Source organism: Bradyrhizobium lablabi, from assembly GCF_018131005.1.
Lineage (GTDB): Bacteria > Pseudomonadota > Alphaproteobacteria > Rhizobiales > Xanthobacteraceae > Bradyrhizobium > Bradyrhizobium lablabi_D.
On record NZ_JAFCJK010000012.1, the window covers coordinates 57049 to 172391 of the forward strand.

Here is a 115343-nt window from a genome sequence, read left to right on the forward strand (position 1 = left end):
CTGCTCCCCGGTTCTGGCAAGCAGAGTCCATAGACTGGCAATCACAGCCAAGAACGCCCGTCGCAGCCGGTGTAGAGTAGGCCTCGTTTTACGAGGGGAGATCACAATGCCCTACCAATGCGACGTCATTGATCCGGCCAGGACTGTCATGGTGGTCGTGGACATGCAGAACGACTTCGTCGCCGACGGCGCGAAGCTGCGTTCGGCACAGGCCGCCGCCATGGTGCCCCGGCTGGCCCAGACCCTGAAGACCTGCCGCGAAAAGGGCATCCGCGTCATCTATACCGCGCATGTGCATCGCCGCGATGGCAGCGACATGGGTCTCTATGACGATCTCTATTCGCCGATCGCCGACCGGTCGTCCCTGGTCGACGGCACGCCCGGCGTGGAGATCTTCAAGGACCTGGCGCCCGCGCCGGGTGAGCACGTCATCAAGAAGCACCGATACAGCGCGTTCTTTGCCACCGACCTCGACCTCATCCTCCGCGAATGGGGCATCACGACTGTCGTGATCTCGGGGACAACAACCGAGAACTGCTGCCACGCAACGGCACGGGATGCGATGTTTCACAACTACAGGGTCGTTTTTCTTTCCGATGCGACCGGAACATTCGACTATCCCGACGTCGGACAGGGCGCCATGCCGGCCGAGGAGGTGCATCGCGCCACCCTCACGATCCTGGCCTTCTCAACAGCGCATGTCATGACGGCTGCTGAATTCGTGGCCCGTGTGAAGGCGGCCGATGGGACAGTCAATCCGAAGGCGGCGTAGATTGGCGCGAATTGCGTCTCTCTTGCTTCCTGAAATTCTACCCCCTCTCCCCGTTCTTGCGGGGAGAGGGTCGGGGTGAGGGGCTCCATCCACGAGCGCGACTCGTGGAGAGCCCACTCACCCGGATCGCATCTCCGATGCGATCCGGCCTCTCGCCGCGGGCGGGGCGAGGCGAAGGGAGATCGCGACAATAGCTGTGGTCACTTCACCAACGAACACCCGCCGTCCGCGAGTGGGCGGAACGCCTGGTCGGCCGGGATGGTCGCGATCTGCTTGTAGTAGTCGTAAGGGTACTTCGACTCCTCCGGCTTCTTCACCTCGAACAGGTACATCGGATGGATGACGCGGCCGTCCTGGCGGATCGTGACATCGCCGAACAGCTTGTCCTTGCCCTTGAAGGTCTTCATCTGCGGCACGACGAGCTTGGCATCGTCGCTGCCGGTGGCGGCGACGGCGTTGAGATAGGCAAGCGTGGAGGCGTAGACGCCGGCCTGGTTGCCGCTCGGCATCTTGCCGTTCATCCCGGGGCGCGCGGCGAAGCGCTTGGCAAATGCGCGGGTGTCGTCGTCCATGTCCCAGTAGAAGGCTTCGAGCAGTTGCAGACCCTGCGCCACCTTCAGCCCCATGCCGTGGATGTCGTTGACGAACAGGAGGAACGCCACCATGGTCTGGCCGCCCTGCTGGATGCCGAATTCGGACGCCTGCTTCACCGCATTGATGGTGTCGCCGCCGGCATTGGCAAGCCCGATCACCTTCGCCTTGGAATTCTGCGCCTGCAGCAGGAAGGAGGCAAAGTCGGAGGTGCCGAGCGGATGCTTGCTGGAGCCCAGCACCTTGCCGCCGTGCTTCTCGATATAGTTCGTCGCCTCGGCTTCGATGCCCTTGCCGAGCGCGTAGTCGACCGTCACGAAGTACCAATCCTTGCCGCCACGCTGCATCATCGCGGCCGCGGTGGTGTTGCCGGTCGCCCAGGCATCGTTGACCCATTGAATGGTGTTCGGCGAGCAGGCCTTGCCGGTGAGATCGGAGCTCGCGGTCGAAGACGCCAGGAACGTCATCCTTGAGTCGCGCAGGATGTTGTTGATGGCAAGCCCAACGGCCGAGTTCGGTACGTCGACGATGGCATCGACGCCCTCGACGTCGAGCCATTTGCGCGCGATCGCGGATCCCACGTCGGCCTTGTTCTGGTGATCGGCATAGACGATCTCGACCTTGATCCCCTTGCCGCCGCCGTTGAAATCCTCGGCCGCCATGCGCGCGGCCTCCACCGAGCCCATGCCGTTGGTGTCCTGGAAGATGCCGGAGATGTCGTTGAGCACGCCGACACGCACCACCTCGCCGGAAATTTCCGCGTGCGCCATCCCGGCGCATGACAACGCCAGCGCCACACCAATCGCAAGACCCTTCATCGTATCCTCCATATTGTCATTGAACGCCGGTTGAAGCCGGCAATGATTGGATCAGACCTGACGTTCGGGCAGCCGCAGCACAAGGCCGTCGAACTCGCCCGACAGCTTGATCTGGCAGGACAGCCGGCTGTTGGCGCGGCGCTCGGCGGCAGTACCGTCGAGCAGCGCGTCCTCGCCGTCCTCCATCGCGGGCAGGCGCTCGAGCCAGGCTTCGTCGACATAGACATGGCAGGTCGCGCACATTGCGTTGCCGCCGCATTCGGCCAGAATGCCGTCGAGTCCGGAACGGGTCGCGGCCAGCATCGCACTTTCGCCTTCGCTTGCTTCCACACGCTCACTCTGCCCGTTGGAATGGATGAACGTAATGGCAGGCATCGATATCCTCGTCAGGCCGGCGTGATGGTGACGGGCAGGCTGTCAAGCCCGCGCAGCGTGTTGTTGAAGCGGCGCTTCGGCTCACCGGTGATTTCGATTGTCGCGATACGGCGTGCCAGCGCCGAGAGCATCACCTCGCCTTCGAGGCGCGCGACGAGCTGACCGACGCACATGTGGATGCCCGAGCCGAAGCCGACATGGCCCGAGGTGCGGCGGGTGATGTCGTAGCTGTCGGGCTGGTCCCAGCGCCGCGGATCGCGGTTGGCGGCGGCGAGGAACATCAGCACCTTCTCGCCTTCGGGAATGCGCGCGCCGCTGAGCTCGACCTCGCGCGTGGTGGTGCGAAAGAAGGTCTGCACCGGGCTCTCGAACCGCACCGCTTCCTCGAAGGCGTTGCGTGCAAGCGTCGGATCGCCGCGCAGTTTTGCGAACTGGTCGGGGAAGCGCGCGAGGCAATAGACCGCGGCGCCGATGCCGTTCACGGTCGTATCCAGCCCCGCCGACAGCAGTGAGCGCACCAGCAGCGGCGCCTCGGCAGCAGTGATCTCACCCTCGTCGACACGGGCGTGGATGCAGGCGCCGAAGCCGCCGGGGGTGAGGTTCTCGCGCTGGCACTGCTCGGAGATATAGGCCTGATGCGGCGCCGAACGCTCGATCGCTTCCTGCCGCAACACGTTTGGCGGGCCGAACGCGTTGAACACCAGGCTGGCATAAGGAAGCAGGTGCTCGCGGCCCTCGGGCTTCAGCCCGAGAGCATCCGGGAAGATCGACAGCGGATAGGCCTCGGCGAGGTCCTCGATCGCGTCAAAGCTGCGCTTCTCCAAAAGCGCATCGACCCGCGCTTCGGCGGCGGCGGCAAAGCGGTCGCGGACCTGCTTCATCACGGTCGGCGACAGCACCCGGCTGAGCACCGCGCGGGTGCGGCTATGCGCCGGCGGATCGGCTTCCAGGATCAGGCTCGGCGGCCGCCACGGTTTCTCCCGGGCGAAATCGCTCAAGCCCACGCCACGGCTGGAGCAGAAGGTCGCGGGATCGTTCAAAACCGCATAGACCTCGGCATAGCGCGCCACGCCGTAGACATTCCAGGTGTCGAGATAGACCACCGGGCCAGCCTCGCGCAGCGCCTCATGGGTCGGGAACGGATCGGCGAAAAAATCCATTGCGAAGGGATCGACGCGGAGATGCGGGACGCCGTTGCCGGCATACGCGGAGGAAGCTGTCGCAGTCATCAGGACCTCCCGAAGTTTGATCTTGTCAAGATATGCCGCATGTCTATTGCTCGTTGACCGTTTCGCGGCGATGATTTGAGCAATGAGCAGTCAGCCCCTCCCCCGGAAGCCACGCCGGCCAAGACCTGTCGAGCCCGCAGAGGCCGCCGATGGCCCGCTGCTCGACCTCAACCGCTACGTTCCGGCCTTTATCACCTTCATCGCCAACAAGCTGTCGAACAGCGCGACCGCCTATTATCAGAAGAATTTCGGCGTCAATGTCACCGAATGGCGGATCATGTCGCTGCTCGCGATCGAGCCCGGCATTCCGGCCTCGCGCATCTGCCACGTGATCGGCTTCGACAAGGGGCCGGTGAGCCGCAACCTCGCAATGCTGCAGAGGCGCGGGCTGGTGACGATCCGCATCGCGCCCGACGACGGCCGCACCCATTCGATCGCGCTGACCGCGCGCGGCCGCGCCGTCCACGACAAGGTGATCGTCGCGGCGCTGGAGCGCGAGCGGCGGCTCCTGTCCTGTCTGAAGAAGGACGAGCGCGAGGTGCTGGTCGACCTGCTGCGGCGGCTGCACGAGAATCTCGGCGCCGTGACCAGGCAAAGCACGACCTGACCGCACGGCTGCGCGCCCGCAATCCTTCGATCCGGCGGCAATCCCGGAATTTGCAACATGGTTCCGTGCTGTCAGCGCAGTGCTGCGCAACGCCTGCTCCTCCCGGGGGTGATAGGCGACCGTTGACCGGCTCGTCTTTCGAGCGGAAATTCGCACAGCTTAGTTGCCTTGGCAACTAAAAATCACGGGCTGCCGGGCGGCAAATCGAAGCGCCCCGGAACCGGGACGACCGAGTCGCCAAGCGGAGGCGATGTCGATTGAATCGGCTCATCTCCGTCGGCAGGGTCGCTCACCTCTCCGGTTTGCAGGAGCGGCCGGCAAACCCAGCGCTATCTTACCCGGCGCAAGCGATCGGCTCGGGCGACGCGTCATCCTCCAGCACGGTGACTGCCGCAGCGCGGCGGATCAGCACGGCGCGCTGGTTGATGTAGCCCTTGTCGGTGATCTCGCCGCCGTCGACGGAGGCGGGTTCGGCGAGCAGCAGCGCACGCGTGGCGTGGCCGGAGGAATGCGGACCCACCGTCTTCAACTTCGCCAGGCCTGACGCGATCGCGGACCGGACCGCCGGATGGCCGATCACGTCCTTGACGTCGGCGCTCTCGGACAAATCAGCCATCGCGCGGCAGGCGGCGAGGTTCGGGAACACCAGGAAGCGCACGTCGTCGCGGCCATGGCCCGACACGACGATGTCCTGCGCCACTGGCGCGAGCGCCGCGATGCCGGCGACACGCAGCGTGCCGACGCTGACCCAGGTGCCGGAATTGAGCTTGAAATCCTCCGCAACCCGGCCGTCGAAGAACAGGCCGAGCTCGGGACGATCAGGATCGGCGAAGGTGACGGCGTCGCCGATCCGGTAGAAGCCCTCCTCGTCGAAGGCCTGCGCGGTCAGCTCCGGCGCCTTCCAGTAACCCGGCGTGACATTCGGCCCGCGCACCCGCACCTCGAGCTTGTCGCCTGATGAAACGAGCTTGAGCTCGGTGCCGGGAATCGGCACGCCGATATTGCCGGAACGCCTCGCCAGGAAATGGCAATCGGTCGCAAGCGGGGAGGTTTCGGTCGAGCCCCAGGCCGATACCATCGGCAAGCGCCGGCCGACGGTCTCGAGCGACAATTCCTCCAGCGCATCCCACAGGTTCTGCGGCAGCGCCGCGCCGGCGTAGAAGGCGAACTTCACGCCGCCGAAGAATTTGCGGCGCAACTCTTCATCCGTGCGCAGCGCCGCGATCAGCATGTCAAAACCGCGCGGCACATTGAAATAGATCGACGGCACCACGCTGCGCAAATTCGCAAGCGACGTCGCGAACAGGCCCGGGGCGGGTTTGCCGCCGTCGATATAGAGCGTGCCGCCGTTGCGCAGCACCAGGTTGAAATTGTGGTTGGCGCCGAAGGTGTGGCTCCAGGGCAGCCAATCCAGGATTACAAGGTGATCCGCGATCACAGGGTGATCCGGGATCACGGGGTGATCCGGGATCGCGAGATCGCCGTTGTCAGCTTCCAGGAAGGTCCAGGTCTGCGCCTTGGCCTGCTGGCTCGAAGTCAGCATGCGCTGGGTGTTGATCACGGCCTTGGGCGTGCCTGTTGACCCCGAGGTGAACAGGAATTTTGCGATCGTATCCGGCGTCACCGCGGCAAAGGCCATTGCGACGTCGGGCGATTCTGGCGTCGCCGTGATGCTGCGGAACGGCAGCGCATCGGCATCGTCCGCATTGCCGCTGACGATTGTCGCCTGATGCAGCGGCCTGATCGCGGCGAGCGCCGCCGCGAAGGGTCTTGTGCCCGTGACATAGATCGCGCCGGGCGCGAGCAGGCGGATCATGCTCTTCAGCTTGTCGAAATCCTTCGACATCAGCGAATAGGCCGGCGAGATCGCGGCCGAGGGCACGGCGACATGCTGGGCGGCAAGCGCGAATAACGCGTGATCGACGCTGTTGTCGGAGAGGATCACGAGCGGCCGCTCGGCGCTCAGTCCCTGCGCAAGAATCCAGGACGCGGTCGCGCGCACGGTTCTCAGTGCATCGCGATAGGTCACGGCGCTCCAGGGCGCTTCGGCATGGGCGCGCTCACCGAGGAAAATCCGGTCCGGCGCCTGCCGCGCCCAATGCTCCAGCCAATCGCCGACACAACGGGCGCCTTGCTTCAGTGGCGTGGTCGAGCGGATCAGGATGCTGCCGTCTGCACGGCGATCGGCAACGATTGCGGGCGTCGCGAACAAGTTTTGCGGATCGTCGCCGCTGGCGGTCATTATGGCTTCCTCCACGCACGTCTTTTGTCGGGGCCCGGTTCCTTTGCCCATCATGTTGCGGAGGCCAATCGTTGTCGACGCAGTATTCTATTGACCCGATCGTGCTCGCCTAAAGAATAGGCAAATGCATCGCACCGGGCGAGCCGCCGACCGCGCACGCGCCACCATCCTTTCCTTAAACGGCTGAAATCATGTAGTAATCTATCGCCCAGCAGGAACCGGGCAGATGTACACAATGGCACATCGCTTGCTTCGATCTGGCCAAGATTCCCTTCGTGCAAGGTGGCTCAGCCTTGCCGTTCAACGGACGGGGCAAAACCATTGACCGAAACTGTTGCCGCGATCGTCGCCGCGCATCGCGCCGGCACCGCGACGCCGGCGCAAACCGTGGCGCGCAGCTATCAGCGCATCCGCGAGCACAATGATCCCGCGATCTTTATCGGTCTGCGGGAGGAGAAGGACGCGCTCGCGGAAGCCGAGCGCCTCGCGGCCAGGGATCCAGGCAAGCTGCCGCTCCATGGCGTGCCTGTTGCGGTGAAGGACAATATCGACGTGCAGGGCCTTCCGACCACCGCCGCCTGCCCGGCCTTCAGCTACAAGCCGCTGCATGATGCGACGGCAGTGGCAAGACTGCGCGCGGCGGGCGCCATCATCATCGGCAAGACCAATCTCGACCAGTTCGCCACCGGCCTCGTCGGCGTCCGCTCGCCCTACGGCATTCCGAAGAATCCGGTTCGCGACGACCTCGTTCCCGGCGGATCGAGTTCAGGTTCGGCGGTCGCGGTCTCGGCCGGCCTCGTGCCGCTCGCACTCGGCACCGACACCGCCGGCAGCGGCCGCGTGCCCGCGATGCTCAACAACATCGTCGGGCTGAAGCCGAGCCTCGGGCTGATCTCGACCGCGGGAGTCGTGCCGGCGTGCCGCACGCTCGACTGCGTCTCGGTGTTCTCGCTCACTGTCGACGACGCAATGGCCGCGCTTGCCGCGATGGCCGGGCCCGACAGCGCCGACCCGTTCTCGCGCAACCGGCCGCTTGCGGGCATGACTGCGTTCCCGGCGAAGCTAAAGCTCGGCATTCCCAGGAATGGACAATTGATCTTCTTCGGCGACCGCCATGCGGAGAAGGCTTACGGCGAGGCGCTGGAGCGCTGGCGGACACTTGGCGCCGATCTCGTCGAGTTCGACCTCGAGCCGTTCTACGAGACGGCGCGGCTGCTCTATGAGGGCCCGTGGGTTGCCGAGCGCTATCTCGTGATCCGCGACCTCCTGGCATCTTCGCCCGATGCGATCCATCCGGTGACACGCGAGATCACCGCCGCCGGATCGCGGCTCACTGCCGCCGAGACCTTCTCGGCGCTCTATCGATTGCAGGCGCTGCGCGGTGTCGCAGAGTGCGCCTTCGCCACACTCGACGCGATCGTGCTGCCGACCGCGCCAACGGTCTATTCGACGGCGCAGGTGCTCGCCAATCCGATCGAGCTCAACTCCCGGCTCGGCACCTACACCAATTTCGTCAACCTGCTCGATCTCTGCGGCCTGGCGCTGCCGGCGGCAATGCGCGCGGACGGCGCGCCATTCGGCATCACGTTGCTGGCGCCCGCCGGCCGCGACGCCACGCTCGCCAGTATCGGCCGCGTGTTTCATGCCGATACCGGAATGCCCGTCGGAGCCAAGTCGCTGCCGCAGCCGCCGCTTGCCGCGATGCCGGCAGCGGTCCGCGACGGGATCCCGATCGCCGTGGTCGGTGCGCATCTCTCCGGCATGGCACTGAATGGCGAACTGAAGGCGCTCGACGCGCGCCTCGTTGAAGAGACCGCCACCGCGCCGGACTACAGGCTCTATGCGCTCGACACCATGCCGCCCAAGCCCGGCATGCTGCGCGTCGAGGCCGGCAAGGGCACATCGATCAAGCTCGAACTGTGGGCGATGTCGCCGGCCGCATTCGGGAAATTCGTCGCCGCGATCCCGCCCCCGCTGTCGATCGGCACGATCCGCCTCGCCGACGGCCGCGAGGCGAAGGGATTCATCGTGGAGCCCGCCGCGATCGACGGGGCGAAGGATATTTCGGCCTATGGCGGCTGGCGGGCGTTCATGGCGGAGAAGACCGCGGTGTAACCGCAGCGGCGGTGCGCTCCCTCGCCCCGTTCTTCACGGGGAGAGGGCGGGGTGAGGGGCTCCCTCGGCGAGCAATGTGCGTGGATAGTTCTGTGCCGCCTCACCCGGCGCCTCGCGCCGACCTCTCCCCGCAAGCGGCCGCAAGCGGGGCGAGGTAAAAAGAGCTACACCGACACCGCGTAGATCTCATATTCTCCGCGCACCATCTCGATATGGGCGCGCATCGCAGCCGCCGCGCCGGCCTTGTCGCCGCGCATGATCGCGACGACGACACGATCGTGCTCGGCGTGAGATTTCGCGAGACGTCCGAGATTGCGGAACTGGGCGCGACGGAACGGCTGCACACGGACGCGGGTCGCCATCGTGATCTCGGCGATATAGGCATTCTGCGATCCGGCGTAGATCGCGTTGTGGAAGCGCTCGTTGACCTCGTGGAAGCGATCGGGATTGCCGGTGTAGCTCAACACGCGCAGCTCCTCGTGGATCGCTTCCAGCATGCGGCGTTCCGCCGGCGCCATTCGCTCGGCGGCAAGCCCGGCGCACAGCGCCTCCAGTTCGGCCATCGCCTCGAACATGCCGGTCAGCCGCTCCAGCGACGGCCGCGCCACAATCGCGCCGCGATGCGCCCGGGCATCGATCAGGCCGCTCGCCGCAAGCTGACGCAGAGCCTCCCGCACCGGCGTTCGCGACACGCTGAAGCGGCGCGCGATGTCGGTCTCGTCGAGTGTGGCCCCCGGCGCCAGCGTGCCGCGCACGATCTCGTCGGCGAGCTGCAGCCTGAGTTCCTCGGCGCGGGTGATCCTGTCCCCGGGCGCCGCGCGACGATCGACGCGTCGAACCGCGACCGCAAACCCGGTACCCGGGGGTTGCGGTGCTCGCGCCGGAAGATCGTCCACGCTCATGCCTCGAGCATCCTTTTCACGCACTCTCGTCACGCAATCTTGGGCTCGTCGATGACGCTGACATGGGCGGCGACGATTCTCCACCCCTCGGGACAGCGTACCCACGTCTGCATCTGCCGCCCCACCTTGTCCGGCGTGGATTCCCGATAGAACAGCGTCGAGGCAACAGCGGTGTCGCGGCCATAGGTCGTGATCACGGTCCGCTCGATCTTGCGCATCAATCCGGCCGGCGAGCGCGCGGCACGGAACGCCATGATCTCGTCATAGCCATAGAGGTTCTCGCCGATGCCATAGCGCAGCGTCCGCTTGTCGCTACGGAACAGCTCGTCAAGCACGGCGACGTCGTTCGTAACAAGCGCCTTTTCATAGCGCTCGAACTGCGCGGTGACCTCGGCGAGCACATCGGGAAGATCGATCTCCATGTCCTAAAGTCCTCTCGGCGCGGGCGCCGCCGCAACGCCCATCTGTTCCAGTGCGAAGGCGACCCGCAGCGCAATGTCCTCGCGCCATGGCGCGGATATCACCTGCACGCCGATCGGCATCGGCTGAAGCGGCACCGGCACGGCCGCGACGGGAAGACCGACGAAGGAGATCGGCTGGGTGTGAATGCCGATATTGGGCCGCAGCGGAAGCTCGACGCCATCCAGCTCGAGTGTCTGCTGCCCGAGCTTCGGCGCGGTGCAGGGCGTTGCCGGCGCCAGGATCACGTCGACCGACCTGAACAGCTCAAGTACCTTGGCGCGATACCAGCGGCGGAATTTTTGTGCCTTGTCGACGTAAGGCGCCGGGATCATGGCGCCGGCGATCAGGCGGTCGCGCACCGCGGGATCGAAATCGCCCGCACGCTTGCGCAGGCGATCGAGATGCAGCGAGGCGCCCTCGGTCGTGGTGATGATGAAGGCCGCGGCGCGGGCACGCGCGGCTTCGGGAAGCTCCACCATCCGAGTGGCGCCCAGCGCCTTGGCCACCCGTGCGACGGCCTCAAGCGCTTCCGGGAAAGCGTTCTTCTGGAAATAGCCGCCGGCGATCGCGACGCGCAGCCCGCCAATCCCCTCCGCCAGCGACGGCAGGCACGGCTCGACCGGCCGCGTGGTGCACGCCGCGTCATCGGCGTCCGGCCCCTGCATGGCGTCATAGGCGAGCGCGAGGTCCTTCACACTGCGCGCGAACGGGCCAAGATGGTCGAAGCTCGCGACGAACGGGTAGGACCGGGCGCGCGACAGCCGGCCATAGGTCGGCTTCAGACCGAAGATACCGCAGAACGACGACGGCACGCGGATCGAGCCATTGGTGTCCGAGCCGAGCGCGATCGGGACCAACGCGCCGCCAACCGCACTGCCTGAGCCGCCCGAGGAGCCGCCGGTCATCCGCGTCGGATCGTGCGGATTCCGCGACGGGCCGTCATGCACGTTCTCGCCGGTGAAGTCGTAGGCGTATTCACCCATGTTGAGCGCGCCGACCAGCACGGCCCCGGCCGCTTCCATCCGCTCGACCAGCGCGGCGTCACGCGGCGCCAGCGGCAAGTCGCGATTGATCCTGGAGCCTGCGCGGGTCGGGAGACCCGCGACGTCGAACAGATTCTTCACCGCGAACGGCACGCCGGCGAGCGGCCCGGCCGGCTTGCCGGCCGCGATAGCGGCGTCGATCGCCTTCGCCCGGGCGCGGGCCCGATCGGCGGTGACGTCGGTGAAGGAATTGAGGATCTTGTCATGCGCTGCGATCCGCGCCAGCGATGTCTCGACAGCCTCAAATGCCGTCAGCCTGCGGCCTGATACGGCCTTTGCAATCCCGCCCGCGGTGAGCCCGTCGATCTTGTCGGACATCGCGGGTCTCAGGCCGAATAGATGCCGGCCGGCTCAGTCTCGTCCGGCAGCGGAAATTCGTCGACCAGCCGCGCCAGCCTGAGCGACACTTCGAGATTTGCCCGCACTGCGGGGCGCCACGCGTCCTCCACCGGCAACGCCATCGCGCTCGCGACGGCGTCGATGTAGTCGTCGAGATGATCGGCCATTTCGCTCCCGTTCAAGTTTCTCAAGAGACCGGCAACGGCGGATGCGGTATCGCGGTCAACAGCTCCTTTGTATAGGCATCCTGCGGATTGCCCAAGACCTGTTCGGACGAGCCCTGCTCCACGATGCTGCCGCTGCGCATCACGATGACGCGGTCGCACAACAGCCGCACCACATTGAGGTCGTGGGAGACGAACAGGTAGCTCATGCCCAGCGACTGCTTGAGGTCCTGCAGCAGATTGAGCACGACCGCCTGCACGGAGACGTCGAGCGCTGCGGTCGGTTCATCGAGAACGACGAGTTTGGGATGCAGCGCGATCGCGCGGGCGATGCCGACGCGGGCCTTCTGGCCGCCGGAAAGCTGGTGCGGGAAACGATCGAGCAGGTTGACCGGCAGGCCGACGAGACGCGCCAGCTCCTCGCAGCGGGCGCGCAGCGCGTCGCGCCCCCTGATATCGCCGAGCTGCATGATCGGGTCGGCGATCGCGCGCGCCGCGGTGAAGCGCGGGTTGAGGCTGTCGGTCGGATCCTGGAACACCATCTGGATGCGGCTGCGCTGCGGCAGCCGCGCAAAGGCGTGCGGCACGATGGCGCCGATGTCCTCACCCTCGAACACGATGCGACCGGAGGTCTGCTCGAGCAGCCGCATTACCATCATCGACGTCGTCGATTTCCCGCAGCCGGACTCGCCGACCAAGCCGACACTTTCGCCACGGCCGATCTGAAAACTGATGCCGTCGACCGCGCGGAATATCTCTTCCTCCACCGGCGGCTTGCGGCCGAACAATTTGCCGAGCACGGCGGAGGCGCCCTGGCGGGGGTATTCCTTGACGAGCTTTTCGACGAAGAGGAGGGGCTGTTCGCTCGCACTATCCCTCCCCCTCTCCCCGTTCTTCACGAGGAGAGGGTTGGGGTGAGGGGCTGCATCCGCGGGCACGGAGCTTGGAGAGTTTCCCTCACCCGCAGCGCCGCGCGCGTCGGCCTCTCCCCGCACGCGGGGAGAGGCAAGAGTCTCCTCCTCCGGCAACAGATCGCGCAACGACACGCCGAGCCGTGGCGTCGCGCGCATCAGCTTCCTGGTGTAAGCGTGTTCGGGTTTGGCGAAGATGTCGGCAGACTTCGCGGTCTCGACCACACGGCCCTTCTCCATCACCACGACGCGGTCGCAATAGGCCGCGGCGAGGCCGAGATCGTGGGTGATCAGGATCGTCGACATCGATCGGCGCTTTGTCAGTTCGACGATCAGGTCCATCACCGCCTTCTGGGTGGTGACGTCGAGGCCTGTGGTCGGCTCGTCGGCGATCAAGAGCTGAGGATTGCAGGCGAGCGCGAGCGCGATGACGACGCGCTGGCACATGCCGCCGGAGAGTTCAAAGGGATAGGCGTGGTAGCGCTCCCGGGGGCGGGCGATCTTGACCTGCTCGAGCGCCTCGATCGCCTTTTCGCCGCGATCGGTGACGGGTGCCTGCTGCACATGCTGGCGCAGTACGTCCTCGATCTGGTCGCCCACTTTGCGGATCGGATTGAGCGCCGCGCGCGGATTCTGGAAAATCATCGAGATTTCGCGGCCGCGCAGGTCGCGCATCTGGCTTTCGGTCGCGGCCTCGACGTCGATGCCGGAGAACATCACCGAGCCCTCGGCGATCCGCCCGGCGCGGTCGAGGATCCGCATCACGGCATAGGAAGTCACCGACTTGCCGGAGCCGGACTCGCCGACAATGCCGACGGTCTCGCCCTTGCCGACGGAGATGTCGACGTGCCGCACCGCCTTGACGATGCCGCGGCGGGTGGTGAATTCGACCGTAAGGTTCTGGACGTCGAGCAGCGGCCGGGCGGTCATTGCCGCTTACTCCGCTTGTTCACTGCGCCCCTTCTCCCCGTTCTTACGGGGAGAAGGTTGGGATGAGGGGCCTCTATCAACAGACTCAGGAGATCGTGGAGTTCGCGGAAACTCCCCCTCACCCGGCCCGCTAACGCGGTCCGGCCTCTCCCCGCAAGCGGAGCGAGACGAAGCAGGCCGCGGAGCAGGTTGGAAATCACCATCACGTCCTCCGCTGCGGATCGACGATATCGCGCAGGCCGTCGCCGAGCAAATTGAAGCAGAACACGGCGATCATCAGCGCGAGGCCGGGAAACAGCGCGATCCACCATTCGCCGGACACCATGAAGCCCGCGCCTTCGGCGACCATGATGCCCCACTCGGCGGTCGGCGGACGGACGCCGAGGCCGATGAAGGAGAGGCCCGCGGCATTGAGGATCGCGTAACCCATGGTCAGCGACATCTGCACGATCATGATCGGCATGATGTTGGGCAGGATGTGCACCAGCAGTATGCGGTATTCGCCGTTGCCGGAGAGGCGGGCCGCCTGCACGAAACCGGCATTGCGGCGAACATTCGCCTCCGCGCGTGCGACGCGCGCATAAAGCGGAAAGTTCACGATCGCGGTGGCGATGATGATGTTCTGCACGGTGTTGCCGAGCGCAGCGACGATGCCCATCGCCAGCACGAACAGCGGAAAGGCCATGATGGTGTCGGCGATGCGCCCAACGATACGGTCGGTCCGGCCGCCGAAATAGCCGGCGGCGATGCCAGCGAGACCGCCCATCAGGAACACCAGCACGACGGAGGCCACCGCGATGAAGGTATCGAGCCTGGTCGCCACGATGACGCGGCTGAAGATGTCGCGGCCGAGCTGATCGGTGCCGAACCAGTGCGCCGCTGACGGCGGCTTCAGCGCCGCAGCGGTGTCCGAGGCCAGCGGGTCGTAGGGCACGAGATACGGACCGAACAACGCGGCACACAGGATCAGGAGCAGCAGCGCGAAGGCAAGGCCGGTGACCTTGTTTTCGCTGAGCACGTAGCGCGCGTGCTCGAAGATTGCGGTCATGCCGGAGGTCCGCGCAGGAGCGACGGGTTCGATCACGGGCGCAACGCTACTCATGCTTCGACCTTTTGTTTGAGCATGATCTGATCGGAAAACCGGTTCCCACCTTTCCGGATCATGCCCTACCCTTCCAGCCTGACCCGTGGATCGATCACGCCATAGAGAATGTCGATCAGGAGATTGAGCAGCACGTACATGACCGCCATGGTCAGCACGAAGCCCTGCACGGGCGCGAAGTCGGACGCGATCAGAGCCTCCACCGCGTAGGAGCCGATGCCGGGCCACGCGAACACCTTCTCGACCAGCACGTTGGCCCCGAGCAGGAACGAGAACACCATGCTGAGCGTGGTGATGACCGGCAGCATCGCGTTGCGGAAGGCGTAGGTGACGATCACCTTGCCCGGCGACAGGCCGCTGGCGCGCGCGGTGCGGACAAAGTCGGAGGCCAGCACCGCCAGCATCGAGGCGCGTGTCATGCGCGCGATCGGCGCCAGCGAAAAGATCGCAAGCGTCGCCGCCGGCAAAATGAGCTGGCTGAGCGCCGAGCGGAAGGCCTCGACATCGCGCGCGAGCAGGGTGTCGACCAGGTAAAAGCCGGTCACGGTCGATGGCGCGCTGTAGAACACGTCGAGCCGCCCGAGCGGCGCCGGCGACCAGCCGAGCCGGAAATAGAAGATATAGACCAGCACGAGGCCGGTGAAGAACACCGGCAGTGAGACACCCGCCGTCGTCGTCACACGGCAGAGATGGTCGATCCACGATCCCGGCCGGGTCGCCGCGAGTACGCCGAGCGGTATCGCAATCGCGACTGACACCAACAGGCCCAACAGCGTCAGCTCGGCGGAGGCCGGCAGGCGGTTGCGCAGCTCGGTCGCGACCGGTTGCCCTGTCGTCAGCGACGTGCCGAAGTCGCCATGGGCGAGATCGTTGGTGTAACGGAAGAACTGCTCGATCAGCGGCTTGTCGAAGCCGAGCTTTTTCCTGATCTGCTCGACGGCTTCCTTGGTTGCTGCGGGGCCCGCGAAATACGCCGCCGGATCACCCGGCAGCGCTCGCGTCAGCAGAAAGGTGACGATCACGACGCCGATCAGGCTCGGGACCGCAAACATCAGCCGCTTGCCGATCATGGGCAGCATGGGGCTCGCTCCGCTCGCGCGAATGGCGAAGAGCAAATGGCGAATGGACCCAGGTGGCTCCCAATCACTATTCGCTGCTCCCTATTCGCTATTCGCCAGGCCACTATTCGCTACTCGCCATTCCGCATTCGCTTCCCTCACCCCTTCGCCATCGCGCGGTAGTCGAGGCGCCGGTGGAACCAGTATTCGTAGCCGGTGACGTTCTTCTGCATCGCGACGTTGACGAAGGGCTGGTAGAGCGGGATGCGAGGCATGTCGGCAAAGGCGAGATCGACAAAGCCCTTCACGTCGGCGTCGTAGGCCGCCGTGTCGCCGGTCGCAGCCGCGTTGCGCGCGCCGTCGATCAGCTTGTCCATCTCCGGCGACTTGTAGCTCATGGTGTTGAAGACGGAATTGTTGCCGTGGTAGCACCAATAGAAGAAGTATTCGGGGTAATCGAGCCAGCCCGAAAATACGTTGGTGTAGAGCGGCATCTCCTTCTTGTTCAGTTCGGTGCGCCAGTTGGCGCCCGGCACCTTGTTGATCGTGGTCTTGATGCCGAGTTGCGCGAGGGATTCCTGCACCAGCACGCAGAGCGGCTCGTTGACCCCGGCGAAATTGAGATCGAATGAGATGGTGGTCTCGAAGCCGTTGGCGTAGCCGGCCTCGGCAAGCAGGGCCTTCGCCTTGTCCAGGTCGGTGACATATTTGGTCGGTTGCGGCCAGGCGACTTCGGTCGGCTTGTCCCGGGCCGCGCCGAACATCGGATTGGCGAGGCCGAACAGCACCGCATCCATGATCTTCTGGTACGGCATCGCATAGGCCATGGCCTGCCGCACCTTCGGATTGTCGAATGGGGGCTTGGTCACGTTCATGCCGATGTACTGGATGCCGTTGGAGAACGGGAGCGACACCACGTTGAGCTTGCCGTTCGCCTTCATCTCCTGGAAATCCTTGAACGGCAGCTCGTAGGAGATGTCAGCGTCGCCGCGCTCTAGCAATGCGCGGCGGTTGCCGGCCTGCGGCACCATGCGCCAGATCACGCGCTTGATTTTCGGCATCGGACCGCAGACCCACTCATCATTGCGCTCCATGATGACTTCGGTGCCCGCGGTCCACTTCGTCACCTTGTAGGCGCCGGAGCCGGCGGTCTGCTGTTTCGTAAATTCGAGACCCCACGGGTCCTTTTCGCTGGCGTTCTTCTTCACAAGCTCGGAGTTGACGACGCAGGGCACGATCACGGCAAGATCGGGAAGCGTCAGCCTGTCCTTTTTCAGGAAGTCGACGCGGACGGTGCGGTCATCGACGATGACAAACTGCTCGGGCTTTGTCAGCGAGCCCGCGCTCATCTGAAAGGTCGGGAAGCCGCCGACGGACACGGCGCGGTCGAGCGACCATTTGACGTCCTTCGCCGTAACCGGCGTGCCGTCGTGGAATTTGGCATTCTTCCTGAGCCTGAAGGTGACCGACATCTCGCCTATGTCCATGTCCTCGGCAAGCTCCCCCTTGAATTTGTCGCGGTCGTAATAGGGCACTCCAGTCGGGCCGCTCTTCATCTCGTGGCTGATCAGGCGGTCATAGCAATTCCACGACACCTCATAGCCGGGCACGTTGGTGCCGACGCCGTGGATATCGAGATTGTTGGGGCCACCTTCGGAGACGATCAAAAGCGTCTCCGAGCGCGCATCGGCTTTCGCCGGCGACCAGATCGCAGGTGCGGTCGGCGCCAGCGCGCCCGCCGCAAGCCCGGACACGGATTTGAGGAAGTCGCGACGCTTCATGTGATGCTCCAAAGGCCGGTGGTCGGCCTTCGGAGGAATTCGCAAGGTTCGTGCCAGACCTTAACGAACGCTGAATTTGGTCATCAAGCACATGATTCCATATTGGAAATTTCCATTTGGCGCCGAGCGGATCGGTCGGCCGGCGGAAAGGCTCATTGCATACAAAGCCGCGCACATGCCTATTGAAGGTGCAATTGTGTCCGTTGCCGCGTGAGTGGACGATTGAGAAAGCCGCCCTGCTGGCGCTCAGGGGTCGCTGCGTGCGGGCGGCATGGCGCAACCCAGAACAAAAGCGGACGCCGGTCGCGCGGAGGCCGACCGGCACAGGTTCAAATTCCCTGATGCGACCTCGATCCGGGCTTATTTAGAACCGGCCTCCGCCGTGGTGACCGCCATCATCATCGTGGTCGTGATGATCGTCATGACCATGATCGTCATGGCCATGGTCGTCATGGTCGCCGTGATCATGGTCGCCGTCATGGTCATGCGGATCCCGGGCATGATCGAAGTCGAACATGTCAAAGAGATCGCCGATCGCCGGCATATTCACTGGCACCCACAGATTCTCCCGATCCATGACCGGATTCGGCAGGTTGTCGCGGCTTCGATTCGAGATCTTGCCGAGATGCCAGTTGCGTTCGATGAACTTCAACACCGACGCCTGGTCGTTATAGGAATGCACCACGTGCCCGCCCGTGGAGTAGGGCGAGACGATCAGCATCGGCATACGCGGGCCGTCGCCGAAGAAGTCGAGCGGCTGAATAACACCGCTGTCATAGAGGCCGCCGCTCTCGTCGCAGGAGATAATGATCGCGGTCTCGGCGAAAAGCTTCGGATTGGCTTTGGTGCGGTCGACGATGTTCTGGATGAACTCCTCAAAAAGGCTGACCTTGCCGCTGCCGGGATGACCCTGAAGCGCACCGTCCGGCTTGACGAACGCGACCGCGGGCAAATTGCCGCTCGCAATGTCCTCGAAGAGATTGTCGGCGACGTCCTTGAGATGCGCGGACCGGCTGCTGGCATCGGCCATGACCGATTTCGAGTATTGAAACGGATTGCAAGGGTCGCAATAGCCGGCACTCAGCACCTGGTTGAAGATATCCGTGGCGCCCTTGGCGACGGCGACAGCGGAGGTGTAGCCTCCGGCATACCACGCCCACGGAATTTTCTTGTCGCTCAACTCGTCGCCGATATGCCGCTGCGTCAGCGGAGCCATCGTCGTCGCTGAGACCGGCGCGAGCGTGCCCGCAGCGGTGTACGGAGGATCGGCGTCGCGCGTGGCGTAATAGGCATTCGGCGCGCAGTTCGGGCTTGCGTAATAGTGAAGCGACGCGAGATAGGAGTGAATCTCGGCAACCCCGGGCTGATTGGGATCGCTGCAGTTAACCCATGTTCCGGTCGACTTATAGGTGTTGACGGTGCCGGCAACGGGATCCGGATTCATGATGCTGCCCGGCGGGACCAGCGGATGGCCGTTACCGTCGCTAAAGAAGGCGTTGTCGCCGTACGCGAGTCCGATCGCGCCGGTCACCGATCCACCCATGATCGACTGGTGGAAGTTGTCGGAGAGTGTGTACCGATCGGCGAGCGCCTTGAAGATCGGTGCATCGCCGGTGCTCATGTTGAAGAATGCCATGTCCTGACCACCATCGGTCGGCGTCTGGGTCGGCAACGTGCCGAAAGTCGTGGCCACGAACGGATAAAGGTCGTGCAGGCATCCGGTCGGATTCTCCCGGGTCGCATTTTTCATGCTGCAATCGTTCTGTTGCCACATCTGGAACAACTGATGGATCGTGTCACCCTCATAGGCATCATAAGGCAACGTAGGTCCGGTCTGCTGGAACGGCCCAGCAGGCAGCCGCGTCACTCCGGGAATGCGGGTATCGGCGCCGTTCTTCGGGATTGACCCGGTGCCGCCCGTGGTCAACGTGATCTGGTCCCGGAGCGGCAGATCCGGATCACCCTGCGGGAATGTCGCGGTCGGTTTGCCGTTGGCATCCACGATGCCGAACTCGAGGCCAACGCCTTCGGGCTGCGCGGACGAGATGGTGGGCACCGGCAGGAACGTATAAGCGGTCTTGGCCAGCGGGCTAAGAGAGAACCGGCCAGCGTTCGATGTCACCTGGTACTGCCGTCCCTTCGCAAAATTCTTGCCCGGGGTTCCGTCCGCCTTGACGATGCCTTGCGACAACAGATTCCAGATTTTCTGCCCGTTCTTCGGCTGGTAGGTGGCGTATAGATTCTCGAAGCTGCGGTTTTCGCCGATGATATAGATGATGTGCTTGATCGGCGTTGCGGTCGGAATTTCCTCCGGGTTGACCGGCCTTGATCCTGGCTGTGTCGCCGTCGCCGCAAGCGCGCTAGTGCCTGCATCGTGTGGAATCAACACGGCGGCTCCCAGGCCCATCAGGGCTGTCATGGAAACGCCGGCGATCGCCTTGAGCCGGCTTTTTCGACGAGTAGGGGCTTGCGAGAACATGATGCCTTTCCTTCTGAAGCGGAAGAACGGCGGCGACCATAAGTCGCGCTCCGCAACAGAACGGTGTCGCATTTGCAACGAGGGACGAATGGCGACTAACGTTGCTGTGTGAAATTTGCGCGATGCGATCACAAATCGCACGATGGCGACGGAGCGCGGCTTATCAACGATCTATCGTCGCGCGCACACGCTTCGATGAAGCGAGATCGACCATTACTTGTCAGGCTGTTTATTCGATTCGAGCCGACGTCGTAGAGCGGCGTAATGAGCGTCGCGGACAGCCGGATTGAACAGCGACCATGGTTCGGCGTTACCGACGATGATTGGAACCCCGACCGTCATAAACCGATTGTAGGTTTTATATTCGCCGGCCGCGTCGTTGTATTTTCCATCGGTTGCGTCGCTGCCTAGGCGCCCCAGTATCCGAACGACCTCCTTGAGTGCGCGGCGCGCGAGATCGCGCTGTTTCTCACCGCCCGATGCGACGGGATCCCCCTGGGCCGGAATGCGCTCCGCCAAATCGCTCAGATCGCCGCCGACCGCATTGACCGCGAGGGAAATAATGTCATTGTCATGGGCCGGAATAGCCGTAGCCAACACGCTTGCGAAATCGGCAATGTCCCGCAATTGGGCCAGCGCGCCGTTACTTTCGTAGGCCTGCACGCCGTCGCCGACGGCCTTCAGATATGCGACCAGGTCCGCTTGATCCTGGACCGAAAGCCCAAGCCCGAATTCGCGATCGAAGTGGCTCACCACCTGATCGAACGTATCGAAACGACCGTCGTGGAAGTAAGGCGCGTTGAAATCGGCGTTCAACAGCGTCGGCGTCTTGTAGAGACCGCCGGACCCGACATTGTGCTGCCTGTGGTCAACGAATCCGCCGGACGGAATGTGGCAACCCGCGCAGCTAAGGCTCGCGTCATGCGGAAAAGGTTTATTGAACAGTGCTTCTCCGCGCCGTTCAGCGCTGGCCTCGCTATTCAATTTGCCGTCCGGCCCGAGACTGGGATTGGGTAGAAAGTCGATGTCCTGGATATAGGCGACCAAAGCATCGAGCACCGCGGGAGAGGGATCCGGACCGGCAAATTCGTCCACGATCACGGTGCGGACGAAATCGCGCAGTGATGCCGTCCGCCCGTCGGAGCCATAGGGCGCGAGGTAGCGCGCGCCGCGCAAGCTCGGAATCCGCACCGGATCGAGCACGAGGTTATCGGCTTTCGGATTGAACAGGGGGCCCGAAGTGTCAAAATTGCCGGGCCGGCTCGACGTTCCGGGAATGAAGAGCTTCGGATTCGAAGCCCCGTTGACATGACAACTGCCGCAACTGATTCCCGCCTGCCGCGCCGCGCCGCCGAGGATTGCAGGCGTATTGAACGCCATGTTTCCGAGGTTGACCAGATACGGCTTGCGGCCTCCGATCGCTTCGGAATGAAACACTTCGCGCGGCTGGTCGAGCGCGTCATCATTCAATTCCGTTCCGGCCGGAAGCGTCGTTGGCGCGTCCCCGACAGGAGAGGCGACCGTGCGTTGAACGGCCAAAGCCATTGCAAGGCCCACTGCAACAGACAGAACCACTCGACCGACCACCGCACCCCCTCAATTTTCCAAACGTCGAACCGAGCGAGCCTTCGAGCTGAAATCCCGGAGTTGAAATCCCGCCTGCCGCTCGACGCTTTGGGATATCGCGCAACACTCCCGACCGAGATCAAAGCGTCCATATGGGTCGCCTGTCCTCACCAAGGCGCCACTGCTCTATCCAACGTCAGGATTGCCGTTTCGTGACAGCTTGATGCATGACGTTCACTTTTCATCGTGCGTACATCACGCTTAAATGTCTTCAATGCCGTCAGCTCTCGATGTTGCATGGCGGCTTGTGTCGATCGCCGAATTCCTGCAATCGAATCGATCAACCGATCTCCGGCCGTCAATCCGGCCACAGCAATTGCGCCAGATCGGACAGGTTGGCGGCTTTATCCTGCCAGCCCGCGATGCAGATGTGGCGAAGCGGATCCGAGGCGCGATGCAGCAGCATCAGCGCCATCAGCCTGCGCTTCAACGCGAAGGTCATGTCCGCGCGCGAATAGCCAAAGCCCTCGAACAGGCTGCGGACGCGGCGCGGATGGCCAGCGGCCATGAAGGCGCTGGGACCGAGCAGGTCGTATTCGCACCAGCCGGTCTGCACGTCGCCGAAGTCAAACAGTCCGCCGACATGCCATTTGCCGCCGCGGCACATGAGCATGAAGTTCTCTGGAATGTATTCGCCGATCAGGATCACCGGCGGCGCATCCATCGGGATCAGCGCCGCGGCATCGCGCAGGAGATCGTCGAGCCCGTCGAGGAATTTCTGCGGCAATCCCAGGCGCTCATGCCGTGCGCGGCATTGCGCGATCTGCCCGCGCAGGAAGGCGTCCCAGCGCGGTTCGATCGCAAGCAGTGCGCCTGGCGGCACGTGCTGCACATCCGCGATCACGGCACCGATTTCGGCAAGCACGCGCTCCCTCTCGCCTTCCGGCAGCAAGGGCCAGGCGTCCGAGCCGAGCACCCCGGAAAGACGGGTGATGACGAGATACGGCCAACCGTCGCGCTCGCCTTCCGCGACGATGTCGGGAATCGGAATGCCGAGCCGCCCGCGCAATTCAGTCAGCGCGCCGCGCTCGGAGAAGAATTGCGGGCGCAGACATGGCGGGAAGATCTTCAGGATCAGATCGTCGCCGAGCCCCACGACGAGATTGGTGCCGGTCGCAAAAACATGCGGCGCGTCGCAGGACAGCCCGTGGCCATGCGCGATATCGTGCGCAACGCTCAGCCAGCGCGCGGTGTCGCCGCGCCAGGCGCGGAAGGCTTCGTAATCGGGGAGTGATGGAAGGCGCGCGATCATCTGTCCGGTGGTCGCGCCGATTGCCGCGCCATTGGATCGCTTTTGCCATAGCCGAGGCTTCGGCTGAAAGGTTGTCGCTTCGATCCTCGCGATGACGAAAGAGAGGAGATCATGCGCACTACTGATCCGGGTTGGCGCGCTCGAACTGGCGCAGCAGGCGGTTGCTGCGCTCGACGGCCATGTCGAGCGCAGCCTGCGCGGAGCGCTTGCCGGCAAAGGCCTGCTCGAGTTCCTCCTCGATCACGCCACGGATCAGCACGAACGAACCCAGGCGGATACCTTTCGAATTGTCGGTCGGCGGCTTCAGCGTGATCTGCTCGATCGAGATCTCGGCGCCGGGGTTGCGATCATAGAAGCCTTGCGCACGGCTGAGATCGAATGCGGCTTTGGTGACCGGCAGATAACCGGTGTTCTGATGCCAGGCGGCCTGCACCTCCGGCCGCGACAGATAGGCAAAGAACTTGGCCACGCCGGCATATTCGGCGAGCGGACGGTCGCGCAGCACCCACAGCGTGGCGCCGCCGATAATGCTGTTCTGCGGCGCACCCTCGGCGTCGGGATAATAAGGCATCATGCCGTAGCCAACCTCGAAGTGCGAATTGGCCTTGATGTCGGCACGAGTGCCCGAGGAACCGATGAAGATCCCGCACTCGCCCTTCTGGAAGCGCGGCTCGGCCGCCTGGCCGCGGCCGCTATAGTCATATACTTTCGTCGTCTGCCATTCCGCGAGCTGTGCGATATGGCGCACGACAAGTGGATTGTTGAAGATCAGCTGTGCGTCGAGCCCGCCAAAGCCGTTGGACTTGGTTGCGATCGGCAGATTGTGGAAGGCGGAGAAGTTCTCGACATTGATCCAGGACGGCCAGGAGGTCGTCAGCCCGCACGGCGCGCCGGCCGCGCGCAGCCTCTTGGCCGCGTCGCCGACTTCGGGCCAGGTCTTCGGCGGCGCGTTCGGATCGAGGCCGGCAGCGCGGAACATGTCCTTGTTGTAGTAGAGAATCGGCGTCGAGGCGTTGAACGGAAACGACAGCATGTTGCCGGCAGTATCGGCGTAATAACCGGCCACCGCGGGCAGATAGGCAGACGGCGTAAGCGCCTCCGACTGATCCCGCATCAGCTCGAACACCGGATAGATCGCGCCGCGCGCCGCCATCATGGTCGCAGTCGCGATCTCGTTGACTTGCACGATCGCGGGCTGGCTGCGCGATCGAAACGCGAAGATCGCGGCGGTGACGGTCTCGGTGTAGTTCCCCTTGTAGGCGGGCACGATCCGGTAGTCGGATTGCGAGGCGTTGAAATCGGCAGCAAGCTTTTCGACCTGCCTGCCGAGTTCGCCGGACATCGCATGCCACCACATGATCTCGGTCGTGGCGCGCGCCGGCGACGCGAGGAGAAGCGCCGCGGCGGCGACAAGTTGCAGGATTTTCGAACCGAACTTCACGACGACTCGTTCCCACCTGGCGACATGCCGTCATAAGGCGGCACAACGGCGGTTGCAATCGCCTCCCCTCGGTTGCACTGCGCAAATTAACGATTTGGCCAATGGGCGAACCATCCGGCTTCTGCTAAAAGCCATCCCCGCCCGCTAAGAATGTGTTGAACCTTTTCCTCCCGTCCTGGACTCAATCACAAGGGGATTTGCTGCCTGTGTACCGCCGCGCCGGACTTTCGCGGATCGTAACGCTTGTCGTCGCGCTGTTGTGTTCGGCGGGTTCGACGATCACTTTTGCGCGCGAATTCCGGTCTGCCGATAACCGGAACAAGGGTGATCCGACCGTTCAGGCGCAGCGCCTCAGGGGCCACCTGGTTGCGGGCCGGCTGCAAATCCAGCCCTTCCACTCGCGCCGGCTTGGCGAGGCGAAGGCGGCGCTGGATCAGACGACGCTGGAACCAACCTTGACCAGCACGATCGATCCCAGCCGCATCAATGTGGGCAGCGAAACCCCGGCCGGCATCCATGCCGAGGCCAAACGCGATATTGCGATCACCGCCCCCCGGTCGAACGCATCCGCAACGTGGAGTGACTGAATCTTGGGAGTGCCCCAACACGATGGACATGCAGGATGGCCGCAGGGCCTCGCGGCCCGCGGCCGCTTCCGCATCGTCCAATGGCTGCGGGCGGTTCCGATCCGATGGCGCATCCTGTCGATCGCGCTACTCAACTCCGCGGTCGTGATCGTGCTCGTCGCGCTGATCTGGAACGGCTCCAAGGTGCTCAGCTCGGCATGGGACGACGTCCGTCAGGTACGGGAGTCCGACAAGATTCTCGCCAAGCTCGAAAGCGAGACCAGCCGGCTGCAGAACCTGATTCATCGTTACATCAACCAGCCGAGCCCCGACCTGTTCGCCGAGATCCTGCTATTGCGCGAGGCCGTGCTCGGCACGCTGACGACACGCGCTTCGACCGACCCGATGCTGTCAGATTCGGTCGAGAAGCTCGAGCGCGTCACCAGCCGTTTCCTCGACGGCTTCGGCGAGTTGCGCACCGTGCAGGCGACCATCGCCAAGACCTATGACGAGCAGGTATTGGCCCCGACCAGAGACATGGCCGGGCTCTATTCGGTTATCGAGGGCGCGACCGGCCATCGCGACGCCTTGATCTGGCCCGCGCTCGGCAAGTCCCGCGAGGCCTTCACCTCGCTGCTCGTCGCCGCCAACGCCTATTACCTGTCGCTCGCCTCGGCATCAGCCGAGGAGGCTCGCCGCAACACCGACACGATCGAGAAGACCATCCCGATCATGGCCGATCAGGCCGAGAACGACCTGCAGCGCATGGCGCTGGAGCGGCTCAAGACCAAGACAGCGGAGCTGCGCGCCGGGCTCGCCAAGCTGAGCGAGCAGCTCGCCAACCGCACCGACCTTCTGCGCAACACCATCGACGCGAGCCAGGCCGATGCGATCGGCGCGATCGACGACCTGTCGGTCAAGATGCGCCAGCGCGAGCAGAAGGCGCAGGAGACGTTCGACAAGACCCTGTCCGACATTTCGCGCCGGGTGTTGTCAATCGCCGTGATCTTCCTCGGCATCATCATGTCCGCAGGCGTCCTGATCGCGCTGTCGATCCGGCTGCCGCTGGCGCAGATCATGGCGTCGATGCGCGCCATCACCACCGGCGATTACGACCGCGCGGTGCAGGGCACCACCGCCAAGGACGAGGTCGGCGCGATGGCGCGCGCGGTCGAGGTGTTTCGCGAGAACGCGATCGCCAAGCGCGAGACCGAGGACGAGTTGCGCGCGTCGAAAGAAAGGGCCGAGAGCGCGCTGCTCGAGCTCAACACCGCGCAGCAGAACCTGATCGACGCCGAACGCCTCGCAGCGCTCGGCGGCCTGGTTGCCGGCGTCGCCCATGAGGTGAACAACCCGATCGGCATCAGCCTGACGGTGGCCTCCAGCTTTGCCCGCCGCGCCGACATGTTCGCAAACGAATTGAAGAGCGAGCCGCTGCGCCGCTCCAAGCTCGACGAGTTCGTCCGAACCTCGCGCGACGCAGCGCAGCAGCTCGTCGCCAACCTGCAGCGCGCGGGCGAGCTGATCCAGTCGTTCAAGCAGGTCGCCGTCGATCGCTCGCACGCGGAGCGGCGGCAGTTCAACCTCAGCGAGTCCACCGACCAGATCGTCGCGAGCCTGCGCCCGGTGTTGAAGAAGGCCGCCATTGGGTTGTCGGTCGACGTGCCCGAAGGCCTCATGATCGACGGTTACCCGGGTGCCTATGGGCAGATCTTAACCAATCTTTTCCTCAACGCCGTCAATCATGCCTTCTCGGGCGGCCGTTCCGGCACGATTACGATCGCGGCGCGGGCGCGCGGCGCCGACGACATCGAGATCATTTTCGCCGACGACGGCGCCGGAATGACGCCGGACGTGCAGCGGCAGGCATTCGACCCGTTCTTTACGACGCGCCGCAACGAAGGTGGTACAGGCCTCGGCCTGCACATCGTCTATAATCTGGTTACCCAACAGCTCGGCGGACGCATGATGCTGGAGTCAAGGGTAGGACAAGGCACCACATTTCGCATTATCATGCCGAGGATCGCCAAGGGTCAGCCCACGATCACTGACGCAGCAGCCGACGGAACCAGTCAATGGCCGAACAGGACGATGTCCTCCACCTGATCGACGATACCGAGAGCGCTCCGGAGGATTCGTCGGCGCGGAAATGGAAGATCGCCGTCATCGATGACGATCACGCGGTGCACGAAGGCACCCGCTTCGCGCTCAGCGACTACAATCTGAACGGCGCGACGCTGGAAATCCTCTCGGCATATTCCGCGGCCGAAGGTCGCACGCTGATGCGGGACAACCCCGACATCGCGGCCGTCCTGCTCGACGTCATCATGGAGACCGACGTCGCCGGTCTCGACCTCGTCGAATACATCCGCAACGAGATCAGGAACGAGACCGTTCGCATCATCCTGCGCACCGGCCAGCCGGGACAGGCGCCGGAACGGCGCGTCATCGTCCAGTACGACATCAACGACTACAAGGCGAAGACCGAGCTCACCGCCGACAAGCTGTTCACCTCGCTGACCGCGGCGCTGCGCAGCTACCAGCAGCTCGAGCGGATGGTGCAGACGAGGCGCGGGCTCGAGATCATCATCGACGCCGCCTCGACGCTCTACGACTTCAAGTCGATGCAGCGGCTCGCCGAAGGCGTGCTGACCCAGCTCGCCTCGCTGCTCAACGTCGATTGCGCCGGCATCCTGGTGCTGCGCGACAATGGCAACGCTGCTGCTGCGGATTTCTCGGTGCTGGCCTGCTCCGGTTGCTACAGCCGCTTCATCGGCACCACCTCCTCGAGATCGCTCGATCAGGACCTGCGGGAGATGGTGGAGGCGGCCTTCCACCGCCGCAAGAACGAGTTCGCCGACCATCGCAGCGTGCTCTATTTGCGCACCGGCAGCGGCCGCGAGGTCGTGGTGCTGCTGCAGGCCGAGCGCCCGCTCTCCGACACCGACCGCGCGCTGGTCGAGATCTTCTCGAGCCGCCTGTCGATCGCATTCGACAATGTGATCCTCTACCAGCAGCTTCACGAGGCCAACACCCAGCTCGAGGACCGCGTCGCCCAGCGCACCCGCGCGCTGATGCAGGCCAACCGGAGGCTGTCGGCGCAGTGGCTGCGGCTGCAGCGCGCCAACGGCTTCAAGAACGAGATTCTCGGCACCGTCGCGCACGACCTGAAAAACCCGCTCGGGGTGATCCTCGGCCGTACCGAGATGCTGACCGAATTGATCAGCGCCGGGTCGTCGAAGGAGAACGTCACCGCGCAGGTCGAGCATATCAGGGACGCTACCAAGCGGTTGACCTTGATGGTCGACCACCTGATCTCGGATGCGATGGCCGATGCCTTCGACATCACCATCCGCCGCGAGCCGGTCGACGTGGCGGCGCTCGTCAACGAGGTGACGGAGGCCAACCTGCCGATGGCGGTCAACAAGCAGCAGAGCATCTCGGTATCGGCGCCTCCCAACTTCGTGACCATGTGCGATGCCGACCGAATCCGGGAGGCGATCGACAATCTGGTCTCGAATGCCATCAAATACTCGCCAATCGGCGGCAAGATCACGGTCACGGTCCGACATGAGGGCGACCAAACCGTGATCCGCATCGCCGACCAGGGCCAAGGCCTGTCGCCAGAGGACCTCGGGCGGCTGTTCGGCCGATTCCAGCGGTTGTCCGCCAAGCCGACCGCGGGCGAAAGCTCGACCGGCCTCGGCCTTTCGATCGTCAAACGCATTATTGACATGCATGGCGGCCATGTAACCGCGGAAAGCACGGGACCCGGACAGGGGTCGACCTTTACGGTTAAACTGCCGGCGGCAGAGACATCATGACCCAGAATCCGCACATCTTCATTGTCGACGACGAGGCGCCGGCCCGAGAAATGGTCGGTGATTACCTCAAGATGCACGGCTTCGGTGTGACGCTGTGCGATGGCGGCAAGAGCCTGCGCAAGGAGATCGAGACCGGCGTGCCCGATCTCGTGGTGCTCGACCTCAACATGCCCGAGGAAGACGGCCTGTCGATCATCCGTGACCTCAAGAGCCGGATCAACGTTCCCGTCATCATGCTGACAGCCACTGCCAGTCCAATCGACCGGGTGGTCGGGCTCGAACTCGGCGCCGATGACTATGTCGCCAAGCCATGCGAACTGCGTGAGCTGATGGCGCGCATCCGCTCGGTGCTGCGGCGGAGCACGCCCGTGAGGGCAGCGGCTCCCGAGCCCGCCAGCGCGAAGAGTGAAAAGGAACAACTGGTGCGATTCGGCACCAAATGGCTCGATCTCGAAGCTCAAGCCCTGCGCGACGACGAGGGCAACGAGCACCCGCTGACCGCATCGGAGTTCGGCCTCCTGAAGGTGTTCGCGGCGAACCCGAAGCGCGTTTTGTCGCGCGAGCGGCTCCTGGAACTCGCCAATGCACGCGACGCGGAGGCCTTCGATCGCGCGGTAGATCTGCGTATCATGCGCATCCGCCGCAAGATCGAGCTCGACCCGACCAAGCCCGCGGTGATCCGCACGATCCGGGGCGGTGGCTACCTGTTCTCGCCGACCGGCGACAAGGCATAGGGGCCCTGGACGTCGTCCCGGCAAAGGCCGGGACGACGATTCAATTGTGCGGCACGCCCGGAATCCACATCACTCAGGCTGTCAATCCGCGCAAAAATCCTTAGATTTCGGCCATGCCGAAAACAGCCTCCAAAGCCCCCGCCAAATCAGCTTCGAAGACCGCTCCCAACCCCGTCGCCGCCAAGGCCACGGCGGAGGGCGATCATGTGTTCCTGGTCGACGGCTCCTCTTACATCTTCCGCGCCTATCACGCGCTGCCGCCGCTGAACCGCAAGTCCGACGGGCTGCAGGTGAACGCCGTGCTCGGCTTCTGCAATATGCTGTGGAAGCTCTTGCGCGAAATGCCCGAGGACCACCGGCCGACGCATCTGGCAATCGTGTTCGACAAATCGGAGATCACCTTCCGCAACAAGCTCTATCCCGACTACAAGGCGCACCGGCCGCCGGCCCCCGACGATCTGATTCCGCAATTCGCGCTGATCCGCGAGGCGGTGCGGGCTTTCGACCTGCCTTGCCTTGAGCAGATCGGCTTCGAGGCCGACGACCTGATCGCGACCTATGCGAGGCAGGCGACCGAGCGCGGCGCGACCACGACGATCGTATCGTCGGACAAGGACCTGATGCAGCTCGTCTCCGACAAGGTCGTCATGTACGACACCATGAAGGACCGGCGTATCGGCAGGTCGGAGGTGATCGAGAAATTCGGCGTGCCGCCGGAGAAGGTGGTCGAGGTGCAGGCGCTCGCCGGCGACTCCACCGACAACGTGCCCGGCGTGCCCGGCATCGGCATCAAGACCGCGGCGCAGCTTATCATCGAATATGGCGATCTGGACCAGCTGCTGTTCCGCGCCGGCGAGATCAAGCAGCCGAAGCGCCGCGAGGCGCTGCTCGAGAACGCCGAGAAAGCGCGCATCTCTCGCCAGCTGGTGCTGCTCGACGACAAGGTCGATCTCGAAGTGCCGCTCGACGACCTCGCGGTGCACGAGCCCGATGCGCGCAAGCTGATCGCATTCCTCAAGGCGATGGAGTTCTCCACCCTCACCCGCCGCATCGCCGAGTATGCGCAGCTCGATCCCGCCAATATCGACGCCGACCCAGGCAACAAGAGTGGCGCCAGCGTGTTCTCGCCGTTGCCGCCATCGGACGTTAAGCCCGCACCCGGACCGGGGCAGAATGGGGCAGCGCCGGCGCCTTCAGCAAAAGAGCGCGCCAAGCCGAGCGGCGCGAGGGACGACAAGGCTTCGAGCCTGAAGGGCACGCCGGCCTTGCTCGTCGAGACCCGCGGTGAGGCGATGCGGAAGCTGCCGTTCGACCGCGGCAAGTATCAGGCGATCCGCAGCCTCGATGCGCTGAAGGCGTGGACCGCGCGCGTGCCCGATGTCGGCCATTTCGCGGTCGAGGCGATGTCCGACTCGATCGACCCGATGCAGGCGGAGATGTCCGGCATCGCGCTGGCGCTCGCGCCCGGCGACGCCTGCTATGTCCCGCTCTGCCACCGGCAGCCTGGTGGCGGCGCGGGCCTGTTCGATGCCGGACTCGCACCCGACCAGATCAAGGCGTCGGACGCGCTCGACGCGATGAAGCCGCTGTTGGAATCCGCAGGCATCTTGAAGATCGGCTTCAACGTCAAATTCGCGGCGGTGATGCTGGCGCAGCACGGCATCACGCTCCGCAACACCGACGACGCGCAACTGATGTCGTACGCGCTCGATGCCGGCCGCGGTTCGCACGCGCTGGAACAGCTCGCCGAGCGCTGGCTCGGCCATGCCATGATCGCCTATGGCGGCCTGATCGGCAGCGGCAAGGGCAAGCTCACCTTCGACCAGGTCGCGATCGAGAAGGCGACGGAATATTCGGCCGAGAGCGCGGATGCGACACTGCGGCTGTGGCGCATCCTGAAGCCGCGGCTGGTCGCCGACCGCATGGCGACCGTCTACGAGACGCTGGAACGGCCGCTGATCTCTGTGCTGGCGCGGATGGAGCGGCGAGGCATTTCGATCGACCGCCAGGTCCTGTCGCGGCTGTCGGGCGATTTCGCCCAGACCGCAGCGCGGGTCGAGGCCGAGATCCAGGACATCGCCGGCGAGCCGGTCAATGTCGGCAGCCCGAAGCAGATCGGCGACATCATCTTCGGCAAGATGGGGCTGCCCGGCGGCACCAAGACCAAGACCGGCGCATGGTCGACGACGGCGCAGGTGCTGGACGACCTCGCCGAGCAGGGTCACGAATTCCCGAAGAGGATCCTGGAGTGGCGGCAGGTCTCTAAGCTGAAATCGACCTACACCGACGCGCTGCCGAACTATGTCCATCCGCAGACCCATCGCGTCCACACCACCTACGCGCTGGCCGCGACGACGACGGGCCGCCTGTCGTCGAACGAACCGAACCTCCAGAACATTCCTGTTCGTACCGAGGACGGCCGCAAGATCCGCCGCGCCTTCATTGCGACACCGGGCCACAAGCTGGTGTCGGCGGACTATTCTCAGATTGAATTGCGGTTGCTCGCGGAAATCGCCGACGTGCCGGTGCTACGGCAGGCCTTCCGCGAGGGGCTGGACATTCACGCGATGACCGCCTCCGAAATGTTCGGCGTGCCGATCAAGGACATGCCGAGCGAGGTGCGCCGCCGCGCCAAGGCAATCAACTTCGGCATCATCTACGGCATTTCGGCCTTCGGGCTAGCCAACCAGCTCGGCATCGCCCGCGAGGAAGCTTCGGCCTACATCAGGAAATATTTTGAGCGCTTCCCGGGCATCCGCGCGTACATGGACGAGACCAAGGATTTTTGCCGGCGCAACGGCTATGTCACGACGCTGTTCGGCCGCAAATGCTACTATCCCGAAATCAAGGCCTCGAACGCCTCGGTCCGCGCCTTCAACGAGCGTGCCGCGATCAACGCGCGGTTGCAAGGCACCGCGGCCGACATCATCCGCCGCGCCATGACCCGGATGGAGGACGCGCTAGCGGAGAAGAAGCTGTCGGCGCAGATGCTGCTGCAGGTGCATGACGAGCTGATCTTCGAGGTGCCCGAAAGCGAGGTCGCGGCGACGCTCCCGGTGGTGCAGAAGGTGATGCAGGACGCGCCCTTCCCGGCCGTGCTCCTGTCGCTGCCGCTGCAGGTCGACGCGCGGGCAGCGAACAATTGGGACGAGGCACATTGAAGCGCGGCGCGCTTCGATCGGTTGCCTGGTCGTCGGGTGGGGCCCTTGACTGACGTCCATCCGCTGCTTGCCTTTGCATTGACCGCGCTCGTCATCGAGATCACGCCCGGCCCCAACATGACCTACCTCGCTGCGCTGTCGCTCTCGAGCGGCATGCGCACCGGCTTCGCCGCAGTCGGCGGTATCGCGCTCGGCCTGATGACCTACGGGGTGGTCGCGGCATTCGGGTTGGCGGCGGTGATCGACAATTCGCCGCTGCTCTACGGCCTGCTGCGCTGGGGCGGCGTGCTTTTTCTTCTGTGGCTCGCATGGGACACCTGGTCGGGCCAGACCGACGGCTCGTCCAAGGGGAGCAGCGAGAACGAGCGGCCGTGGCCCGCCTTCCGCCGCGGCCTGATCACCAACCTGCTCAATCCCAAGGCTGCGGTCTTCTACGTCGCCGTGCTGCCCGAATTCGTTCGCCCCGAGGCAGGGTCCGTCGCGTCGCAGACGCTGGTGCTGAGCCTGCTCTATGTCGCAATCGCAACGCTGATCCATGCGGTGATCGTCATGCTGGCCGGCGCGATACAGTCGACCATCGACGTCGCAAACAACCGCCGGGCCGTCCGCGGGGCATTTGCCCTCGCGCTGGTCGGCATCGCGTTCTGGTTTGCAGTCACGACCGGCCAGCCGCGATAATTGCTCCGAGAACAATTCCGGCATGGCCCCGCGGCAGACGACACGCTAGAAGCGTGCATCCCCCTCGCGAGTCCTCCTTGATGCCCCACACATCCGCGTTGCTCGGCTTTGCGCTCGTCTCCTTCGGCATGGTGCTGACGCCGGGTCCGAACATGATCTATCTGATCTCGCGCTCGATCACACAAGGCCCCGAGGCAGGCATCGTCTCGCTCGGCGGCGTGGCTCTGGGCTTCGTGTTCTACATGCTATGCGCCGCGTTCGGCATCACCGCGCTGTTGTTCGCGGTCCCTTTCGCCTATGACGCGCTGCGCTTTGCCGGCGCGGCCTATCTGCTCTGGCTCGCGTGGCAGGCGTTGAAGCCGGGCGGCCGCTCGCCGTTTCAGGTGAAGCAGCTCAAGGTCGATGGGCCGCGGAAACTGTTTGCGATGGGCTTCGTCACCAATCTGCTCAATCCAAAGATCGCGATGCTCTATCTCGCACTGCTGCCGCAGTTCATCGATCCGACCGGCAGCGTGCTGTCGCAGTCGCTCATGCTCGGCTCGATCCAGATCGCGATCAGCGTCAGCGTGAACGCCATGATCGCGCTCGCCGCGGGCTCGATCGCGCTGTTCCTCGGCACGCGGCCGACCTGGCTCCTGATACAGCGCTGGCTGATGGGTGCCGTGCTCACCGGACTTGCGGTGAGGATGGCATTCGAGGCGAGACGGGCGTAGTCGCTGTCTTGCCCCGCGAAAGCGGAGCATCCAGTACCCCGAGGCATTTCCGTCAACAACAAGCGTCACGGCGTACTGGATCACCCGACTTCGCGGGTGATGCGGCCGCTTCAATCCAGCTTCGCCTCCATGCCGCGCTGGGTGGCGGGGCGGGCCATCAGCGCATCGTACCAACGCTTGACGTTGGGAAAGTCAGCCAAATCCACCTTGTGACGCGGATGGCGCCAGGCCCAACCGAGGATGGCGAAATCGGCAACCGACAGCGCCCCCGCGACAAACTCGTGCTTGGCGAGCCGCTTGTTCAGGACATCGTAGAGCCGCCGCGTCTCGGCCATGTAGCGCTTCAGGCCATAGGCGCGATCCTGCTCGTTTTCGAGCGCGATGAAATGATGCACCTGGCCCGGCATCGGGCCGAAGCCGCCCATCTGCCACATCAACCACTCATAGACCGGAATGCGGTCGGCAAGGGATTTCGGCAGGAACTTGCCGGTCTTCTCGCCGAGATAGAGCAGGATCGCACCGGACTCGAAGATGCTGACGCGTTGGCCGCCGGGGCCGTCGGGATCGACGATCGCAGGGATCTTGTTGTTCGGGCTGAGCTCGAGGAACGCGGGCGCCATCTGCTCGCCCTTGGTGATGTTCACCGGAATCGCCTTGTAGGGCAGGCCCATTTCCTCCAGCGCCACCGAAATCTTGCGGCCGTTCGGCGTGTTCCACGTGTAGAGTTCGATGGTCATTTCCGCTTCCTTCCCAAGCATTTGGCACTTGATTAGGCGGAACTCGCTTGCCGCACAAGCCGCGCTTTCCGCAAGCGCCTCTTCTTGAAACTCGGCGCGAGCGCTGTTGACGGCGAGATTTCCGCGCTGGAATGTGCCTGGCGGCGCCGATAGATTGCCGCCCGCGTTTAGACCCCACAGGGAAAAAGCCTTGTCCAAATCAGCCTCCCGTGCCCGCCTCGCCGAGATCATCCGCAAACGTTCGTTCGGCCGCGGCGAGATCACGCTGGCCTCGGGCCGCAAGAGCGATTTCTATTTCAACCTGAAGCCGACGATGCTCGACCCCGAAGGCGCGGCGCTGCTCGCCGAGCTCACCTATGAGGCACTGAAGGACGACAAGCTCGATTTCGTTGGTGGCCTCGAGATGGGCGCGGTGCCGCTTGCGGGCGCAATCGCGCAGCTCTCCTGGCTGAAGGGGCACCCGATTGCGGCGTTCTTCGTGCGCAAGAAGCCGAAGGAGCACGGCGCGCGACTCGCAGTAGAGGGACTTGCCAAGGGTGAGACATTGCAGGGCAAGCGCATCGTGATCGTCGAGGATGTCACCACCACCGGCGGCTCGGCGATGAAGGCGGTGGAAGCAGTGCGCGAAGCCGGCGGCGAGATCGCGCTGGTCTTCACCATGGTCGACCGCGAGGAAGGCGCAACGGAAGCTTTCGCCGAAGCCGGGCTGCCGTTCCGCTCGCTGTACAAGGCAGGCGAGTTTCTCAAGGGATGAGGCTCTCATTCCCCCCGCGCCCGAAGGTCCTGACTTCTTTCGCGTAGTTCCACGCGCAATCAATCGCTCGTTTACCATCCCGCGTTATGGTGAATCCGGCCGGAACACCTGTCGTCCCGGTGCGTGAATTGTTGGAGTGAGCGTTGCGTACAGAGTTGAGTAATCTGCGGATGCGGCGCCGCGTGGTGCTTGCCGCCACAACATTCGCGGGCTCCATCGCATTGCTGCCCGCCCCCGTTTCGGCCGAAGGGCTGTTCGACTTCTTCTTCGGCGGCGCGCAGAAGCAGCAATCGCGCCACGCGCCGCCACAGGCCAATTTCTTCGCCGATCCGTTCGGCCTCAATCAGCAGCAACCGCAGGCCTCCGCGCCCGCGCCGCGCTTGGCCGGCTCCGGCCCGGCCTTCTGCGTGCGCAGTTGCGACGGAAAATACTTCCCGTTGACGATGCGCGGCAACGCGACGCCAGTGCAACTCTGCCAGGCGTTCTGCCCGGCGAGCACCACCAAGGTCTACTATGGCAGCCACATCGACAGCGCGTCGTCGAGCGGCGGCGAGCGCTACGCCGATAGTGAAAATGCTTTCGCCTACCGCAAGGCGCTGCGCGCCGACTGCACCTGCAACGGCCGCGATCCCGCCGGCCTGGCGCCGGTCGATCTCGCGCTCGACGCTTCGCTGCGTGCCGGCGACGTCATCGCCACCACCGACGGCCTCGTCGCCTATACCGGCATTCGCGTCGGCAACGACCAGTCGTTCGACTTCACGCCGATCGCCTCTTATCCCGGGCTGACGGCAGCGATCCGCGCCCGGCTGGGCGAAATGAAGGTCGCGCCCGTCACCGCCGAAATGGCCAGCGATGCCCCGCTGCCGGAAACAATCCGCGACGTCGCGCCCGCTCAGACCGTGGTGCCGAAGTCAACTGCGCCGAAACCGGCGACGCGCGCCGAAGCGAATTAATTCACCGCCCGACGATCACGCCGATCACGTTCGGCGCGGCGAGATATTTGTCCTCGATCGCCGCGCGGGCGGCGGCGCGATTCTCGGGCGTGAGAATCCCGCGCTTCTCGGCGAGGATCATCCAGCAATAGCCCCACCAGTCCGTCAGCATGCCATGATCGTCGACGAGGTCGTAGCCCTGCTCGGCTGCGAAGATCCGCGCGTGCGCTTCGTCGAGCGTATCGAGCCAGGCATGATCCTGCGGCGAAAACAGTTCGTCGCTGAAATCATCCGTGGTGTAGCCCCAGATCGACATGCAGACCGCATTGAACTCGCGATCAATCTGATCGTCGTCGACCCAGCGGCGCCGCGAAGCCTGATGCAGCCGCGACAGCGAGCGCGCAAAATCGGCAATGCGGGTCAGGGCGAATTGATCGAAGGCGATGGTGGACATGTAGTCCTCGCTGAGACTGGTAGACCATAGATGTTGTGTGGCAGTCATGCCGAATCACAATGATATATCAAAGACTTGCTAAGGTGTTCTTAATTTGTTCCGGCAGAGGTGGTGCGATCGGGATTTGGATCCGAGGTATCCCAGGTTGTGGTAAGGTCCATAATTCGTTCTCGCGCCGGAGAGGGTCATGTGGGAACTTGAAGCGCTGGCGATCTACCTGACACCGTTCCTGATCATCGGAATTGCCATCAGGTTCCTGATGAAACGCTATGGCGTTGATCTTGCCGATGTCCAAAAGCAAGCTGGAACGAACCGCGAGCCGCGCAGGGTTTTTCTTTTGGGCGGCTGGCGCTCCGAAGAGTAGGGCCACCTCAGTTGGCGGTCCCTTTCATTGGCCCTTTGGCTTCCAGGAAGCCCCGCTCGTCACGAGCGTAATGTCTAACGGCTTATCCGACGGGACTTGTATCGCTCATGTCATTGGGAAGTGACATTCAAATCTGAGACCACGACCGGAGTGAAGCGCGTAGCATGGTGCATCGTCAGCTATGACGGTGTGCGTCGCAGCGGTCACGCGGGCGCTCCGCGACGGACGAATAATTCCCGTGGAGGATGATCGATGGTGAACTCCACAAAGGGCTTGGAGACCGGCCGCCCAAAGCAAAACGGGCCGCTGAGTGATGTCAGCGGCCCGCGATAATAATTGCTTCGGGATGAAATCTGCCCTGCCCCATGCTCGGCATGTCGCTTACGTAAAGAAGTCGTTAGGCTTTGGGAATCCGTATCACCACGGTGTTCCCGCCGTTGAGTTGTGACAGGCATCGCGCAAAGTAGGCCAGCAGCACGAAGGCAGTTGTGAGGGAGAAGCCGCAAGGCCCAGCAGGGGAGCTCAATTCTGTGCTGGCCGAGATCTGCGCCAAGCCAGGCTTTTGCAATCGCCTCACCTCCGCCGAGTTGCTCCCGTCCGCCACAGCCATTGAGCGCGGAGCAGTTCGCGCGCTGTCCCTGCTACGCCAAATATCAAACGTGCGGCACCCGCTCTCACATCGCCGAGAGCAGCCTGTCGCCGCAGGCGCTCGCATAGAATTTACCGGCGCATTGGCGCTTGATCGCGGCGCAGCGGGCGACGGGGGAAGCGCTTTGCGCGACGGTGAAGCCGCAAGTCAGGCCGTCGGCGCTGCGACCGGTCTTGCCGGTTGCGAAGGCGGCGCTGGTTGCGGTGATGCAGACCATGAGCAATGCTGCGGCTGCAATCTCAATCATCAATCTCATCACGCTTCCTCCGCCAAACCGTCACAAAAATCCCGGCTTTCGCTGGCGATCCTGACACCAATGATTTCGGGCCGAAAGCCCCGAAATCGGCCCGGTCCTTGCATAAAGAAATCATATCAGCGCAGTGCACGACGATGCTTGCGGTGGTTTCGATCGCAGTGCAACCCGAGTATATTTGGCGTGGCAAACTGCAGGGATTGGCGCGTTGCAAGAACAATCGATGCCCGGAAACCATCCGACACTCAATCAGCCGGTCGACGAACTGGCGCTGACCGAAATCAAGGGCGCGATCCTCGCCAAGCTCAGGCTTGCGATCGGCAAGGACGCCGCAATGGCGACCAAGCAGGACTGGTACAAGGCCGCGGCGCTGGCGCTGCGCGACCGTATCGTCCATCGCTGGCTGACAGCCGAGAAGGAGAGCTACGATGCCGGCGCCAAGCGCGTCTATTATCTTTCGCTCGAATTCCTGATCGGCCGCCTGTTCACCGACGCGCTGAACAATATGGGTCTGATGCCGGTGTTCGAGGCCGCGCTCGGCGACCTGGGCGTCGACCTCACCGAGCTGAGCAGATGCGAGCCCGACGCGGCGCTAGGCAATGGCGGCCTCGGACGTCTCGCCGCCTGCTTCATGGAGAGCATGGCGACCCTTGCTATCCCGGCGATCGGTTACGGCATCCGCTACGATTTCGGGCTGTTTCGCCAGATCATCAACCATGGCTGGCAGCAGGAATATCCCGACGAATGGCTCGGCTGCGGCAATCCCTGGGAATTCCAGCGCCCGGAAGTGGTCTACCATGTGCATTTCGGCGGCCATGTCGAACATGTCGACGACCGTGGCCGCGATTGCGCCACCTGGCATCCTGCAGAAGCCGTGGAAGCGATGGCCTACGACACGCCGATCGTCGGCTGGCGCGGCCAGCACGTCAACGCGCTGCGCCTGTGGTCGGCGCATGCGCCCGATCCGCTCAAGCTCGACGTCTTCAACACCGGCGATTACGTCTCGGCCAGCGCCGAGCAGGCGCGCGCGGAAGCGATCTGCAAATTCCTCTATCCGAACGACGAGAGCGCCGCCGGCCGCGAGCTGCGGCTGCGCCAGGAATATTTTTTCGTCTCGGCCTCGCTGCAGGATCTCGTGAAGCGGCATCTCGCCGCCGACGGGCAGTTGCGCAGCCTTGCGCAGAAGGCCGCCGTGCAGCTCAACGATACCCATCCGAGCCTCGCGGTCGCGGAGTTGATGCGGCTCCTCGTCGACGTGCACAATTTCCGTTGGGATGAGGCGTGGAAGATCACCGTCGCGACGCTGTCCTACACCAACCATACGCTGCTGCCGGAGGCGCTAGAGACCTGGCCCGTCGAGCTGTTCGAGCGGCTGCTGCCGCGGCACCTCGAGATCATCTATCGCATCAATGTGCAGCATCTGGCGCTCGCCGAGGAGCGCTTTCCCGGCGACATCGAATATCGCGCCTCGGTGTCGCTGATCGATGAGAAGAGCGGCCGCCGCGTGCGGATGGGCCAGCTCGCCTTCGTCGGTTCGCATCGCATCAACGGCGTCTCGGCGATGCACTCCGATCTGATGAGGGAGACCGTGTTCCACGACCTTCATCATCTTTATCCGTTGCGCATCACCAACAAGACCAACGGCATCACCTTCCGCCGCTGGCTGATGCTGGCCAATCCCCGGTTGACCCAGCTGTTGCGCGAGAGCTGCGGCGAGGCCGTTCTCGACGACTTCTCGCTGCTTAGCCGCATCGAGGATCATTGCAGCGACAACGTGTTCCAGAAGCGCTTCCGCGACGTCAAGCACCACAACAAGCTCGCGCTGGCGCGGCTGATCGCCGAGCGCAACGGCGTCAAGGTCGATCCGTCGGCGCTGTTCGACGTGCAGATCAAGCGCATCCACGAATACAAGCGGCAGCTGCTCAACATCCTGGAGACGATCGCGCTCTACCACGCAATGAAGGACGAGCCGCAGCGCGACTGGGTGCCGCGCGTGAAGATCTTCGCCGGGAAGGCTGCGGCGAGCTACCGCTACGCCAAGCTGATCATCAAGCTGATCAACGACGTCGCCGAGGTCGTCAACAACGATACCGCACTCGGCGGAAGGCTGAAGGTCGCCTTCCTCGCCGATTACAATGTCAGCCTGGCCGAGGTGATCATCCCGGCCGCCGACCTCTCCGAACAGATCTCGACCGCAGGCATGGAAGCTTCCGGCACAGGTAACATGAAGCTCGCACTCAACGGCGCGCTGACGATCGGCACGCTGGACGGCGCCAATATCGAAATCCGCGACAATGTCGGGCCTGAGAACATCGCGATCTTCGGCATGGAAGCCGGCGACGTGATGGTCCGCCGCAAGCAAGGGCTCGACGCCAGCGACGTGATCGGCAAATCGCCGCGCCTGGAGCGCGCGATCCGCAGCATCGAGAGCGGCGAATTCTCGCCCGGCGAACCCGCCCGCTTCGCTTCGGTCGGACACGCACTGCGCTATCTCGACCACTACATGGTCTCGGCCGACTTCAATTCCTATTATGAGGCGCAACGCGGCATCGATGCCCGCTGGCAGGTGATACCGGCCTGGACGCGCGCCTCAATCCTCAATGTCGCACGCATGGCGTGGTTCTCTTCCGATCGCACCATCCGCGAATATGCCGAGGATATCTGGCACGTGCCGGTGCATCCGTCCGCGCCGCCGCTGGTCGGCGTCCGGCGCGAGGCCAAGGGGTAATCCCGGGAGACGGAGATCGATTACCTTCGGCATCATTGAACTCGCTGCACGCACGGCATACTGATATCGCCTCGCATATCGTCATTGCGAGCGTAGCGAAGCAATCCATCGCTCCACATATGCGAATGGATGGATTGCTTCGTCGCTTCAGCGCAAAATTGCCTTGCAATTTTGTCGCGAGCTCCTCGCAATGACGCTGACGAAAGATTTTCAACCAAGGACCTTCATGCTCACTAAGGCGCCGCACCTTTTCGACGAAGCCACCGCTGTGACCGCCGGCGACAGCCGCTGGCAGGGACGAACAAGCCCCGACTACTGGGCCTTTGTCGGCCCGTTCGGCGGCTGCACCGCGGCGACGATCCTGCGCGCATTGATCGACCATCCGCAGCGCGCCGGCGATCCGCTGGCGCTCACGGTGAATTACTGCGCGCCGGTCGCGGAAGGGGCGTTCGACCTCGACGTCCGCCTGGTGAAGGCCAACCGCTCGAGCCAGCACTGGTGCGTGGAGATGACGCAAGGCGGCGGCGATGTCGCAACGCTTGCGACCGCCGTGTTCGCCGAGCGGCGGCGGTCATGGTCGCACCAGCCGGTCGAATTCCCCGGCGCGACGCCGTTCGGGCAGACCCTTCCCTATCCGAGCCTCGCGATGTCCTGGGTCAAGCAATATGACTTCCGCTTCGTCGAAGGAGAGCCGAAACTCAAGGGCGGACCAACGAATCCGCCGTCGAGCGCATATTCAAAGATGTGGATCTCCGACCGGGTGCCACGCAAGGTGGATGCACTTTCATTGATGTCGATGTCGGACGCGTTCTTCGGCCGTATTTTCCATGCGAGACGCGAGATGGTGCCGTTCGGGACCGTCTCGCTCACCACCTACTTCCACGTCGATGCCGCCGACCTTGCCGCCGAAGATACCACCCGCCTGCTCGCCGCTGCCGACGCCCGGATTTTCCACAAGAGTTACGGCGACCAGCACGGCGAATTGTGGTCTCCGTCCGGCCGCCTGCTCGCAACTACGACGCAAATCGCCTATTTCAAGGCGTGAGCGGGAAGGCGTAGGTTGGGCGAAGGCGTGACAATGCCATGCCCGCGCCGAACCCCGGAACGCGATCCGCATGGTGGGCGCTTCGCTTGCCCGCCCTACGAGGCCATGGCGCATGTCCGAAATTCACGCTTCAAAACCCCAACGCATCGCGCTGCTCGGCGCGCCCATCGAGATCGGGGCCGCGCAGGCCGGCACGCTGATGGGACCGGCGGCGCTGCGCACCGCAGGCATCGCCCGCGTACTGGAACAGCTCGGCTTTGCCGTCGACGACCATGGCGACCTCGCGATCCCAGAGGTGACGGCCGACGGGCCGGTGCCCGCCAATGCCAAATTCTATGACGAGGTGAAGACCTGGATCCGCTGCTTGAGCGAACGCTCGTTCTCGCTCGCGAGTTCCGGCGCGATCCCGATCTTCATGGGCGGCGACCACTCGCTGTCGATGGGATCGGTCAACGGCGTCGCGCGCTACTGGCGCGACAAGGGCCGGCCGCTGTTCGTGCTGTGGCTCGACGCGCATGCCGATTACAACACGCCGTCGACCACCATCACAGGCAACATGCACGGCATGTCGGCGGCGTTTCTGTGCGGCGAGGGAGGGCTCGACGACCTGCTCGGCACTTCGCCGCGCGCCTCGATCACGCCCGATCAACTCGACCTTTTCGGCATCCGCTCGATTGATCCTCTGGAGAAGGAGCTGGTCCGCGAACGGCGCGTCGCGATCGCCGACATGCGCGCGATCGACGAGTTCGGCGTCGCCGTGCTGATCCGCCGCGTGATCGAGCGCGTGCGAGCGAAGAACGGCGTGCTGCATGTCTCCTTCGACGTCGACTTCCTCGATCCCGCGGTCGCCCCCGGCGTCGGCACCACGGTGCCGGGCGGCGCGACCTATCGGGAGGCGCATCTGATCATGGAATTGCTGCACGATTCCGGATTGGTTCGGTCAATCGACATCGTCGAGCTCAACCCGTTCCTCGACGAACGCGGCCGCACCGCGCGCGTCGCGGTCGAACTGCTCGGCAGCCTGTTCGGCCTGCAGATCATCGACCGCCAGACACCGAGCAACGCGGTGCTGCCGGATTGAGCCTTGAACGACCTCGCAAAACTATCAGACCCGTCATCCTGAGGCGCTCGCGCAGCGAGCCTCGAAGGATGCGCAGCAGCGCCAGTGCCCGTCGCCCTTCGAGACGCGCGCAAGTGAGCGCTCCTCAGGGTGACGGATCGAGAGATGCGCACGCCCGCTCACGTATCCTGCGTCGCATTGCCGGCGACCAGCGTGGTGTTGCCGGTGGCGGGATCACTGACGACGTTGCGCACCTGCGCGCTGCCCTGTCCGGTGAGAACGAACTTGGTGTCGCCGATCCGGAACGAATTGTCCTTGATCAGCACCTGCTGGTACTGCGTGGTCGAGCCGCTCTGGTATTTCACCTGCGCGCGAAACCCGTTCACATTGGAAATGCTGAACTGGAATTTCTGGCCGTCGGAATAGGTACCGTCCCAGGTGCCCTGATAGCTTGCGGGATCGACGTTGACGTAAGGCGTGTTTGACGGGGTGTTCAGCGATGCCGAGGCGTAAGAGTTCTGCAGGATGCTCATAATGTCGCCCATCGTTCCGCTCCGCATCTGGAAATCCGATGCGCCAGTTACGAGCGAGCGCGGTTAACGTGAGCTTGCCCGCCTTGTCGGGATGTTGCCAGGGCGGCAGCCAGACATGATCTGCAACAGAAAAGGCGGCCCGAAGGCCGCCTTTCGCGTCTCGACATCATCCTGCGCGGATTATTCCGCCGCCAGCTTCGCTTCCGGCGCGGCGGCGCGGACTTCGGCATCGACCTGCGATTCGAACTTGGCGAAGTTCTTCTGGAACATGCCGACCAGCGCACGCGCCGTTTTGTCGAACTCGGCCTTGTCCGCCCAGGTCTTGATGGGATCGAGGATATGCGGCTCGACGCCCGGCAGAGAGGTCGGCACAGCGAAGCCGAAATACTTGTCGGTGCGGAAATCGGCATTGCGCAAGCTGCCGTTCAACGCCGCCGTGAGCAGGGTGCGCGTCACCTTGATCGGCATGCGGCGCCCGGTGCCATACTTGCCGCCGGTCCAGCCGGTGTTGACAAGCCAGCAATCGACATCGTGCTTGGCGATCAGCTCGCGCAGCATGTTGCCATACACCGAAGGATCGCGCGGCAGGAACGGCGAGCCGAAGCAGGTGGAGAACTCGGGCTGCGGCTCGTTGCCGAGGCCGCGCTCGGTGCCCGCAACCTTCGCCGTGTAGCCGGACAGGAAGTGATACATCGCTTGCGCCGGCGTCAGCTTGGCGATCGGCGGCATCACGCCGAAAGCGTCGGCGGCGAGCATCACCACATTCTTCGGATGACCGGCGCGGCCAGTGCGCGAGGCATTCGGAATGAAATCCAGCGGATAGGCCGAGCGGGTGTTTTCGGTCTTCGAGCCATCGTCGAAATCGGGCGCGCGGGTGTTGGCGTCGAGCACGACGTTTTCCAGCACGGCGCCGAAGCGCTTGCTGGCTGCGTAGATTTCCGGCTCCGCCTCGGCGGAGAGCTTGATGCACTTGGCGTAGCAGCCGCCCTCGAAATTGAAGATGCCGTCGGGGCACCAGCCATGCTCGTCATCGCCGATCAGGGTGCGCTTCGGATCGGCCGAGAGCGTGGTCTTGCCGGTGCCGGACAGGCCGAAGAAGATCGCGCTGTCGTCGTCGGGGCCGACATTGGCCGAGCAGTGCATCGGCAGTACGCCCTTCTCGGGCAGGTAATAGTTCAGTGTGGTGAAGACACTCTTCTTCATCTCGCCGGCATAATAAGACCCGCCGATCAGGACGATCTTGCGGGCGAAATCGATGGCGACGACGTTCTCGGAGCGCACGCCGTGACGTTTCGGATCGGCGCGGAAGCTCGGCAGATCGATGATGGTAAGCTCCGGCACGAAGCTCGCAAGCTCCGACACCTCAGGACGGATCAGGAGCGTGCGGATGAACAGCGAGTGCCAGGCGAGTTCGGTGAAGACGCGCGTCTTGATGCGATGGGATATATTGGCGCCGCCGTAGAGATCCTGCGCGAACAGCGTCATGCCTTCGGCATGCTTGAGGAAGTCGGCATAGAGCGTCGCGAACTGCTCCGACGTGATCGACTGGTTGCCGGCCCACCACATGCTCTTGTCGGTCAGCCCGTCGCGGACCGTGAACTTGTCCTTCGGACTGCGCCCGGTGAATTCACCGGTATCCGCGCAGAGCGCACCATCGGCCGACAGCACGGCTTCGCCATTGCGCAGCGAGTGCTCGTAGAGCTGAGGCGCACCGTAATTCCAGTGAACACCCTTGAGATTTCTTAAGCCGAATTTGTCGGCACCAAAGGCACCGTTATGCACGCCCGTTTCCTGCACGAAAAACCTCCTCGAACCCGCGTATCCTGTTCGCGCGCATGTCGCCAAGCGCGCTCCCGTCGCGGTGACCGCCTGAATATAGCCTCCCGGCTTGGGCCCGGCGACCTAATAGTAAGGAACGCCGGGCTTGCCAAGCTAGTCGACCGAGTTTTGGTTTATTCCAAGGCAGGCACGCCGGCCGTCGCAAATACCCGCCGCAGCGCGGCAGCCCTTGGTTTTGCGGCCGCTTTCCGGTTGTTTTCCCACGAGACGCGCGACCTTCGGCCGCTGGCCGCTCCGCTCCATGACGCTGCGATGCACAAATAGTGACATTTAGCGGGCCTTGCCCTCGCCGCTCAAAGCAAACGGCGCCCAGAATGCCGGGTATGCATTTTGCGGCGACGGCGCATCGTTGAGATAGGCCGGCATGACTTGGCGCAGCGCCTCGGAGCGGCCAAGCTTTGGGTCCGCTTTCAGGCGGTTGAATGTCGACGTCGTCAGCCGCGTTGCGGCTTCCGAGTCCACCGGACAATGCGACACCAGAAGCGCCCGTACACCCGCGTAGAAGCGTCGCGTGAGGCCCGACGGCACTTCGGCGCCAAGCTTGTCGCTGGCTATGACATTGCACGCAGATGACACCACCAATCGGCGTTGAGATTCAACTGCGCGACCTCGCTCGAGATCAGCAGGCCGCCGTCAAGGTCCAACGGCTGTCCTGAAATGCTCGACGCGAGCGAAGGTTCCGCAACTCCTTTCACATAGTCGTCCTCGAGACTGTTCGCCGGCATCGCGCGCCCCAGATGAATTCGGATGCAGCGGCGCCGCGCGTCGGCGGCAAAGTACACTTCGAGTCGACGGCATCGCAGGTGATCGCGAACACAAGCTTTCTTTTCTCCGCGATCGCAAGCGGCATAATCGACCCCACAGTAGCGGATCGCCCTTGGCGTCATTGGCAGGGCATCCACAGCATGGCGCCGAGGTCACTGGCCGGCTCACGGACGCCTCACTCCTCGCGGCCTCGACGATCGCCCAAGCACTGCGGCTATGCGGCATGTTGCCTCGCTGCGCTGCCATGATCGCGCCGGCGGCGGCAGCCGTTGAAAGCCGGCGGCTGCATCCTCGCCTGGATTATGCCTCGGCGGCTGAATCCCTGGTGCGCGCTTCGCCGGCGAGACGGACCAGCATCTCGCGCAACTCCGCGCCGTTCGTAACCCTCTCCGGGAAATCGAGCCGCAACGTCTTGCCACCGGCCTGCATGTCCATGCCGTCGGGATCGCAGCCGACGCAAGCCCAGTCCGCGCTCTCCGCGCCGAGCAGGCGCGTGGCGTAGAGGTTCATGGCGTCGCGGTGATCCTCGTTCATGTGCGCGACAGCGCCCGGCTCGGCCTTCATGAGGGAGGCCGCATCGCCGATCTCGGTGAGGAATTGCGCGGGCCTGAGGTCGACGATGCGGCCGAACCCAGCGACCAGATGGGCACCGGCAGGACGGATCCGGAAGAAGGAAAAATCCTTAAATTCTACAAAGGCTTCCGCCGAAGGATGGGCGTTGACGTAGCGCCGGTGCAGGAGGTCGCGACCATCGTCGGTAGCTTCCTCGGCCCGTCCCGCCAGCATGATTCGGGCACCCTCCAGCGGATCGCCCTCGACGCGTTCGTCGAGCATCAGCGACACCCGGCTGTCTGCCAGGATGTTCCTTGTGTGCAACGCCAGCCGAGAAATCAGCAGGATCGGCGAGCCGTCCGGATGGCTGGCCAAATTGACGAGGGAACAATACGGATCGCCATTGCCGGCCATGAGCGTGGCAAGCGCTCCCTGGCGGCTGCGGCGGAGCAGCGAGCGGGCAAGTCTGGCGGGATCGAAATCAGGGGTCGGTTGCATGGTCCAATCGCTATTGTACTGCAAAACCGGCCCTTTCTGATCAAAAAAGGGCCTTTCCTCAGTGTGTCAGGGTGCTATATGGGGGACGGAACGCAGGGGCCGCAGAGGCGGTCTTGCGGAACTCGGTCACACTTCAGCCCAGCTTGCATTGCTCGCTGACCGCGTTCAGAGCCCTTTACACGGCGCGTCGTCGAAAATGCCCGCCGTTTAAGCCACTCTCATTGTGAAAGCAGCTCATGCCCACAATCGCCCTGGTCGATGACGACCGCAACATTCTCACTTCCGTCTCGATCGCGCTCGAAGCCGAAGGCTATCGCATCATGACCTACACGGACGGTGCGTCGGCGCTGGACGGCTTCCGAACCTCGCCGCCCGATCTTGCGATCCTTGACATCAAGATGCCGCGCATGGACGGCATGGAGACGCTGCGGCGGCTGCGCCAGAAGTCCGACCTGCCGGTGATTTTCCTCACCTCGAAGGACGAAGAGATCGACGAACTGTTCGGCCTGAAGATGGGGGCCGACGATTTCATTCGCAAACCGTTCTCCCAGCGCCTGCTGGTCGAACGCGTCAAGGCCGTGCTCCGCCGCGGCCAGCCCAAGGATCCGACCGCGCCGCCGAAGGAGCCGGACGCACGCGCGCTCGATCGCGGCCTGCTGCGGATGGACCCCGAGCGCCACACCTGCACCTGGAAGAACGAGCCGGTGACGCTGACGGTGACCGAATTCCTGATCCTGCAGGCGCTGGCGACGCGGCCCGGCGTCGTGAAGAGCCGCAACGCGTTGATGGACGCGGCTTATGACGATCAGGTCTATGTCGATGACCGCACCATCGACAGCCACATCAAGCGACTGCGCAAGAAGTTCAAGGTGGTCGACGACGAGTTCGAGATGATCGAAACGCTGTACGGCGTCGGCTACCGTTTCAAAGAAGCTTGATCCGCACTTACCGGACATGGCGCGCGTGGCCAGCACAGACGGCAGCGTTTTCGAACGGAGCGGCTGGCGGTTCGCTTGAGGAAAGCGCGTCAAACAAAAATGATCGCAGCCCGGCTCTGATTGAAGCAGAATTGGGCTGCAACACGGGGCGATCGCCTGCATCGCGGGACACATCCAAACCAACCGGCAGTTTTGCCAGTGCTTGATCGAGCGCAGCCTGAGCTAGGATTGAACACCGAGGAAGCCGTACAGCTCCTCGAACATGAAGTCGTGGCCGACGACCCGGCACAGGAGAGAGGCTGGCGCCGTCCGATCGGCTGGCTGCGTCGCGCCGGCCAGTTTTTCTTTGCCCTCTCGTTCTCGAGCCTGACGCGCCGCATCGTCTCGCTCAACCTCGCCGGCCTCGTCGCGCTGGTCGCAAGCATCCTCTACCTCTCGCAGTTCCGTGCCGGCCTGATCGAGGCGCGCACACAGAGTCTGCTCGTCTATGCCGAGATCATCTCGGAGGCGATCGCGGCTTCGGCCACCGTCGAAGGCAATACCATCACCATCGATCCCGACCGGTTGCTCGACCTGAAGCCCGGCGAGAGCTTTGGCGCGCCCGATGAGTCCGCCGACTTCCCGATCAACCCCGAGCGCGTCGCGCCGGTGCTGCGCCGCCTGATCGCGCCGACCAAGACACGCGCGCGCATCTTCGACCGTGATGGCGGGCTGATCCTCGACAGCCGCAATCTTTTCGCGCGTGGCGACGTGCTGCGCTTCGAGCTGCCGCCGCCATCGGAAAAGCCTTCGTTCTTCGAGAAGACCAAGGCGGCGATCAAGACCTGGTTTAACCGTGGCGACCTGCCGGTCTATCGCGAGCTCGGGCCCGAGGGCGGCAGGGGTTATCCCGAGGTCGCCCAATCGCTCGACGGCGTGAAGAGCAGCATGGTGCGTGTCACCGAACGCGGCGCCGTCGTCGTGTCGGTCGCGGTTCCCGTGCAGCATTTCCGCGCCGTGCGCGGAGCGCTGATGCTGACCACCCAGGGCGACGACATCGACCAGATGGTGACGGCCGAGCGCCTCGCCATTCTGAAGGTCGGCGGCGTCGCTTCAGCCGTGATGATCGTGCTGTCGCTGCTGCTGGCGAGCACCATCGCCGGCCCCGTGCGGCGGCTTGCAGACGGCGCCGAACGCGTCCGCCGCCGTATCCAGACCCGCGTCGAGATTCCCGACTTCACCGGGCGCCGCGACGAGATTGGCCATCTCTCCGGCGCGCTGCGCGACATGACCAACGCGCTCTACAGTCGCATCGAAGCCATCGAGATGTTCGCCGCCGACGTCGCCCACGAGCTCAAGAACCCGCTGACCTCGCTGCGCTCTGCGGTCGAAACGATGCCGCTTGCGCGGAACGAGAACAGCCGCGCGCGGCTCCTCGCCGTGATCGAGCACGACGTCAAGCGGCTCGACCGCCTGATCTCCGACATCTCGGACGCAAGCCGTCTCGACGCCGAATTGCAGCGGCAGGACATGGCGCCGGTCGATTTGCGCCGGCTGTTGACGACGCTGACCGGCGTCGCCAACGAAACGCGGCTCGGCCACGACGTCGCGGTCGAGGCTCGCTTCGAGGGCCGCGGCCCGACCGACACGTTCTCCGTGCCCGGCCACGATTCACGCCTCGGCCAGGTGATCTCGAATCTGCTGTCGAACGCGCAGTCGTTCTCCAAGCCCGGCGACAGGGTGCGCATCGTCTGCCGCCGTGTGCGCAGCGAGGTCGAGATCGTCGTCGACGATGACGGCCCCGGCATCGGCGAGGATGCGCTGGAGCGTATCTTCGAGCGCTTCTACACCGACCGGCCGCACCAGGGCTTCGGCCAGAACTCCGGCCTCGGACTCTCGATCTCGAAACAGATCATCGAGGCGCATAGCGGGCGGATCTGGGCGGAGAACCGGCCGGGTCCCGTGGATGAAGACGGAGAGCCCACGGTGGCCGGCGCCCGCTTCGTCGTCAGGCTGCCGACGCCATGATCGGCAATCCAAGCGTGCATGCGTCCGCCGTTCTGGTCGGCGATCGCGCGGTGCTGATCCGCGGACCGTCCGGCTCCGGCAAGTCGCGTCTGGCCTTCGATCTGGTTCTTGCCGGACGAGCGGGATACCTCCCGAAGGCCATTTTGGTGGGTGACGACCGTGTCCATCTTGACACAGCCGGCGAACAATTGTGGGTCCGCCCGGCGCCGGAACTGGCCGGGTTGCTCGAGATCCGTGGCCTCGGAATCCGCCATTGCGCCTTCACCACGGAGGCTGTGGTCGGGCTTGTGGTCGACCTGGCCGCCGGCGATGCAGAGCGGCTGCCGCCGCCAGAGGCGCTCCAATGCCGAGTTTACGGTGTTTTGCTACCGCGAATCCCTGTTGGCGTCGGCTTTGAGCCCCTGCCGCTGGTTGTCGCGGCGCTGACGACAACTGAAAGTTCATGTCCCCGTAACATTATGGCTAATTGTGCGAAGGACATTAGTAACCATATGCCCTCCACTATCGCGTCCGATTTGGTCGGCGCAGCCTCCCATCTCTATCGCCAGGAACCGGGAGACTAGCCAAGATGTCCTCTTGCGCGGGACCTCTGGATGGTCAAAGTGGCGCGTTCGTGCGGTGCACCAAGGAGCGCCCGCGAGGAGTTTCCGATGATTGGTCTAGTGCTGGTGACCCATGGGCGCCTTGCCGACGAGTTCAGAGCGGCGCTTGAACACGTAATGGGTCCGCAGAAACAAATTGAAGCAGTTACGATCGGTGCCGAAGACGATGCCGATCTCTGTCGAAGCGACATCATCGAAGCGGTGAATCGCGTCGATAGCGGAGACGGCGTCGCCATCCTCACCGACATGTTCGGTGGTACGCCGTCGAACCTTGCGATCTCCTGCATGAGCCGCCCGAAGGTGGAAGTGCTCGCAGGCATCAATCTTCCCATGCTGGTCAAGCTAGCCAAGGTTCGCGAGGAGCGCTCGTTGCCCGATGCGATCGCGATGGCCCAGGAAGCCGGCCGCAAATACGTCACCATCGCCAGCCGCGTCCTCGCAGGCAAATGAGCGACGAGACCTCGGGTGCAAACGAAGTCGGTCCGAGGGTGCCTGCTGGCGCTATTTCCCGCGAGCTGATGATCGTCAACAAGCGCGGCCTGCACGCGCGGGCGTCGGCCAAATTCGTGCAGATGGTCGAGCGTTTCAACGCCGAGGTCTGGGTCACGCGCGGCAGCGAGACCGTCGGCGGAACCTCGATCATGGGCCTGATGATGCTCGCCGCCGGCCCCGGAACGTCGGTCGTGGTTTCCGCGGCAGGCCCCGAAGCGCAGGCCGCGCTCGATGCCATCGCCGAACTCGTCGCGAGCAAGTTCAACGAAGAAGGCACCTAGAGCATGATCCGCAAGAGTGTGTCGCGATTTTCTCTCGCGACAGACGCATGCCGTTTGCGCGGAGATCATGCTCAAGCAAAGAGATGAGATCATGATCGGTTCTGATTGAATCAGTACCGAGGCCTGGATTCTCGGCTTGACGCGTTTTCTTCAGGCGAACCGGCGGCCAGTTCGCTCAAGAACGCTAAAGCGCGAACACGGGGCTACTTCGCCGGCGGCACCAGATAGACTTTCCAGGCGGTCGACGGGCCGGGATGGCCGTGGAAGAAACGCTGAGTGTTCACCACCAGCGGCTCGGCATCCTTGGCGTGCTCCGCCATCCAGGCCTCACACGGCTTCAGAAAGATCGGATCGGTCGTGTCGCAGATGCCGATGAAGCCAAGCCGCTTGGCTTCGTCAAGCGAGGTCAATCCCGACGACCAGGCCTCTCCGGGCGTGATCGCCGCCGGATGATCGGGGCTGTAGAACGTCATCGGTTCGCTGATGTCGGTGCGGGCGGCGACGACCGCCCAGCGCGAATGGAATTTGTTCTGCCAGGTCGCGGTCAGTTCGCGCGCAAGCTCCGAACGCGCGGCATAGGTCGAGCCGCCGTTGTGGCTCGACGCCACTTCCTGAACGGCGATGCTGGGCGCGGCGAACAGCGTCACGATCGTGGCGACGAACCAGATCGCGGTAATCGCAAGCAGCGCCTTGCGCGGAATTCGCAAGCGAGGGATCGCGACCACCGCCAGCGGCACCAGGAAGAACAGCGGGATGCCCCAATCGGTCTTGATGTAGACCATGAACGCCAGCGCGCCCAGTGGCGGCCCGACCGCAACGATGAGCTGGATGACCCAGATGTTGAACGCCTGCGCTCGGTTGACGCCCGGATTCGGCCTACTCGACCAGATGCGTGAAAGCCCGGCCGATCGCCGCCACGGCGGCGCGCTCAGCGACAGGGCCAGCAGGCCGAGCAGCACAGGCGCGGCGAGCAGCGCGAGATTGTGCCCGATATAGCCGATCACGAGCTGGACGTTGAGCGCGCGGCTCGACAGCGCGTAGACGTCACCGGCATAGGTGAAGGGCAGGAAATCAACCTCCTCGAGCCAGACCAGATGCGGGACCATCGCCACGGCCACCGTAGCGATTGCAACCCACGGCGCTGGCGAGCGCAGGAACTGCAGCCGCTGCGGATGAAGCAGCGCGGTGAGGCCGATGGCGCCGATTACGGTCACCACCCAATATTTGGTCATCAGCGCGAGCGCGCCGGCAAAGCCGAGCCACAGGCCGGATTTCACGCTGCGCTTCTCGAACGCGTTGAGATAGGCCAGCACCAGGAGCGGCAACGGCACGAGCTGGGCCAGGTCGGCGTTGAACTTGAAGCCCTTGAAATTGAAGATCGGGTAGAGCGCGAGCATCACCACCACGAAGAAGGCGCGGCGCCGGTCCACGACCCGCAGCGCGATCCGCCAACAGACCACGAGCGCAAAGCCTGTGGTCGCCATCGCGAGCGCGTAGGACGACCAGTTGGTTACAGGGAAGATCCTGAACCAGACGCCGGCGATCCATCCTGACAGCGGCGGATGCTTGCCGTAGCCGAGCAGGAAGCGCTGTCCCCATGCATAGGCTTCAGCGACGTCCATGTGAACGTCCTGCGCGGCCTTGAGCTTGACCAGGATCAGCGTCCACAGCACTGCGTGGACCAGCGCGAAGCCGACCACGAGCCACACGCCGGCCCTTGGATCTGTCGCCCGCGAGGCCAGCCAGGCCGCCATCCGGCGAATGGTGAGCCTGCGCCTTGCGCGCGATGCGGCGGGTAAATAGGAGGCGGTCGACATGGTCTGTGCGTAGCGCGTTTTTGATGCCAGTGAAATCAGCTTGGCGTGAAGAAACACCCTTGAAATACAGCAATATGGTTGCCGCTTCGAGGTGCGGATGCTATCCCGCGCCCCATGACGACCGCCCCGATTTCCAACATCCGCAACTTCGCCATCGTCGCCCATATCGACCATGGCAAATCGACATTGGCCGACCGCCTGATCCAGATGACGGGCGGGCTGTCGGATCGCGAAATGGCGGGCAAGGAACAGGTGCTCGATTCGATGGATATCGAGCGCGAGCGCGGCATTACCATCAAGGCGCAGACCGTCCGGCTGAACTACCGCGCCAAGGACGGCAAGGACTACATCTTCAACCTCATGGACACGCCCGGCCATGTCGACTTCGCCTACGAGGTCTCGCGGTCGCTGGCGGCCTGCGAGGGTTCCCTGCTCGTGGTCGACGCGAGCCAGGGCGTCGAGGCGCAGACGCTTGCCAACGTCTACCAGGCGCTCGACAACAACCACGAAATCGTTCCGGTCCTGAACAAGGTCGACCTGCCGGCCGCCGAGCCCGAGAAGGTGAAGCAGCAGATCGAGGACGTGATCGGCATCGATGCCTCCGATGCCGTGATGATCTCGGCCAAGACCGGGCTGGGCGTGCCCGAGGTGCTGGAAGCCATCGTCACCCGCCTTCCGCCGCCGAAGGGTGACCGTGATGCGACCCTGAAGGCGCTGTTGGTCGACAGCTGGTACGACGTCTATCTCGGCGTGGTGGTGCTGATTCGCGTGGTCGACGGCGTGATGAAAAAAGGCCAGCGTATTCGCATGATGGGTACGGGAGCGGCCTACGACATCGAGCGCGTCGGCTTCTTCACGCCAAAGATGGAGCAGATCGACGAGCTCGGTCCCGGCGAGATCGGATTCATCACCGCGGCGATCAAGGAAGTGGCCGACACCCGCGTCGGCGACACCATCACCGACGACAGGAAGCCGATCAGCGAGATGCTGCCGGGCTTCAAGCCGGCGATCCCGGTCGTGTTCTGCGGCCTGTTCCCGGTCGACGCCAACGACTTCGAGACACTGCGCGCCGCGATGGGCAAGCTGCGGCTCAACGATGCGAGCTTCTCCTTCGAGATGGAGACCTCCGCGGCGCTGGGCTTTGGCTTCCGCTGCGGCTTCCTCGGCCTGCTGCATCTCGAGATCATTCAGGAGCGGCTGTCGCGCGAGTTCGACCTCAATCTGATCGCGACCGCGCCTAGCGTGATCTACAAGATGCATTTGACGGACGGCCAGGAGATCGAGATCCACAATCCCGTCGACATGCCCGACGTGGTCAAGATCGCCGAGATCGACGAGCCCTGGATCGAGGCCACGATCCTCACCCCCGACGAATATCTCGGCAGCGTGCTGAAGCTGTGCCAGGACCGCCGCGGTGCGCAAAAGGAGCTCACTTACGTCGGCTCCCGCGCGATGGTGAAATACGATTTGCCGCTCAACGAGGTGGTGTTCGATTTCTACGACCGCCTGAAGTCGGTCTCCAAGGGTTACGCCTCGTTCGATTATCATCTCACCGATTACAAGCCGGCCGATCTCGTGAAGATGCAGATCCTCGTCAACGGCGAGCCGGTCGACGCGCTTTCGATGCTGGTGCATCGCACCCGTGCCGAAGGCCGCGGCCGCGCCATGGTCGAAAAGATGAAAGAGCTGATCCCGCCGCACATGTTCCAGATCCCGATCCAGGCGGCGATCGGCGGCAAGGTGATCGCCCGCGAGACGGTGCGCGCGCTGCGCAAGGACGTGACCGCGAAGTGCTATGGCGGCGACATCACCCGCAAGCGAAAGCTTCTCGAGAAGCAGAAGGAAGGCAAGAAGAAGATGCGGCAGTTCGGCAAGGTCGACATTCCGCAGGAAGCCTTCATTGCCGCGTTGAAGGTGGACAGTTGAGGCGTCGCCGCGGGCGCGCTTGATGTCCATGGTTTTCCCAGCAACAAAACGTGCCACGATTTCAATCGCCATTGCACATCGTGAAAACTAAGCTGCAGTCATGTTGCGAATCGTGTTCCTCTCGACCGTAATTCTCCTGTTGGTGCAGCCGGACCTGAGCTCGGCCGCTTCAGCGAAAAAGCGGCATGTCGCCCGCTGGCATGGCTACGGCTTCCTGCCCGGCTACCGGCAGCCGCCCAACGAAACCATTCCGGTGTTTGGTCCGCGTGGCGCCGCCCGCGGCCTGCCGGACTATTCGCCACGCTACTGGTATGGCGACGACCTCTATTATTTCGGCCAGCCCGGATTCTACCGCGGGCGCTACAATGGCGGCAGCTTCGGTCCGTGCTGGAGCTGGACGCCGATCGGGCGGGCCTGGCATTGCGGTTAGGCTAGCCGCGGCGCTTCCTGGCTGCCTTCTTCGCGGGCGCCTTCCGCGCTGAGCTCTTGGCGGCTTTCTTTGGTGCTTTCTTCGCCGCCTTGCCGGACTTCTTCTTCGCCGTCCTGGTACCCCCAGCCTTCTGCTCCGCGTTGTCGGCATCGTGGCTATTGGCGACGTCGTCGAGATAGGTATCGGTCTTGTCGACGTCGAATTGCGACCACATGATGAGATGGTCGGACATCTGGTATGTCCGCCACTCCTTGAAGCTCCTGGCGTTGGTCGCCTTGAACGGTTTCGCATAGCGCTTTTCGTCATTGTACACGTAGTCGTAAAAATCGAACACGCCCGCCTGGCGGTTGATCAGCCCTTCGGTGCGCTTGAAGAAGGCGATCTGGTCGTAGAACTTGTCCTTGGTGACGTTTGAGCCGGGCACCTTCTGCAACTGATCCGGGATGACGAAGCCGCTCTTCACGAGTTCCTGAAACGTCTTGTCGCTGTGCTTGGCGATGTTGAAATCGCCGAGCAGCACCAGGTTCTCGGGCGAGTAGGAGACGCGCTTGTCGGTGTTGATGTAGTCCTTGGCTTTCTTGGCCAGGACGCCCGCAGTCGCCTCGATTTCTCCCACACGCCGCCGGTCCTCGTCGCCCTTCCCGTAATAGATGTGGACGGTGCAAAGGTTGAACTTGGCCCATCCCGCCTGAAATCCGCAGATGAATGGCGTACGAGCGATCTGCGCGACGATCTTGGATTCCTTCGGAGGCAGCACGATCTCGCCGGCAAGCCCGGTGAACGAAACCTGGTTCTTGTCGAACAGGAACGCGAGCCGTTCAGCATTGCCGCCCTGCGCATAGCTCACATCGGTGAAGATGACGTCCCAATGCGGCCCTAACAGCCGCATCACCCTGCGCAACTCGTCGAGATTCCGGCGAACCTCCTGCACCGCTACCAGATCGAAATGATTGATGCATTCCGCGATGAAGAAACGGGCGTCCTGCATACGCTCGCCGTATTTGGTGCCGCCGAACTCGCGAATATTCCAGGTCGCAAGCAGCAGCCTGCCCGCGCCCTTGGTGGGAATCTTGTTGGAGAGGCCTGCTCGCAAATCCTTCAAGCCGCTGGTGATCCTGAGAACCTCGGTTTTCTCGGCCCGACGTAATGGCGTGTAGTCCATGATCGCTCCTAGACAGGAACTCGCGTAATCAGTTTCGAAAATCAAACAAGCAGGTTGGATTTTGATAATAAAGCTACCTGAGCGTGCGGCCAATTGAACTGCGACATCTTGTTGCGTATCGCCCAGCGGTCGGGAAGCGCCGATCGCGACTTGCGCTGCTCCGCACGGCGTGCGGCGCGAGGTCCGCGAATCGAGTGAGCGACCTTGCCCACGGCCGGCAGATGAGCCACCATCCCGCTCGCGCGAGCCAGCAACATCAACCGCGCGTCCGAGGAAACGCATGAGCAAGACCACTCGGTTCGATTATGGCTGGGTCGTCGTCGGCGCGGGGGCACTGATGACGTGCGTCGGCTTCGGCACGATGCTTTCGCTGGCCGTATTCCTGCAGCCGATTTCGGAAGCGATGGGTTGGTCGCGCGCGGGCGTATCGGCGGCGGCGACGCTGAATTTCCTGTGCATGGGTTTTGCAGCGTTCCTTTGGGGCACGCTGTCCGACCGGTTCGGCACGCGCATGGTGGTGCTTGCGGGCAGCCTGCTGCTCGGTCTTGGCCTTGTGACCGCGAGTCAGGCCGCGAGCCTGTGGCAGTTCCAGCTTTACTTTGGCGCGCTGATCGGCGTTGCCGCCGGCAGCTTCTATGCGCCGATGATGGCGCTTGCGAGCGCGTGGATCGACAGGCATCGCAGCCTCGCCGTGGCATTGGTCTCCGCCGGTATGGGCGTGTCGCCACTGACGGTCGCACCGTCGGCAAGCTGGCTGATCACGGCCTATGACTGGCGCACCGCGATGCTCGTGATCGGCATCGCGGCGTGGGCATTGTTGATCCCGGCCTGCTTCCTGGTGCGCCCGGCACCGCAAGGAACGAACGTCGCGGGCGCGACCGCCGCCGGCGCGCCGGAAACCGAATGGACCGTTGCGCAGGCGCTGCGCACACCGCAATTCATCACGCTCGCGGCGGCGCATTTCGCCTGCTGCGCGGCGCATTCCGGCCCGATCTTCCACATGGTGTCTTACGCCATGATCTGCGGCATCGCGCCGTTGACCGCGGTCACGGTCTATAGCCTTGCCGGCTTCTCCGGGCTCGGCGGCCGTCTCCTGCTCGGCGCGCTGGCGGATCGTCTCGGCGCCAAGCCGGTGCTGGTGGGCGGTCTATTCGTGCAGGCGCTGTGCATCGCGACCTATCTTGTCGTGGCGCAGCTTGGCGAGTTTTACGCGCTGTCGATCGTATTCGGCCTCGCCTATGGCGGCGTGATGCCGCTCTATGCCGTGCTGGTGCGCGAGTTCTTCGGCGCGCGCATCATGGGCACCGTGTTCGGCGCGGTGTCGGCCTTTGCGAGCCTCGGCATGGCGCTCGGTCCGTGGGCCGGAGGCCTCGTGTTCGACATCTCCCACGGATACACGTGGCTGCATGCCGGTTCCTTTGCCATCGGCCTTGCCGCGGTCGCAGTGGCGCTGAGTTTTCCATCGAAACGCCAGCAATCGCTCGATCTTGGCCGCGCGGCCGCCTGACGCGGTTTGCAAGCTTGCGCGCAAGGTGGATGGCTGATCTGCAACGGCGGTATCCCACCTTGCCCTCCCTTCCCGGATAGGCCACCATCCCCCGCCCGCACAACAACAACGTGAAATGGGCAAAGGAAACGCATGAACAGGCCTGAGGCTTTCAATCTCGTCGAACGGGCGCGCGCGCTACAGCCCCTCATCATCAGCGAAGCTGACGAGATTGAACGGACGCGGCGGCTGACGCCGGCCGTCACCTCGGCGCTGGTCGAAAACGGGCTTTATCGCGCGCTGCTGCCGCGCAGCTTTGGCGGCGCCGAGGCGCCACTCGACATATTCATGCAGATGCAGGAGGAGATCGCCAAGGCCGACGCCTCGACTGCCTGGTGCCTCGGCCAGTGCAGCGTCTGCGCCATGACCGCGGCCTATCTTGCGCCGGAGGCCGCCAACGAGATCTTCAACTCGCCGCCCGGCATTCTGGCCTGGGGCGCAATCGCGCATGAGGTTCGCGCCGAGCCTGGCGGTTACCGTGCGAGCGCGCGCTGGGATTTCGCATCCGGCTCGCGGCAGGCGAGTTGGCTCGGCGCCCATGTCCGCGTCGTCGAGGCCGACGGCACGCCGCGCAAGAAGCCGGATGGCTCGCCGGAAATTCGCACCATCCTGTTCCCGGTGACATCGGCCACGATGCACGACGTCTGGGACGTGATCGGGCTGAAGGGCACCGGGACGGATTCCTACTCGGTCGAGAACCTCTTCATACCGGAGACGTTCGCGGCGCTGCGCGACGACCCCGCAGCATTGTGCGAGTCAGGACCGCTCTACAAGCTCTCAACCAACATGGTGTTCAGCATGGGCTTTGCCGCGACCTCGCTCGGCGTCGCGCGTGCCACGCTGGATGCAGTCACGGAGCTTGCGCGCGGCAAGACGCCCCAGGGGCTCAAGGCAATGCGCGACAACAATGCCGTGCAGGGCCTGATCGGCCGCACCGAGGCCAGCCTGCGCGCCGCGCGGGCCTACCTTTACAGCACGGCGAACGACGTCTGGAGCAACCTGTCGCGCGGCGATTCCCTCACCGAGGCCGATCGCGTGGCGATCCGCATCGCCTCGACCTGGACCATTCACCAGTCGGCCTCGGTGGTTGACACCGCCTATCACATGGCAGGCGCGACCGCGGTATTCGCGAAGAATCCCTTTGAACGACGGTTCCGTGACATGCACGCGATCGCACAACAGATCCAGGCGCGCGACACGCAGTATGAAGACGCCGGCAAGGCGATCCTTTCGGCTGATCTGAGCGCGCCGCCATCGGCGCGATAGAGTTTGCCATGCAATCGAACCGGAGCTGCCCTGCGTCAGCAGACCAATCTGCGGGCCGGCATGTCCGGTGTTGTTAAGCATTTTCTGCAATTTTCGGAGAAAGCCGCTCGTGGAGTTCTCCGTTTACCATGCTCAAGACCAGATCGATCGCCGCCCGCCTGATCCTCGCCATTTCACTAACCGTCGCGGCCGCCTGTGCCGTCCTCGGCGGCTTCTCGGTCGCCCAGCAGCGCGAACTGACGCGGCTCGCGCTCGATCAGCAGCTCAAGCTGCAATATGACAGTGTGACCGCCGCGATCGACTATGAGGGGCGCACGGCGCTGGCGGTCTCCGCCGCGATCGCCGCGCTGCCGCCGGTCGGCGACGCCGTCGCCAAGGGCGATCGCGACGGCCTCGGCGCGCTGCTCAGCGGGACCATGGAGTCGGTGAAGGCCCAGGGAATTCCACTGATTACGTTCTGGCAGCCGCCCGCAATCGCCTTTTACCGCGCCCACGCCCCGAAGGTCTTCGGCGAGGACGCCTCCGCGCGACGCACCACCGTGGTGGAATCGCTGAAGAGCGGCAAGCCGATCGTCGGCGTCGAACCCGGCCGCGAGGCGCTCTCGATCTTCGGCATGACGCCGATCATGCGTGACGGCAAGAGCATCGCCAATGTCGATGTCGGCGCGGCCTTCGGCAGGGAATTCGTCGAGCGCGCCAAGAAACGCTTCGGCATCGACCTCGCGGTGCACTCGTTCGACGGTAAGGCCTTCAGGCGGCTGTCATCGACCTATGGTGACGGCGAACTCGTCACGGCGGATGAACTCAGGGGCGTGATCGACGGCCCTCCGTTGCGCCGTGACACCGAACTCAACGGTCATCCGAGTGCGGTCTATGTCGGACAGATCAAGAACTATGCGGGGCAGCCGGTCGGCGTGCTCGAGATCATCAAGGACACGACCGAATATGAGGCGGCGGCAGCAAGCGCGCAGCGCCACCTCATCCTCGGCACCGCGGTGATCCTCGCGCTCGCGGTGCTGCTCGCCTTCCTGCTCGGCCGCGGCCTGTCGCGGCCGCTGGCCGCGATCACGGCGGTGATGAACCGCCTCTCCGCCGGCGACACCAGCATCACGATTCCCGGCAGCGATCGCCGTGACGAGCTCGGCACCATGGCCAAGGCGGTCGACGTGTTCCGCCGCAGCATGATCGAGGCGGGTAGCCTGCGCACCGCGCAGGAAGCGGACAAGGCGAAGGCCGAAGCCGAGAAGCAGGCGCTGCAGCGGCAGATGGCCGACCGCTTCGAGGCCGACGTCAACGGCATGGTCGCCGCGGTCGCCCGCGCGACGCAGGACATGGAGCGCGCCGCCGGCGACATCACCGCGAGCGTCAACGGTACCTCCGTGGAGGCTGCGGCCGCGGCCGCCGCCTCCGAACAGGCCTCGACCAGCGTCAGCACGGTTGCCGCCGCAACCGAGGAGCTCGCCTCCTCGGTGTCCGAGATCGGCCGGCAGGTCACGCATTCGAGCCGGGTCGCGGACAACGCCGTGGTCAAGGCACAGGAGACCACCCAGATGGTCGAAAGCCTCGCCTCCGCGGCCGAGAAGATCGGCGACGTCCTGCGCCTGATCAGCGAAATCGCGAGCCAGACCAACCTTCTGGCGCTCAATGCCACGATCGAGGCGGCGCGTGCCGGCGAGGCCGGCCGCGGCTTCGCCGTGGTCGCCGCCGAGGTGAAGGGACTTGCGAGCCAGACCGCGAAGGCGACCGAGGAGATCGCGGGACACGTCTCCGCGATCCAGACGGCGACCGGCGATTGCGTCATCGCGATCGGCGGCATCAGCGATACGATCCGCGAGATCAGCGGAATCGCGACCACGATCGCGGCCGCCGTCGAGGAACAGGATTCAGCGACGCGCGAGATCGCGCGCAGCGTGCAGCAGGCCTCCGCCGGCACCAGCCAGGTGTCGAACAACGTCGCCGGCGCGAGCCGCGCCGCGGACCAATCCCGCGCGCTGGCAGGCAACGTCCTGGCCGTTTCCGGCGAGCTTGGCCAGCAGGCAAGCGCCTTGATGCAGAGCGTGGATACCTTCCTCGCCGGGCTGCGCAACGCGGCTTAGAGGTGGAAATCAGCCTTCCGAAAAGGTCAAGCCTAATCGATGAGATCATGATGCGTTTCTGTAGAGTCGCATCATGATGTAGGTCACGGCGCGTGGGTCAGTCTGTGCGGGCTTTCGCCTGACCAGCGGTTGGCCTATCTTCCCTCCTGCCCTCGCGGAGTCCGCCATGCCCCAGCAGGCAAGACGCAGCAATGTGACAGGAACGAGCAACCTGGAGCGCGGAGAGGCGTTCTTCGGAGCCTATCCCGCGCCGGTCAAGGCCAAGCTGCTCGCACTGCGCCGTCTCATCTTCGACACCGCGAAAGCGACCAAGGGCGTAGGCGCCCTCGAGGAGACGCTGAAATGGGGACAGCCGAGCTACCTCACGCCGGAAACGGGAAGCGGCAGCACCATCCGGATCGATCAGGTGAAGCCGGCCACGGACCAATACGCGCTCTACTTTCATTGCCAGACCAATCTGGTCGAGACGTTTCGCGAGCTGTATCCCGAGCTGAGCTACAGCGGTAACCGCGCGATCCTGCTCAAGGTCGCCGACAGGCTCCCCGAGGCCGAGTTGCGCCACTGCGTGGCGCTGGCGCTGACCTATCACTTAAGGAAGCCGAAGGCGGGTCGCGCGACGTAACCTACGCCGCGTCCGCCGCCCCGCCGCGCTGCGCCCTCAGCAGGCTGACAACGTCGGCATTCGGCCGCGCGCGGCTGAACAGGAAGCCCTGGGCCTCATGGCAGCCTTCGGTGCGCAGACAGCTCAATTCGGCCTCGGTCTCGACGCCTTCAGCGGTGATCGTCACGCCAAGGCCGATGCCGAGGCTGATGATCGAACGGACGATCGCCTGGGCATCGCGGTTGGAGCCGAGGTCGCGCACGAAGGACCGATCGATCTTGATCTTGTCGAACGGAAAGCTGCGGAGGTAGCTCAGGCTCGAATAGCCAGTGCCGAAGTCGTCCATCGAGATGTGCACACCGAGAGCGCGCAGCGCGTGCAGCGTGGCCAGCACCTTGCTGCTCTTCTCCAGCAGCAGCGTCTCGGTGATCTCGAGCTCGAGCCGCCGCGGCGGCAGGCCGGATTGCTTCAACGCGTCGGTGACGAGCGTCAGCAAATTGCCGGCGCGGAATTGCAGCGGCGAGAGATTGACCGCAACGCGAACGTCGTCCGGCCACTGTGCCGCGTCCAGACAGGCGCAGCGCAGCATCAGTCCGCCAAGCGGGTTGATGAGGCCGGTTTCTTCGGCGACCGGAATGAACTCACCGGGCGAGATCATGCCGCGCTCCGGATGCAGCCAGCGCACCAGGGCCTCAAACCCGGTAATGTGGCCGCTCGTGAGATCGACCAGCGGCTGGTAGTACGGCCGGAGGTCCTCATTATGGATCGCATCACGCAGATCGACCTCGATCTTGCGGCGGCTCTGGGCGCGTGCGTCCATCTCCGCCTCGAAGAACGAGAAGGTGCCACGGAACTCGCTCTTGGCGCGCGACAGCGCCATATCGGCGCTCTTCAAGAGCTTCTCCGAATCCTCGCCGTCGCCGGGCGACATCGCAATTCCGATGCTGGCGCCGATCGTTACCGAATGGCCGTCGAGCAGATAGGGCTCGCCGATCACCTCGAGGATGCGCTTGGCGAGCAGCGCGGCGTCCTCGGGCCGTGCGATCCCGCATTGCACGATCGTGAACTCGTCGGAGTTGAGGCGGGCCAGCGCGTCGTCCTCGCGCAAGGTCGAGCGCAACCGCTTTGCAACGTGGCGCAGCAACTTATCGCCGACGCCATGGCCGAGCGTGTCGTTGACCGCCTTGAAACTGTCGAGCCCGAGCATCAGCACCGCGACCTTGTCCAAGCTGCGGCGCGTGTGCAGCAGCATCTCGTCCATCCTCTGGCGCAACAGATTTCGGTTCGGCAACCCGGTCAGACCGTCATGCTGGGCCATGAAGGCAAGCCGCGCCTCGGCTCGTTTGCGCTCGGTCATGTCCATCAAAGCGAGCATCATCGCCGGCTGATTGCCATACATCAACTGGCGCGAATAGATCGCGAGATCGATCAGCGTTCCGTCGGCGCGCACATGCTTCCAGGTCCGCGCCGCCTGCTCGTCGCTGCTGCGCCCGGCGGCCCATGGCAGTTCCGTATCGAACGCCTGCAGGCTCTTGATCGTCAGCCTCTCGAAATCGGCGCGGACGTAGCCGTAATGGGCGATTGCCGCATCGTTGACGCCGAGGATGCGCTCCCCGTCGAGCGCGCACAGAATCATCGGCACCGGGTTGCCGTCGAACAAAAGGCGGAACGACGCCTCGCGTTGCTTCAATTCGGTGATGTCGACCCGGAGCCCGACGATGCCGCCATCCGAGGTCAGCCGCTCTTCGATCAGAATGACGCGGCCGTCCGCCAGCGTCTGCTCATGCCGTTCGCCTGGCTGATAAAGCTTCTTGAGCCGTTCGGCGATCCATTCCTCCTCGCGGCCCTTGGCCTCGGGATAGTCGCCGCGCTCGACGCCGATCCGGATGGTGTCCTGCAGGCGCGCGCCGTGCTCGAACAGATCGGAACTGCGCTTGTAGATTTCTGCGTATTTCTTGTTCCAGAGGATGTAGCGGCCGTCGGCATCCAGGAACACGATGCCCTGCGGCAGGATATCGATTGCTTCGCGGAGTCTCTCATGGGACTTGCGGGCCTCCGCAATCGCCGCCTCGGCCTCGGCGCGCCGGCGTACCATTTCGCCAATCGCACCAGCGGCTCGGCGCGAATCGCTTGCCAGTTTCGGCACGGCCTTGGCCGACTGGCCCGGACGACGGGACTCGGCGGCCCGCTTCGGTTGCTTGATTTTCTTTGGCCGTATTGCCGGCATCGCACGCCTCACGCGCATTTTCAGTTTGGCGGTACTTCTGCGATAAGTGTCTGAAAAATTAGTGTCTATTGCCGTCCGCCCGGACCGGGCGATGACCTGTCGGCTGCCCGATTAAGAGGCGCCTCTCCGCGCGGCGCGAGGCTCTGACGCGGTCCGCGCGACATCCATCGCACATTCGCACGGCAGACGCATCGCGGCATGGTGAGAATTCCGTAAACATGCGCGTGCTTGCACAATGAATGCGCGGATGAAGCGCCTCACGCACCAAAATTCGTCAGCGAACAATGGGGTTATGGTGCGGTTAACGACACGACCCGTTTCGGGGTGCCTTCTAATTCGTGATCGCGCGGCACCCCAACGTGAGCAAGCAGGCGCGGGTCGAGTCCAGGCTGTGGGCGATCAACCGATTGCCATTGATGTGCGGCCCGTGCCCGGGAAATCCATGCTAGGCTCGTGTGGACAGAGTGATCCGATGACACCCCGCCTGCTTCTGATCCCGCTTCTCGCAATCGTCTTCGTCGCCAGCGCGGCATCCGCGCGGGCGCAGGACAAGGGCTCGCTCAATCCCAAGCCGCTGCCGCCGCTCGCCAACCCGCACGATCCGAAGATCGCAGCCAAGGAGTTGTTCGCGCGCAAGGTGCTGCCGGCGGCGATGCCGACGCGTTCGATCGGCTCCTATGCCAAGGGCTGTCTCGCCGGCGCCGAGCAGATGCCGCTCAACGGCGAGACCTGGCAGGTGATGCGGCTGTCGCGCAATCGCTATTGGGGCCATCCAAACATGATCGCGCTCTTGAAGCGGCTCGCCGCCAAGGCGCGCAAGGATGCAGGCTGGCCGGGCATCCTGGTCGGCGACATCGGCCAGCCGCGCGGCGGACCAGCGCTGAGCGGCCATGCCAGTCACCAGATAGGGCTCGATGCCGACATCTGGCTGACACCGATGCCGGATCGCAGATTGTCGCGCGAAGAACGCGAGGAGACGTCGGCAGTGATGATGGTACGTGACGACCGGCTCGATATCGATCCAAAAGTCTTCACGCCGAGTCATGTTCTCGTCATCAGAGACGCGGCACAGGAGCCGGCCGTGCAACGCATCTTCGTCAACGCCGCGATCAAGAAGGCGCTGTGCCGTGAAGCCACGGGCGACCGCAGCTGGCTGTCAAAGATCAGGCCGTGGTGGGGCCATGACTACCACTTCCACATCCGCATGCGCTGCCCTGTGGGCAGCCCAGAATGCGAGGGGCAACGGTCGCAGTCGGAGGACGAAGGCTGCAAACCGGACGATCTTGCCTACTGGTTCAAGGATTCGGTGCTGCACCCGAAGCCCCCGCCGAAGCCGCCGAAACCGCGTCCGCCGATGACGCTCGCGCAGATGCCAGCCGCCTGCAAAACCGTGCTGAACGCGCCAGACGCTAGGCCGTAACATCGTCGGGCCGCTATCCACGCCTTATCGGAATTGCTAGGGTACGGATCGTAGCGCCGTCAGCGCTACTTCCCGGGAACGATGATCTCCCGACACTTCAACTTAACGTCACATCTGCGCGAACAATTGCGCAGCAATGCAACAATTGCGAGGAGCCGTCATGCGCATCAGTGCACGTAACCAGATCAAGGGCACCGTCGTCGAGGTGAAGAAGGGCGCGACCACTTCTCACGTTCGCGTCGATATCGGCGGCAATGTGATGACATCGGCGATCACCAACGAGGCAGTTGACGACCTCGGTATCAAAGTGGGCGGCAAGGTCATCGTCGTCGTCAAGGCGTCGGACGTAATGATCGCGGTGGACTAAGTGCGCAAACCGCTTCTCACCGCGTTGCTGCTGCTCGGTGCCGTCCCCGCCTTCGCCGCGGAAGAACCGAGCGGCTGCGACAAGTTCAAATGGCCGATCGATCGCGAGCGCGCGGCGCTCACCGCGCCCGATCGCGCCAGGCTTGCATCGGGGAGCGAGCAGGCGGCGTTGCCGGCAACGGGCATCACGCTGGCGCTAGCTGCGCCGGCGGATGCCAAATTGCCGACGCCGCCTGAGCGCGCGCCGAAGGACGGCACCTTTGCCGGCTTCACCAGCTTCAAGACAGCGCCGAAGGCCGGGCTCTATACTGTCAGCCTGTCCGCCGGCGCCTGGGTCGATATGGTGCAGGGCGGACACTTCCTTAGGCCCAAGGCTTTCAGCGGCGCGACCGATTGCGACGGTATCCGCAAGACAATGAAATATGAGCTCTCCGCGAGCCCATTCGTGCTGCAGATCAGCGGCACCAGGGAAAATTCGATCTCAATCGCAATCCTGCCGACAGAGTAAAGGAGTCCGTTGGACAAACGGCCGCCTTTACCCGGCCGACCAGCCTGATATTGTTGGGCTATCGCGATATCCCTGACGACCGTAAGTCCTCCGGGGAGCTGCGGAACAGCGCTTCCGTCCGTCGCATTCCTGACTCACCAACGCCTGACTCGCGTGGCCATTTGCGCGCGAGCTCGCACGGAGCGCTTCGCATGTCACGCATTGCCGGACTTTTCGCTGCTTTCGTCATCCTGCTGGGCGCGACGCACTCGCCTGCGGCCGCAGAAGACAAGACCCTCACCGTGTTCGCCGCCGCCTCGATGAAGAACGCGCTCGACGACATCAACGCAGCCTATACCGCCAAGACAGGTGTCAAGGTCAGCGCCAGCTATGCCGCAAGCTCCGCGCTTGCGAAACAGATCGAGCAGGGCGCGCCGGCCGACGTGTTCGTCTCCGCCGACACCGACTGGATGGACTATGCGATCAAGCAGAAGACCATCAACGAGCCGACACGGGTCAATCTGCTCGGCAACAGCATCGTGCTGATCGCGCCAAAGGATTCCAAAATCGACAACGTCACGATCGCCCAGGGCTTCGATCTCGCAAAGCTCGCCGGAGACGGCAAGATCGCCACCGGCGACGTCAAGTCGGTGCCGGTAGGCAAATACGCCAAAGCGGCGCTGGAGAAACTCGGCGCGTGGCAGGCGGCCGAGCCGAAATTCGCGATGGCCGAAAGCGTGCGTGCGGCGCTGACATTGGTGGCGCGCGGCGAGGCCGCGCTCGGCATCGTCTATTCGACCGATGCCAAGGTCGAGCCCGGCGTCAAGGTCGTCGGTACTTTTCCCGCCGATTCGCATCCCGCGATCATCTACCCGGTCGCCGCGACCACGACGGCGAAGCCGGAGACCGCCGAATATCTCGCCTTCCTGCGCTCGACGGCGGCGAAGACGATCCTGGAGAAATACGGCTTCAAGTTCCTGATCAGCCCGACGACCTGAAGCAGAAGTGTTTGAGATTTCGCCGACCGAATGGACGGCGATCCTGCTCTCGCTGCGGGTCGCCATCATCGCAACGCTGGTGGCTACCCCGTTCGGGATTGCGCTTGCCTGGGCGCTGGCGCGCCACGATTTCTGGGGCAAATCGGTGCTCGATGCTGCGGTTCATCTGCCGCTCGTTCTGCCGCCGGTGGTCACCGGCTATCTTCTATTGCTGACGTTCGGCCGCCGCGGGCTCGTCGGCGGCTTTCTCGCCGATTATCTCGGCATCGTCTTCGCGTTTCGCTGGACTGGCGCCGCGCTCGCCTGCGGCGTGATGTCGTTTCCGCTGCTGGTGCGGCCGATCCGGCTCTCGATCGAGGCGATCGACCGGCGCCTGGAGCAGGCAGCCGAGACGCTGGGGGCCGCGCCATGGCGCGTGTTTTTCACGGTCACGCTGCCGCTGGCGCTCCCGGGCGTGCTCGCCGGCATGGTGCTCGGTTTCGCCAAGGCGATCGGCGAGTTTGGCGCGACCATCACCTTCGTCTCCAACATTCCCGGCGAAACCCAGACCATTTCTTCCGCGATCTATTCGCTGATCCAGACGCCTGATGGCGACGCGGCAGCGGGACGGCTCGTCATCATCTCCGTCATCATCGCAATGGGGGCGCTGATCGGCTCCGAGTGGTTCGCGCGCCGCGCGACGCAGCGCCTGCACGGGAACTGACCATGCTGCGCGTCGATGTCAAAAAGCAGCTCGGTGAATTCCAACTATCGGCCTCCTTCACGAGCCAAGGCCGCGTCACCGGCCTGTTCGGAGCCTCAGGCTCCGGCAAGACCTCGCTCATCAACACGATTGCCGGGTTGCTGCGCCCCGACCGCGGCACCATCGAGATCGACGGCGAGACCGTCGACGACACCGCGGCCGGCATCCACATCCCGACCTTTCGCCGCCGCATCGGCTATGTCTTCCAGGACGCCCGGCTGTTCCCTCATCTCGACGTCCGGCAGAACCTCGACTACGGCCGCCGCATGAACGGCCTTGTCGACGATCCCGCGCAGCGCAGGCGCATCGTCGAGCTGCTCGACATCGGCAACCTGCTCGACCGCCGTCCGGGCAAACTGTCCGGCGGCGAACGCCAGCGGGTCGCGCTCGGCCGCGCGCTGTTGGCCAGGCCACGGCTGCTGCTGCTTGATGAGCCCCTTGGCGCGCTCGACGAGGGACGCAAGCTGGAGATCCTGCCTTATCTGGTGCGGCTGCGGGATGAGGCCGGTATCCCGATGGTCTATGTCAGCCATGATGCAGCCGAGCTCCGCCAGCTCGCTACCCAGATCGTGATGCTCCGCCGCGGCGAAGTCACCGCATTCGGCGGCGTGAAGGTGCTGACGGCGACGCCGTAGCTAACGGTTTTCCGCGCAAGCTGGCATAAGATGGTCTAGCTTGTTGGCTAGGGCCCAATCATATCGGGCGCAACCGGGAAGGCGGGTTTTTGCGGAATACTGGCTGGATATTGTTGCTGGTCGGCCTGCTGCTTTGCGCGACGATCGCGTGGGCCGCGCTCGGATTCCTGTTGATGGGTATCGGCTTGATCGTGCTGCAGATGCCCCCGCGGAGCCGGGGACCGGCAGATCCCGCGGTGGCGGTGGCGGCGGAGCTCGGCCTTCCCGCCCTCGAAGTCGGACTACAGCCCCCGACCATCGGGCCTGTAGCCCCACGCGAGGCTGCGCCCTCGCTGCAGCGGCGCCGGCTCGACCGACCGGCGAACCGCGGCGATGCCTCCTACGACAGGGAGGCCTGGCGCGTGCTCGTCGCGAGCGATCCCGATCTCGAGCAAGTCGTGGCGGTCCTCGCCGATTACGGGCCGCAATATGTGGATGAGCTCGCGACCAGTTATCTGGCGGCCCCCGACAAGAGCCGTCTCGCTGATGTGGTCGAGGCGATCGTGGCAAGGGCGCGCGGGAGCCAGCCGCCCCCACTTCCAACTCCGCCCGGGCCGCCGCCGCCGGTTCTCCGGCCAGGGCCGCAGGCGGTCACTGCCTCCGAAGACAAACGGCCAGACCGTTTGTCGCGCGCGCCGGCAAAGCGGACGGACGATCTCGAAGCGTCGGTGATTGCCGCCTTCGAAGAGGCATCTGCCAAGGCCGCCGCGAGGCGCGTCGTTTCGGAAAACAGGGCCGAAACCGCCCGGCCCGCGGCCCCGACCCGGCGGGAGCCTGCTCTTGGCAGCATCCCCAAGGGCCAGTCGCCGCCGGACAACGCACCGACCGGCGAGCCTGATGCGTCGCTGATCGCAGCGCTGGCGGAGATATCCGGCGAGAAGGCGCCCGAAAACCCCGAGCCGCCCAAGCCGGCCTCCGACGCAAAGGAGGCGGCGAGCGGGCCGGTCGACAAAAGCCTGACCGACTTGATCAGCAAATTCGCCCCGGATTCGAACTTCCTGCGAAAGCAGTAAGCCGCCGCCACATTAAACGCCCGCCACCGACGCCCAGATATCCGCAAGCTTACGCCTCAAGGCCTGCGCGCGCGTCGCCGGCGCAACCTGCTCCTCCTCTTCCGGCAAGCGGAGGCCGACGACGTTGACGCGCCCGCCGCCGATATTGCGCGCCACTAGCACAATCGAGTCGAGCGCGAGCTCGGCACCTTGCTTCGGCGCGCGGTCGAGATTGATGTCGAAGTAATCGGCCAGCGTCAGCTTGGCCTGGTGCTCGTCGACCTTGACCCCGTAGATCTCGGCGAGTTCGCCGAGCGTGTGCTCGCCCGAGACCATGAAGTCGCCGAGCAGATGCGGATCGGGGGCGGTCGACGGCGCCATGTCGACGAAGAAACGGTCGAGCGATTCGGCACGTTCCGGCGGCGCCAGCAGATAGAGATAGTCGCCGGGCGCGATCGGATCGGCCTCGGCCGGCGTCAGGATCCGCTCGTCGCGGATCACGAGCGTCGGCTTCGACCAGGACGGGATCAGCCCGCGCCGGAAATACAGGCTCTTCGGCCGCACCGGATAGCCGACGAGCTGCTGTTCGAGCTGGCCGGGCAGGTCGAGTTCGACGCGCCGCGGACCGCGTTCGGCGCGCGGCAGCGCGACATGCAGCCGCCGTGCCGCCGGCGCCAGCGTCCAGCCTTGCAACAGCAGCGAGATGATGACGACGACGAAAGCGACGTCGAAGTAGAGATAGGCCTTGGACAGGCCGACCAGCATCGGGATCGAGGCGAGAAAGATCGCGACCGCACCCCGCAGGCCGGTCCAGGCAATGAAGACCTTTTCCCGCCAATTGAACTTGAACGGCGCAAGACAGATCAGCACCGCCAGCGGCCTCGCGATCAGCATCAGCGCAAACGCCACCAGCACCGCGCCGCTGGCGCTTGCGAGCAGGCGATGCGGCGATACCAGAAGGCCGAGCAGGACGAACATCACGATCTGCGCAAGCCAGGTCGCGGCGTCGAGGAAGGTCACGACGGAATTGTGCGCGCGGGTCGGCCGGTTGCCGATAATGATGCCGGCGAGATATACGGCGAGAAATCCCGATGCATGCGCCATCTGCGAGCCGCCAAATATCACCAAGGCGGCCGTGGTGACGAACGGCGCATGCAGCCCCTGCGGCAGCGCGACATAGTTCATCGCCAGCACCACCAGCCGGCCGCCGATCACCCCGATGATGGCGCCGAGTACGGCCTCGCGGATGAATTCCGCCCCGATATGCGACGCCGAGCTTCCGCCGATCGAGATGAACTCGACCAGCATCAAGGTGAGGAAGATCGCGAACGGATCGTTGGTGCCGGATTCCGCCTCCAGCGTGGCACCGACGCGAGGACGCAGCCTCAGCCCCTGGGTGTGCACCAGCAGGAACACCGCGGCAGCGTCGGTCGAGGCAACCACCGCGCCCACCAGGAGCGACTCGGTCCAGTTGAGGTCCAGCGCATATCTGGCGACCGGCGCGGTGATCAGGGCGGTCAAAAGCACGCCGACGGTCGCAAGCACCATCGACGGCGCGAGCACGGTGCGGATGCTGTGAAAGCGTGTCTTCAATCCGCCGTCGAACAGGATCAGCGCCAGCGCCACCGAGCCGACGAGGTAGGTGGTTCGCACGTCGTCGAACTGCAGTTGGCCCGGCCCGGAATCGCCGGCCAACATGCCGATCAGCAAGAACACCAGCAGCAAGGGAGCGCCGAAGCGCAGGGCCAACAGGCTCGACAGGATCCCGGCCATCACCAGAACCGCGCCGAGCAGGATCGCTATACTGACCGAGTCGAGAGAAGCCATGCGCCTTCAAAGGGGTGTCAAATGCTTGGAATTGCATCCTTATCGTCGCCACACTTGGACGCCAACCGATTTCTGGTCGTCGCGGCAATCTGCCCTTCGTTACGGCCTTACGCCGCCTCGACCGTGTCGTATCGATGGTCGCACGCGCGCCTTTGTGGGATTCTGCCGGGCCTTCGAATCACACTCACCTGACCTGCGCTTCAATTGAGATTTTCCCGATGGATATGAAGGACGTTCTGGAATCGATCCAAATGGCGGCGCGCTCGGTCGGCGCCGAGATCGCCTCCCCTTGGTTCTACCTTCAGTTCGGCATCATGCTCGTGGGCGCCGGGGTCGCCTACGCGGCCGACGCCGCCATTCACGCGCGGGTCGACATGACATCGCTGGCGATGCGCTGGCCGCTGCCGCTGCGGCACTTCGCGCGCGTCATGGTGGCGAGCGCCTCGACAGCCATATTCGCGGTGCTGATGGTGATCTCGCGCGTCATCATGTGGCACACGACCTGGCCGAGCCGCAGCTACCTGCTCGCCGTCGCCGCCAAGCTGGCGCTGGCGTGGCTGGTCATCCGCCTCGTAACTTCGGTGATCCAGAACGCCTTCATCGTCCGCCTGGTGTCGCTGGCGGCCTGGGTGGTCGCGGCGCTTAGCATCATCGGCGAACTCGATTGGGCCGCCGAGACACTGGACTCCTACGCGATCGTGGTCGGCGGCCTGCGGCTGACGCCGCTCTTGCTGATCAAGGCCGGCGCGCTGCTGATCGTGGCGCTCTGGCTCACCAACATTGCCAGCAATTTCGTCGAGAGCCGCATCAACCGCGCCACCGACCTGACGCCGTCGATCCAGGTGCTGCTGGTCAAGATCATCCGCATCGGGTTGATGGTGGTCGCGATCACGATCGCGCTTGGCGCGGTCGGCATCAACCTGTCCGCGCTCGCGGTGTTCTCCGGTGCGGTCGGCGTCGGCATCGGTATCGGACTGCAGAAGATTGTCGCCAACTTCATCTCCGGCATTATCCTCCTGGCCGACAAATCGGTGAAACCCGGCGACCTCGTGACCATCGGCGACAGCCAGGGCCGCATCAGCGCGATGAAGACCCGCTACATCTCGGTCGCCGCCGGCGACGGCCGCGAGTTCCTGATCCCGAACGAGGACCTGGTCACGCAGAAGGTCACCAACTGGACCTATACCGACAAGAACACGCTGGTGAAGATCGCCTTCGCCACCAACTACGACGCCGATCCGCGCCTCGTCTGCAAGCTCGCGATCGAGACCGCCGCGGCGCACCCGCGCGCGACCAAGGGCAAGCCGCCGAATTGCATCCTGACCGAATTCGCCGAGGCCGGCATGAAGTTCTCGTTAACCTTCTGGATCTCCGACCCCGACGGTATGGACAATGTGAAGAGCGACGTGATGCTGGCGCTCTGGGAGGCGTTCAAGAGCCAGAGCATCCGAGTACCCTATCCGGTGCGGGAACTCCGCATCCGTGGCGGCGCATTGCCGATCGAGAGCGTCGTTGAGGTTTCCGGTGGAAATTAAGCGTTCGGGTATCGTTCCCATGCTCGGCCTTGGCTTGCGCGGGCGGCCGCGATCATTAAATTAAGGTCCTCCAACCAGCCCATTTGCACCGAACCGCCCCGCCCATGAGCTATATCGAAGCCACCGATACATCACTGCGCAAGACCGGACAGATCAAATTGCACGGGCAGAGCGGCTTTGCCGGTATGCGCAAGGCAGGGAGCCTGGTGTCGAAGTGCCTCGACGAGCTGACCGACATCGTCAAGCCGGGCGTCCCGACCTCGACGATCGACGAGTTCGTCCGCAACTTCGCCTTCAGCCACGGCGCCTATCCGGCGACACTGATGTATCGCGGATATCGCTACTCGACCTGCACCTCCATTAATCACGTGGTCTGCCACGGCATGCCCGGCGACCGCCCGCTCAAGGAAGGCGACATCGTCAACATCGACGTCACCTTCATCGTCGACGGCTGGTATGGCGACTCCAGCCGCATGTATGCGATCGGCGCAATCGCGCGCAAGGCCGAACGGCTGATCGAAGTGACCTACGAGGCGATGATGCGCGGCATCGCCGCCGTGCGGCCCGGCGCCACCACCGGCGATATCGGCCACGCCATCCAGAGCTATGTCGAGCCGCAGGGCATGAGCGTGGTGCGCGACTTCTGCGGCCACGGCCTGGGGCGGCTGTTCCACGACGAGCCGAACATCATCCATATCGGCCGCCCCGGCGAGGGCGTGCCGCTCAGGCCCGGCATGTTCTTCACCATCGAACCGATGATCAATCTCGGCAAGCCGCACGTGAAGATCCTCTCCGACGGCTGGACCGCGGTGACCCGCGACCGCTCGCTGTCGGCCCAATTCGAGCATTCGGTCGGCGTCACCGCGGATGGCGTCGAGATCTTCACGCTGTCGGCGCTCCATGGCGAGAAGCCCTGGGTAGCGGTGTAACAAGCCGCGGCGCGATCAATAGTCGCTCCGCGTGCGCTCGACGATCTCCTCGGGCGTGTGGTTTTCTCCGATCGACATCGCGCAGATGCGCGAGATGTGGGTGTAGGGCAAGCCGGTCTCATCGGCCCAGGCGTTGAACTGTGCCTGCACTTTCGCGAGATCCCGTTTCGACTTGACTTCCTCGGCGATGTCGAGGCCGGCATCGCGCAGGCAGGCAACCACGTCGCGCGAGGTGACGAAGCCGTCCCACCCCATAAAGCGCAGCAGCATCTGCCCGGTGTTGCCGCCGAGCCGGCTGCCGCGCTTGGCGAGCAAGTCCAACAGTCCGACCTCCTCGGAGGACGGCCACGCCGCGAGGAATTTGCCAAAACTGCCGTGCTCGCGCGCGATCTCCTGCACGAAACGGCCATTGTCACGTACCGACATGATCTTGGCGCCGTTGCGGACTATCCTGGTGTCGCTGGTCAGCTTCTCCCAATATTCGTCCGGCTTGAACGCAAGCTTGGCAGGCTGAAAGCCAAGGAAGGCCTCCTCGAAGCCCGGCCATTTCGCATCTATCACGCTCCAGGCAAAGCCCGCGCAAAATACGCGTCTGGTCATTTCGGCAAGCACTCGGTCGTCGCCCAGCTTGGCCAGCGCCTTCGCGCCCGCGACCGGCCGTAACAGCTTCTCCAGCGCCTTCGGCCCGCCCTTGCGCTTCTCGGCGCGGGCACGGATCGCTTTGAACGGGGTCACATGAAACACCTTTCTCGATGCCATCAACAAATGCCAGAAGCAGGGAGGAACGGTAATTCGGCTGTCCGGCCAAGGCAAACCGCTATGGCCTACCGATGCGCCATCATCCGCTCTTGCAAAACCCGCCGGGCACGGCATGGTTGCACTTGATGCCCGCCGAAACCCGCGACAGCAAGGACGATGCCGACGAAACGCCGCATTATCACGGCCATCGCGAGCGGCTGCGCGAGCGCTTCTATGTCGCCGGCGCCGAGGCGCTGAGCGACTATGAGCTTTTGGAGATGGCGCTGTTTGCCGCCATCCCGCGCCGCGACACCAAGCCGCTCGCCAAGGCGCTGCTCAAGAGATTCGGCTCCTTCGCCGAAGTCGTGCATGCGCCCGTGGCGCGGCTGCGCGAGGTCGAGGGTATCAAGGACGCCTCGATCAATCAGCTTAAGTTGATCGCGGCGGCGGCCGGGCGGATCGCCAAGGGCGAGATCCGGCGCAGCGTTGCCTTGTCGTCATGGAACGATGTGATCGACTATTGCCGATCCGGCATGGCATTCGCCGACAAGGAGCAGTTCCGCCTCTTGTTCCTCGACAAGCGCAACCAGTTGATCGCCGACGAGGTGCAGCAGACCGGCACCGTCGACCACACCCCGGTCTATCCGCGCGAGGTGATCAAGCGCGCCCTCGAACTGTCGGCCACCGCGTTGATCCTGGTACACAACCATCCGAGCGGCGACCCGACACCGTCGCAGGCCGACATCCAGATGACAAAGGCGATCGCCGAGATAGCGAAACCACTCGGGATCGCCGTGCACGATCACATCATCGTGGGCAAGACTGGCCATGCGAGCCTTAAGGGGATGCGGCTGATCTGAGACTTCGCCGTGGTCCAGCCGGCAAGTCGTTTCGCTCCCGGTGCGCGGGGCGAAGCGAATGGCACCGATCAGGAGAACTCGTTCCAGCTCAGCCGGCGGGCGTCGATGTCGCCGAGCGACACCGCATCGCGGATGTCACGCACGCTGTGGAAGCCATTGCGCAGATAGAGCAGCGGATCGACGGCCGTCGCCGCGCGGACGTGGCGGACTTCGCCGATGAAGACCGAATGGGTCCTGGTCTCCAGCTCCTGCGCCAACGCGCAGTCGAACGCGGCCACCGCATCTTCCAGCACCGGCGCGCCGCTCGCGCCTGTGGTCCATCGCCCTAACGCGAAGCGATCGTCACCGTTGACGCCTTTCTGGCCGCTGAAGGTAAGCGCGAGCAGCGCATGCTCCTCGCTCAGGAAGTTGATGACGAAATGGCGCTCCTCGCGAATACGCGCATGCGCGCTCGCGTTACGGTTGACGCAGACGAGCAGCGACGGGGGATTGTCGGAAAGCGAGCAGGCCGAACTCACCGTCAGTCCGGTCCGCTGTCCGGACTGGGCGCCAACCGTCACCAATGCAACGGCGCCCGCGCATTGGCGCATAGCCTGCTTGAAACTCTGTGCATCGACCGTCATTCCGATCTCCGTGCCGACAATTCGCGCTCCCAAGATAATCGGCAAGAGGCACGAGGCAAGCCCCGCACCCTCGGCCAATGGACGAGTTCAAGCACGTCCGCAGCCTCAGGGACGAGAATTGACTGGCGAGAGAGAGAGCCGCGCCGCCGCGGGCGCCCCGGCCGGCGCGACTACCCCGCCGCGCGGCGAGGCATCGTATTCGAGTCCGGCTCGGCGGGCGCCGGAATCTGCATCAGAATGGTCTGGCTTGCGGACGCGACCTCGATCCCGTTTTCCTGGAAGCGCCGCTTCATGCGGCGGTTGAACTCGCGTTGCACCGGCCAGCGGCCGCCATCGGTACAGCGGATCTGGCCGACGATCGTCACCATCGAGCCGTCAACCTTGTCGACACCCCAGAGTTCGAGATCGCCCCGGATCAGCGCGCGATATTCCGCCTCGCGGCGCATTTCGGCGACGATGTCCTTGAGGATCTCACCAGCACGGTCGGTGTCGGCCTTGTAGGCCACGTTGACGCTGACGGACGCGTTGCCGACGCCGCGGCTAGCATTGGTGATTGTCGTCACCGCGCTGAAGGGCACGACATGCACCGAGCCGTCGCCGGCACGAAGCCGCATGGTGCGGATCGAGACGTTCTCGACCGTCCCCGTCAGGCCCGACACCGTGACACTGTCGCCGACCTGCACGGTATTCTCCAGGAGCAGGAACAGCCCGGTGATGAGGTCTTGCACCAGCTTCTGCGAGCCAAAGCCGATCGCAATGCCGACGATACCGGCGCCGGCCAGCAGCGGCGCGACGTTGACGCCGATCTCGCTCAGCGCGGTCAGGCCGACCACGGTGACGATCAGGCAGAACAGCGCCGTGCGCAACATCGGCTGGAAGGTGCGCAGCCGCGCGGCGCGGGCAAAATGCCCCTCCCGGGAAAGCGTGTTGATCTGGCGGTCCATCAGCGCGTTCGCGACTTCCCAGATCGCCGCCGCGACCAGTGCTGCAATACCGATTGTCACCACCGCCGAGATCAACCGGCTGCCAATCTGGCCGCCATAGAACCAGACGATGGCGTCGACGCCCCAAACTTCCAGCAGCGCGACGAAGCCGATGAAGGCGATCACCGACGAGACGATCCTGCGCAGCAGCGGCAGATAGCGGTTGGCACGCGCTTCCAGCCCCGGGAAACGCTGTAAGATATCAGGACCGATACGGAAGCCGCGGTCGATCAGACTCAACACCACGATCGTGATGACGCGCGTGACCAAGAGCACCGCGAGGGTACCGACGAAATATTGCAGCAGCAGCGAATAGCCGTTGCGGATGTTGAGAGCCCACACCCCCCATAGCGCGAGATCGAGCGCGATCGCAAGAACATGCCACAGGCCGGCGATGCGGTTTCGGATCCTTGCAGCGACACCGACGCGATCTGCCGGCGCGCGTATCGCGTCGGCGACCTGGCGGCGGCACTGCAGGATGATGACGACAACGAAGAGATGCACGATCAGCATCACCAACCGCAACAGCGCCCCGTATCCGGCGCGATGCAGGCCGAGCAGCAACGCGACATTGGCAAAGGCGATGCCGGAGACCCCAACGGCGACGATGCGCCGTGCCCATATCTCGATATAGGCCGCGGTCTCGCCGCGCATGCGGAACAGGCCGAACGGTCCGGTCAGCGCCCGCACGGCGCAGATCATCACGCGCGACAGCGCATAGGCGTTGACGATCGCGAGGATCACGAGCCTCACGGTCGGTTGATCGCCGATCTCGGTGCCGAGCACCATTGTGGCGACGCCGACGAACGCAATGACCGGCAACAGCTCGAGCACAAGCCGACCGAGCACAAAGGGCAGCCGGATCAGCGATTGCCAGACCCGCGCCAGGCTGAGCCGCCGGCGATGCAGTTCGGGCTCGGGGGTGACGTCGGTCACCGAGGATGGCGGGCCGGCGATGGCAAGCGCCTGCACCGGCGCACGCGCGGTTTGCGGCAGGCGCGATTCAAGCAGCGCGACCGGCCGCTTGATGACGCGGAACACCACCCACTCGGCCGCGAGCGCGCATCCGAACACCAGCGCCAGCTTCCAGGCGATATCGAGCAGCTGACGATAGGCCGACGGGTCATTCGCGGTGCGCACGAACCAGTAATAGAACGCCGGGAAATGCGTCAGCGTCCGCGCCACGTCGGTGACCTCGCGCGAGATCTCGCCGACCTCTTCGGACACCATGAGCAGGAGCTGTGCGCCGAGACTGTCGGCGGTGAGGGGAATCGCGGATTGCGGTTCCGGCTTTGGCTGCGGTGAGGCAGTGGCGATGGCGCGCAAGGTCTCGATGATTTGCGCGCGCTTCTTTTCATCCTGCAGCGTATCGAGCGCCTGCCTCGCCTGATCAGGCGTCAGAGCATCGGCGGCCTTGGCCTGTGGAGGCGATTGCGGGACGCGTGGCTGGGCGACGGCAGGAGAGATGAACAGCGCGAGGGCGAACAGGATCGCTTGCGACAGTCTGTACGACACGATGGCCTCTTTCAAAAAACAATTGCGCGACGGCAAGCCCGGGAACCAGGGTTGCCTTCGCGCTCGCTTCATGTCGAATTTTCTTTTTCGCCCCGATGATGTGTCAGAAGTTTGCCGCTGCGGCGGCGTTCTCTTGGCATTTCCGGAGGCCCGCCGGTCATACAGATGTCGCAAGCAAACCTGCGCGAACCGATTTCGATCTTCGTAGCGTCCCTCGGTGACGGACGGCACTCGAGCGCAACATCGTCGCAAGAGCCCTCTAGTCGCGGCAATTCAGCAAAAGCACCCTCGGCTCGCATGGGCTAGGGTACAATCCTCAGTGCTCCTCCCGCTCCCCTCGCGGGCCACTCTGGCCGGTCGACAAGCGACCGGCCAGTTCTTTTTTTCGGCATCCCGTCATCGGTGCCTCGGGGTAATTTTGAAGCGCTAGGATTGCAGCCTGATGGTTGTCGCGAGTGCGTCTCCACGCCGCGCTTGCAAATGCGCTTCCGGCGAGAACACAGCAAAGAAAGACGCCGGAAAATCATGAAGCGATGTTGATTGAAGCTTCCAAGGTCCATCGCAGACCGGCCCGGTCGCATCACCGGGGCGCGACCGGACAAGGTTGGATCGCCATCACGCCTTGGATGCTATTCGGCCGCGAGTGCTTTGTACTCTGGGGCCTCGTGCAGGACGATCCCCGACAGCGGATCGAACTGACCGACCCACGGTTCCCGCCGGAGCACCGCTCTGGTGTCAGCGTAACCGGCTTCCCAACGGTGCCTGATGCCGGTCGAGCTGAAGTCGACGTCCTTTGTGTAGTCGTCGTGCGCGAGTTGGGGGGCGAGCAGCTGAACGATGTGCATCCGGGTCTGGCAGGCATAGCTCAACATTTCCCTGACCTCGGGCTTGCCGAGCTCAGACGGCGGCAGGTACGCAGCAAGCTCGTTGATGACATGCCGCAGCCGGTGCGTCTGCTCATGGTGCGTGATCTGGCTCGCAACCCGGCTGGAATATTGAACGTCTTTGTGGCGGTTGAGCACTTCGGCCATGGTGGTCGGCTCGGCGCCCACCGGATTCCAGAGGTGGACGGTGAAGATGAGCGAGTCCTTGCGCGGGTTGTCGTCGAGCACGACCTCAGTCGGGGTGTTGGAGAGAATGCCACCGTCCCAATAGAGCTCACCATCGACGCGTACCGGCGGAAATGCCGGCGGCAGCGCGCCGGAAGCCATAATGTGCTTCACGTCGAGCCGACAGTGGCGGCTGTCAAAATATGTCATCTGGCTGGTGCGAACGTGCGCGGCTCCGACCGTCAAGCGTGGCGTCCCCTGATTGATGAGATCGAAGTCGACAAGCTCTCCCAACGTCTTCTCAAGCGGCGCGGTCGTATAGAAACCCGCCTGGTCGGCACCGAGCGGGAAGCCTTCCCCAAAATGGGCCAACGGATTCGGCGTGAAAAAGCAGGATATGCCGCGGGCAAGCGTCGTCCAGTAGGACCATTTGCGGTCGAAACCCGGAAACAGGCTCTGAAGGTACGTCGGATAGGTGCTCTGGACCCTGCTCCAGAATTCCTTGAGGCGCGGCAGTCGATCCTGCGGCGCGTTTCCGGCGATGAGGCTGGCGTTGATCGCGCCGATGGACGTTCCGACAATCCAGTCCGGTTCAATGCCCGCTTCCTGGAGCGCCTGGTATACGCCGACCTGATAGGATCCCAGCGCACCTCCTCCCTGCAGCACCAGCACGATCTGGCCGGGCAATCCCTTGAACGCGCCGCGCGACAAATCCGAAGCGCTGCAAGATTTCGTAGCTGGTTGCATTTGGGGCCTCCTGTTTGCCCTTGCTCAAATTTGCCCGTCGCATCCGATCCAATGTCCCGACGAGGCGCTGTCAATCATCACCGATGGCACGTGCGGCACCATCTATCACAGCCAAGTAAGACGCAACCAGCAGCATATCGAGACGTCGTGTGGTTATGATTACGAGACTTGCGCTGCCGTCATTGCATCTTCGCGCAGGAGATAAATGGGGATGCCTCCTACGAACTTGCCAGCGTTCGACGCCATGATGAGACGAACGAGCAGTTCTTCGAGACCGGCCGGCCTTCAGTGATTTCTACCGGGCCGTATGTTGGCGCCTACCGGAGTTGCTCATCCCGAGCCTCACGAAAAAGGAGTGTCGCCATGTCTCGCACCTCGATCACGAAAAATTTGATCGGCTTGACCGTCGCAGGCTTCGTCTCGATTGCCCTGCTGTCTCCTGCAAATGCGTCCTATCAGCAGAGCGGCACCATCGACCAGTCGGCCCGAGCGACCTCGGATCAGGCCGGTGCAGGGCGCACCAATTCTGAGAATCAGGCGATCGCACTGACCTCGCAACTGCCCTGGCTTGCTCCGGTCGGTCATCGGCAGCCGCGCGAGGCCGATGTGCCCCAGGAAGACAAGTTGAGTGCATGGGAGCGCGAGCAGCAGAAGCTCGACGAAGAACTGGACCGCAAGCTGATCATTTGCCGCGGATGTTGATCGGATGCACAGCGGCCACACATGCGGGGCATATGATTGCAAATCATCGCCCGGCGCAGCGGGCGCCGGGACGGGTCTTCAACCAACACAAACGGTCCAAAGCGCGATGAGCATCATCATCGCGCTTTAGCTTTTGTCGAGCACGATCCGGCACGAAGGCTTGGCGCGTGTAGCAGGCAAAAGCCCTCTACATCTCTTCAGATCATGCTTCAGGCGACATCTCGGCGCGATCGTTTCCGCGCCGCCAAGGGGATGGGCTGCTGCCCTTCCGACCGCCGCTCGCGAGGCGAAGCCGATTCAGCCGTGTCCAGCAGCTTGATGTCAGCGGGGACCGCAGGGCCTTCCATCATGCCCTGCGCCGACACGCCCTGGGTTTTGCGCCACTGCGCCGGAGTGATGCCCACGTGGCTCTTGAAGGCACGCTGGAAGGCCGCCTCTGATTGATATCCGACCGCCTCCGCCACTGCGCCGGTGGAGGTCGACGACCGCTTGAGTTCGTTTGCCGCCAGCGTCATCCGGATGCCGGTCAGGAGATCGGCGGCAGAACGCCCGAGCTTCTCCTGGAATTGGCGAGCCAGGGTTGCCCGCGACATGTTGCAAAGGCGAGCGAGCTCCGGCAGCGACCATGCGCGTTCAGGTTCATTGAACATGGCGGCCACCGCGGGCGCGAGGCGCGGATGTCCCGCCAACGCAAGCAGACCGCGCGGCGCATCGTTGGTCTCGCTGGCGAGCCGCAGCACAAGCGCAAACATCGCCGTTGAGAGCGCATTCAGCATCGCCCGGCCGCCGAGATGGTCGTCTGCGCTTTCGCCGCGCATCAGCGAGACGAGGCCGGCCAGCTGAGTGCCGGTGTCCTTTTGCCCGGCGCCCGCGCCGGCATGCACGACAAGCCGCGGCGGCAGGTAGCTGCGCAGCAGCCGGTCGTGCGGAGGAGCGATCGAGAAATGCCCGCACAACAGATCGAGCCGTTCGTCCGATCCCATATTTTCGCTGATCGTGAAGTTGAGGGACGCGCGGTCGCGCGCCGGCAGCGGCGAAGCTCCGCTGCCGTCGTGCATGACGTGACGCGGATTGCCGGGGAGCAAAAGAATGTCGCCGGCCGTCAATCGCAGCGGCCGGCCGCCCGCCGGATTCTCGAGCACCGCAGAACCGGCAAGCAGGACATGGTACGGGATTTCGTCCGACTTGCCCGGTCCCTGGTCGATGCGCCAGGGCGCGCCATAGCTGCAACGCAGGTCAAGCCGCCCGCGTACCGGCATCATTTCGAACATTCGGCTGAGCCAATCCATGGCGACCCTATTAGAGTAGATCAGCGTGAGACGAAACAACATATACTTGAGATAAACCGACATTTAAAACATATCTCGAACTTCATATCGATACTCCGCATCGTTCACCTGCCAACGAAGGAGTATCACAATGTCTCGTCTTTCAGTCCCGAATCTCGAAGCCGATACCGGTCCCTCCGGTCAGATCTATGCTCAGATCAAGAAAGTCATCGGCAGCGTTCCGAACACTTTTACGGCAATTGCCGCCCACGGTCCCGCCGCGCTGAAATCGGTTCTTGCCGCTGACGCCGTTCTCGCATCGGGCAGCCTGACAAAGCGCGATCAGGAGACGATCAAGCTCGTCGTGAGCGAAGCAGCGGGCTGTGACTACTGCGTTGCAGCCCACGGTCATCTCGCCAAGCTTGCCGGGCTCAAGCCGGAAGTGGTGAAGCAGATCCACGACGGCCAGTCCAGCGGTGATGCCAAGCGCGATGCGCTTGTCAGCTTCGTCCGCAAGCTCGCGAAGACCAGCGGCACCATCAGCGACGCCGATTTCGCCGCCATCAAGGCCGCCGGCTACACCGACACGCAGTTGGTGGAAATCAGCCTGGCATTCGCAACCACCGCTTTCACCAACGTGTTCAACCGCATCAATGACACAGAGGTCGACTTCCCCGCGGTCGCGTAAGGCGACCGCGCGTCGAACCTTGAAATGAAAGGATCACGATCATGACAACGACCACTTACACCACGCAAAACCCGATCGTCCGCGCCCTTGAGGCGTCCGGCCTGCTCGCAGACGATCTCGACTATCATGTCGTCCGCGCGTCGATGGTGATCATGTTCTTCTTCTTCGGCTACCAGAAGTGGTTTCCGTATGAGTTCGAGCGGCTGGACCCCTTCATCAGCAACGGACCTCTGATCTGGTGGCTCTATCCGCTGTTCGGCCACGCCGGCGCGAGCTATTTCCTGGGCGTCTCAGAGTGGACGTTCGGGACTCTGCTGCTCGCGGGCTTCTGGGACAAGCGGCTCGGCATTCTCGGCGCCCTCGGCTCGACCGGCACCTTCTTCGCAACGGTCACGATCATTCCGTTCATGCCGGAAGGCTGGGACGTCGCCGCGGGAGGCTTTCCTGCCATGACCGGCAACGTGCCCTTCCTGATGAAGGACGTGGTCCTGCTGGCCGTGTCGTTCTACCTGCTGAGGCAGGACGTGGTTCGGCTGATCGGCCGGTAAGACCTCGGTTTTATCACAGAACACGACAACTCGCCGGCGAGCGTGAAGCTCGCCGGCGAGTTGCTTTATGCGCGCACGAATCGCAACTCGAACGGATCGCCCTCTCGCGTTATTGTCTAGCGCACAGGTGCCAACAAGGCGCCGCATCACGTCAAGTTTACTGAAGCCGGATTGAATGGCTGGCATTGATGCGCTCATGTTCCTCAATCGGTTATCGGACCCGGTTCCGATCAGGGACGATCACTCGTCTGAAGGCAAAGCCAGGATCGCGTGATAGACTATCGGCAGCAGATCGGAGCGGCGATGATTGGTCGCGCCGCCGCGGGATAACTTGTCAAGTTCCCAAAATCCGGTTACACGTTTTGCTGCGTGCGAAATTCAGCACGGAGTGACTGCCTGCCCGGCCGCGTTTCGGGTTTACCGGCACTCGCAAGAAGTTAGCTGCAACTGCATTTGCCGTTGGCCGACGGCGCTCCAAGAGGGCCTCGGTGTCAATGCAGGATCGATATCCTGCAGGCTCGATCGGGTTGAGAGAAGTCTCGCAATGAGGCTCGATGACGAACCGCACGAACTGGAGCTGATCGCCCGCGCATTTCAGACGATATCGAGGGAGACCAGCTATCAAGGCCTCGCCAGGGCGCTCCTCGAACAGGCGCTGAGCCATTCGAAGGCCGAACGCGGCGGAGTGTTGCTGGCTGCCGGACGCGAGCTGCTCGACGCGGCGGACGGACGCTCTTCCGGCGAGAAGGCGGAGCTTTTCGTGTCGACTCCTCCGGGTGCGGAATTTCAAATGCCGTCAGATCTCAGCGAAAGGGTCCTGGGTCAGCGCGAAACGATCCTGCGCCAGACTGGAGGCGGGTTTTCGGCGATGGTCGATCCGCTGGCTCCTCCGGCGCGAGAAATCACTCAACTGCTCGTCCCCCTGGTGCATCAAGAGCGAACCATCGGCGTGCTCTACCTCGAGTCCTCGCCGGAGTGCGCAACCTTCACGCCAAAGTGCGTTTGGGTGATGTCCATGTTCGCTTCGCAGGCGGCAGTTTCGTTTGAATCCGTCCGCCTGTTCGAGGCCCTCCACGAAACCAACACGTGGATGATCAGGGGCCAGGAGATCGGCCAGATGGGCAGCTATCGGTGGAATACAAGAACGCTGCTCTCGCGCGGCTCACGCGAGGTCTACCGGATTCTCGATCTCGATCAGGTCAATCCGGTGCCCTTCCAAACGTTTCGGGATCGAGTGCACCCGGACGATCTCCCGGGATTGGAGCGAGCGCTCGAGCAGGCGCTGAGCACGCGATCTCCATTTGGTCACGAGTACCGCGTCGTGCACAGGAACGGCACGATCCGCCACGTGTTGGCGGTTGGACAGTTCGATGTGGGGCCTACCGGCGATCTCGAACTTGAGGGCATTATCACTGACGTTACGGCGCAGAAGGCAGCCGAACAAGCGCTGGCCGATACCCGGGCCGAACTTGGGCGAGCAGCGAGTCTGGCATCGCTCGGCGAAATCGCAGGATCCATTATTCACGAAATCAACCAGCCCTTGACAGGCATCCTCTTGAGCGCCGAGGCCTGCCTGCAATGGCTCGGGCAGGATCCGGCAAGGCTAGGCGAGGCTATCAAATCGGCCGACCGCATCATCAAGCAGGGCTGCCGGGCGGATAATGTGATCACAGCTCTGAAATCCCTGGTGCGGCATACGCAGCTAAAGCTCGCTCCGGTGGATATCAACGAGGCCATCGAGGAGGTTCTGCTGCTGTCGAAAAGAGAGATGGAGCTTGGCGGCGTTACCCTCCGCACCGATCTCGATCGCGCGGCGCCCAAGGTCGAGGCCGATCGCGTTCAGCTTCAGCAGGTGATCCTGAACCTCGCCCGCAATGCCATCGAGGCGATGGCTGATATCAGGGTCCGAGCTCGCGTTCTCACAGCCAGTTCGGCGGCCGCGAGCGACCACGTGTCCGTCAAGATCGCCGATACTGGCGTCGGCATAGATACTGCGACGCGAGACCGCATCTTTGACGCGATGTGCACCACGAAGAAGGATGGTCTCGGCCTCGGTCTCTCGATCTGCCGCAAGATCATCGCTGTCCATGGAGGCCGTCTATGGGTGGAGGAAAATACGATGCCCGGCACGACATTCACATTCATGCTGCCGATCCGCCAGCGCGTGCAGATGTCAGTGAGAAATTGAGCATGTCGTCCGCGGCGTTCGTTCACATCGTTGATGACGATCTGGCGGTCCGGGAATCCCTCGGCGACCTGCTTCGCTCCGTGGACTATGAAGTGGCGTTGTACGGATCGGCGGCCGAGTTTCTGAAGGTCGAGCTGCCCGACGCACCCGCCTGTCTGGTGCTGGATGTTCGTTTACCCGGCACGAGCGGGCTGGAGTTGCAGGAGTATCTGAAGAGCGTCGATGTGTACCTGCCTGTCATCCTGATGACGGGCTTCGGCGACATTCCCATGTCGGTGAGAGGGATGAAATTGGGCGCGATCGACTTCCTCACCAAGCCCATACGCGATCAGGATTTGATCGACGCGGTGGCGACCGCGATAAAGATCGACCAGGAGCGGCGCCAGGACATGGCGCAAGTTGCAGTCCTGCGGGAGAAGTATGAACTGCTGACCGCGCGAGAGCGGCAAGTCATGGCTCTGGTCGCATCCGGGCTCATGAACAAGCAGATCGCAAACGAGCTTGCGATCAGCGAAGTCACGGTCAAGATGCACCGTGGCAGCCTCATGCGAAAGCTTGGCGCGAGGTCCGTGGCGATGCTGACGAGGATGGCGGAGACCCTCGAGATCGAACCGTAAGAACGTGGCTCTCGCTCGACAGGCGCTCTCGATGCAACCCTGCAAATAGTGTTCCCATACCAAGGTATGGGCCGGGGCATCACAACCGAGATATTGTTAATACGCTCGGACGAAAGCATGTTTCCCCTGCGTATTGTGTGCCGTTCGGCACAGAGGGCTTTCAAACCCTTGGGGAAGCAAGGTCATGCATATCTGCTCGCTGCCGTTTGACCGCTGCTTCCGCCTGCAGAGGCCGGACCCCGCTGGCGTGCTTTGCCTTCACGGGAAGCAATTTGACGCGAGTTACTTACCCGGCTGCGTCGAGAGGAGTGTCGTCTGATGGATACTCCACGCCAGAATGCCACCGTTGCCCGAGCACCGCTAGCAATCAGCGATGCCGGTCAACGGCGGTCATCGGGGCGTAGCAGAATGGACGCATTCGGCGCGGCGACCAGCGTTCGACTTTTCAAAATCGCACGAACTTTCTCAATTAGAACGATCAACAGAACATATTTGCCGGAGGTCGTGTCGAACTAATCGGCTCGTCGCCGGGGCACCGTTAGCCTCGGGCCAAGGCAGCATCGATGGCTTCAGTCCGAATAACTGCGAACGCCCACGAGAAATGCAGAATAGGGATACAACGATGACAACGTGCCCACCTAGTTCAACCCAGGGCGGAGTGATGCAGCGAGACAGCGGCCGGTTTTCTGCAGGTTTGGCACTGGCTCGATCGTTGCCCCCTTCGGATCCACTGCCTTCGCTGGCCGGCAGTCTGTCCAATGCGACCGTTCAAATCGCACCTTCCACGCAGGTCAAGCGTCTTGGCACCGGTTTGCATTGGTGGTTCTCCGAAAGCATCCATGTTCCGACCGGGACCAAGATCGAATTTCGTTTCCAGGGTCCGAAGCATTTACTCGTGCTGTACAATGAAGGCGTGCGCCGGAGCGGCGAGACCACGATCAACGGTGTCCACTCATCAAAGCTCCGCAGTCTGGTGCATAAACTCACCTTTGTGCCCGCAGGATGTGCCTATCGCGAATCGCAGGAGACCGCAGCTTCGACCAGAGTGACTTTCCTCTACCTCGACGCTGCCGTGCTCCACAATTCAGATGATGATGACAGCGCCTTGTCGCCTCGAATGTATTTCGAGGATTCACTTGTTTGGGAAACAGCTTCCAAATTGAAGAACACGATCGAGAGCGGTCATGCGAGATGTCTTCCTTACCTGCAGGCGCTCTCCGGCGTGCTCGCTCATGAACTGGCACGCGTAAAGAGCGATGCGGCTCCCGAGCCGACAGTCAATCGCGGCGGTCTTGCCAGTTGGCAGAAGCGCGCCGTCGCCGACTACATCGAAGACAATCTGGGAAAGCAGGTTTGCCTTCTCACCCTCTCCGACTTGGCGCGTCTCAGCCTGCATCACTTCTGCCGGGCCTTCAAACAGTCGTTCGGAATTCCACCGCACCAATACCAGGTACAGCGACGAATGGAGCTCGCCAAGCTGCTGCTGGCCGATCAGAGAACTTCCGTAACGGACATTGCGTTGAGCCTTGGCTATGCCCAGACGAGCTCATTCAGCACCGCTTTCCGAAAGACCACCGGGTGGACGCCTACGGTCTATCGACGAGAATTCAAGTAGTTCGGACGACCAGAGACGACCTTCCCAGGCCTCGGATGCGATCGGCTCGCGCGCCAAGACCAAGGGAAGGCACAGGGGCTGGAACATCATAACGATGTGATGGAGCGACCGATGCGCGCAATCGTCCTGGAGAAGTTCGGCGGTCTCGACAGCCTTGTCATCAAAGAGATTCCGGAGCCAGAACCCAAGGCCGGGCACGTCGTCATTCAGGTCAAGGCGTTCGGAATCAATCACGCCGAGCTGCATATGCGTCGCGGCGAGTGGGCGGAAGCAGCCCCGGTCAGCGGCATCGAATGCGTCGGCATCGTCAAGTCGTGCCCAGGCGGAGAGTTTCCAGTTGGCGCGAAAGTGGCCGCCCTCATGGGGGGATTGGGCCGCACGATCAACGGAAGCTATGCCGAGTATACCCGCGCGCCCGCATCCAACGTCGCGTTGATCGAGGCGGATCTTCCCTGGGCCGAACTCGCGGCAATTCCCGAGACCTACGCAACCGCCTGGACGTGTCTATTCCGCAATCTGGCGATTGAGAAGGGACAGCTGCTCGTCATCCGTGGTGCAACATCGTCGTTTGGACAGGCCGCGCTCAAGATGGCCGTGAACGCGGAGGCCCGTGTGATCGCCACAACACGCAGCCGCGATCGCTTTGGCATGCTGGAAAAGCTGGGCGCAGAGCGCTGCGAGATGGAACGGCGGGACCTGTCGGCGCATATCGCGGAAGCAAAGAAGATAGACGCGGTGCTCGATCTCGTGGGCAACACCGTCATGCTGGACTCGCTCGCCATGCTCCGCCGTGGAGGCCGTTCATGTCTCGCTGGATGGCTTGGCGGACTCGACCCAATTCCGGACTTCAATCCGCTGCTGCAAATGTCGAGCGGCGTCTATCTGACGTTCTTCGGGAGCTTTGTGTTCGGAACGCCTGGATTCCCGCTTTCCGATGTGCCTCTTCAGAAGATCGCCGCGGACGCCGCGGCTGGCCGTCTCAATGTCAAGCCAACGCGGGTATTCCGCTTTGAGGAGATACGCGAGGCCCACCGCGTGATGGAGGCCAACGAGGCACGAGGCAAGATGGTCGTGGTCCACGATTAGAGTGCGTCCGCGCACATCGCCGAGAGCCGCGCCTTCAGCTGACGATGGAGCGATTTTCGCGGAAGCAGACCAGGCGGGCTCACTTTTTCAGCAGACGGGCACGATGCACATGGCAGACGGCCGGGAACAATGAAGCGCGGGAATCCCGAGGCGGCCGTTGGATGACGGAATCCCGCGAAGCGAATCGCCCGCACTGTCGTCTTTACCTGCGGGCGCGCAGGACTCGTTCGCGATGAGCGGCCTGTTTGGCCCTGTTGCCGCAAACAGCCATGGAACACCAACGACGATGATGTCCACGTGTTCGATCGAGGAAAATGATCGTACACTGAGGGCCTTCACAGGCCTTCACATGCTGGAACTCTTCTTCGCATACGAGTTGCGCCATCGCCTTGGCAATTGGCAATAGCAGGGTATCGGGCGATCGCCATCGACGCTGACGCTTCCAGACCAGGCCGTGAACCAGTGGAACTACGTGACCGTTCCTCTCCTCCGGCCTTTTCCGCCCCCCGTCGCGCGAGACGACTTGGCCAAATTCCTCGTCCCTCGCAAGAACACGATTGAGCGGCTCCAGTTCCTGGAGAGCTTTGGGCTTCAGCGACTTGCCCTTGTGCGCTTTCACGAACTGGCGAAACCACTCGCGCAGCTTACGCGCCTGCGCGGCAACCGCATCAAATTCGCCGGGGACGGCCGTCTTGCGCAGCTCAGCTACGACCTCGGGAGGAACGAAGCGCGCTTCCAGCAGCCACGCGATGAAATCCTCGCCCGATCCTATCCATTCGACCTCGACATCGAGAGGAATTGCTTTTGAATTCAAAAAATCCAGGCCCGGAGAATCCGCAACAAAAAGCGGCGCGGGACGCTGATCAGCCATGGCAATCACCCCTGCAACTCTTCTGACCAAAGTAACCGGCCAAACCGGTTTTTGACAAGTTAATAACTAAACAATAACCGGCGAGGTTGCATGCGCGGACCTCGGTACCGGTGATGGTCGGAGCCTTGGAAACGGAGAGACAATTGGTTGCTGGCGCAAGCATCCCCCGCGCTTGGCTGATGCGCGATTCGCACAGGGGCAACCGATGAGAGTCAGCCAGCAGACCGGGAGAATTCAATCGGCAATCCAGGCCTCCGTGAAGGCGACCAAGGAACACCACGGCACCATCGGGGGCTGACGGAAGTCTCGTCGACAATTGCCACCGTCAACGCCCCTTGCGCGGCTCGATGCGTGGCCGCGCTATTCTCGTCACCGTCTATCGTTCGACTTGATGTTGGCGGCGAACAGAGCTGTTTGGGTCCTGTTTTCGAAGCCCAGCTTGCGCATGATTGCCGTAGTCTGTGCCTTGACGACAGCCAGCGACACCCCGAGGGACCGAGCCATCTCCGCATTGCTCGCCCCCTCGGCAAGCAGCGCGAGCACCTTGAGCTGGCGATCGGAAAGCCGGCGCAGCTTGGCGAGGTCCGCGGGATTCTGCTGAGCAGTCCCTGATCGAGCATTGTCGCGCAGGGAGAATTCGTGGCTTATTGAGCGATGCACGACCTCGGCGAGAGCTTCTCGCATCTGCTCGATGATATCCCAAGAGACGTTGGGGGTCGAAATCCCCTGCGACAGAGAAGACACGTCGAAATGAAAGATCGCGCTTCGACCCTGCACATCCGGAACGGGAAGGGCCGCCATCATGATGCATTTGCGCCGACCGTCCGCGCCTTGAATGTGAACAAGGGCCGCGAAGAACGGCGCTTCGCGCGCCAGGACCTTCTTCAGTCCCCGATACAGAACCACGGACTCCAGATCGGGTGAGAGCCAATATTTGAGAATATTGCCGCGCCGGTCAGGGTACCCCGGCGGAAGAGCATTACATGTCGCTGCGAATGTCCAACCCTCGCTGACTTCGAGAATTCGTCCTTCGTGATCGACCAGACAGGCACCTATTGTGGTAGCCCGCAGCAACGAATCCACGTAGCTCAATTCACGTTACCTTTGGCTTATCGGGCCGCAGTCGGTCCGCGCTCGCCCGCGCAAAGCCTCTTCCGCGAATGCGGGGTGGCTCAAACCAGGTAAACCGACGTTCAGGCTCTGTTACAGATTACGACGCGCCGTCAACGACACACCAGCATTCCCGCAGCAGAGTCACGAGAGACGGCGCGGCCACACGAACGATTGCGCCGTGGCCGCGAACGTCGCGGGGATGAAAAGCCGACCGCTACCGACATATGTCCCGGCCTCTGCGGCTAGCTTGAGATATTGATTCGATTTGCGTGTTATGCGCGTCCGCGATTGCTTCGGATTTTTCTGTTTTGACGCATTTGTCGACAGATACGGGGCCGCGGCTCAACTGGCGGCCAAACGGTTCGGACGAAGCGGAAGCGTGAATGCGAACGTCGCGCCGTGCGCCGGGCTGTCCTCCACCCATAGCTGCCCTCCATGCACTGTGATGATCTTGCGACAAATCGACAACCCCAGGCCCAGGCCGCCTGCCTTGGTGGTGTAGAGCGCGTCGAAGAGACGCCTCTTGCCGTCTTCATCGAAGCCGACGCCGGTGTCGCTGATCCTTACGCAGACGTGATCACCGGCCTCGATCGAGGAAACAGTCAAAATGCGGGCCCGGCCATCGACGGAGTTCATCGCTTCGATTGCATTTCGCACCAGGTTGAGCAGCACCTGTTGGATCTGGACCTTGTCAGCTTTGACCATGGGCAGGGTTTGGTCGAGCTTGCTGCGTAGCGCAACCGCAGATTGCTCAAGATCGCGCTTCAGGAGGACGAATATCTCCTCGATGGCTTCGTTTATCTGGACGTCGGTCAGTCGGAACTGGGCCTCCCGCACCAGGGTTCTGAGGCCGGCGACGATGTCGCTCGCCCGATGCACCTGCTCGATCACGCGTGACACTGATCTGCTCGCCTCCGCCAGTCCTTCCGGACTCCGCGAGAGCCAGCGAACGCAAGCCTCCGCACTCGTGATGATGCCGGTCAGCGGCTGATTTATCTCGTGGATGATCGAGCCCGCAAGTTCGCCGACGGATGCCAGGCGAACCGCTCGCGCAAGTTCATTGCGCGCGTCCAACAGTGCCCGTTCGGCGGCTTTTCGCTCGGTGACATCAGTGACGATTCCGTCCATCTCCATGTCGCCGGTCGGGCTGATGGCGAACCGTCCCACAGCGACCACATTCACCGTCGTACGATCCCGTTGCACGACCCTGTATTCATGATGGAAGGGAGACTTCGTCCTGACCGCCTGCATGAGCGCGCGAAGGACGCCGGCAATGTCGTCCGCGTGCACCCGGCTTGTGAACACGTCGAACGGCACCGGGTTCACATCCCTGTCTATATCGAAGATGCGGTAGCATTCGCGCGACGCGCGGGTGAGCTGGGTGCGCGTGTTCCACCGGTAGCTGCCCATCCGACCGATCTGCTGACCCTTGATCATCCACAGATTGGTCTCGCGAAGAGCCTCGATCAGCTGTGCAGACTCGAAGGAAATTGCGGCCTGCGACGCCAGCATGGACAAGACCGAGATGCACCCCGACGTGAACCTTTCCTGGTCTCCATCCGATTCCAGATACAGCACCCCGATTGTCCGCTCTTGATGGATCAGAGGCACACATAGCTGGACCACGTGCCCATCGAACGAGCGTTCCGCCGTATCGATCATTGCGGACCTGGCAGAGATATCCTGCCTGACGACAATCTCTTGTCGCGTGAGCACCTTCTCACTGATTTCGGCCGACAATTGAAAGTCGCCGACCGGGGGTTCGGACGCAAAGAACCTCGCCTTTTCACGCGGGAAGCTTGCGTCGGCCTTGGCGAGCAGCTCACCTTCTTCGCTCAGCAGCACCGCACCGCGCGACGCCCCCGAATGGTTGAGTGAGGCCTTCAATAGCGCCTTGGCCAATCCTTCGAAGCTGATTTCCTTGGATATTCCCTGCAGCGCCCTGGAAATCGATTCAATCTCTGTGGTGTTTTTGTCGAGGATCATCGCAAGACGTTCCCATCGATATTACCACCGGCCGAGCAGATTTTTGGCGACTTGCAGCCAAGCTCATTCGCTGCTCCCGGACCCCGCGTGGACGGTCGACGGCGGAGCGCGCCACACCGTCCGTCGACCTTGATAACCTGACTACCGACTTTATCAAGTTACTTCGTCGAAGATCATCATTACAGGTTCACCAGGCTCAGTCGCGCAAATTTTGGAGCGGCGCACTTGTCGATTTGCAGGCCTCCGGCGCGGTTGAGCAGTCGCAAGATTTCATAGCCTGATCGAATATCTTGTTCATTACCCTTCCGACCCGTGGGTCGTGATGTGAACGAAGCGACCGCTTGGTAGTTGACCCAACCGCAATCGAGCGCACCGGGCAATTGTAACGGCCTCAGCACTTTCGACGAAGGGCCTGCAACGACTACGGCGGCGCCGCCGCGAGCGCCTCCGACAGGGTATGGAAAGGTTGGCCGACCGCAGCCGGCACTCGTTGACCTGCCACTCGGCCGGGTGGGAAGCCGCGCCGGTCGCCGGATTCACACAGCGTCCCCCGCCCCGCGTCGTCCGGGCCAGAACGGGAGTCGATGGGGCTCACGAAGGTCATCGCGACCGCACGATGGCGCGGTCGTCTTGGTTCAGGGCGAAGCACCCCACATGCCAAACGGCCAAGGCTATGAAAAGTTTCTCCGCCGTGCCGTGGATCGGTCTACCATCACGAGCAAGCGGCAGACGATTCCAGCCGGATCGAACTCCATACTCACCTTTGCCGCGGGTATCGCTTTGGAGAGCATACGCAAGCCGAAGCCTTGCCTCTTCGGCTCTCTCACCAGCGGGCCCCCGCGCTCACGCCACTGCACAGCAAGCACCTCACTATCAGCCGCGGGGAGCAGGTCCCAGAAGACTTCGACAACGCCGGATGCGGACATCAGGGCGCCGTGCTTGCAAGCGTTCGTGGCGAGTTCGTAGAAGATCATGTTAAGAGCCAGCGCAAGTCGCGGCTGGAGGATGATGTTGGGACCGGCGAGAAGAATGCGATCTCGCGAGAAGGCCGCGTGCGGCTTGAGCGTTCGCTCGAGCAGCCTCTCAATGGAGATGCCCTCTTGCGCGCGCTCGATCACGCCGTGTGCATCCGACAGGATTGCAATCCGCTCGGTGAGAGCGACGCGGTAGTCATCCGCGGTCCCCCCCTGTGTGTTGTTCACGAGACATTGGACGACGCTTAGCAGGTTCAGTATCCGATGCCGAAACTCCTTGACGAGAAGGTCGAGCGGCTCGTCGCAACCGGAAACCGATATGTCGTCAGACAGAATAGTGGCTCCATTCTGGAAGCCGTTGAAGCTTTGTCTCATAGGTTTACCCGGGTTCGATCGGTTAGCAGCCGCGGCAGATGATCAGCCTTTTGTCAAAGGACTTCGACTGCACCTTCTGTATCTCGTCGAAGTCGGTGATTTGCCGTTGGACTTCTTTCACCTCCCTCGAATTCGGCGCGAAGCCGCTGCCTCGCGGTTGTACGCGGACCGGAGCCGTCGGGTTTGAGTCTTCTGTCGGCGACGGTAAAGGAGGATCGGCCATCGCGGATAGCGGGCTGAAAATTAAGGGGAGCAAGAGTGCGGCCCGTGCCAGCGGACGAATAACGGATTCTCGGAGCATTGTCGTAGATCCTTTCCAGACGGAGAGGCTCCGTCGGGCTCGAAGCAAGAGGCTGGAGCTAGCGCCCGACGAAAGCCGATTGCGTGGCATCGACAAGGCGCGTCCACCATCGATCGGCCGGCTGCGACGCCGCGGCATAGACCTCCCAGGCGCGCGAGCGAACAGCACTGTCGGAATGATAGCGTTCGCGCGCTGGATGACGTGCGATAGCCGGTTGCATGGTCAAGACAAGGCCGCGCGCCGCAAGTGCAGCTCGCAGGCTCGCGAATATGACAGGCATTTGCGACCTCGTTATTGGCTGACGAAGCCTGTGAATTCTGCGCGGTTTTCTCGCAAGCCGCTACTTCTGGCTTGTTGCGCTTAAGGTGATCTTGCCAAATTGGCCGAACGCTCGGGGGCGCAACTACGTCAGCGTGCTCGCCGACTCCCGCCAGTTCTTTCATCGCCGCGTGGAAGAAAGCGGATTCGACTTGCCGAACGCTTCGGTGCTCGGCGGCTGCTCGGCAGTGACGACAGACAAGTCTTGAACGCTTCTCTGACGGAGCATGCCGCCGCAAGGACCACGGAGAAGGATTTTCATTCCGATCGGCTCATTCCGCGACGGGTCGAGCCTTCCGCCGGCAGAAGGGCGCGTTCATCTTTTGGAGCATTGGGGGCTGTCCTCGCACCGATCGCCGTGGGTTGGCGCCGGCACTAGACGCGGCTCCTCTCGACGCATTCGAGCAGAGAACTTGTCTCGAATGGCTTGCGCAGAAGGCAAAATGCTCCCGCCGAGACCGCATCGTCATCCAGTTGCTTGTCAGGCAAAGCCGTGATGAGCACTACCGGCGTCGTGACGCCGAGTTCATGGAGCTTGCGAACGAGGTTGAGTCCCCCCATTCCGGGCATATGAACATCGGCAATGATGCAGTCCACATTCAACAAATGGCTCGATCCCAGAAACATCTCCGCGGAGGCAAAGGGTTCGGAGAGGTAGCCGACCGAGCGCATGAGATCCACGAGTGACGAGCAAAGTGCCTCGTCGTCATCGATGATCGCTACAAATGGACTGTTCACCGCGCGGAACCCTACGAAATGCTCGAATTCATCACGGCGCCGGGAGGTCAAGCAGGTATACCCGCCACTGCTCGAGTGCGACCGCCACGTGAGTTTCGAGGTCTTGTTGAATGAAGGCGAGCAGACTTTCATAGCTAGCTGGAGAACGTCCCACAGTGCGCTTCGGTCGCAACAATGCGGGATGTCATTATGCGTTTACGCATATGCCCCTACAATCTCTCGGTTGTGATACCTAATCCTATACCTTGGTATGGGGTGTTCGATCGAGCGATTGCCGATGACCCGACGCCGAGAAACATTCAGACATCATCGGCGTTCAAGGGTTTGGCGATAGGCCCGGAAATTCGCGCGGCATCGGCCCGAACAGACGGTTGCTCGCCTATCCAGGCGAACAAGCGCGACATACGTGCTCGCCAGTCGCACCCGTCCCTGGCTGCGTTCGAGCGCTATCCATCATTCCCAAAAATGGGGATTCCGCTCGCCGAGATGAGGTCCGATCCTGACAGGTGCGACCGTGACGGCAAGGCCCGTCGCTTCGTTCGTCTCGACAGCAACACCGCACATCGTCGCAACGCCCGCGGCTGGCGTGAAACGACCGGATGACATGCCGGTCGCGAACCGATTAATCGGCTCCCGCTTATCCATGCCAACGACCGAATCGTAGTCGCCGGTCATTCCCGCGTCCGTCATGTAAGCGGTACCGCGCGGCAGAACGCGGCAATCTGCGCTCGGTGTGTGGGTGTGCGTGCCGACGACGAGACTGGCCCGACCATCGCAGAAATGTCCCATTGCCTGCTTTTCGCCGGTCGCCTCGCAATGGAAGTCGAGAACGGCCGCATCGACGTCTCGTGCCAAACGCCGCTCTTCGAGGATACGGGAAATGGTGCCGAACGGATCGTCTGCGGGCTCCATGAACAGCCGGCCCAACGCATTGATAACGAGCACGCGCTTTAGCTTTGCGGTTTGGACCTCCACCAGCCCTGCACCCGGCGTACCCGGCACATAATTGATGGGGCGGATGAGACGGGGTTCATTCTGAATCAGTTCGAGAGCCTCTTTGCGGTTCCACGAGTGGTTGCCAAGGGTCACGACGTCGGCCCCCGCGTTTCTGATCGCGCGATAGGAATCGAAGGTTATCCCGAAGCCGGCTTCGGCGGAGTTTTCACCATTCACGATGGTGACATCCACTCGCCAGCGCGAGAGGAGCGGCGGAAGAAGCGATGACAGCGCGGCCAGACCCGCCGCGCCCACAACGTCGCCGATGAATAGGATCCGCACCTTGCGCCGCCTCCAACCTTTGAGCAGGTCGTTTCCTGCAACGACCTGTTCGAGTGAGAACGCAGACGCCAAAAGCGGCAGGAACTCGCCGGCGAGCCGCCTACTTCACAGTCGCGGAGAGAAAGGCCCTGATGACCGTGCTGATCTCGGCACCATGGGTCTCAAGTGCGAAATGCCCGGTATCGAAGAAGTGCACCTCGGCCTTCGGCATGTCGCGCTTGAACGCTTCGGCTCCCGCCGGCAGAAAGAATGGATCGTTCCTGCCCCAGACGGCGAGGAACGGCGGCTGATGGGTCCGGAAGTATTCCTGGAACTTCGGATACAGGGCGACGTTGCTCTTGTAGTCTCCGAAGAGGTCGAGTTGAACTTCGTCGGCGCCGGCCCGAGCCAGGTAATGGTTATCCAGTGAATATCCGTCCGGCGAGATTGCAGTGATGTCAGAGACGCCATGGGTGTACTGCCAGATTGTCGTTTCCGGCTTGAGAAATGCGCGCAAGGCTTCGCGATTCTGCGCCGACCCATCGCTCCAATAGCCTCGGATCGGATTCCAGCCTTCGCTGAGCCCCTCCTCGTACGCATTTCCGTTTTGTGAAATGATCGCCGTAATCCGCTCAGGACGTCGTACGGCAAGCCTGAATCCCGTCGGCGCGCCATAGTCGAACACGTAGACGGCGAACCTCGTCAAAGCCAGCACTTCGGTGAACCTATCGATGCGATCGGCGATCGCATCGAACGTGTATTTGAAATCGCTGCGCGACGGCATGGCCGACTGACCGAAACCGGGAAGATCTGGCGCGATCAGACGGAACCGATCGGAGAGCCTCGGGATCAAGTCACGAAACATGTGACCCGAGGTGGGGAAGCCATGAAGCAAAAGCAGCACGGGGGCATCCCTCGGGCCCGCCTCGCGGTAGAAGATCCTCAGTCCGTCCACATCGGCGCTGTCAAATCGCACCCTTCCCATGGCAAGCTCCATCCAGCGGTAAAGAGGGTATAACCGGTAACTGTCGCTATATCGGGTTATGCAACGACACCACGATTGTCAACCTGGCCAGGGCCGTACGCCTGCGAAGCACCGGAAACGTCGGGACCGAGGCCGGCCGACACCTGATGGGGGTACGCCACACTCACTCCGCGGCGGTCTCGAACTGATCCTGTAGCCGATACCCGACCCCGGACTCGGCGACGAGAAGGCGAGGATTGTGAGGATCCGTCTCTATCTTCTGGCGCAGCTTTCGAACGAGGACACGGAGATATTGGATGTTCTTCTGGTTGCCGGTCCAGATCTCCTTGAGCAACTGATCATGCGTGACAATGAACCCGACATGCGTCGCAAGGATGTGGAGTAAGCGGTATTCCTTCCGTGTGAGCTTGATCCTGCTCCGGTTGAGCGTCACCGTCCGGGTCATGATATCGACCGAGAGGGGGCCGGTCACGACGATGGAATCCTCGGTTGTCGGCTTGACGTAGCGCCGCAGCACGGCCGCGCTGCGCGCGAGCAGTTCGGCCATACCGAACGGTTTGACCAAGTAATCGTCGGCGCCGTCCTGAAGAAACTTCACCTTCTCCGCTTCGCTCGACACGACCGAGAGGATGATGATCGGAACGTTGGACCAGGATCGGATGCGCTCGAGGAACTCCCGGCCATGCAGGTCCGGCAAGTCCGGATCAAGAATGATCAGATCCAGCGTATTGAAGGTAGCGACCTTCAAGGCGTCAGCCGCGTTATCGGCCTGAAGCACCAGATATCCTTCGAGTTCGAAGCCGGCGCGCAGAAACCGCCGTGTGTTCGGCTCGTCGTCCACAAGCAGCACCATGTTGGCAGATCTATTCATCTTCCAGAGCCATCGTGTTCGCCCATTTTGCCGTCCGAGCAAAATCCGGCCGGCGGCCCGCGACGCACTTACGCACTTCGATCGCTGTGCTACGTATATTTTGCCATTTGACATTCGCAATGCGCTCCATTGCGGAAACGGCATCGCGGCCCAAGATGTAAGCAAGACTTCCCCAACGACAGCAAAATAGCTCAAGGCCTCGCAAGCGATCCGGCGCGGTGGCGGGCCAGACAGCGGGCCTCACGCAGTTGCTGCGGCGCGGAAGCGGCCATCGCCGACGCATCGGCTCGGGCAATTGCTGTGGCCTCGCAAGTGGATTCCTGCAACGCTCCGGCACCTTGGCCCGACTCTGCGATGGCGCCGCTCACTTTCAGAGCGGCTCATTGATGCCGTCACTATGCCGGAGCCCGCCGGTCCGTCTCGTTTCTTTATGCCGCTTCACGTACATTGCGGGCACTGTCGTCCACGTCTGCTTCTCAAGTGAGATAGTGTCATGTCGCCCCGCTTCAGATGCGATGGCCCTTCTATCGCATGGGCGGCCGATCCAGTGCGCGTAGATCGTTACGCCAGACACTGATCCCCCGCTTCCCGGGATTTTTGAACTCAGCATCAGCAGGCAGGCTTCGCGACCGCGACCCGCCACGTTCAAGACCCGGGCGCGACTTGCGCGAGATACCTGACGGACGGCCAGCCGTCCCAGCCCGCGTCGGGCCAACGATAGTTCGTCCAAAATGGTGCCATCATGATTTCTCCCCGATCCATCCCCCCAGGCGATCGAATCATCGATCCGATGATCGCGCTTGCGAAGTGCTCCGCGCAGCACCGAATCGTCGTCGCCGGCTCCAAGGCCGTTGAGCTGATGTTTGACCTGCATCGCCGCGGCTTTGCGCGAGCCGCGGCGACGGCGAATTGCGGGCGGGCGGCCGGCCAGTATGACGTCGCCCTGGTCGATTGGCGGCGCCGCCCGTTCAGGACTCTCGAGCCGACGCTTGATTGGCTGGTGAAGTTCTTGGATCAAGCCGGCGTACTGGTCGTCTGGGTCGAACCACAAAAGGCCAGCGCCACCGAAGCACTTCGTCTCTCGCTCGAAAAGCGCGGCTTTATCATCGAGTCGGGGACCGTCAATGAATGCGGCTGCGCCGTCTCGGCGCGCCGGCGCGAACACAATCCGCTTCGCAAGGCCGCGTAACCCGCCCCGACCTCCGAACACAGGCGGCGATGGCCGCCTGTGTCGGCTCGCGTAAGCCGGCAGACGGTTGCGCTGGGCCCTCGGGACCTCGGAAGTCAACCGGATCGCCGCCCGCGGGGCAGCTCGCGCACAGGACAAAGTCATGGAAAAAGCCGGAGACGGCCTCGGCACCAACGCGCGCCAAATCGCAAGATCACAAACGCGTATGCCGGCGGCGATACTCGTCGGCGTGCAGACTCAGGGCGTCGATGACGTTGCCCATGCCGCAAGTCTTGCGGAGCTGGGCCGCCTGGTTAAGACACTCGGGTTCGAGGTTGTCGGCACGATAACGCAGAAGCGGGACGAAATCGACGGCGCGACGGTGCTGGGCAAGGGGCGGCTCGAGGAGCTCGCCGCGATGACCGGCGGGACGGGCGTCGTCGGATCGACGGCACGGGTCCGGAAGTCCAAGGCCCGCGAGCGGTTCGAAGAAACCGATGGACGCGAGCCGAGTGCCGGAGCAATCAAGCCTGACCTGCCGACGCCGGAATACGTGATCGTCGATCACGACATCTCGCCAAGCCAGGCGCGCAATATCGAACGCGCAACCGGCGCGCAGGTCCTGGATCGGACGGGAGTGATTGTGGAGATTTTCCATCGTCACGCACACAGCCGTGAGGCGAAATTGCAGGTCGAGATGGCGCGCTTAAAGTACATCGCGCCGCGCCTGCGCGAATCGTCCGCGGGCGGCGAGCGGCGGCAGGGCTACGGCGCGGGCGAATCCGATCTCGAACTCGAACGACGAAAGATTCGAGACCGTCTCGCCGAGCTGAGGGAGCAGCTGGAGGCAATCGGGCGGGATAGCGACCAACGCCGGACTGCGCGTCGCGATCAGCTTCGGGTCGCGCTGGTCGGATATACAAACGTCGGGAAGTCGTCGCTCATGCAGGCGCTCACGGCCAGCGAGGTCCTGGTCGCGGACAAGCTGTTCGCGACCCTCGATACAACAGTACGCGCTCTGCAGCCGGAAACCAAGCCGCGCATCCTCGTCTCCGACACCGTCGGATTCATAAAAAAGCTACCGCATGATCTCGTGGCATCGTTCCGCTCCACGCTCGCCGAAGCACTGGAAGCGTCGTTGCTGCTGTTCGTCGTTGATGCGTCCGATCCGGCATACCAATCGCAGCTCGAAGTGACCCGCAACGTGCTACACGAGATCGGCGCGGAAATAGTGCCGTCGCGCTTGCTCCTCAACAAGATCGATCGCTTGAACGAGGCCGATCGCGTCGCGCTTCGCGCGAGGCACCCCGACGCAATTCTCCTGTCCGCGAGGTCTGCCGCGGACATAGCGGCGCTGCGCGAGACAATCATCGCCTTCTTCGAGGTGGCGATGGTGGAGGAGGAATTCGTGGTGCCGTATGCGAAACAGTCGCTGCTCAGTGACGTGTATGAGCACGTGCACGTGCTTTCCGAGAACTACGACACAATTGGCCGGATCATGAGGGTGCGCGGCACGCCGGCCGCAATCGCGCGGCTACGACGAACGCTGTTCGGTTCGTGAGGTTCTCTTAGGTTGGACAGGTCCGATCGATGGCCAGATCCAGCGCCGCGGAGTTGGAATCCAGATTTTCGATTGACGTGGCGACTTGCCGGCTGCGCGCTATGAGCAAGAGATGCGTGGCGCGGTCCATGAACTCCGTGTTCGTCGCATACGCTCTCTCAAGCCGATCGAGCTCATCAGCGATTTGACTCTCGGCTGCTTGCGACGGATTCCATCGCGCATCCGGCATGAATCGACCGTGGAACAGGTCGAGACCCCGCAAATCCTCGATGTCGAAATTCCGGGCGAAATGGTTTCGCAATTCGTCTGCTGTAAACAGATGAAAGCCGAATGCCATATGCCGACCATCACTGAGGTCGATTTCGCAGCGGTCGTTGGTGTGATCATGCTTCAGGCGGCGCACGTTCTCCAGCGATTCCACAAAAGCCGTTGGCGTGCTGCCGATCGAACGCACGGTCGTGATAAAATGGCCAGACGTGACGCGCGCGATTTCTCCAGAGATATCGGTCAGCCTTTCAACAGGCAGGTGGCTGAGAGCGCTGTACAGGCAAAGGGTGATATCGACGGAGGCATCCGGCTCCGGCAACCGGTCCGCAAGGTCGGCGACGTCGAATGTGACGTTCACTTCAGAAAGGCTTGCAGCTGCGGTCAAACGAGCCCGCTGGATCTGAGCTTCCGCAATGTCAAATCCGCGCGCAGTAATGCTGCTAAAGCCGAGGGCGCGTGCGCGCAGAATCAGTCGCCGTAGCCACGTGCCCGGTCCGCAACCCGCATCGAGGAACCTGACCGATCTCTTTCCGGAGGCCCGCAGGTCCGCCAGCTTTGTTTCCAATACGGCCCAAACGTGCCGATCCGCGTACGCATGCATTCCGCCGAAGGCGAATAGCTGCGAAGGGTCGCCATCGGCGTAGGAGGCGTAGTCGTCGCCGGCCTGGTTGTAGATGTCGGCGACATTAGCCGGCGTCTCGTCGTCGCGTGCCAGGACCGAATGAGCGATTCCGGGCGAGCCGGTCACACCTGACGCCCATTTCCGTGTCGGGATCGAATCCTGATCGACCATACGAAGCGGTCTATTTGGTCGCGCGCGGCTTTCCGCGTTCCGGCAGTTCGCCATTGGTGCAGAATTGCTCTCTGATTTGGGGGCTCAGCGCTGCCTTCGCTGCAAGTCGGGTCGAGGCAATTATGTCTGGCAGATATCGCATGAACTATTTTCAGGTTTCGCCGCCACGGCGAGCTGAGCTCGGCAACCGCTGATAACTGCATCATGCGCGAGAGGTGATAGGAAATCGAGGCGGATGGTGGCCCCGCTTCATAGGCGCGATATAGCCACAAGGCTGCCCTTTGGACCGTCGTCAGCGAGTCTCACGAAAAATCGACCAACCTTATAGGTGATCGATTCCACTCATACACCTTTAGACTGCACAGCCGCCCCACGGGCTCGCGCCACCCCCGGCTGCGACGCGGCATCAAGATCGCTTGAAGGGCATTCGCGCGGATCTGGACACCAAACCAACAAGTTGTTGTAAGGCATTGTTCGGAGGGGTACGCTGATCCATTCAGTTTGGACAGGCATTTAGCGCCCTACCGGCCAGGCTCCGGAGTACGGTAGGATGAGCACGTCCCCTCGAGTCTCCATCAGCGGAGACACCAGCCTCGCCCCCTGGGAGGACGGCGAACGTGCGTTCCGCCGCGAGCGACGCCTCAACGCGGACGGCCATCTCATCGACGTTCTGATGGTGACGCTCACGCGGGAGCATCCGTCCTCCACAAGCCGCGATCGACTTGCTCATGAATACGCGTTGAAAGATGAGTTGGAGGGCGATTGGGCCGTGCGGCCGCTGGCGCTGATCCGCGAACGCGGTCGTACCGTCTTGATGCTCGAAGATCCTGCCGGCGAGCCACTCGACCGCCTGCTCGGCGCGCCGATGGAATTGGGACGCTTCTTGCGCCTCGCGACCGGCATTGCTGCAGCCCTTATCCGAATGCACCGGCGCGGCCTCGTTCATAAGGACCTAAAGCCGGCAAATATCGTGGTGAACCCTGCCGGCGAAGTCCGCTTTACAGGATTCGGTATCGCTTCGCGCCTTTCACGCGAGCGGCAAGCGTTTGAGCCGCCCGAAACACTCGCTGGTACGCTCGCCTATATGGCTCCCGAACAAACCGGACGCATGAATCGTTCAATCGATTCTCGCAGCGACTTGTACGCACTCGGCGTCACGCTGTACCAGATGCTCACGGGCACGCTGCCGTTCACAGCGGCCGGTCCCATGGAATGGGTGCATTGCCACGTCGCGAGACAGGTGAAACCTCCTGCCGAACGAATTGCAGGAGTGCCGGACATCGTCTCGGCGATTGTCATGAAGCTGCTCGCGAAGACGCCCGAAGAACGCTATCAGACCGCGGCCGGTCTCAGGCGTGATCTTCAGCGCTGCCTTGCGGCGTGGGAAGCTCGAGGCCGGATTGAGCACTTTGGCATCGGCAAGTCCGACATGCCGGATCGTCTGCTCATTCCGGAGAAACTATACGGACGAGAGCGCGAAATTGACAGCTTGCTCACTTCGTTCGCTCGCATTGGCGGCAGCGGCATGCCGGAGCTGGTCCTGATCTCCGGACCTTCCGGTATCGGCAAATCAGCCCTGGTTCAGGAGTTGCATACCGCCCTGGTCCCGAGCGGCGGGTTTTTTGCCTCCGGCAAGTTCGATCAACTTCGCCGCGACATTCCCTATGCGACGCTTGCCCAGGCCTTTCAGAGTCTGATCCGGCATCTTCTCGCGAAGAGCGACGCGGATCTGGCACCCTGGCGCGACGCCCTGCGCGAAGCGCTGGACCCGCTCGGTCAGCTCATGGTCGATCTCGTTCCCGAACTGAGGCTGATCATCGGTGATCAACCGCCGGTCCCGGAGGCCTCGCCTCAGGACGCGCAACGGCGTTTTCAACTTGTCGTTCGGCGCTTCATCGGTGTCTTCGCCCAGCCGAGCCATCCTCTCGCGCTCTTTGTCGATGACTTGCAATGGCTCGACGTAGCCACGTGGGAGATGCTCGAGGAGCTGTTGACCCGTTCCGATCTGCGACACTTGTTGCTGGTCGGCGCTTACCGTCACGATGAGATCGACGGGGAGCATCCGCTGAAGCGAAAGCTCGAGACAATCCGTCATGCCAGCGCATCAATACGGGAAATCAGCCTGGGGCCCCTTGCCCTTGATGGCGCCGAGCAGCTCACGGCGGATACGCTTCACTGCGAGCCGGCCCAAGCCGCGCCGCTGGCGCAGTTGATGCAGGAGAAGACAGGCGGCAATCCGTTTTTTCTGATCCAGTTTCTGCGCGCGCTTGCCGAAGAGAAGCTGCTCACGTTCGATCATCAGAAAGCTTCGTGGAGCTGGGACCTCGCGCGCATCCATGCCAAAGGTTATACCGAGAACGTTGTAGACCTTATGGTTGGCAAGCTCGGTGGTTTACCCGGCGAGGCACGGCAGGCTCTGGTGGGGCTGGCTTGTCTTGGTAGCAGCGCAGCGCCGACGACGCTCGCGCGCGCGCTCGGAACCTCGGAGAAGCAGGTCCATGCGGATCTCAGAGGGGCGGTTCGTCTCCAGCTGATCGAGTTGGTGGACGGCTGCTACAGATTCGTGCACGACCGCGTTCACGAGGCCGCATACACGCTGCAGCCGGACGAAGACAAGCCCGCCCTGCATCTTCGCATTGGCACGGCATTGGCGGCGCACGTGGTGCCCGACGAGACCAGCGAGACGGTCTACCTCGTCGCCGGCCAGCTCAATCGTGGCATCGCCGCCACTACGAGCGAGGCGGAACGCCGGCAAATCATTGCCATCAATCTTTCGGCTGGCCGGCGCGCCCGCAACGCTGCGGCCTACAGTGCGGCCATCGCCTATCTTGAGGTTGCGCGAAAGCTACTTGGAGACGAAGCGCATCCTCACTGCAGCGAGACGGCCTTCGCCGTCGCCCTGTTGCGCGCCGAGTGCGAGTTCCTGGTCGGGCATCTGGATAATGCGGATGCGCAGTTGCTGCTGCTGTCGCAGAGTTGTCCGAACGTTCACGCCAGCTCGGAGGTGACCAGGCTTCGGTCCAAATTGTATTCGGTGCAGGGCCAGCTCACGCGCGCCGTTGCCGTCGGTCTCGAGTTTCTCCGTTTGGTCGGGATCGACTGGCGCCCTCACCCGACGGATCCAGAAGTGGATGAGGAAGGCAGTCGCCTGCGTATGTTGGCCGAGCAACTATCCGACGACCAGCTTCACGCAATACCACCGGCAACCGATCCCGACCATCGTGCAACAATGGCGGTCATCGCTGACCTCGTTACACCTGCTCTCCTCACCGACCTCAACCTGTCCCACCTCGTGATCATGGGATCGGCACGATTGACGCTTCAGCATGGGACCAGCGAGAGCTCCTGCTATCCGCTGGCATGTACATTCAGCGTTCTCTACAACCGCTATGCAGACCCGAAACTCGGATTGCGTTTGGCGCAATTTGGAGTTTCTCTCGCCAACAGGCAGCCGCAACTGGCTTTCAGTGGACGGACGATCGCCGTATTCGGCTACTATGTAACGCCTTGGGTACAGCCGCTCCGGTCGGGCTTGCCCTTCGTTCGCCGTGGCCGGGACATCGTGTCGGCAACCGGCGACCTGGCTTGGGTCGCATGGTTGCATTGGACAGCGACGTCGATTCGTCTCTTCTGTGGCGACCCGCTTCATGAGGTTTACAAGGATACGGAACAGGGGGTCGCGTTCGCCGAGGACGCGGGTTTCGAGTTGCCGGCCGCAAATTCTTCGACGCAAAGAGATTTGGCTCTTAGCCTGATTGGCCGCGACAAGGAGAGCAGCTTCGGAGTGCCCGGCCCGACGGAGCGTCATCCCCTGGAAGCGTCCTGCCCGCAGACCGCCTGCCTGCACTACGTCACCCAAATGCAGGCCCACGTGGTCGCCGGGCACTACGGCACCGCTCTCGAATTCGCCGCGCGGGCAGACAGGCTCTTCCGCAGCGTACGGGCCTATCTGGAACTTGTAGAATACCGCTTCTATGCGGCGCTTGCCCACGCTGCCGCGTGTGATACGTCGCCACCTGACCGACACGAGCTGCACGCAGGCAGCCTGCGTCAACATCACCACGAACTCACCATTCGGTGTGCACGGGTGCCTGCAAATTTCGGCGATCGATTGACGCTGCTTGCCGCGGAGATCGCCCGCATCGAAGGACGCACACTGGACGCGGAGCGACTATACGAAGAGGCGATTACACTGGCGCGGGACGCCGGATTTGTTCAGATCGAGGCGATCGCCGCGGAGTGTGCGGCCCGCTTCTACGAGGCGCGCGGCATTCGCACCGCAGCCCTCTCTTATCTGGCGAATGCAAGCGATTGCTACCTGCGGTGGGGTGCCGGCGCCAAGGTGCGGCAACTCGAAGAGCTTTACCCCCACCTCCGCGAAAGAGAATTTGCGCCGAGCGCAATGCGTACGATCGGAGCACCCGTCGAACAATTGGACCTCGCAACAGTGCTTAAGGTTTCGGAGGCCGTTTCCGGCGAGATCGTGCTGGAAAAGCTTATTGAGACACTGTTGCGCACTGCCATCGAGCATGCCGGCGCAGACCGCGGACTACTGCTTTTGCCGCGAGGATCCGAGCTGCGGGTTCACGCCGAAGCGACTATCGGCAGTGCATCAGTGAGGATCGATCTCTGCGACCTGCCGATCTCGACAGCGGAATTGCCGGAATCGCTGGTTCTCTACACTGCGCGCACGCAGGAAAGCGTCATCCTCGGCGATATATCGGAGCGTGGCACTTTTTCCGGCGACCAGTATATGCGCCGCAAACGCACCCGGTCGGCCCTGTGTCTGCCGCTCATCAAGCAAGGCAAGACGGTCGCCGTGTTATATCTCGAAAACAGCCTCGCTGCAGGGGTGTTCACCCCCGCCCGCATCGCCATTCTGAAGTTTCTCGCCTCCGAGGCCGCCACATCGATCGAAAATGCTCGCCTGTATCGAGAGATATCAGAACGAGAATCGCGGATCCGTCGGCTGGTCGACGCCAACATCATCGGAATCTGCATCTTCAATCGGAGCGGCGATATTGTTGACGCGAATTGCTCGTTCCTCGAGACCCTTGGATACAATCAGGAGGATCTCTCCGCGGGCCAGCTACGCTGGAACGACTTGACGCCGCCGGAGTGGCGAGACCGCACCTCACGTGCCCAGACAGAAATGGAGAAGACTGGAGCCGCGAAACCGTTCGAGAAGGAGTTGTTCCGCAAGGACGGCGAGCGCGTGCCGGTCCTGGTCGGCGCGGCCGCCTTCGACGAAGACCGAGACCAGGGTGTTGTTTTCGTATTGGACCTGAGCGAACGTCGACGTGCGGAAGTCGAGGTCCGCGAGAGCGAACGTCGGTATCGCGAGGTCCAGATGGAGCTCGCCCATGCAAACCGTGTTGCGGTGATGGGGCAGCTCACGGCATCCATTGCCCATGAAGTCAACCAGCCGAACACCGCGGTCGTCGCCAGCGTGCAAGCAGCGCTACGCTGGCTGGATCGCCGGCCCCCGGAGCTCGAGCAGGTTCGTGGAGCGCTGGCCCGGGTCGAGCAGAACGCCATTCGGGCAAGCGAGGTCATCGGGCGGATTCGCGATATCATCAAGAAGGCGCCGCCCAAAAAGGATCGTATCGCGATCAACCGCGTCATCCGCGAGGTGGTCGAGCTCACCCAGGCTGAGGCAGCGAGGCACAATGTCTTGGTGCAAACGTCGTTTGCGGCAGACTTGCCGGAAGTCATTGGCGACCGGGTCGAATTGCAACAAGTCGCGGTCAATCTGATCGTCAATGCGATCGAGGCGATGAGCGGAACGACTGAGCGAGCGCGCGAGCTCGTGATCCGCACCACGCAGGCAGATCGCGATGGCGTTCTTGTCGCGATGATGGATTCAGGCCCGGGTTTGCCGCCGACAACCTTCGAGCGCCTGTTCGACCCTTTCTACACGACCAAGCCGGGCGGCATAGGGGTCGGACTGTCGATATGCCGTTCGATCATCGCCGCACATGGCGGTCGATTGTGGGCCAGCGCGAACGTGCCCCACGGAGCCGTCTTCCAGTTTACCTTGCCCACTGAAGGCGAAAGGTCCGGCAACTGAAGCGCACTCGCACCGGCGCGCCGCAACCGGCGATAGAGTCGATGCCCTGAACTCTCCTGCCGATAAGAAGATTCAGAGCTGCCCCTGCGACGTTTTGTCCTCGGCCCTGCGCGATGGCTCTCAGGTCACCTCTCTGTAACAGAGCCATGCAACACCTCCGACCGTTAAATAAGGATCAAAATTGATCCAGCAACTGGTATGGGGCATCAATGAAATTCATGTTGAGGGCAGCTGTCGCAGTGGCAGCTCTGAAGTTTGCTTGTTCTCCCGCTGCAGCTCTTGTCATAGGCAATGCCGATAGCAGCAACGGTATTCCCTTCGGAAATAATGTCGGCGGCTATTACTATCAACAGATCTACAATTCGAGCAGCTTCAGCTCCTCGATCAACATCAACGAAATCACATTCTATAACTCGCTGTTTCCTGGCGGCACTGCGCGGACCGGCACGTTTGACATCTATCTTTCATACGTTCCGAACACGACCAACATCAGCACGTTCGATACCGGCGCCTTTGCTTTTCCGGACGCAACCTTCACTAACGTGTTCAGCGGAAGCGCACCGGCCGTTTCAGATGGCCGGCTGGACTTCAACCTTTCAACGTCATTCAATTACGATCCGACGAAGGGCTACCTGATGCTGACGGTCAGGGAGTTTGGCCTGTCCAACGGCAACACTCTCTATCTGGACAGCGACAGCAACGTTGGAACGACCAATTCGCGCTTCTCGGCCTATCCGTACGAATGGAACCAGGGTCTTGTGACCGGATTCAACGACAGCGTTGCGGCGGTGCCGGAGCCCTCCACCTGGGCCATGCTGATCCTCGGCTTTGCCGGCATCGGCTTTATCGCGCATAGCCGTCGTAACGCGCTCAGGATGGCCTGATCCAGCTCATGAGAGTCGCACAGGGACCGCCTTCGGGCGGTCTCATCCTTTTAGGAATTCGTTTCCCTCGCAGGAGACTTCATCTGCGAGGGTCTCCTATACCGCCCCACGCTTTTCCGGATCGTGCTTCTAAGGCGGGTTCGAACCTGCAAACAGCCGGCCAAGTTTTGTGGGGATCAGAAAAGACGTATTCGCGGCGTAGGCGCGATATTCAGGAAAAGCCCGCTTCAGAATCGCTTCTTCGTTGACCATTCGCCGCCATTGAACCAGCACAATCGCAACGGCGATGAGCACGGCAGGCGGCGAAAGCACCTGCAGCGTCACACCGATCAAGGCTACTCCCTCACAGAGGTATAGCGGATGCCGGACGATTCGATAGGGCCCTTCTGTCACCAGGCGCCTTGCCTCGGCCAGTATGCTGAAGGATTTGCCCAACCAGCGGAGCACCACGAAAGAAAGCGAGGTGCCTACCAGGATCAACGTCGTGGACAGAGCCGACCAGATAGGGCCGAGCTCCGCCCTCGGAAGAAAAGCAAGCGCTATGCTCAAGAACGTGCCTAGCAAGGCCGAGAGCCGCGGCTCGATACCCTTCGACTTCCGTATTGGGACCAGCCGAGTAATGGCTGTCAGCGCAACCAAGCCCAGGAACAGGACGTTAGCAATGCTCGCCGCGATCACCAGAAGCTTGTTGACGCTGTCGAGTGGCAGCAGATGAGGAAGGCTGGCGGCGCCGATAAGGGCAAAGCCGCCATAAACGACGACGATTGCTGCTCTGGAAGCCCAATCCAGCCAAAGATTGGCGCGGCAATCGGCCATGCTGTCCTTGCCCGTTGCCTGAGCGAGCTTTACGTCAGCCATGGTACTGATATCTCGCGGTGCCCGCGTAGGGTACCTTAGGGCGGCTCCATCAGGCCAATAGAATACAGAAGTGGTGTTCTCTTCAAGAGACAGGCCGGTCCGTGGTTAGCCTTGGAGCAAAGGCTGGCACAAGTCCGGGCTGCAGCGGGCAAGGCGGCGGCCCCGGCTCTGGCGGGGAGGCCGTAGAGTTTGGCACTTGCGGCGGTTGCCCATCGCCGACTTCGATCGTGAACTACCGCACACACTTGTTCATTCCCAAGTGGTACACAGGACAGGTGTCGACAATCGGCGCGGCAATGGGAACCGCTTCTGTTATGCCGGCCGGTGTGCTATAAGCGGCCATAAACAGTCGTACCGTCATGAATTTGTATGGATTTATGAAATTGCGCCGATTGTTGCTCTTTGCCGCCGCGCTGCTGCTGCTCTGCCAGCCGGCTTGGGCCGGGAATCGTGTGGCGCTCGTCATTGGCAATTCCACTTACAAGAACGCAGCGCTTCTCCTGAATCCGGCCAATGACGCTGCAATCGTCGATGCGACACTGAAGAACGCGGGATTCGATGTGGTCGAAACCCATCTCGATCTCGAGGCGGCCGACATGCGGCGCACACTTCGCGATTTCGCCGACCGGGTTCGCGACGCTGATGTCGCCGTAGTCTATTACGCAGGTCATGGCATTGAGCTGGAAGGTTCGAATTACCTGATCCCGACGGATGCCAGGCTTGAGCGCGATACGGACGTCTACGACGAGGCGCTTTCGCTCGATCGCGTTCTGTTGGCTATTGAACCGGCAAAACAGCTGCGACTTGTGATCGTCGATGCGTGCCGCAACAATCCTTTCGCCGAGAAGATGAAGCGAACGGTCGGCTCGCGGGCGATGAGTCGGGGCCTCGCCAGAATAGAGCCGGCAACATCAAACACCTTGGTCGCCTACGCCGCCAAGGCTGGCTCGACGGCATCTGACGGCAACAGCAAGAACAGTCCCTATGCTACCGCACTGGTCAAATATATTGCCACTCCGGGCCTGGACTTGCGCAGGGTATTTGGCTTCGTCCGCGACGACGTCATGAAAGCCACCGGCAATCGGCAGGAACCGTATGTCTACGGGACGCTTGGCGGCGAAGATGTGCCGCTGGTGCCGGCCAAGGAAACGGCCTCCAAGGAAACGGCTTCGAAGGAAGTGGCTTCCAAGGAAACGGCCTCATCGGCGGTGGCGCGGGCCGACATCCGGCACGATTACGAACTCGCGCTGCAGATCGGCAACAAGGATGCATTGAACTTCTTCCTCGCCCAGTATCCGGACGGCTACTACGCAAATCTGGCCAAACTTCAGCTCGCCAAAATTGCCGCCGAAGAGACGCGCGTCGCTGCGACCGAGAAAGCGCGCCTGGCCCAGCAGGAGCAGGAGCGGCTCGCCAACGAGGGCGCTCAACAGACAAAGCTCGCCAAGGCGGCCTCGGAGCTGAAAGCTGCCGAAGAAGCTCGTGTCGCCGCCGAGAAGGCCAAGGAAGCCGCGCAAGAACAAGCCGCTCAGGCCGAGCAGAGGCGTGTCGCGATCGAAAGTGCTGCTGCCGCGAAAAACGTCGCACCAGTTGCGCCAGAAAGGCAGCAGGAGACGAAAGCGGACACAAAAACCGCCGCGCTGCCCGATCCGCAAGCACCAGCGCCGCCATCGCAGGCCGAACTTGCAAGATCGATCCAGACCGAGTTACGCCGGGTTGGCTGCTTCACTGGATCGATCAATGGGGAATGGAATGCGGAGTCACGGCGTTCGCTGGAGCTGTTCAACCAGCACGCCGGCTCCAAATTCGATGTGAGACTCGCAAGCGTCGATGCGCTCGATGGGATCAAGCTCAAGTCGTCGCGGGTTTGTCCGCTGATTTGCAAATCCGGTTTCAAACGTGACGGCGATCGCTGCAGCAAGATTACTTGCGCCGCGGGTTCGTTCCTCAACGACGACAATGAATGTGAGAAGCGGAAGGTGCGTCAAGCACCCCCCGTCCGACAGGCTCCGTCCGCAAGGCACGAGCGCAGGGAACCTCCTCCGGCGAGGCCCAACGCCGAGGCCAGTGCGGGCGGCGGCAGGCGGGAAATCGGAATGCCATTCATTTTCTTCATGCCCTGAAGCTTTTTGCGATCGCCTTGGAATTCGCCAGCCTCAAGCCGGCGGATTGCTGCCGACTTATCCTGTTGAAGTCGTTTAATAAAATGGCGCGCACCGTTCGGACAACGCTGGCAGCTCTCATTGTAGTTGAAATATCTGGTTTAGACACCATTCTAACTCACGTTCCAGCGCCAACTGCCCGCCATCAAAGGCCTTGTTGTCTTGCCAAACCCACGCGATTTTCACACGCCGCAGTCGTCCTACACAAAGGAAGACCTGCTCAAATCAAGCGAAGGAGGCTATTTCGGCCCAGGCAACGCACAGTTGCCGGCACCGCCCATGCTGATGATGGACCGCATCACAGAGATCAGCATGGACGGCGGCGAATACGGAAAGGGCCATATCGTCGGCGAGTTGGACATTGCGCCGAGCCTTTGGTTCTTTCAGTGCCATTTCTCAGGCGACCCGGTGATGCCGGGATGTCTGGGCTTGGACGCCATGTGGCAGATGGTCGGCTATTGGCTTGGCTGGTCGGGCTCGCCGGGCAAAGGCCGCGCAGTCGGCGTTGGCGAGGTGAAGTTCAGAGGGCACATCACGCCAGACGTCAGACGCGTGCGCTATCAGGTTGACATGCGCCAGGTGAGGCGCGGCAAACTGGTTCTAGGAATTGCAGACGGCCGCGTGCTCGCCGATGACTCATGCGTCTACGTCGCCAGAGATATGAGGGTCGGCCTGATCGTGCCTTCGACCTGAACTGTCGTCCGAGTCCCAGAAGTTCAGGCGGTTGAACGAACCATCTCGTCGCCGTTGGCCGTCGAACAACGTCCGACAATCTTAGAGCGCCGACCGCGTCATCGGCCGCCGCCGCTTCGACACCGGGCATTGAAAGGCGCACGAGCGCACCGCCTTCCCGACGTGTCGTGTACCGATCAACGTCAGGCGACCGCCGTCATCCTGCCATCCGCCTCGCCGCTCGTGAACAGCAGCCGCCTCCGAATGGCTTCCTCGACAAGCGCCAGTGTCTGCCTTGCTTCGCGAGCCTCGTCTTCGGCGGCCTGAGCACGACGCTCGATCGCCGTCAGCGCTTCCTGCTGAGCTTCGAAGCGCTTCTGGGCCTCTTCCAGAGCCCTGGTAGCGTCCTTCAGCTTGCGTTCGGTGTTGGCGATAAGCTCGCGTTGTGCCCGCTCGGCGGCCTCCACGCGCAGCTCTGTGTCGCGAGCTTTCGCTTCGATGCTGCGGAACACCTCCGCCGCCTGATAGACGAGATCGAGAGCCTGAACACCTGTGTTGGGTGAAGGCAACCGTGGAAGTCCAAAGACATTCTCGGCATTCGATGCCCTGAAACCGCGATGCGCCATGCAAATCAGCCCCGCCGCGAATAAACAATGGAGCACAGGATGGGGCGTTATGGTAAATGCGCAGTTAAGAGGCGACTGGTTTGAGCATCTCGCTTCCTGACAAGTGCCACTCATTCTGCCTGCTGGCGACGAAGCAAACGGGGTTCCTGGAGCACGCCTTCGCTCGCCCGGCGATCGCGAGACGTTTTTTTGGGCACAAAGTCGGCTTACAGGAAGCCATGGCAGATCCGCCTCGGTGCTCCACCGTGGTGCTCTCCCGGCAAAAAAAGGCGGCTCGAAAAAAGCCCGCGTGACGAAGCACTTCTTCACCGCCCCGAACCGATGGCGGAGCGGGAGGGCTTCGCACCCTCGTTCCACATCCGTTGGCGCATCCGAGGTCCGCTACCGTTGCGGGGCGGGAACTTTGCCGAACATCACCGTTGAGCAACGAACTCAATCTCGGCACCAATCACTGACAAGCGTGATGCGATCACTCGGCCGCCGCGACCACATGGCATTGCTGCGGCAATCCAAGACGCTCCGATACCTCAACAGCGCTTTAGCGAGCGCATCGATCAATGCGTCATCATGATGGAACGTTGGCTTGATGCGCAGCCCTTCGGTGCCGCGAGGGACGGTCAGGTAGTCGATCGGCTGGACATAGATGCCGTGCTCGGCGAGCAGGAGATCGCTCGCTTCCTTGCACTTCTCCGGATCGCCCACCATGACAGGCACAAATGTGCGTCTCGCTGGGCACGGCGTGCCCGCTGCCATCCGGCGCTGTCGCCCCGTCAAGCGTGAAAGGGCGGCCGGTCCTCGGGGAAAGGACCGGCCGCAGTGAGCCGCGG

93 protein-coding genes and 2 pseudogenes (1 of these 95 running past the window's edge) are annotated in these 115343 nt (G+C 63.0%); 50 read left to right on the forward strand and 45 right to left on the reverse strand.

From position 1 onward, the window contains the following. Positions 1-106: 106 nt before the first annotated feature. Positions 107-772: a cysteine hydrolase family protein gene (locus JQ553_RS29155; RefSeq protein WP_212503507.1), complete on the forward strand. Its 666-nt coding sequence runs from the start codon at positions 107-109 to the stop codon at positions 770-772. Positions 773-972: 200 nt separating this feature from the next. Here JQ553_RS29155 and JQ553_RS29160 read toward each other — a convergent pair whose 3' ends face one another. The 3 genes from JQ553_RS29160 to JQ553_RS29170 are packed head-to-tail and all read right to left on the reverse strand — an operon-like array spanning position 973 to position 3785. Then, entirely contained in the window at positions 973-2181 is a 1209-nt protein-coding gene (locus JQ553_RS29160) for an ABC transporter substrate-binding protein (RefSeq protein ID WP_212503508.1), read from the reverse strand. A 51-nt stretch (positions 2182-2232) separates the two neighbouring features. Beyond that, positions 2233-2556 carry a 2Fe-2S iron-sulfur cluster-binding protein gene (locus tag JQ553_RS29165; protein ID WP_212503509.1) on the reverse strand — a complete coding sequence of 108 codons (324 nt, stop codon included), beginning with the start codon at positions 2554-2556 and terminating at the stop codon, positions 2233-2235. A gap of 11 nt (positions 2557-2567) precedes the next feature. Continuing rightward, a complete protein-coding gene (locus JQ553_RS29170) occupies positions 2568-3785 on the reverse strand; it encodes a cytochrome P450 (RefSeq protein ID WP_212503510.1) in 1218 nt (405 codons plus the stop codon). An 82-nt stretch (positions 3786-3867) separates the two neighbouring features. Here JQ553_RS29170 and JQ553_RS29175 point away from each other — a divergent pair, with 82 nt between their 5' ends. Beyond that, positions 3868-4392 carry a MarR family winged helix-turn-helix transcriptional regulator gene (locus JQ553_RS29175; RefSeq protein ID WP_212503511.1) on the forward strand — a complete coding sequence of 175 codons (525 nt, stop codon included), beginning with the start codon at positions 3868-3870 and terminating at the stop codon, positions 4390-4392. A gap of 334 nt (positions 4393-4726) precedes the next feature. Here JQ553_RS29175 and JQ553_RS29180 read toward each other — a convergent pair whose 3' ends face one another. Then, complete coding sequence (locus tag JQ553_RS29180) at positions 4727-6634, reverse strand: feruloyl-CoA synthase (RefSeq protein WP_212503512.1); 1908 nt, start codon at positions 6632-6634, stop codon at positions 4727-4729. 321 nt (positions 6635-6955) lie between these two features. Between JQ553_RS29180 and atzF the strand changes: the two genes are divergently transcribed. Further along, complete coding sequence (gene atzF, locus JQ553_RS29185; protein ID WP_212503513.1) at positions 6956-8749, forward strand: allophanate hydrolase; 1794 nt, start codon at positions 6956-6958, stop codon at positions 8747-8749. A 164-nt stretch (positions 8750-8913) separates the two neighbouring features. Here the strand turns inward: atzF and JQ553_RS29190 are convergent, their stop codons facing one another. The 12 genes from JQ553_RS29190 to ugpB all read right to left on the reverse strand — a co-directional run bounded on the left by JQ553_RS29190 (position 8914) and on the right by ugpB (position 24239). Next, on the reverse strand, positions 8914-9651 hold the full coding sequence (locus JQ553_RS29190) for a GntR family transcriptional regulator (RefSeq protein WP_212503514.1): 738 nt from the start codon (positions 9649-9651) through the stop codon (positions 8914-8916). 29 nt (positions 9652-9680) lie between these two features. Next, entirely contained in the window at positions 9681-10073 is a 393-nt protein-coding gene (hpxZ, locus tag JQ553_RS29195; RefSeq protein WP_212503515.1) for an oxalurate catabolism protein HpxZ, read from the reverse strand. A 3-nt stretch (positions 10074-10076) separates the two neighbouring features. Continuing rightward, entirely contained in the window at positions 10077-11474 is a 1398-nt protein-coding gene (locus tag JQ553_RS29200) for an AtzE family amidohydrolase (protein ID WP_212503516.1), read from the reverse strand. 8 nt (positions 11475-11482) lie between these two features. After that, complete coding sequence (locus tag JQ553_RS29205; protein ID WP_212503517.1) at positions 11483-11662, reverse strand: DUF4089 domain-containing protein; 180 nt, start codon at positions 11660-11662, stop codon at positions 11483-11485. 20 nt (positions 11663-11682) lie between these two features. After that, entirely contained in the window at positions 11683-13500 is a 1818-nt protein-coding gene (locus JQ553_RS29210; protein WP_212503518.1) for an ABC transporter ATP-binding protein, read from the reverse strand. 202 nt (positions 13501-13702) lie between these two features. Next, positions 13703-14602, reverse strand: coding sequence for an ABC transporter permease (locus JQ553_RS29215; RefSeq protein ID WP_212503519.1), 900 nt, complete (start codon positions 14600-14602; stop codon positions 13703-13705). Between the two features lie 65 nt (positions 14603-14667). Continuing rightward, the gene (locus JQ553_RS29220) at positions 14668-15681 is read right to left on the reverse strand and encodes an ABC transporter permease (RefSeq protein ID WP_212503520.1); all 1014 of its coding nucleotides are present in this window, start codon (positions 15679-15681) and stop codon (positions 14668-14670) included. Positions 15682-15818: 137 nt separating this feature from the next. Continuing rightward, positions 15819-17441, reverse strand: coding sequence for an ABC transporter substrate-binding protein (locus tag JQ553_RS29225; protein ID WP_212503521.1), 1623 nt, complete (start codon positions 17439-17441; stop codon positions 15819-15821). Between the two features lie 364 nt (positions 17442-17805). Continuing rightward, positions 17806-19920 carry an alkaline phosphatase family protein gene (locus JQ553_RS29230; RefSeq protein WP_212503522.1) on the reverse strand — a complete coding sequence of 705 codons (2115 nt, stop codon included), beginning with the start codon at positions 19918-19920 and terminating at the stop codon, positions 17806-17808. Positions 19921-20133: 213 nt separating this feature from the next. Further along, positions 20134-21507 (reverse strand): cytochrome c peroxidase, encoded by a 1374-nt coding sequence (locus JQ553_RS29235; RefSeq protein WP_312015208.1) that lies wholly within the window; start codon positions 21505-21507, stop codon positions 20134-20136. A 337-nt stretch (positions 21508-21844) separates the two neighbouring features. Next, complete coding sequence (locus tag JQ553_RS29240; protein ID WP_212503523.1) at positions 21845-22798, reverse strand: phosphotransferase; 954 nt, start codon at positions 22796-22798, stop codon at positions 21845-21847. Between the two features lie 118 nt (positions 22799-22916). Continuing rightward, positions 22917-24239, reverse strand: coding sequence for a sn-glycerol-3-phosphate ABC transporter substrate-binding protein UgpB (gene ugpB, locus JQ553_RS29245; RefSeq protein WP_409363097.1), 1323 nt, complete (start codon positions 24237-24239; stop codon positions 22917-22919). 206 nt (positions 24240-24445) lie between these two features. On the opposite strand from ugpB, the gene JQ553_RS29250 reads away from it, so the two are divergent. The 7 genes from JQ553_RS29250 to JQ553_RS29280 all read left to right on the forward strand — a co-directional run bounded on the left by JQ553_RS29250 (position 24446) and on the right by JQ553_RS29280 (position 33915). After that, positions 24446-24826 (forward strand): hypothetical protein, encoded by a 381-nt coding sequence (locus tag JQ553_RS29250; protein ID WP_212503524.1) that lies wholly within the window; start codon positions 24446-24448, stop codon positions 24824-24826. A gap of 9 nt (positions 24827-24835) precedes the next feature. After that, complete coding sequence (locus JQ553_RS29255) at positions 24836-26911, forward strand: ATP-binding protein (RefSeq protein WP_212503615.1); 2076 nt, start codon at positions 24836-24838, stop codon at positions 26909-26911. After that, positions 26881-28629: a DUF3369 domain-containing protein gene (locus JQ553_RS29260; RefSeq protein ID WP_212503525.1), complete on the forward strand. Its 1749-nt coding sequence runs from the start codon at positions 26881-26883 to the stop codon at positions 28627-28629. Before JQ553_RS29255 ends, JQ553_RS29260 begins: the two co-directional genes overlap by 31 nt. After that, on the forward strand, positions 28626-29363 hold the full coding sequence (locus JQ553_RS29265; protein ID WP_212503526.1) for a response regulator: 738 nt from the start codon (positions 28626-28628) through the stop codon (positions 29361-29363). Before JQ553_RS29260 ends, JQ553_RS29265 begins: the two co-directional genes overlap by 4 nt. 113 nt (positions 29364-29476) lie before the next feature. Further along, positions 29477-32524 carry a DNA polymerase I gene (polA, locus tag JQ553_RS29270; RefSeq protein ID WP_212503527.1) on the forward strand — a complete coding sequence of 1016 codons (3048 nt, stop codon included), beginning with the start codon at positions 29477-29479 and terminating at the stop codon, positions 32522-32524. Between the two features lie 45 nt (positions 32525-32569). Continuing rightward, a complete protein-coding gene (locus tag JQ553_RS29275; RefSeq protein ID WP_212503528.1) occupies positions 32570-33202 on the forward strand; it encodes a LysE family translocator in 633 nt (210 codons plus the stop codon). Between the two features lie 80 nt (positions 33203-33282). After that, a complete protein-coding gene (locus tag JQ553_RS29280) occupies positions 33283-33915 on the forward strand; it encodes a LysE family translocator (protein ID WP_212503529.1) in 633 nt (210 codons plus the stop codon). 110 nt (positions 33916-34025) lie between these two features. Here the strand turns inward: JQ553_RS29280 and JQ553_RS29285 are convergent, their stop codons facing one another. Beyond that, entirely contained in the window at positions 34026-34652 is a 627-nt protein-coding gene (locus JQ553_RS29285) for a glutathione S-transferase family protein (RefSeq protein WP_212503530.1), read from the reverse strand. A gap of 190 nt (positions 34653-34842) precedes the next feature. Between JQ553_RS29285 and pyrE the strand changes: the two genes are divergently transcribed. Both pyrE and JQ553_RS29295 read left to right on the forward strand, forming a co-directional pair. Next, a complete protein-coding gene (gene pyrE, locus JQ553_RS29290) occupies positions 34843-35406 on the forward strand; it encodes an orotate phosphoribosyltransferase (protein WP_212503531.1) in 564 nt (187 codons plus the stop codon). A gap of 170 nt (positions 35407-35576) precedes the next feature. Next, complete coding sequence (locus JQ553_RS29295; RefSeq protein WP_212503616.1) at positions 35577-36359, forward strand: DUF2865 domain-containing protein; 783 nt, start codon at positions 35577-35579, stop codon at positions 36357-36359. Between the two features lies 1 nt (position 36360). Here JQ553_RS29295 and JQ553_RS29300 read toward each other — a convergent pair whose 3' ends face one another. Next, on the reverse strand, positions 36361-36792 hold the full coding sequence (locus JQ553_RS29300; protein ID WP_212503532.1) for a hypothetical protein: 432 nt from the start codon (positions 36790-36792) through the stop codon (positions 36361-36363). A 187-nt stretch (positions 36793-36979) separates the two neighbouring features. Here JQ553_RS29300 and JQ553_RS29305 point away from each other — a divergent pair, with 187 nt between their 5' ends. After that, positions 36980-37156 (forward strand): hypothetical protein, encoded by a 177-nt coding sequence (locus JQ553_RS29305; protein WP_212503533.1) that lies wholly within the window; start codon positions 36980-36982, stop codon positions 37154-37156. Positions 37157-37830: 674 nt separating this feature from the next. Here JQ553_RS29305 and JQ553_RS29310 read toward each other — a convergent pair. After that, on the reverse strand, positions 37831-38061 hold the full coding sequence (locus JQ553_RS29310; RefSeq protein ID WP_212503534.1) for a hypothetical protein: 231 nt from the start codon (positions 38059-38061) through the stop codon (positions 37831-37833). A gap of 220 nt (positions 38062-38281) precedes the next feature. Between JQ553_RS29310 and JQ553_RS29315 the strand changes: the two genes are divergently transcribed. The 3 genes from JQ553_RS29315 to rocF all read left to right on the forward strand — a co-directional run bounded on the left by JQ553_RS29315 (position 38282) and on the right by rocF (position 42912). Continuing rightward, on the forward strand, positions 38282-40786 hold the full coding sequence (locus tag JQ553_RS29315; RefSeq protein WP_212503535.1) for a glycogen/starch/alpha-glucan phosphorylase: 2505 nt from the start codon (positions 38282-38284) through the stop codon (positions 40784-40786). Between the two features lie 226 nt (positions 40787-41012). Then, a complete protein-coding gene (locus tag JQ553_RS29320; protein WP_212503617.1) occupies positions 41013-41831 on the forward strand; it encodes an acyl-CoA thioesterase II in 819 nt (272 codons plus the stop codon). Between the two features lie 112 nt (positions 41832-41943). Then, on the forward strand, positions 41944-42912 hold the full coding sequence (rocF, locus tag JQ553_RS29325; protein ID WP_212503536.1) for an arginase: 969 nt from the start codon (positions 41944-41946) through the stop codon (positions 42910-42912). Positions 42913-43070: 158 nt separating this feature from the next. Here the strand turns inward: rocF and JQ553_RS29330 are convergent, their stop codons facing one another. The 4 genes and pseudogenes from JQ553_RS29330 to JQ553_RS29345 all read right to left on the reverse strand — a co-directional run bounded on the left by JQ553_RS29330 (position 43071) and on the right by JQ553_RS29345 (position 47078). Next, the gene (locus JQ553_RS29330) at positions 43071-43436 is read right to left on the reverse strand and encodes a hypothetical protein (RefSeq protein ID WP_212503537.1); all 366 of its coding nucleotides are present in this window, start codon (positions 43434-43436) and stop codon (positions 43071-43073) included. 168 nt (positions 43437-43604) lie between these two features. Then, positions 43605-45221 (reverse strand): phosphoenolpyruvate carboxykinase, encoded by a 1617-nt coding sequence (locus tag JQ553_RS29335; RefSeq protein ID WP_212503538.1) that lies wholly within the window; start codon positions 45219-45221, stop codon positions 43605-43607. 312 nt (positions 45222-45533) lie between these two features. After that, positions 45534-45958: pseudogene (locus JQ553_RS29340) on the reverse strand (CHAT domain-containing protein); the annotation flags it as partial. 370 nt (positions 45959-46328) lie between these two features. Further along, on the reverse strand, positions 46329-47078 hold the full coding sequence (locus JQ553_RS29345; protein WP_212503539.1) for a HugZ family protein: 750 nt from the start codon (positions 47076-47078) through the stop codon (positions 46329-46331). A 236-nt stretch (positions 47079-47314) separates the two neighbouring features. Between JQ553_RS29345 and JQ553_RS29350 the strand changes: the two genes are divergently transcribed. The 5 genes from JQ553_RS29350 to JQ553_RS29370 all read left to right on the forward strand — a co-directional run bounded on the left by JQ553_RS29350 (position 47315) and on the right by JQ553_RS29370 (position 51398). Beyond that, on the forward strand, positions 47315-48016 hold the full coding sequence (locus tag JQ553_RS29350; RefSeq protein WP_139479670.1) for a response regulator transcription factor: 702 nt from the start codon (positions 47315-47317) through the stop codon (positions 48014-48016). 198 nt (positions 48017-48214) lie between these two features. Further along, positions 48215-50023 carry a sensor histidine kinase gene (locus tag JQ553_RS29355; RefSeq protein WP_212503540.1) on the forward strand — a complete coding sequence of 603 codons (1809 nt, stop codon included), beginning with the start codon at positions 48215-48217 and terminating at the stop codon, positions 50021-50023. Next, positions 50020-50586: an HPr kinase/phosphorylase gene (locus JQ553_RS29360; RefSeq protein ID WP_212503541.1), complete on the forward strand. Its 567-nt coding sequence runs from the start codon at positions 50020-50022 to the stop codon at positions 50584-50586. Before JQ553_RS29355 ends, JQ553_RS29360 begins: the two co-directional genes overlap by 4 nt. Positions 50587-50673: 87 nt before the next feature. Beyond that, positions 50674-51075 carry a PTS sugar transporter subunit IIA gene (locus tag JQ553_RS29365; protein ID WP_212503542.1) on the forward strand — a complete coding sequence of 134 codons (402 nt, stop codon included), beginning with the start codon at positions 50674-50676 and terminating at the stop codon, positions 51073-51075. Next, a complete protein-coding gene (locus JQ553_RS29370; protein WP_212503543.1) occupies positions 51072-51398 on the forward strand; it encodes an HPr family phosphocarrier protein in 327 nt (108 codons plus the stop codon). The genes JQ553_RS29365 and JQ553_RS29370 overlap by 4 nt, the downstream gene beginning before the upstream one ends. Before the next feature lie 203 nt (positions 51399-51601). On the opposite strand, the gene JQ553_RS29375 is transcribed toward JQ553_RS29370, so the two are convergent. Beyond that, the gene (locus JQ553_RS29375; protein ID WP_212503544.1) at positions 51602-53215 is read right to left on the reverse strand and encodes a glycosyltransferase family 39 protein; all 1614 of its coding nucleotides are present in this window, start codon (positions 53213-53215) and stop codon (positions 51602-51604) included. Between the two features lie 114 nt (positions 53216-53329). Between JQ553_RS29375 and lepA the strand changes: the two genes are divergently transcribed. Further along, positions 53330-55141: a translation elongation factor 4 gene (lepA, locus tag JQ553_RS29380; RefSeq protein WP_212503545.1), complete on the forward strand. Its 1812-nt coding sequence runs from the start codon at positions 53330-53332 to the stop codon at positions 55139-55141. Positions 55142-55241: 100 nt separating this feature from the next. Further along, a complete protein-coding gene (locus tag JQ553_RS29385) occupies positions 55242-55571 on the forward strand; it encodes a hypothetical protein (protein WP_212503546.1) in 330 nt (109 codons plus the stop codon). Between the two features lies 1 nt (position 55572). Here the strand turns inward: JQ553_RS29385 and JQ553_RS29390 are convergent, their stop codons facing one another. Beyond that, positions 55573-56733 carry an endonuclease/exonuclease/phosphatase family protein gene (locus tag JQ553_RS29390; protein WP_212503547.1) on the reverse strand — a complete coding sequence of 387 codons (1161 nt, stop codon included), beginning with the start codon at positions 56731-56733 and terminating at the stop codon, positions 55573-55575. 280 nt (positions 56734-57013) lie between these two features. On the opposite strand from JQ553_RS29390, the gene JQ553_RS29395 reads away from it, so the two are divergent. The 4 genes from JQ553_RS29395 (at position 57014) to JQ553_RS29410 (ending at position 62263) form a co-directional block, all read left to right on the forward strand. Beyond that, positions 57014-58240 (forward strand): MFS transporter, encoded by a 1227-nt coding sequence (locus JQ553_RS29395; RefSeq protein WP_212503548.1) that lies wholly within the window; start codon positions 57014-57016, stop codon positions 58238-58240. 132 nt (positions 58241-58372) lie between these two features. Next, entirely contained in the window at positions 58373-59545 is a 1173-nt protein-coding gene (locus JQ553_RS29400) for an acyl-CoA dehydrogenase family protein (RefSeq protein WP_212503549.1), read from the forward strand. Between the two features lie 128 nt (positions 59546-59673). After that, a complete protein-coding gene (locus JQ553_RS29405; protein WP_212503550.1) occupies positions 59674-61641 on the forward strand; it encodes a methyl-accepting chemotaxis protein in 1968 nt (655 codons plus the stop codon). A 166-nt stretch (positions 61642-61807) separates the two neighbouring features. Further along, positions 61808-62263, forward strand: coding sequence for a DUF1801 domain-containing protein (locus tag JQ553_RS29410; RefSeq protein WP_212503551.1), 456 nt, complete (start codon positions 61808-61810; stop codon positions 62261-62263). 1 nt (position 62264) lies between these two features. Here JQ553_RS29410 and JQ553_RS29415 read toward each other — a convergent pair whose 3' ends face one another. Next, the gene (locus tag JQ553_RS29415) at positions 62265-64469 is read right to left on the reverse strand and encodes a bifunctional diguanylate cyclase/phosphodiesterase (protein WP_212503552.1); all 2205 of its coding nucleotides are present in this window, start codon (positions 64467-64469) and stop codon (positions 62265-62267) included. A gap of 472 nt (positions 64470-64941) precedes the next feature. Between JQ553_RS29415 and mepA the strand changes: the two genes are divergently transcribed. The 7 genes from mepA (at position 64942) to JQ553_RS29450 (ending at position 70169) form a co-directional block, all read left to right on the forward strand. Beyond that, positions 64942-65889 carry a penicillin-insensitive murein endopeptidase gene (gene mepA / locus JQ553_RS29420; RefSeq protein WP_212503553.1) on the forward strand — a complete coding sequence of 316 codons (948 nt, stop codon included), beginning with the start codon at positions 64942-64944 and terminating at the stop codon, positions 65887-65889. Between the two features lie 160 nt (positions 65890-66049). Then, a complete protein-coding gene (locus JQ553_RS29425) occupies positions 66050-66256 on the forward strand; it encodes a molybdopterin-binding protein (RefSeq protein WP_212503554.1) in 207 nt (68 codons plus the stop codon). Continuing rightward, complete coding sequence (locus tag JQ553_RS29430) at positions 66257-66763, forward strand: hypothetical protein (protein ID WP_212503555.1); 507 nt, start codon at positions 66257-66259, stop codon at positions 66761-66763. A gap of 191 nt (positions 66764-66954) precedes the next feature. Continuing rightward, the gene (gene modA, locus JQ553_RS29435) at positions 66955-67740 is read left to right on the forward strand and encodes a molybdate ABC transporter substrate-binding protein (protein WP_212503556.1); all 786 of its coding nucleotides are present in this window, start codon (positions 66955-66957) and stop codon (positions 67738-67740) included. A 7-nt stretch (positions 67741-67747) separates the two neighbouring features. Then, complete coding sequence (gene modB / locus JQ553_RS29440; protein WP_212503557.1) at positions 67748-68443, forward strand: molybdate ABC transporter permease subunit; 696 nt, start codon at positions 67748-67750, stop codon at positions 68441-68443. Positions 68444-68445: 2 nt separating this feature from the next. Beyond that, positions 68446-69117 (forward strand): molybdenum ABC transporter ATP-binding protein, encoded by a 672-nt coding sequence (gene modC / locus JQ553_RS29445; RefSeq protein ID WP_212503558.1) that lies wholly within the window; start codon positions 68446-68448, stop codon positions 69115-69117. A gap of 89 nt (positions 69118-69206) precedes the next feature. Then, positions 69207-70169 (forward strand): hypothetical protein, encoded by a 963-nt coding sequence (locus JQ553_RS29450; protein ID WP_212503559.1) that lies wholly within the window; start codon positions 69207-69209, stop codon positions 70167-70169. A gap of 12 nt (positions 70170-70181) precedes the next feature. Here the strand turns inward: JQ553_RS29450 and JQ553_RS29455 are convergent, their stop codons facing one another. Then, a complete protein-coding gene (locus JQ553_RS29455; protein WP_212503560.1) occupies positions 70182-71975 on the reverse strand; it encodes a potassium/proton antiporter in 1794 nt (597 codons plus the stop codon). 218 nt (positions 71976-72193) lie between these two features. Here JQ553_RS29455 and JQ553_RS29460 point away from each other — a divergent pair, with 218 nt between their 5' ends. After that, positions 72194-73510, forward strand: a complete 1317-nt coding sequence (locus tag JQ553_RS29460) for a mechanosensitive ion channel family protein (protein ID WP_212503561.1) — start codon at positions 72194-72196, stop codon at positions 73508-73510. A 104-nt stretch (positions 73511-73614) separates the two neighbouring features. Next, positions 73615-74439: a type I methionyl aminopeptidase gene (gene map, locus JQ553_RS29465; RefSeq protein ID WP_212503562.1), complete on the forward strand. Its 825-nt coding sequence runs from the start codon at positions 73615-73617 to the stop codon at positions 74437-74439. A gap of 15 nt (positions 74440-74454) precedes the next feature. On the opposite strand, the gene JQ553_RS29470 is transcribed toward map, so the two are convergent. Next, positions 74455-75174, reverse strand: coding sequence for a DNA-3-methyladenine glycosylase I (locus tag JQ553_RS29470; protein ID WP_212503563.1), 720 nt, complete (start codon positions 75172-75174; stop codon positions 74455-74457). A gap of 149 nt (positions 75175-75323) precedes the next feature. Between JQ553_RS29470 and radC the strand changes: the two genes are divergently transcribed. Next, entirely contained in the window at positions 75324-76037 is a 714-nt protein-coding gene (radC, locus tag JQ553_RS29475) for a RadC family protein (RefSeq protein WP_212503564.1), read from the forward strand. Positions 76038-76105: 68 nt separating this feature from the next. Here the strand turns inward: radC and JQ553_RS29480 are convergent, their stop codons facing one another. From JQ553_RS29480 to JQ553_RS29490, 3 genes are all read right to left on the reverse strand, one after another. Then, positions 76106-76660 carry a flavin reductase family protein gene (locus JQ553_RS29480; RefSeq protein ID WP_212503565.1) on the reverse strand — a complete coding sequence of 185 codons (555 nt, stop codon included), beginning with the start codon at positions 76658-76660 and terminating at the stop codon, positions 76106-76108. Positions 76661-76830: 170 nt separating this feature from the next. Next, positions 76831-79230, reverse strand: a complete 2400-nt coding sequence (locus JQ553_RS29485; protein ID WP_249144657.1) for a mechanosensitive ion channel domain-containing protein — start codon at positions 79228-79230, stop codon at positions 76831-76833. A gap of 557 nt (positions 79231-79787) precedes the next feature. Continuing rightward, positions 79788-80954, reverse strand: a complete 1167-nt coding sequence (locus JQ553_RS29490) for a patatin-like phospholipase family protein (protein ID WP_212503567.1) — start codon at positions 80952-80954, stop codon at positions 79788-79790. 168 nt (positions 80955-81122) lie between these two features. On the opposite strand from JQ553_RS29490, the gene JQ553_RS29495 reads away from it, so the two are divergent. Then, entirely contained in the window at positions 81123-81656 is a 534-nt protein-coding gene (locus tag JQ553_RS29495; protein WP_212503568.1) for a hypothetical protein, read from the forward strand. 209 nt (positions 81657-81865) lie between these two features. On the opposite strand, the gene JQ553_RS29500 is transcribed toward JQ553_RS29495, so the two are convergent. After that, complete coding sequence (locus JQ553_RS29500; RefSeq protein ID WP_212503618.1) at positions 81866-82945, reverse strand: AraC family transcriptional regulator; 1080 nt, start codon at positions 82943-82945, stop codon at positions 81866-81868. A 130-nt stretch (positions 82946-83075) separates the two neighbouring features. On the opposite strand from JQ553_RS29500, the gene JQ553_RS29505 reads away from it, so the two are divergent. From JQ553_RS29505 to JQ553_RS29530, 6 genes are all read left to right on the forward strand, one after another. Next, positions 83076-83612, forward strand: a complete 537-nt coding sequence (locus tag JQ553_RS29505; protein ID WP_212503569.1) for a carboxymuconolactone decarboxylase family protein — start codon at positions 83076-83078, stop codon at positions 83610-83612. 41 nt (positions 83613-83653) lie between these two features. After that, positions 83654-84160 (forward strand): YkgB family protein, encoded by a 507-nt coding sequence (locus tag JQ553_RS29510; RefSeq protein ID WP_212503570.1) that lies wholly within the window; start codon positions 83654-83656, stop codon positions 84158-84160. A gap of 307 nt (positions 84161-84467) precedes the next feature. After that, positions 84468-86348 carry an ATP-binding protein gene (locus JQ553_RS29515; protein WP_212503571.1) on the forward strand — a complete coding sequence of 627 codons (1881 nt, stop codon included), beginning with the start codon at positions 84468-84470 and terminating at the stop codon, positions 86346-86348. 2 nt (positions 86349-86350) lie between these two features. After that, positions 86351-86965, forward strand: coding sequence for a response regulator transcription factor (locus JQ553_RS29520; protein ID WP_212503572.1), 615 nt, complete (start codon positions 86351-86353; stop codon positions 86963-86965). A gap of 661 nt (positions 86966-87626) precedes the next feature. Continuing rightward, entirely contained in the window at positions 87627-88580 is a 954-nt protein-coding gene (locus tag JQ553_RS29525; RefSeq protein ID WP_212503573.1) for an AraC family transcriptional regulator, read from the forward strand. Positions 88581-88691: 111 nt separating this feature from the next. Then, the gene (locus JQ553_RS29530; RefSeq protein WP_212503574.1) at positions 88692-89666 is read left to right on the forward strand and encodes a zinc-binding alcohol dehydrogenase family protein; all 975 of its coding nucleotides are present in this window, start codon (positions 88692-88694) and stop codon (positions 89664-89666) included. Positions 89667-89868: 202 nt separating this feature from the next. On the opposite strand, the gene JQ553_RS29535 is transcribed toward JQ553_RS29530, so the two are convergent. The 9 genes from JQ553_RS29535 to JQ553_RS29575 form a co-directional block, all read right to left on the reverse strand. Further along, on the reverse strand, positions 89869-90537 hold the full coding sequence (locus tag JQ553_RS29535) for an ABATE domain-containing protein (RefSeq protein ID WP_212503575.1): 669 nt from the start codon (positions 90535-90537) through the stop codon (positions 89869-89871). Between the two features lie 369 nt (positions 90538-90906). After that, the gene (locus JQ553_RS29540; RefSeq protein WP_312015211.1) at positions 90907-91620 is read right to left on the reverse strand and encodes a helix-turn-helix transcriptional regulator; all 714 of its coding nucleotides are present in this window, start codon (positions 91618-91620) and stop codon (positions 90907-90909) included. Between the two features lie 372 nt (positions 91621-91992). Next, entirely contained in the window at positions 91993-93636 is a 1644-nt protein-coding gene (locus JQ553_RS29545; RefSeq protein WP_212503577.1) for an ATP-binding protein, read from the reverse strand. Positions 93637-94307: 671 nt separating this feature from the next. Beyond that, positions 94308-94985 (reverse strand): sensor histidine kinase, encoded by a 678-nt coding sequence (locus JQ553_RS29550; RefSeq protein WP_212503578.1) that lies wholly within the window; start codon positions 94983-94985, stop codon positions 94308-94310. Between the two features lie 359 nt (positions 94986-95344). Next, on the reverse strand, positions 95345-95566 hold the full coding sequence (locus JQ553_RS29555) for a hypothetical protein (RefSeq protein ID WP_212503579.1): 222 nt from the start codon (positions 95564-95566) through the stop codon (positions 95345-95347). A 413-nt stretch (positions 95567-95979) separates the two neighbouring features. Then, positions 95980-96393, reverse strand: a complete 414-nt coding sequence (locus JQ553_RS29560) for a response regulator transcription factor (RefSeq protein ID WP_249144658.1) — start codon at positions 96391-96393, stop codon at positions 95980-95982. Positions 96394-96795: 402 nt separating this feature from the next. Continuing rightward, complete coding sequence (locus tag JQ553_RS29565) at positions 96796-97620, reverse strand: TIGR00282 family metallophosphoesterase (RefSeq protein WP_212503580.1); 825 nt, start codon at positions 97618-97620, stop codon at positions 96796-96798. Positions 97621-97720: 100 nt separating this feature from the next. Then, positions 97721-98584 (reverse strand): alpha/beta fold hydrolase, encoded by an 864-nt coding sequence (locus tag JQ553_RS29570; protein WP_212503581.1) that lies wholly within the window; start codon positions 98582-98584, stop codon positions 97721-97723. Between the two features lie 163 nt (positions 98585-98747). Next, a complete protein-coding gene (locus JQ553_RS29575) occupies positions 98748-99455 on the reverse strand; it encodes a response regulator (RefSeq protein ID WP_212503582.1) in 708 nt (235 codons plus the stop codon). A gap of 742 nt (positions 99456-100197) precedes the next feature. Between JQ553_RS29575 and JQ553_RS29580 the strand changes: the two genes are divergently transcribed. Together JQ553_RS29580 and hflX are read left to right on the forward strand one after the other, a co-directional pair. Then, positions 100198-100644: a hypothetical protein gene (locus JQ553_RS29580; RefSeq protein ID WP_212503583.1), complete on the forward strand. Its 447-nt coding sequence runs from the start codon at positions 100198-100200 to the stop codon at positions 100642-100644. A 67-nt stretch (positions 100645-100711) separates the two neighbouring features. Next, positions 100712-102184, forward strand: coding sequence for a GTPase HflX (gene hflX / locus JQ553_RS29585; protein ID WP_249144659.1), 1473 nt, complete (start codon positions 100712-100714; stop codon positions 102182-102184). Between the two features lie 7 nt (positions 102185-102191). Here the strand turns inward: hflX and JQ553_RS29590 are convergent, their stop codons facing one another. Beyond that, positions 102192-103244: a class I SAM-dependent methyltransferase gene (locus JQ553_RS29590; RefSeq protein ID WP_212503584.1), complete on the reverse strand. Its 1053-nt coding sequence runs from the start codon at positions 103242-103244 to the stop codon at positions 102192-102194. Positions 103245-103794: 550 nt separating this feature from the next. On the opposite strand from JQ553_RS29590, the gene JQ553_RS29595 reads away from it, so the two are divergent. Next, positions 103795-109314: an AAA family ATPase gene (locus JQ553_RS29595; protein ID WP_212503585.1), complete on the forward strand. Its 5520-nt coding sequence runs from the start codon at positions 103795-103797 to the stop codon at positions 109312-109314. A 209-nt stretch (positions 109315-109523) separates the two neighbouring features. Then, entirely contained in the window at positions 109524-110198 is a 675-nt protein-coding gene (locus tag JQ553_RS29600; protein WP_212503586.1) for a PEPxxWA-CTERM sorting domain-containing protein, read from the forward strand. 129 nt (positions 110199-110327) lie between these two features. On the opposite strand, the gene JQ553_RS29605 is transcribed toward JQ553_RS29600, so the two are convergent. Beyond that, the gene (locus tag JQ553_RS29605) at positions 110328-111056 is read right to left on the reverse strand and encodes an isoprenylcysteine carboxylmethyltransferase family protein (RefSeq protein ID WP_212503587.1); all 729 of its coding nucleotides are present in this window, start codon (positions 111054-111056) and stop codon (positions 110328-110330) included. A 359-nt stretch (positions 111057-111415) separates the two neighbouring features. On the opposite strand from JQ553_RS29605, the gene JQ553_RS29610 reads away from it, so the two are divergent. Both JQ553_RS29610 and fabA read left to right on the forward strand, forming a co-directional pair. After that, positions 111416-113179 carry a caspase family protein gene (locus JQ553_RS29610; RefSeq protein WP_212503588.1) on the forward strand — a complete coding sequence of 588 codons (1764 nt, stop codon included), beginning with the start codon at positions 111416-111418 and terminating at the stop codon, positions 113177-113179. A 201-nt stretch (positions 113180-113380) separates the two neighbouring features. Further along, positions 113381-113911, forward strand: coding sequence for a bifunctional 3-hydroxydecanoyl-ACP dehydratase/trans-2-decenoyl-ACP isomerase (fabA, locus tag JQ553_RS29615; RefSeq protein ID WP_212503589.1), 531 nt, complete (start codon positions 113381-113383; stop codon positions 113909-113911). Positions 113912-114093: 182 nt separating this feature from the next. Here the strand turns inward: fabA and JQ553_RS29620 are convergent, their stop codons facing one another. Then, entirely contained in the window at positions 114094-114516 is a 423-nt protein-coding gene (locus JQ553_RS29620) for a hypothetical protein (RefSeq protein WP_249144660.1), read from the reverse strand. 469 nt (positions 114517-114985) lie between these two features. Further along, positions 114986-115343: pseudogene (locus JQ553_RS35360) on the reverse strand (aminotransferase class I/II-fold pyridoxal phosphate-dependent enzyme) (it continues 139 nt past the right edge of the window).

Coding starts and splice junctions, on each gene's coding strand:
- JQ553_RS29555 (WP_212503579.1), bottom strand. CDS start 95,566: ATGCCTGTCATATTCGCGAGCCTGCGAGCTGCACTTGCGGCGCGCGGC.
- hpxZ (WP_212503515.1), bottom strand. CDS start 10,073: ATGGAGATCGATCTTCCCGATGTGCTCGCCGAGGTCACCGCGCAGTTC.
- JQ553_RS29530 (WP_212503574.1), top strand. CDS start 88,692: ATGCGCGCAATCGTCCTGGAGAAGTTCGGCGGTCTCGACAGCCTTGTC.
- JQ553_RS29225 (WP_212503521.1), bottom strand. CDS start 17,441: ATGAAGCGTCGCGACTTCCTCAAATCCGTGTCCGGGCTTGCGGCGGGC.
- JQ553_RS29350 (WP_139479670.1), top strand. CDS start 47,315: ATGCCCACAATCGCCCTGGTCGATGACGACCGCAACATTCTCACTTCC.
- JQ553_RS29415 (WP_212503552.1), bottom strand. CDS start 64,469: ATGCCGGCAATACGGCCAAAGAAAATCAAGCAACCGAAGCGGGCCGCC.
- JQ553_RS29590 (WP_212503584.1), bottom strand. CDS start 103,244: ATGGTCGATCAGGATTCGATCCCGACACGGAAATGGGCGTCAGGTGTG.
- JQ553_RS29200 (WP_212503516.1), bottom strand. CDS start 11,474: ATGTCCGACAAGATCGACGGGCTCACCGCGGGCGGGATTGCAAAGGCC.
- JQ553_RS29485 (WP_249144657.1), bottom strand. CDS start 79,230: ATGAAGCGAGCGCGAAGGCAACCCTGGTTCCCGGGCTTGCCGTCGCGC.
- JQ553_RS29500 (WP_212503618.1), bottom strand. CDS start 82,945: ATGGATTGGCTCAGCCGAATGTTCGAAATGATGCCGGTACGCGGGCGG.
- JQ553_RS29370 (WP_212503543.1), top strand. CDS start 51,072: ATGAGCGACGAGACCTCGGGTGCAAACGAAGTCGGTCCGAGGGTGCCT.
- JQ553_RS29320 (WP_212503617.1), top strand. CDS start 41,013: ATGCTCACTAAGGCGCCGCACCTTTTCGACGAAGCCACCGCTGTGACC.
- JQ553_RS29610 (WP_212503588.1), top strand. CDS start 111,416: ATGAATTTGTATGGATTTATGAAATTGCGCCGATTGTTGCTCTTTGCC.
- modC (WP_212503558.1), top strand. CDS start 68,446: ATGCTGCGCGTCGATGTCAAAAAGCAGCTCGGTGAATTCCAACTATCG.
- JQ553_RS29525 (WP_212503573.1), top strand. CDS start 87,627: ATGCAGCGAGACAGCGGCCGGTTTTCTGCAGGTTTGGCACTGGCTCGA.
- JQ553_RS29580 (WP_212503583.1), top strand. CDS start 100,198: ATGATTTCTCCCCGATCCATCCCCCCAGGCGATCGAATCATCGATCCG.
- JQ553_RS29175 (WP_212503511.1), top strand. CDS start 3,868: ATGAGCAGTCAGCCCCTCCCCCGGAAGCCACGCCGGCCAAGACCTGTC.
- JQ553_RS29240 (WP_212503523.1), bottom strand. CDS start 22,798: ATGATCGCGCGCCTTCCATCACTCCCCGATTACGAAGCCTTCCGCGCC.
- JQ553_RS29575 (WP_212503582.1), bottom strand. CDS start 99,455: ATGAATAGATCTGCCAACATGGTGCTGCTTGTGGACGACGAGCCGAAC.
- JQ553_RS29330 (WP_212503537.1), bottom strand. CDS start 43,436: ATGGGCGACATTATGAGCATCCTGCAGAACTCTTACGCCTCGGCATCG.
- JQ553_RS29405 (WP_212503550.1), top strand. CDS start 59,674: ATGCTCAAGACCAGATCGATCGCCGCCCGCCTGATCCTCGCCATTTCA.
- map (WP_212503562.1), top strand. CDS start 73,615: ATGAGCTATATCGAAGCCACCGATACATCACTGCGCAAGACCGGACAG.
- JQ553_RS29345 (WP_212503539.1), bottom strand. CDS start 47,078: ATGCAACCGACCCCTGATTTCGATCCCGCCAGACTTGCCCGCTCGCTG.
- rocF (WP_212503536.1), top strand. CDS start 41,944: ATGTCCGAAATTCACGCTTCAAAACCCCAACGCATCGCGCTGCTCGGC.
- lepA (WP_212503545.1), top strand. CDS start 53,330: ATGACGACCGCCCCGATTTCCAACATCCGCAACTTCGCCATCGTCGCC.
- JQ553_RS29205 (WP_212503517.1), bottom strand. CDS start 11,662: ATGGCCGATCATCTCGACGACTACATCGACGCCGTCGCGAGCGCGATG.
- JQ553_RS29360 (WP_212503541.1), top strand. CDS start 50,020: ATGATCGGCAATCCAAGCGTGCATGCGTCCGCCGTTCTGGTCGGCGAT.
- JQ553_RS29455 (WP_212503560.1), bottom strand. CDS start 71,975: ATGGCTTCTCTCGACTCGGTCAGTATAGCGATCCTGCTCGGCGCGGTT.
- JQ553_RS29280 (WP_212503529.1), top strand. CDS start 33,283: ATGCCCCACACATCCGCGTTGCTCGGCTTTGCGCTCGTCTCCTTCGGC.
- JQ553_RS29480 (WP_212503565.1), bottom strand. CDS start 76,660: ATGACGGTCGATGCACAGAGTTTCAAGCAGGCTATGCGCCAATGCGCG.
- JQ553_RS29365 (WP_212503542.1), top strand. CDS start 50,674: ATGATTGGTCTAGTGCTGGTGACCCATGGGCGCCTTGCCGACGAGTTC.
- JQ553_RS29300 (WP_212503532.1), bottom strand. CDS start 36,792: ATGTCCACCATCGCCTTCGATCAATTCGCCCTGACCCGCATTGCCGAT.
- JQ553_RS29400 (WP_212503549.1), top strand. CDS start 58,373: ATGAACAGGCCTGAGGCTTTCAATCTCGTCGAACGGGCGCGCGCGCTA.
- JQ553_RS29210 (WP_212503518.1), bottom strand. CDS start 13,500: ATGACCGCCCGGCCGCTGCTCGACGTCCAGAACCTTACGGTCGAATTC.
- JQ553_RS29265 (WP_212503526.1), top strand. CDS start 28,626: ATGACCCAGAATCCGCACATCTTCATTGTCGACGACGAGGCGCCGGCC.
- JQ553_RS29550 (WP_212503578.1), bottom strand. CDS start 94,985: ATGAGACAAAGCTTCAACGGCTTCCAGAATGGAGCCACTATTCTGTCT.
- JQ553_RS29520 (WP_212503572.1), top strand. CDS start 86,351: ATGTCGTCCGCGGCGTTCGTTCACATCGTTGATGACGATCTGGCGGTC.
- JQ553_RS29395 (WP_212503548.1), top strand. CDS start 57,014: ATGAGCAAGACCACTCGGTTCGATTATGGCTGGGTCGTCGTCGGCGCG.
- JQ553_RS29620 (WP_249144660.1), bottom strand. CDS start 114,516: ATGGCGCATCGCGGTTTCAGGGCATCGAATGCCGAGAATGTCTTTGGA.
- JQ553_RS29215 (WP_212503519.1), bottom strand. CDS start 14,602: ATGAGTAGCGTTGCGCCCGTGATCGAACCCGTCGCTCCTGCGCGGACC.
- JQ553_RS29510 (WP_212503570.1), top strand. CDS start 83,654: ATGACAACGACCACTTACACCACGCAAAACCCGATCGTCCGCGCCCTT.
- radC (WP_212503564.1), top strand. CDS start 75,324: ATGCCCGCCGAAACCCGCGACAGCAAGGACGATGCCGACGAAACGCCG.
- JQ553_RS29490 (WP_212503567.1), bottom strand. CDS start 80,954: ATGCAACCAGCTACGAAATCTTGCAGCGCTTCGGATTTGTCGCGCGGC.
- JQ553_RS29385 (WP_212503546.1), top strand. CDS start 55,242: ATGTTGCGAATCGTGTTCCTCTCGACCGTAATTCTCCTGTTGGTGCAG.
- JQ553_RS29595 (WP_212503585.1), top strand. CDS start 103,795: ATGAGCACGTCCCCTCGAGTCTCCATCAGCGGAGACACCAGCCTCGCC.
- JQ553_RS29315 (WP_212503535.1), top strand. CDS start 38,282: ATGCCCGGAAACCATCCGACACTCAATCAGCCGGTCGACGAACTGGCG.
- JQ553_RS29535 (WP_212503575.1), bottom strand. CDS start 90,537: ATGGCTGATCAGCGTCCCGCGCCGCTTTTTGTTGCGGATTCTCCGGGC.
- JQ553_RS29230 (WP_212503522.1), bottom strand. CDS start 19,920: ATGTTCTCGCAAGCCCCTACTCGTCGAAAAAGCCGGCTCAAGGCGATC.
- JQ553_RS29220 (WP_212503520.1), bottom strand. CDS start 15,681: ATGCTGCCCATGATCGGCAAGCGGCTGATGTTTGCGGTCCCGAGCCTG.
- JQ553_RS29600 (WP_212503586.1), top strand. CDS start 109,524: ATGAAATTCATGTTGAGGGCAGCTGTCGCAGTGGCAGCTCTGAAGTTT.
- JQ553_RS29310 (WP_212503534.1), bottom strand. CDS start 38,061: ATGAGATTGATGATTGAGATTGCAGCCGCAGCATTGCTCATGGTCTGC.
- JQ553_RS29425 (WP_212503554.1), top strand. CDS start 66,050: ATGCGCATCAGTGCACGTAACCAGATCAAGGGCACCGTCGTCGAGGTG.
- JQ553_RS29170 (WP_212503510.1), bottom strand. CDS start 3,785: ATGACTGCGACAGCTTCCTCCGCGTATGCCGGCAACGGCGTCCCGCAT.
- JQ553_RS29375 (WP_212503544.1), bottom strand. CDS start 53,215: ATGTCGACCGCCTCCTATTTACCCGCCGCATCGCGCGCAAGGCGCAGG.
- JQ553_RS29545 (WP_212503577.1), bottom strand. CDS start 93,636: ATGATCCTCGACAAAAACACCACAGAGATTGAATCGATTTCCAGGGCG.
- JQ553_RS29570 (WP_212503581.1), bottom strand. CDS start 98,584: ATGGGAAGGGTGCGATTTGACAGCGCCGATGTGGACGGACTGAGGATC.
- JQ553_RS29190 (WP_212503514.1), bottom strand. CDS start 9,651: ATGAGCGTGGACGATCTTCCGGCGCGAGCACCGCAACCCCCGGGTACC.
- modA (WP_212503556.1), top strand. CDS start 66,955: ATGTCACGCATTGCCGGACTTTTCGCTGCTTTCGTCATCCTGCTGGGC.
- JQ553_RS29605 (WP_212503587.1), bottom strand. CDS start 111,056: ATGGCTGACGTAAAGCTCGCTCAGGCAACGGGCAAGGACAGCATGGCC.
- mepA (WP_212503553.1), top strand. CDS start 64,942: ATGACACCCCGCCTGCTTCTGATCCCGCTTCTCGCAATCGTCTTCGTC.
- JQ553_RS29285 (WP_212503530.1), bottom strand. CDS start 34,652: ATGACCATCGAACTCTACACGTGGAACACGCCGAACGGCCGCAAGATT.
- JQ553_RS29180 (WP_212503512.1), bottom strand. CDS start 6,634: ATGACCGCCAGCGGCGACGATCCGCAAAACTTGTTCGCGACGCCCGCA.
- JQ553_RS29165 (WP_212503509.1), bottom strand. CDS start 2,556: ATGCCTGCCATTACGTTCATCCATTCCAACGGGCAGAGTGAGCGTGTG.
- JQ553_RS29305 (WP_212503533.1), top strand. CDS start 36,980: ATGTGGGAACTTGAAGCGCTGGCGATCTACCTGACACCGTTCCTGATC.
- JQ553_RS29160 (WP_212503508.1), bottom strand. CDS start 2,181: ATGAAGGGTCTTGCGATTGGTGTGGCGCTGGCGTTGTCATGCGCCGGG.
- JQ553_RS29260 (WP_212503525.1), top strand. CDS start 26,881: ATGGCCGAACAGGACGATGTCCTCCACCTGATCGACGATACCGAGAGC.
- JQ553_RS29155 (WP_212503507.1), top strand. CDS start 107: ATGCCCTACCAATGCGACGTCATTGATCCGGCCAGGACTGTCATGGTG.
- JQ553_RS29410 (WP_212503551.1), top strand. CDS start 61,808: ATGCCCCAGCAGGCAAGACGCAGCAATGTGACAGGAACGAGCAACCTG.
- JQ553_RS29505 (WP_212503569.1), top strand. CDS start 83,076: ATGTCTCGTCTTTCAGTCCCGAATCTCGAAGCCGATACCGGTCCCTCC.
- polA (WP_212503527.1), top strand. CDS start 29,477: ATGCCGAAAACAGCCTCCAAAGCCCCCGCCAAATCAGCTTCGAAGACC.
- JQ553_RS29390 (WP_212503547.1), bottom strand. CDS start 56,733: ATGGACTACACGCCATTACGTCGGGCCGAGAAAACCGAGGTTCTCAGG.
- JQ553_RS29460 (WP_212503561.1), top strand. CDS start 72,194: ATGGATATGAAGGACGTTCTGGAATCGATCCAAATGGCGGCGCGCTCG.
- JQ553_RS29295 (WP_212503616.1), top strand. CDS start 35,577: ATGCGGCGCCGCGTGGTGCTTGCCGCCACAACATTCGCGGGCTCCATC.